Source organism: Enterocloster aldenensis, from assembly GCF_003434055.1.
In the GTDB taxonomy this organism is placed as follows: domain Bacteria; phylum Bacillota; class Clostridia; order Lachnospirales; family Lachnospiraceae; genus Enterocloster; species Enterocloster aldenensis.
In genome coordinates this window covers 1-115,343 of record NZ_QVEX01000011.1, presented here as the reverse complement: position 1 = coordinate 115,343, position 115,343 = coordinate 1, and the positions used below count along the sequence as shown (strand labels likewise).

At 51.5% G+C, this 115,343-nt stretch carries 97 protein-coding genes, 1 tRNA gene, 2 other RNA genes and 2 other annotated features (1 of these 102 running past the window's edge); of the genes, 25 read left to right on the top strand and 75 right to left on the bottom strand.

Annotation, left to right across the window (positions count from 1 at the left end; genetic code table 11):
* Both DWX59_RS19395 and DWX59_RS29665 read right to left on the bottom strand, forming a co-directional pair.
* A protein-coding gene (locus tag DWX59_RS19395) for an alanine/glycine:cation symporter family protein (protein ID WP_117560847.1) crosses the window boundary here: on the bottom strand, positions 1-1,219 show its 5' portion. 131 nt of this gene lie to the left of the window's left edge; only the first 1,219 of its 1,350 coding nucleotides appear in the window; it begins with the start codon at positions 1,217-1,219; its stop codon lies beyond the left edge, outside the window.
* A gap of 54 nt (positions 1,220-1,273) precedes the next feature.
* Positions 1,274-1,408 carry a hypothetical protein gene (locus DWX59_RS29665; RefSeq protein ID WP_264469731.1) on the bottom strand — a complete coding sequence of 45 codons (135 nt, stop codon included), beginning with the start codon at positions 1,406-1,408 and terminating at the stop codon, positions 1,274-1,276.
* A 310-nt stretch (positions 1,409-1,718) separates the two neighbouring features.
* On the opposite strand from DWX59_RS29665, the gene aroF reads away from it, so the two are divergent.
* The 3 genes from aroF to aroA all read left to right on the top strand — a co-directional run bounded on the left by aroF (position 1,719) and on the right by aroA (position 5,253).
* Positions 1,719-2,741 carry a 3-deoxy-7-phosphoheptulonate synthase gene (gene aroF, locus DWX59_RS19390; protein WP_117560846.1) on the top strand — a complete coding sequence of 341 codons (1,023 nt, stop codon included), beginning with the start codon at positions 1,719-1,721 and terminating at the stop codon, positions 2,739-2,741.
* Between the two features lie 75 nt (positions 2,742-2,816).
* Positions 2,817-3,950 (top strand): prephenate dehydrogenase, encoded by a 1,134-nt coding sequence (locus tag DWX59_RS19385; protein ID WP_117560845.1) that lies wholly within the window; start codon positions 2,817-2,819, stop codon positions 3,948-3,950.
* 25 nt (positions 3,951-3,975) lie between these two features.
* A complete protein-coding gene (gene aroA / locus DWX59_RS19380) occupies positions 3,976-5,253 on the top strand; it encodes a 3-phosphoshikimate 1-carboxyvinyltransferase (RefSeq protein ID WP_117560844.1) in 1,278 nt (425 codons plus the stop codon).
* Between the two features lie 100 nt (positions 5,254-5,353).
* Here the strand turns inward: aroA and DWX59_RS19375 are convergent, their stop codons facing one another.
* The 3 genes from DWX59_RS19375 to DWX59_RS19365 are packed head-to-tail and all read right to left on the bottom strand — an operon-like array spanning position 5,354 to position 7,331.
* The gene (locus DWX59_RS19375) at positions 5,354-6,127 is read right to left on the bottom strand and encodes a ZIP family metal transporter (RefSeq protein ID WP_117560898.1); all 774 of its coding nucleotides are present in this window, start codon (positions 6,125-6,127) and stop codon (positions 5,354-5,356) included.
* A 40-nt stretch (positions 6,128-6,167) separates the two neighbouring features.
* The gene (locus DWX59_RS19370) at positions 6,168-6,803 is read right to left on the bottom strand and encodes a cytidylate kinase-like family protein (protein WP_117560843.1); all 636 of its coding nucleotides are present in this window, start codon (positions 6,801-6,803) and stop codon (positions 6,168-6,170) included.
* Between the two features lie 12 nt (positions 6,804-6,815).
* The gene (locus DWX59_RS19365; RefSeq protein ID WP_117560842.1) at positions 6,816-7,331 is read right to left on the bottom strand and encodes a cysteine hydrolase family protein; all 516 of its coding nucleotides are present in this window, start codon (positions 7,329-7,331) and stop codon (positions 6,816-6,818) included.
* A gap of 196 nt (positions 7,332-7,527) precedes the next feature.
* Positions 7,528-7,765: a binding site (T-box leader), on the top strand.
* Between the two features lie 218 nt (positions 7,766-7,983).
* On the opposite strand from DWX59_RS19365, the gene DWX59_RS19355 reads away from it, so the two are divergent.
* The 3 genes from DWX59_RS19355 to DWX59_RS19345 are packed head-to-tail and all read left to right on the top strand — an operon-like array spanning position 7,984 to position 10,841.
* The gene (locus tag DWX59_RS19355; protein ID WP_117560840.1) at positions 7,984-9,096 is read left to right on the top strand and encodes an ABC transporter substrate-binding protein; all 1,113 of its coding nucleotides are present in this window, start codon (positions 7,984-7,986) and stop codon (positions 9,094-9,096) included.
* Positions 9,097-9,127: 31 nt separating this feature from the next.
* The gene (locus DWX59_RS19350) at positions 9,128-10,075 is read left to right on the top strand and encodes an ABC transporter permease (protein ID WP_117560839.1); all 948 of its coding nucleotides are present in this window, start codon (positions 9,128-9,130) and stop codon (positions 10,073-10,075) included.
* Positions 10,068-10,841, top strand: coding sequence for an ABC transporter ATP-binding protein (locus DWX59_RS19345; protein ID WP_117560838.1), 774 nt, complete (start codon positions 10,068-10,070; stop codon positions 10,839-10,841). Before DWX59_RS19350 ends, DWX59_RS19345 begins: the two co-directional genes overlap by 8 nt.
* A 196-nt stretch (positions 10,842-11,037) precedes the next feature.
* Here DWX59_RS19345 and DWX59_RS19340 read toward each other — a convergent pair whose 3' ends face one another.
* The 7 genes from DWX59_RS19340 to DWX59_RS19315 form a co-directional block, all read right to left on the bottom strand.
* Positions 11,038-11,754, bottom strand: coding sequence for a hypothetical protein (locus DWX59_RS19340; RefSeq protein WP_173906152.1), 717 nt, complete (start codon positions 11,752-11,754; stop codon positions 11,038-11,040).
* Between the two features lie 201 nt (positions 11,755-11,955).
* The gene (locus tag DWX59_RS19335) at positions 11,956-12,984 is read right to left on the bottom strand and encodes a sugar kinase (RefSeq protein WP_117560896.1); all 1,029 of its coding nucleotides are present in this window, start codon (positions 12,982-12,984) and stop codon (positions 11,956-11,958) included.
* 98 nt (positions 12,985-13,082) lie between these two features.
* Positions 13,083-14,114 carry a sugar kinase gene (locus tag DWX59_RS19330; protein WP_117560837.1) on the bottom strand — a complete coding sequence of 344 codons (1,032 nt, stop codon included), beginning with the start codon at positions 14,112-14,114 and terminating at the stop codon, positions 13,083-13,085.
* A gap of 52 nt (positions 14,115-14,166) precedes the next feature.
* The gene (locus tag DWX59_RS19325) at positions 14,167-14,820 is read right to left on the bottom strand and encodes a bifunctional 2-keto-4-hydroxyglutarate aldolase/2-keto-3-deoxy-6-phosphogluconate aldolase (RefSeq protein WP_117560836.1); all 654 of its coding nucleotides are present in this window, start codon (positions 14,818-14,820) and stop codon (positions 14,167-14,169) included.
* 138 nt (positions 14,821-14,958) lie between these two features.
* The gene (locus DWX59_RS19320; protein ID WP_117560835.1) at positions 14,959-15,720 is read right to left on the bottom strand and encodes an IclR family transcriptional regulator; all 762 of its coding nucleotides are present in this window, start codon (positions 15,718-15,720) and stop codon (positions 14,959-14,961) included.
* Entirely contained in the window at positions 15,717-15,932 is a 216-nt protein-coding gene (locus tag DWX59_RS28565; RefSeq protein ID WP_147325837.1) for a hypothetical protein, read from the bottom strand. Before DWX59_RS28565 ends, DWX59_RS19320 begins: the two co-directional genes overlap by 4 nt.
* 57 nt (positions 15,933-15,989) lie before the next feature.
* Positions 15,990-17,471, bottom strand: a complete 1,482-nt coding sequence (locus DWX59_RS19315; protein ID WP_117560834.1) for a UxaA family hydrolase — start codon at positions 17,469-17,471, stop codon at positions 15,990-15,992.
* A gap of 181 nt (positions 17,472-17,652) precedes the next feature.
* On the opposite strand from DWX59_RS19315, the gene DWX59_RS19310 reads away from it, so the two are divergent.
* Both DWX59_RS19310 and uxaC read left to right on the top strand, forming a co-directional pair.
* On the top strand, positions 17,653-18,654 hold the full coding sequence (locus DWX59_RS19310; protein WP_117560833.1) for a LacI family DNA-binding transcriptional regulator: 1,002 nt from the start codon (positions 17,653-17,655) through the stop codon (positions 18,652-18,654).
* A 21-nt stretch (positions 18,655-18,675) separates the two neighbouring features.
* Positions 18,676-20,091 (top strand): glucuronate isomerase, encoded by a 1,416-nt coding sequence (gene uxaC, locus DWX59_RS19305; RefSeq protein ID WP_117560832.1) that lies wholly within the window; start codon positions 18,676-18,678, stop codon positions 20,089-20,091.
* 272 nt (positions 20,092-20,363) lie between these two features.
* On the opposite strand, the gene DWX59_RS19300 is transcribed toward uxaC, so the two are convergent.
* The 22 genes from DWX59_RS19300 to pheS form a co-directional block, all read right to left on the bottom strand.
* On the bottom strand, positions 20,364-20,738 hold the full coding sequence (locus tag DWX59_RS19300; protein WP_117560831.1) for a hypothetical protein: 375 nt from the start codon (positions 20,736-20,738) through the stop codon (positions 20,364-20,366).
* Between the two features lie 181 nt (positions 20,739-20,919).
* A complete protein-coding gene (locus tag DWX59_RS19295) occupies positions 20,920-22,311 on the bottom strand; it encodes an FtsW/RodA/SpoVE family cell cycle protein (protein WP_227115703.1) in 1,392 nt (463 codons plus the stop codon).
* Positions 22,298-22,639: a PadR family transcriptional regulator gene (locus DWX59_RS19290; protein WP_117560829.1), complete on the bottom strand. Its 342-nt coding sequence runs from the start codon at positions 22,637-22,639 to the stop codon at positions 22,298-22,300. The genes DWX59_RS19295 and DWX59_RS19290 overlap by 14 nt, the downstream gene beginning before the upstream one ends.
* A 69-nt stretch (positions 22,640-22,708) precedes the next feature.
* Positions 22,709-23,749: a lysylphosphatidylglycerol synthase transmembrane domain-containing protein gene (locus DWX59_RS19285; RefSeq protein WP_117560828.1), complete on the bottom strand. Its 1,041-nt coding sequence runs from the start codon at positions 23,747-23,749 to the stop codon at positions 22,709-22,711.
* Positions 23,750-23,919: 170 nt separating this feature from the next.
* Positions 23,920-24,278, bottom strand: an RNA gene (gene rnpB, locus DWX59_RS19280) — RNase P RNA component class A.
* A 123-nt stretch (positions 24,279-24,401) separates the two neighbouring features.
* The gene (locus tag DWX59_RS19275) at positions 24,402-26,054 is read right to left on the bottom strand and encodes a nucleoside kinase (protein WP_117560827.1); all 1,653 of its coding nucleotides are present in this window, start codon (positions 26,052-26,054) and stop codon (positions 24,402-24,404) included.
* Between the two features lie 56 nt (positions 26,055-26,110).
* Positions 26,111-26,920 (bottom strand): Nif3-like dinuclear metal center hexameric protein, encoded by an 810-nt coding sequence (locus DWX59_RS19270; protein WP_117560826.1) that lies wholly within the window; start codon positions 26,918-26,920, stop codon positions 26,111-26,113.
* Positions 26,907-27,821, bottom strand: a complete 915-nt coding sequence (locus tag DWX59_RS19265; protein ID WP_235845117.1) for a tRNA (adenine(22)-N(1))-methyltransferase — start codon at positions 27,819-27,821, stop codon at positions 26,907-26,909. Before DWX59_RS19265 ends, DWX59_RS19270 begins: the two co-directional genes overlap by 14 nt.
* Positions 27,814-28,938, bottom strand: coding sequence for an RNA polymerase sigma factor RpoD (gene rpoD / locus DWX59_RS19260; RefSeq protein WP_117560825.1), 1,125 nt, complete (start codon positions 28,936-28,938; stop codon positions 27,814-27,816). Before rpoD ends, DWX59_RS19265 begins: the two co-directional genes overlap by 8 nt.
* 29 nt (positions 28,939-28,967) lie before the next feature.
* Positions 28,968-30,884 (bottom strand): DNA primase, encoded by a 1,917-nt coding sequence (gene dnaG / locus DWX59_RS19255; RefSeq protein ID WP_117560824.1) that lies wholly within the window; start codon positions 30,882-30,884, stop codon positions 28,968-28,970.
* 33 nt (positions 30,885-30,917) lie between these two features.
* The gene (locus DWX59_RS19250) at positions 30,918-31,928 is read right to left on the bottom strand and encodes a deoxyguanosinetriphosphate triphosphohydrolase (RefSeq protein ID WP_117560823.1); all 1,011 of its coding nucleotides are present in this window, start codon (positions 31,926-31,928) and stop codon (positions 30,918-30,920) included.
* 391 nt (positions 31,929-32,319) lie between these two features.
* Positions 32,320-32,835 carry a hypothetical protein gene (locus tag DWX59_RS19245; protein ID WP_117560822.1) on the bottom strand — a complete coding sequence of 172 codons (516 nt, stop codon included), beginning with the start codon at positions 32,833-32,835 and terminating at the stop codon, positions 32,320-32,322.
* Positions 32,828-34,012, bottom strand: coding sequence for an AAA family ATPase (locus DWX59_RS19240; protein ID WP_117560821.1), 1,185 nt, complete (start codon positions 34,010-34,012; stop codon positions 32,828-32,830). Before DWX59_RS19240 ends, DWX59_RS19245 begins: the two co-directional genes overlap by 8 nt.
* A 99-nt stretch (positions 34,013-34,111) precedes the next feature.
* Positions 34,112-35,854, bottom strand: coding sequence for a S8 family peptidase (locus DWX59_RS19235; protein ID WP_117560820.1), 1,743 nt, complete (start codon positions 35,852-35,854; stop codon positions 34,112-34,114).
* 124 nt (positions 35,855-35,978) lie between these two features.
* Positions 35,979-37,307 carry a sodium-dependent transporter gene (locus DWX59_RS19230; RefSeq protein ID WP_008716731.1) on the bottom strand — a complete coding sequence of 443 codons (1,329 nt, stop codon included), beginning with the start codon at positions 37,305-37,307 and terminating at the stop codon, positions 35,979-35,981.
* A 12-nt stretch (positions 37,308-37,319) separates the two neighbouring features.
* Complete coding sequence (locus DWX59_RS19225) at positions 37,320-38,606, bottom strand: Na+/H+ antiporter NhaC family protein (protein WP_117560819.1); 1,287 nt, start codon at positions 38,604-38,606, stop codon at positions 37,320-37,322.
* A gap of 34 nt (positions 38,607-38,640) precedes the next feature.
* Entirely contained in the window at positions 38,641-39,561 is a 921-nt protein-coding gene (locus tag DWX59_RS19220) for a SufB/SufD family protein (protein WP_117560818.1), read from the bottom strand.
* 17 nt (positions 39,562-39,578) lie between these two features.
* Positions 39,579-40,316: an ABC transporter ATP-binding protein gene (locus DWX59_RS19215; RefSeq protein ID WP_008716737.1), complete on the bottom strand. Its 738-nt coding sequence runs from the start codon at positions 40,314-40,316 to the stop codon at positions 39,579-39,581.
* Positions 40,317-40,580: 264 nt separating this feature from the next.
* Positions 40,581-40,664: transfer RNA gene (locus DWX59_RS19210), tRNA-Leu, on the bottom strand.
* A 66-nt stretch (positions 40,665-40,730) separates the two neighbouring features.
* Positions 40,731-44,705, bottom strand: coding sequence for a diguanylate cyclase domain-containing protein (locus tag DWX59_RS19205; protein WP_117560817.1), 3,975 nt, complete (start codon positions 44,703-44,705; stop codon positions 40,731-40,733).
* A 238-nt stretch (positions 44,706-44,943) separates the two neighbouring features.
* Entirely contained in the window at positions 44,944-47,376 is a 2,433-nt protein-coding gene (gene pheT / locus DWX59_RS19200) for a phenylalanine--tRNA ligase subunit beta (RefSeq protein ID WP_117560816.1), read from the bottom strand.
* A 41-nt stretch (positions 47,377-47,417) separates the two neighbouring features.
* The gene (pheS, locus tag DWX59_RS19195) at positions 47,418-48,437 is read right to left on the bottom strand and encodes a phenylalanine--tRNA ligase subunit alpha (RefSeq protein ID WP_117560815.1); all 1,020 of its coding nucleotides are present in this window, start codon (positions 48,435-48,437) and stop codon (positions 47,418-47,420) included.
* 103 nt (positions 48,438-48,540) lie between these two features.
* Positions 48,541-48,791 (bottom strand) — a binding site (T-box leader).
* 161 nt (positions 48,792-48,952) lie between these two features.
* Here pheS and DWX59_RS19190 point away from each other — a divergent pair.
* Positions 48,953-49,948 carry a DNA-3-methyladenine glycosylase family protein gene (locus DWX59_RS19190; RefSeq protein WP_117560814.1) on the top strand — a complete coding sequence of 332 codons (996 nt, stop codon included), beginning with the start codon at positions 48,953-48,955 and terminating at the stop codon, positions 49,946-49,948.
* 31 nt (positions 49,949-49,979) lie between these two features.
* On the opposite strand, the gene DWX59_RS19185 is transcribed toward DWX59_RS19190, so the two are convergent.
* The 6 genes from DWX59_RS19185 to hrcA form a co-directional block, all read right to left on the bottom strand.
* Entirely contained in the window at positions 49,980-50,567 is a 588-nt protein-coding gene (locus DWX59_RS19185; protein WP_117560813.1) for a hypothetical protein, read from the bottom strand.
* 24 nt (positions 50,568-50,591) lie between these two features.
* Positions 50,592-51,491, bottom strand: coding sequence for an SDR family oxidoreductase (locus DWX59_RS19180; protein ID WP_235845116.1), 900 nt, complete (start codon positions 51,489-51,491; stop codon positions 50,592-50,594).
* 200 nt (positions 51,492-51,691) lie between these two features.
* The gene (dnaJ, locus tag DWX59_RS19175) at positions 51,692-52,840 is read right to left on the bottom strand and encodes a molecular chaperone DnaJ (RefSeq protein WP_008716755.1); all 1,149 of its coding nucleotides are present in this window, start codon (positions 52,838-52,840) and stop codon (positions 51,692-51,694) included.
* Between the two features lie 88 nt (positions 52,841-52,928).
* Positions 52,929-54,791, bottom strand: coding sequence for a molecular chaperone DnaK (dnaK, locus tag DWX59_RS19170; RefSeq protein WP_117560811.1), 1,863 nt, complete (start codon positions 54,789-54,791; stop codon positions 52,929-52,931).
* Positions 54,792-54,880: 89 nt separating this feature from the next.
* Positions 54,881-55,552: a nucleotide exchange factor GrpE gene (gene grpE, locus DWX59_RS19165; protein ID WP_117560894.1), complete on the bottom strand. Its 672-nt coding sequence runs from the start codon at positions 55,550-55,552 to the stop codon at positions 54,881-54,883.
* 18 nt (positions 55,553-55,570) lie between these two features.
* Positions 55,571-56,623, bottom strand: coding sequence for a heat-inducible transcriptional repressor HrcA (gene hrcA, locus DWX59_RS19160; protein WP_117560810.1), 1,053 nt, complete (start codon positions 56,621-56,623; stop codon positions 55,571-55,573).
* Between the two features lie 375 nt (positions 56,624-56,998).
* Here hrcA and DWX59_RS19155 point away from each other — a divergent pair, with 375 nt between their 5' ends.
* Together DWX59_RS19155 and DWX59_RS19150 are read left to right on the top strand one after the other, a co-directional pair.
* Positions 56,999-57,628 (top strand): 3D domain-containing protein, encoded by a 630-nt coding sequence (locus tag DWX59_RS19155; protein WP_117560809.1) that lies wholly within the window; start codon positions 56,999-57,001, stop codon positions 57,626-57,628.
* 254 nt (positions 57,629-57,882) lie between these two features.
* Positions 57,883-58,608: a 3D domain-containing protein gene (locus DWX59_RS19150; protein WP_117560808.1), complete on the top strand. Its 726-nt coding sequence runs from the start codon at positions 57,883-57,885 to the stop codon at positions 58,606-58,608.
* 196 nt (positions 58,609-58,804) lie between these two features.
* Here the strand turns inward: DWX59_RS19150 and DWX59_RS19145 are convergent, their stop codons facing one another.
* From DWX59_RS19145 to ybaK, 6 genes are all read right to left on the bottom strand, one after another.
* A complete protein-coding gene (locus DWX59_RS19145; protein WP_117560893.1) occupies positions 58,805-61,078 on the bottom strand; it encodes a SpoIID/LytB domain-containing protein in 2,274 nt (757 codons plus the stop codon).
* Positions 61,079-61,152: 74 nt separating this feature from the next.
* Positions 61,153-61,329: non-coding RNA, 6S RNA (gene ssrS, locus DWX59_RS19140), on the bottom strand.
* A gap of 75 nt (positions 61,330-61,404) precedes the next feature.
* The gene (locus DWX59_RS19135; protein ID WP_117560807.1) at positions 61,405-62,748 is read right to left on the bottom strand and encodes a pyrimidine-nucleoside phosphorylase; all 1,344 of its coding nucleotides are present in this window, start codon (positions 62,746-62,748) and stop codon (positions 61,405-61,407) included.
* A 30-nt stretch (positions 62,749-62,778) separates the two neighbouring features.
* Positions 62,779-63,192: a cytidine deaminase gene (gene cdd / locus DWX59_RS19130; protein WP_117560806.1), complete on the bottom strand. Its 414-nt coding sequence runs from the start codon at positions 63,190-63,192 to the stop codon at positions 62,779-62,781.
* Entirely contained in the window at positions 63,158-63,853 is a 696-nt protein-coding gene (gene deoC, locus DWX59_RS19125) for a deoxyribose-phosphate aldolase (protein ID WP_117560805.1), read from the bottom strand. The genes cdd and deoC overlap by 35 nt, the downstream gene beginning before the upstream one ends.
* A gap of 55 nt (positions 63,854-63,908) precedes the next feature.
* Complete coding sequence (gene ybaK, locus DWX59_RS19120; RefSeq protein ID WP_117560892.1) at positions 63,909-64,376, bottom strand: Cys-tRNA(Pro) deacylase; 468 nt, start codon at positions 64,374-64,376, stop codon at positions 63,909-63,911.
* A 195-nt stretch (positions 64,377-64,571) separates the two neighbouring features.
* On the opposite strand from ybaK, the gene DWX59_RS19115 reads away from it, so the two are divergent.
* Positions 64,572-65,666 carry a DUF362 domain-containing protein gene (locus tag DWX59_RS19115; protein WP_117560804.1) on the top strand — a complete coding sequence of 365 codons (1,095 nt, stop codon included), beginning with the start codon at positions 64,572-64,574 and terminating at the stop codon, positions 65,664-65,666.
* 36 nt (positions 65,667-65,702) lie between these two features.
* On the opposite strand, the gene DWX59_RS19110 is transcribed toward DWX59_RS19115, so the two are convergent.
* From DWX59_RS19110 to DWX59_RS19065, 10 genes are all read right to left on the bottom strand, one after another.
* Positions 65,703-66,449 (bottom strand): alpha/beta fold hydrolase, encoded by a 747-nt coding sequence (locus DWX59_RS19110; protein ID WP_235845115.1) that lies wholly within the window; start codon positions 66,447-66,449, stop codon positions 65,703-65,705.
* 120 nt (positions 66,450-66,569) lie between these two features.
* Positions 66,570-68,288 carry a DEAD/DEAH box helicase gene (locus tag DWX59_RS19105; protein ID WP_117560891.1) on the bottom strand — a complete coding sequence of 573 codons (1,719 nt, stop codon included), beginning with the start codon at positions 68,286-68,288 and terminating at the stop codon, positions 66,570-66,572.
* A 364-nt stretch (positions 68,289-68,652) separates the two neighbouring features.
* Positions 68,653-69,156 (bottom strand): L-2-amino-thiazoline-4-carboxylic acid hydrolase, encoded by a 504-nt coding sequence (locus tag DWX59_RS19100; protein ID WP_117560802.1) that lies wholly within the window; start codon positions 69,154-69,156, stop codon positions 68,653-68,655.
* A 4-nt stretch (positions 69,157-69,160) separates the two neighbouring features.
* Complete coding sequence (locus DWX59_RS19095) at positions 69,161-70,408, bottom strand: Zn-dependent hydrolase (RefSeq protein WP_166460269.1); 1,248 nt, start codon at positions 70,406-70,408, stop codon at positions 69,161-69,163.
* The gene (locus DWX59_RS19090) at positions 70,401-71,342 is read right to left on the bottom strand and encodes a nucleoside hydrolase (protein ID WP_117560800.1); all 942 of its coding nucleotides are present in this window, start codon (positions 71,340-71,342) and stop codon (positions 70,401-70,403) included. The genes DWX59_RS19095 and DWX59_RS19090 overlap by 8 nt, the downstream gene beginning before the upstream one ends.
* Positions 71,314-71,940, bottom strand: coding sequence for a nucleoside hydrolase (locus DWX59_RS19085; protein ID WP_117560799.1), 627 nt, complete (start codon positions 71,938-71,940; stop codon positions 71,314-71,316). Before DWX59_RS19085 ends, DWX59_RS19090 begins: the two co-directional genes overlap by 29 nt.
* A gap of 17 nt (positions 71,941-71,957) precedes the next feature.
* Complete coding sequence (locus DWX59_RS19080) at positions 71,958-72,887, bottom strand: ABC transporter permease (protein ID WP_117560798.1); 930 nt, start codon at positions 72,885-72,887, stop codon at positions 71,958-71,960.
* Between the two features lie 2 nt (positions 72,888-72,889).
* Positions 72,890-73,951 (bottom strand): ABC transporter permease, encoded by a 1,062-nt coding sequence (locus DWX59_RS19075; RefSeq protein ID WP_117560797.1) that lies wholly within the window; start codon positions 73,949-73,951, stop codon positions 72,890-72,892.
* Positions 73,951-75,483 (bottom strand): ABC transporter ATP-binding protein, encoded by a 1,533-nt coding sequence (locus tag DWX59_RS19070; protein WP_207660448.1) that lies wholly within the window; start codon positions 75,481-75,483, stop codon positions 73,951-73,953. The genes DWX59_RS19075 and DWX59_RS19070 overlap by 1 nt, the downstream gene beginning before the upstream one ends.
* 42 nt (positions 75,484-75,525) lie before the next feature.
* Positions 75,526-76,698 (bottom strand): BMP family ABC transporter substrate-binding protein, encoded by a 1,173-nt coding sequence (locus DWX59_RS19065; protein WP_166460268.1) that lies wholly within the window; start codon positions 76,696-76,698, stop codon positions 75,526-75,528.
* A 289-nt stretch (positions 76,699-76,987) separates the two neighbouring features.
* On the opposite strand from DWX59_RS19065, the gene DWX59_RS19060 reads away from it, so the two are divergent.
* On the top strand, positions 76,988-77,785 hold the full coding sequence (locus tag DWX59_RS19060; RefSeq protein ID WP_165641032.1) for an IclR family transcriptional regulator: 798 nt from the start codon (positions 76,988-76,990) through the stop codon (positions 77,783-77,785).
* 85 nt (positions 77,786-77,870) lie between these two features.
* Here the strand turns inward: DWX59_RS19060 and DWX59_RS19055 are convergent, their stop codons facing one another.
* Positions 77,871-78,758, bottom strand: coding sequence for a DMT family transporter (locus DWX59_RS19055; RefSeq protein WP_117560793.1), 888 nt, complete (start codon positions 78,756-78,758; stop codon positions 77,871-77,873).
* A 138-nt stretch (positions 78,759-78,896) separates the two neighbouring features.
* Here DWX59_RS19055 and DWX59_RS19050 point away from each other — a divergent pair, with 138 nt between their 5' ends.
* Complete coding sequence (locus DWX59_RS19050) at positions 78,897-79,553, top strand: cyclic nucleotide-binding domain-containing protein (RefSeq protein WP_235845114.1); 657 nt, start codon at positions 78,897-78,899, stop codon at positions 79,551-79,553.
* A 114-nt stretch (positions 79,554-79,667) separates the two neighbouring features.
* On the opposite strand, the gene DWX59_RS19045 is transcribed toward DWX59_RS19050, so the two are convergent.
* Together DWX59_RS19045 and DWX59_RS19040 are read right to left on the bottom strand one after the other, a co-directional pair.
* Positions 79,668-80,624 carry a TIGR03943 family putative permease subunit gene (locus tag DWX59_RS19045; protein WP_117560791.1) on the bottom strand — a complete coding sequence of 319 codons (957 nt, stop codon included), beginning with the start codon at positions 80,622-80,624 and terminating at the stop codon, positions 79,668-79,670.
* A gap of 10 nt (positions 80,625-80,634) precedes the next feature.
* Positions 80,635-81,876, bottom strand: coding sequence for a CobW family GTP-binding protein (locus DWX59_RS19040; protein ID WP_117560790.1), 1,242 nt, complete (start codon positions 81,874-81,876; stop codon positions 80,635-80,637).
* Positions 81,877-82,136: 260 nt separating this feature from the next.
* Here DWX59_RS19040 and DWX59_RS19035 point away from each other — a divergent pair, with 260 nt between their 5' ends.
* Entirely contained in the window at positions 82,137-83,174 is a 1,038-nt protein-coding gene (locus DWX59_RS19035) for a serine hydrolase domain-containing protein (RefSeq protein ID WP_117560789.1), read from the top strand.
* Between the two features lie 155 nt (positions 83,175-83,329).
* Here the strand turns inward: DWX59_RS19035 and DWX59_RS19030 are convergent, their stop codons facing one another.
* The 8 genes from DWX59_RS19030 to DWX59_RS18995 all read right to left on the bottom strand — a co-directional run bounded on the left by DWX59_RS19030 (position 83,330) and on the right by DWX59_RS18995 (position 91,271).
* Positions 83,330-84,370, bottom strand: a complete 1,041-nt coding sequence (locus DWX59_RS19030) for an NAD(P)H-dependent amine dehydrogenase family protein (protein ID WP_117560788.1) — start codon at positions 84,368-84,370, stop codon at positions 83,330-83,332.
* Between the two features lie 95 nt (positions 84,371-84,465).
* Entirely contained in the window at positions 84,466-85,305 is an 840-nt protein-coding gene (locus DWX59_RS19025) for a MerR family transcriptional regulator (RefSeq protein ID WP_117560787.1), read from the bottom strand.
* A gap of 232 nt (positions 85,306-85,537) precedes the next feature.
* Complete coding sequence (locus DWX59_RS19020) at positions 85,538-86,194, bottom strand: potassium channel family protein (protein WP_117560786.1); 657 nt, start codon at positions 86,192-86,194, stop codon at positions 85,538-85,540.
* A gap of 35 nt (positions 86,195-86,229) precedes the next feature.
* On the bottom strand, positions 86,230-87,597 hold the full coding sequence (locus DWX59_RS19015; RefSeq protein WP_117560890.1) for a TrkH family potassium uptake protein: 1,368 nt from the start codon (positions 87,595-87,597) through the stop codon (positions 86,230-86,232).
* A 220-nt stretch (positions 87,598-87,817) separates the two neighbouring features.
* A complete protein-coding gene (locus DWX59_RS19010) occupies positions 87,818-88,639 on the bottom strand; it encodes a metal ABC transporter permease (protein ID WP_117560785.1) in 822 nt (273 codons plus the stop codon).
* Positions 88,636-89,424 (bottom strand): metal ABC transporter ATP-binding protein, encoded by a 789-nt coding sequence (locus DWX59_RS19005; RefSeq protein WP_117560889.1) that lies wholly within the window; start codon positions 89,422-89,424, stop codon positions 88,636-88,638. The genes DWX59_RS19010 and DWX59_RS19005 overlap by 4 nt, the downstream gene beginning before the upstream one ends.
* A 34-nt stretch (positions 89,425-89,458) precedes the next feature.
* Positions 89,459-90,607 carry a metal ABC transporter substrate-binding protein gene (locus DWX59_RS19000; RefSeq protein WP_330665759.1) on the bottom strand — a complete coding sequence of 383 codons (1,149 nt, stop codon included), beginning with the start codon at positions 90,605-90,607 and terminating at the stop codon, positions 89,459-89,461.
* Complete coding sequence (locus tag DWX59_RS18995) at positions 90,594-91,271, bottom strand: HAD family hydrolase (protein WP_117560887.1); 678 nt, start codon at positions 91,269-91,271, stop codon at positions 90,594-90,596. The genes DWX59_RS19000 and DWX59_RS18995 overlap by 14 nt, the downstream gene beginning before the upstream one ends.
* A gap of 196 nt (positions 91,272-91,467) precedes the next feature.
* Here DWX59_RS18995 and DWX59_RS18990 point away from each other — a divergent pair, with 196 nt between their 5' ends.
* A complete protein-coding gene (locus tag DWX59_RS18990) occupies positions 91,468-92,358 on the top strand; it encodes a DegV family protein (protein ID WP_117560784.1) in 891 nt (296 codons plus the stop codon).
* Between the two features lie 3 nt (positions 92,359-92,361).
* Here the strand turns inward: DWX59_RS18990 and DWX59_RS18985 are convergent, their stop codons facing one another.
* Positions 92,362-93,174: a DUF368 domain-containing protein gene (locus tag DWX59_RS18985; RefSeq protein WP_117560783.1), complete on the bottom strand. Its 813-nt coding sequence runs from the start codon at positions 93,172-93,174 to the stop codon at positions 92,362-92,364.
* A gap of 218 nt (positions 93,175-93,392) precedes the next feature.
* Positions 93,393-93,701 carry a hypothetical protein gene (locus tag DWX59_RS18980; RefSeq protein ID WP_227115724.1) on the bottom strand — a complete coding sequence of 103 codons (309 nt, stop codon included), beginning with the start codon at positions 93,699-93,701 and terminating at the stop codon, positions 93,393-93,395.
* 253 nt (positions 93,702-93,954) lie between these two features.
* Here DWX59_RS18980 and DWX59_RS18975 point away from each other — a divergent pair, with 253 nt between their 5' ends.
* The gene (locus DWX59_RS18975; protein WP_227115725.1) at positions 93,955-95,202 is read left to right on the top strand and encodes a GGDEF domain-containing protein; all 1,248 of its coding nucleotides are present in this window, start codon (positions 93,955-93,957) and stop codon (positions 95,200-95,202) included.
* Positions 95,203-95,204: 2 nt separating this feature from the next.
* On the opposite strand, the gene DWX59_RS18970 is transcribed toward DWX59_RS18975, so the two are convergent.
* From DWX59_RS18970 to ileS, 6 genes are all read right to left on the bottom strand, one after another.
* The gene (locus DWX59_RS18970; RefSeq protein ID WP_117560782.1) at positions 95,205-97,622 is read right to left on the bottom strand and encodes a homocysteine S-methyltransferase family protein; all 2,418 of its coding nucleotides are present in this window, start codon (positions 97,620-97,622) and stop codon (positions 95,205-95,207) included.
* A 16-nt stretch (positions 97,623-97,638) separates the two neighbouring features.
* The gene (locus DWX59_RS18965) at positions 97,639-98,673 is read right to left on the bottom strand and encodes a threonine aldolase family protein (protein ID WP_117560781.1); all 1,035 of its coding nucleotides are present in this window, start codon (positions 98,671-98,673) and stop codon (positions 97,639-97,641) included.
* 37 nt (positions 98,674-98,710) lie between these two features.
* Positions 98,711-99,361 (bottom strand): vitamin B12 dependent-methionine synthase activation domain-containing protein, encoded by a 651-nt coding sequence (locus tag DWX59_RS18960; protein ID WP_117560780.1) that lies wholly within the window; start codon positions 99,359-99,361, stop codon positions 98,711-98,713.
* A gap of 51 nt (positions 99,362-99,412) precedes the next feature.
* Positions 99,413-100,291, bottom strand: coding sequence for a methylenetetrahydrofolate reductase [NAD(P)H] (metF, locus tag DWX59_RS18955; protein WP_117560779.1), 879 nt, complete (start codon positions 100,289-100,291; stop codon positions 99,413-99,415).
* 117 nt (positions 100,292-100,408) lie between these two features.
* Positions 100,409-102,862 carry a glycogen/starch/alpha-glucan phosphorylase gene (locus tag DWX59_RS18950; RefSeq protein ID WP_117560778.1) on the bottom strand — a complete coding sequence of 818 codons (2,454 nt, stop codon included), beginning with the start codon at positions 102,860-102,862 and terminating at the stop codon, positions 100,409-100,411.
* Positions 102,863-102,924: 62 nt separating this feature from the next.
* On the bottom strand, positions 102,925-106,059 hold the full coding sequence (ileS, locus tag DWX59_RS18945) for an isoleucine--tRNA ligase (protein ID WP_117560777.1): 3,135 nt from the start codon (positions 106,057-106,059) through the stop codon (positions 102,925-102,927).
* 527 nt (positions 106,060-106,586) lie between these two features.
* Here ileS and DWX59_RS18935 point away from each other — a divergent pair.
* The 8 genes from DWX59_RS18935 to DWX59_RS18900 all read left to right on the top strand — a co-directional run bounded on the left by DWX59_RS18935 (position 106,587) and on the right by DWX59_RS18900 (position 115,325).
* Entirely contained in the window at positions 106,587-107,087 is a 501-nt protein-coding gene (locus DWX59_RS18935) for a MarR family winged helix-turn-helix transcriptional regulator (protein WP_117560776.1), read from the top strand.
* A complete protein-coding gene (locus DWX59_RS18930; RefSeq protein WP_117560775.1) occupies positions 107,084-107,707 on the top strand; it encodes a cytidylate kinase-like family protein in 624 nt (207 codons plus the stop codon). The genes DWX59_RS18935 and DWX59_RS18930 overlap by 4 nt, the downstream gene beginning before the upstream one ends.
* Before the next feature lies 1 nt (position 107,708).
* Positions 107,709-109,436: an ABC transporter ATP-binding protein gene (locus DWX59_RS18925; RefSeq protein ID WP_117560774.1), complete on the top strand. Its 1,728-nt coding sequence runs from the start codon at positions 107,709-107,711 to the stop codon at positions 109,434-109,436.
* The gene (locus DWX59_RS18920; protein WP_117560773.1) at positions 109,433-111,277 is read left to right on the top strand and encodes an ABC transporter ATP-binding protein; all 1,845 of its coding nucleotides are present in this window, start codon (positions 109,433-109,435) and stop codon (positions 111,275-111,277) included. Before DWX59_RS18925 ends, DWX59_RS18920 begins: the two co-directional genes overlap by 4 nt.
* A 65-nt stretch (positions 111,278-111,342) precedes the next feature.
* A complete protein-coding gene (locus tag DWX59_RS18915; RefSeq protein ID WP_117560885.1) occupies positions 111,343-112,023 on the top strand; it encodes an HlyD family secretion protein in 681 nt (226 codons plus the stop codon).
* Positions 112,024-112,044: 21 nt separating this feature from the next.
* Positions 112,045-113,217, top strand: coding sequence for an efflux RND transporter periplasmic adaptor subunit (locus tag DWX59_RS18910; protein ID WP_117560772.1), 1,173 nt, complete (start codon positions 112,045-112,047; stop codon positions 113,215-113,217).
* Between the two features lie 172 nt (positions 113,218-113,389).
* Complete coding sequence (locus DWX59_RS18905) at positions 113,390-114,847, top strand: nicotinate phosphoribosyltransferase (RefSeq protein ID WP_117560771.1); 1,458 nt, start codon at positions 113,390-113,392, stop codon at positions 114,845-114,847.
* A gap of 157 nt (positions 114,848-115,004) precedes the next feature.
* Positions 115,005-115,325 (top strand): hypothetical protein, encoded by a 321-nt coding sequence (locus tag DWX59_RS18900; protein ID WP_117560770.1) that lies wholly within the window; start codon positions 115,005-115,007, stop codon positions 115,323-115,325.
* Positions 115,326-115,343: the final 18 nt, after the last annotated feature.

Below are 115,343 nucleotides of genomic sequence, written 5' to 3'. Positions count from 1 at the left end.
TCACCGCAAGGATTGGCGGCAGGAAAAAGAACCACTGAAGGAGCTTCACGTTTTTCTCCCCAAACAGATATTCCACACTGGTCCTGTACTCTACAAAGAACCCCAGGTAACTGGAATAGGTGAAAAGCACAATTGCAATGCACAGGATATAGGTGCCCCATCTGCCCCAGACCGTCCTGAATGCAGCCAGGGTAAGGACTGCTCCTGTGTCGCCGTTGTTCCAGACGCCGCTGGAAAGGATGGCCAGGGCGGTCAGGGTACAGATGATGATTGTGTCAATGAATACTTCCATGATTCCATACATTCCCTGATGGGCCGGATGGTCTGTCTGGGCCGTTGCATGGACCGTTGCAGCAGTGCCTTCACCAGCCTCATTGGAGAAAATACCCCTGGACGCGCCGCGTCCCATGGCAAGGGTTATGGTGGATCCCGCAAACCCGCCGGCTGCAGGCATGGGCGCGAACGCATACTTGAAAATCATGCCAAAAGCTTCCGGTACCCTTCCGATATTGACAATGATTACTACCAGCGCGCCTATGATATATATGATGCACATGGGAGGAACCACCTTGCCGCAGAAGTCGCCGATTTTTTCCACGCCGCCGCGTACTATGATGAAAATGCTCAGGGCAACCAGGATGATGCCGCTGACAGCCAGCGGGATGCCAAATGTGTCCTGGGCAGATGTAGCCAGCGTGTTGGTCTGCACAAAGCAGGCATCCGTAACCACCAGTATAAAAAGAGCCACCGCATAAAAGCCGCCGAAAAACCGTCCTGCGCCCCCGCCCAGCCCTTCTTTAATATAGTGCATGGGGCCGCCGTAATATTCCCCGTTCTCCCCCTTTTTCCGGTAAGCCACGGAAAGGGTCACTTCTGCCATCTTGGTCATCATGCCCACCAGGGCTATCACCCACATCCAGAACACGGCTCCTGGGCCGCCAATGGCAATGGCCGCTGCCACGCCTGCAATGTTGCCGCTTCCGATGGTTCCTGCAAGCACCGTAGACAGGGCCTGATACGGTTTCAGCTGCCCCTCTCCCTTTTCACTCTCATTATCCTTCTTAAAAACCTCCCCCAGCGTCTTCTTACAAACCGTACCAAAACCGGTAATCTGGAAAAAGCCGGTGCGCGCGGACAGATACAATCCCACGCCCACCATCAGAATCATCAGCGGGGTTCCCCATAAAAATTCAGTGATGTTTACCAGCGCATCAAACATACCAATACCTCCACTTTGTATTGACTGCGGTCAGTATCCTGCTGCCGGCCGCCCCTACAGAAACTGTCTTGCCGCACATTCCCCCTGATGCTTCTTTGTGCGGCAGTTCATACAATCATCTGCAAACCACCCCCTGATATCCACGCTTCTCTTTAAGTCCACTATAGCACCGTTGATGTACCAAGTCAATGAGCCTGTCCCCCCATGCATCTTCCTTCCGATACGCAAATTTACTAATGTACATAAAAGCGTTAAAGTTTAACGCGATAAAGTATTGACATTTACCAACAGATGGCGTACACTAGGGTGTGGTTGGAAATTGCTTTCCGTTAGCTGTGCGTCCCGCTTTGCCCTAAGGGGTACCTATGGTGGATTCCTTAGGGCAGATGGCGGGAATGAATTTCCAAACACTACTAGCGTGACTGAAACGTGCTTTTTGCAGCTGCAGTACATAGGTAAGCCGCACAATACACGCAGGACAGAATAAGGAGTACACGACATGATTATCATAATGAAACCAAATGCTTCGGATGAAGCAGTGCAGAAAGTAACACATATCATTGAATCCAAGGGCCTGCAGGTCCATCTCTCCAAAGGCTCCCAGGTGACGATTGTGGGCGTGGTGGGCGATAAGACCAGGCTTTTGGGCAGCAACATCGAGATCAGCGAAGGCGTTGACAAGGTTGTGGCCGTGACTGAGTCCTATAAACTGGTCAATAAGAAATTCCACCCTGAGGATTCCGTCATCCCTGTGGGCAACACCCATATCGGCCCCGGAACCATGACCGTCATGGCCGGCCCCTGTGCCATTGAATCCAAGGACCAGCTTTTGGAAACCGCCTTTGCGGTCAAGAAGGCCGGCGCCACATTCATCCGCGGAGGCGCCTACAAGCCCCGAACCTCCCCCTACTCCTTCCAGGGCCTGGAGGAAGAAGGGCTTAAGTATATGAAGGAAGCAAGGGAGGCCACCGGCCTCAACGTAATCTGTGAAGTGACCAGCCTCCATGCCATCGAAGCTGCATCCGGGTATGTGGATATGCTGCAGATTGGCGCAAGGAACATGCAGAACTTTGAGCTCTTAAAAGAAGCCGGCAAATCCGGACTTCCGGTATTGCTGAAACGGGGCCTGTGCGCCACCATTGACGAGTGGCTCAATGCTGCCGAATATATCATCTCAGAGGGAAATCCCAATATCGTGCTGTGTGAGCGCGGCATCCGCACCTATGAGACATCCACCAGGAATACCCTGGATATCAGCGCGGTTCCCGTAATACGCCAGAAGAGCCATCTTCCCATCATCGTGGACCCAAGCCACGCCACAGGTGTAAGGGCATACGTGGAACCCCTGGCCAAGGCAGCCATTGCGGCAGGCGCTGACGGACTGATGATTGAAGTCCATCCTTGCCCTGCAAAAGCGCTGTCCGACGGGCCGCAGTCCCTGACCTTCCCTGCATTTGAACAGCTGATGCAGGACTTAAAGCCATACGCCGACCTGGCCGGCCGTACATTTGAAGCAAGATAGCAGCCAGGACATGTATGGATGTTTTTCCGGCACTCCCTCAATCAGAGAGTGCCTTTCTTTACAGGAGGATTTACCATGGAAAAAATAAGGATGACAGACTCCACCCTGGGCTTCATCGGACTGGGTCTCATAGGCGGCTCCATTGCCAGGGGCATCAAGCGCGCCAGGCCGGACATCAAGATCATGGCATACATGCGTTCCAGATCCAGGCTGGAACAGGCTGAAAAAGACGGCGTGGTGGATGTGATATTGGATGGGATTGACGGGAATTTAAGGGAATGCGACCTGATTTTCCTCTGTACGCCCGTGGAATATAATGCCAATTACCTCTCTTCCATCCGTCCCTATCTAAAGCCCGGAGCACTGATAACAGACGTTGGGAGCACCAAGTGCGGCATTCATGAAGAAATCATCCGCCAGGGACTTGAGGATTGTTTCGTGGGCGGCCATCCCATGGCGGGTTCGGAAAAAACCGGCTATGAAAACTCCACGGACCATCTTCTGGAGAATGCCTATTATATCGTGACGCCTCCCGAAGGCATCGCCCCCTCCCCCGGCCTGAAAGCCGGCGCCAATGCCAGGCGTATCATCGCAGTGGCCCAGACCATTGGGGCAATCCCCCTTGTGCTTAACTACCGGGAACATGACAAGGTGGTGGCCGCCATCAGCCATCTGCCGCACCTTGTTGCATCCAGCCTTGTGAATCTGGTAAAGGACAATGATACGGCCCAGGGCACCATGAAGCAGGTGGCTGCCGGCGGTTTCAAGGATATTACCAGGATTGCCTCCTCTTCCCCTGAGATGTGGGAGCAGATCTGCATGACCAATGTGGGGCCGATTGCAGATATACTGGAAAAATATATTGCCTCATTAAACCAGATACTGGACCAGGTCAGGGGACACTGCGGGGACTCCATCTACCAGCTGTTTGAGACGTCCAGGGACTACCGCAATTCCATTACGGACAGGGCCAAGGGATCCGTGGAGCCCTCCTATGAATTTACCGTGGATGTTGCCGATGAAATCGGCGCCATTTCCACCATCTCGGTCATCCTGGCGGCCAAAGGCATCAGTATTAAAAATATCGGCATCAACAATAACCGGGAACGAGGGGAAGGCGCCCTTAAGATTGCGTTTTATGACGAATCCTCCATGGAAGCTGCCTGGAACCGCCTGGACAAGTACAAATACGAAATGTTCCGCATGTAATCATTGAAAGGACAGGATAAACATTATGGAATTCAGAAAATCACATGGGCTTCACGGAGAGATTACGGTTCCCGGGGATAAATCCATCTCCCACCGGGCCGTCATGTTTGGCTCCATTGCAAAAGGCACCACGGAAATCCACAATTTCCTCCAGGGTGCGGACTGCCTCTCTACCATTGCCTGCTTTCAGAAAATGGGCATTGACATTGAGCAGGACCGTGACCATGTCCTGGTCAGGGGCAATGGCCTTTACGGCCTTAAAAAGCCTCAGGACGTGCTGGACTGCGGCAATAGCGGCACCACCACACGCCTTATATCCGGGATTCTCTGTGCCCAGGAATTTGATGTGACACTGACCGGTGACGAATCCATCCGTAAACGTCCCATGAAGCGTATTATGGAACCGCTCTCCCTTATGGGGGCGGATATCACAAGCCTGAACGGAAACGGATGCGCGCCCCTGCTCATCAAAGGTCGTCCCCTTAAGGGCATCCATTATACCTCAAAGGTTGCATCCGCCCAGGTAAAATCAGCCATCCTCCTGGCCGGATTATATGCGGGTTCCCCCACCAGCGTGACAGAACCCTATGTTTCCAGGAACCATTCAGAAATCATGCTGGATCTGTTTGGCGCAGAGGTTACGGCTTCCGGGACCACGTGTACCATCCAGCCTGCCAGGGAACTCCACGGCGCCCAGGTCATGGTTCCCGGGGACATTTCCTCTGCCGCCTATTTCATTGCAGCAGGGCTCATGGTTCCCGGCTCCGAACTGCTGATCAGGAACGTGGGCATCAATCCCACCCGGGATGGGATCATCCGCGTATGCAGGGATATGGGCGCCGACCTTGAACTGTTAAATGTCTCCTCAGGCGCGGGCGAGCCCACTGCGGACATCCTGGTCCGCAGCAGCAGCCTTCATGGAACGCAGATTAAAGGCGCCGTCATCCCCACCCTTATTGACGAACTTCCCATGATTGCCGCCATGGCCTGCATGGCTGAGGGCAAAACCGTCATACGGGATGCCGCCGAATTAAAGGTCAAGGAATCCAACCGGATTGCCGTGATGGTTGAAAACCTTAAGGCCATGGGCGCCCATGTGGATGAAACAGAGGACGGCATGGTCATTCACGGCAAAAGGCCCCTTCGCGGCGCCTCCATTGACAGTAAAAAGGATCACCGCATTGCCATGACCTTTGCCGTCACCGCTCTGTGCGCAGACGGTGTGACTGACATAAAAGACGCTGAATGCGTGGATATTTCCTATCCTGGGTTTTACCATGACCTGGAACAATTGATGAAATAATCACATAAAAAAGCCAAACCAAAAAGCTGCGGCCCTCCACGCCCCCTCACAGGGAGCATGTAAAACGGGCTGCAGCTTTTCATTTACCTGAACTTAACTTCTATCCCAAGGCCACGTCTAAAATCATCATGACCACAAAACCGACGGCAAATCCAATGGTCGCCACATTGGAATGGTCCCCCTGGGCAGACTCCGGTATCAGTTCCTCCACCACCACATAAATCATGGCTCCTGCGGCAAAGGAAAGGAAATACGGAAGCGCAGGCCCCAGTACCTCTGAAAGCATCAGCATGAGGAACGCGCCCACCGGCTCCACTATGCCGGACAGCATGCCGTATGCAAAAGCCTTTGGCTTTCCCACTGCCTCCTTAAGGGGCAGGGATATGATGGCGCCCTCGGGAAAATTCTGTATGGCAATACCCACTGACAATGCCAGGGCTCCTGCCATGGTGATGGTGCTGTTCTGGGACATAAGCCCTGCAAAGGCCACCCCTACCGCCATTCCTTCCGGGATATTGTGAAGGGTCACTGCCAGCACCAGCATGGTGCTTTTCTTCCAGCTGCCCCTGGGGCCTTCCGGTTCATCTGTATCCATATGGAGATGGGGAATCACCGCATCCAGTACCAGCAAAAAGCCAATTCCTAATAGGAAGCCTATGGATGCAGGTACAAATGCCAGCTTCCCCATGTCCTGGCTCATGTTCATGGACGGAATCAGAAGGGACCACACGGACGCAGCCACCATGACCCCGGATGCAAAGCCCAGGAACGCTTTCTGAACCCTGGGCCTTAAGGCATTCTTCAGGAAAAAGACACAGGCCGCTCCCGCGGTGGTGCCTATGAAAGGAATCATGATTCCTGCAAAAATATTCATGTTCATACCTCTGTCCTATTGTTTGTCCATGCGGCTGTCCTTAAAGGAAGCCGCGCAGCTTCAGATAATCCTTAATCAGCTGGATCATCTGGTCATAGTCAATACGGCTGGCGTTGATGGGCAGGTCATAATTCTCCATATCCATCCACTCCCTGCCTGTAAAGTAACGGTGGTACTCTGTCCGCTCTTTGTCAATCCGTTTCATGCGGCGCAGGGCCTCTGCCTCATCCACCTTATCCACATCCATGACCCTGCGGATCCTGGTAACCGTGTCCGCGTACACAAAGATACGTATCAGGTTATCCATCTGATCCTGCAGCACATAGTTTCCGCACCGCCCAACAATGATGCATGGCTCAGATGCAGCCAGACCGCGGATGACGGAGGACTGGAAACGGAACAGGTTCTCCGGGGACGTGATATGATGCCCATCCCTCTCCGGCTCTGTCAGCTCCGGCTTCATGCCGGTCACAATGCGGTACAGCAGGTTATTGCCTGCCTTCTCGTCTGCCAGACGGAAATACTGCTCCCCGATGGCGCTGGTCTCCGACGTCATCTTAAGTATCTCTTCATCGTAAAAATGTATGCCCAGTTCTTCTGCCAGGCGCTTGCCTGTGAGCCGGCCTCCGCTGCCGTACTGGCGCTCAATGGTTATTACAAAATGTTTATTGCTCATCATGCTGCCCCCTTATCCTATAATATCAATATGGCACATCTTCATGGCATTTAACGCATTCTCATGGCTTTGGGGCGTTACCCCTGCACAGCAGGATGCATCTACCTGGATGGGTGTGTCCGGTATCCCTGCCTTAATCAGCATGGCGTTGGAAATCACACAGATATCCGTACAAAGCCCCACTAATTCCACACTTTCATACTGCCCAAGGGCCGCATAATCAGCCAGTTCGCGGCTGCCAAAGGTGACCTTCTCAAACCGTTTTCCCTCAAAACCCTTAAGCCCTTCGGCCAGTTCCCAGCCAGGCGTTCCCTTGACACAATGGATGACCGGAAGCTTCTTACCTTCCATTGTATCCATGTAATCGTCAAAATGTGTGTCCAGTGTAAATACAACTTCCTGGCCCGCTCCCTGGTAAGCCTTAATCTTGTCAATCACATGAGGGACAATGGCCTGGGCCTCCTTGCTCCCCAAGGCTCCGTCCACAAAATCCTTCTGCATATCTACTACCACAAGTAAACGGCTCATGTAACTATCCTCCTTGTTATTGGCACCGGCTCCTGTCAGCGCCAATGCCTCTGGGGAAACCCAACATCCTTATGGATATTGCATTTCCTGTCATTTACAGTCTATCACATTTTGACAATCAATTAAAGATATTTTCACAAAATTTAAAAACCCTATTGACAAATCCAATCCATTGTATTAAGATACGGGTTAATAAAATAAACCGTAGAGAAAGAGGAGTAAGCTTCCAAAGCATTAACACAGAGAGCCGCAGGTGGTGGGATTGCGGTATAAGGCTGGCAGCTGAATGGACTTTTGAGGGCGGTCCTGAAAGATAGTTCCGTAGGGACCGACGGATTCCGCAACCGTTATTCATGCGGCACATATGTTGGTATGTGTAAAGTGGACTTTTCAGTCAATTTGAGTGGCACCGCGGATTTTTATTCGTCTCAATTATGGTATGACCGTAATTGGGACGTTTTTTTGTTCCTTTGACGGACCTGTTTCCAGATGTATGGCCGTGGACCGGCCCCATGTCAGATTGACAGCCAGAACCTGCAGGCGGCGCGCAGCCTGCAACGCAGACAGCACCAGTCCCTTTCCAACGCAATTCATTACTAACCATAGAAAACAGATCATGGAATTAAAACAGTCAATCAGGAGGAATTCAATTATGAAAAAAACAATCGCAATGCTTTTAACCGCAGCCGTAAGCGCATCCCTGTTAGCAGGATGCGGTTCATCTTCTAAGGACCAGACAACCGCCCAGGCATCTTCCGAGGCAGCTTCAAAGGAAACCGCGGGAAACCAGGAAACTTCCACAAAACCGTCATATGAAAAGGAGACAGCAGACAGCCAGCCGGACGGGGGCGTTTCCTATACCATCGGCATTGGACAGTTTGCGGAACACGGTTCCCTTGACAACTGCCGGGAGGGCTTCTTAGAAGGCCTTGCCGAGGCCGGGATTGAGGAGGGTAAGAACCTGACCGTGCTCTATGAGAACTCCCAGGCCGACGGCGGCACTGCCAGCCAGATTGCCACCAACTTTGCGGGCAAGGATGTGGACCTGATGTGCGGTATTGCAACCCCCATGGCCCAGGCAGAATACGGTGTGGCCAAGAAATCCGGAACCCCGGTCATTTTCACGGCAGTGACAGACCCGGTTGCAGCCCAACTGGCTGATGCCAGCGGGACACCGGTAGGCGAGATTACAGGAACCAGCGACAAGCTGCCGGTTGAGCAGCAGTTACAGATGATCCGCGAAATCCTTCCGGACGCAAAGCGTATCGGCATCATGTACACCACCAGCGAGGTCAACTCCGAATCAGCCATCGCAGAATACAAAGCCCTTGCACCTGGATACGGGTTTGAGATTGTGGATACCGGCATCTCCTCTTCAGCCGATATTTCCCTGGCGGCAGACACCCTGATCAGCAAGGTGGACTGCATTACCAACCTGACTGACAATACCGTGGTTGCTTCCCTTCCCGTCATCCTGGATAAGGCGGCTTCAAAAAACATCCCGGTATTCGGCAGTGAGATCGAACAGGTTAAAATCGGCTGCCTGGCAGCCATGGGCCTGGACTATATCGAGCTTGGGAAACAGACCGGCCATATGGCTGCACAGGTTTTAAAGGGCGAGAAGAAAGCCAGTGAGATGAACTATGAAACCATCAAGGAGGCTGCTTTCTACGGCAACTCCAAGGTTGCTGAAAATCTTGGGATCACACTGCCGGAAAGCCTTACTGCCGATGCAGCGGATATCTTTACTGAGATTGCACAGTAAGAAGGGTTTACATTGATTTGGGAGGAACAGAATGACAACGATTATTTTCGGTATCTTTGAAGAAGGCCTGGTTTATGCCATCATGGCGCTGGGCGTATATATCACCTATAAGATCCTGGACTTTCCAGATCTTTCCGTGGATGGGACATTTCCCCTGGGCGCAGCCCTTACCGCCATCGGCATTGCAGACGGCCTGCCCTTCATCGGGACCGTGGACCCGGCCCTGGCCCTCCTCCTCTCTTTTGGGGCCGGGGCCCTGGCCGGATGCGTCACAGGCCTGATCCATGTAAAACTCAAGGTACGCGACCTGCTGTCAGGAATCATTGTCATGACCGCCCTCTACTCCATCAACCTGAGGATTGCGGGCAGATCCAATCTTCCCATTTTCAGTAAGGACACCATTTTCAGCAATCCATTCCTTACAGGAACCGTTCCTGAAGCGCTTTCCCCCTATGTGGTGACCATTATCCTGTTTGTAATCGTATTGGCCTGCAAGCTGCTTCTGGATGCTTATCTAAAGACGCGTTCCGGCTACCTCCTGCGCGCTGTGGGCGACAACGACGTGCTTGTCACTTCCCTGGCCAAAGACAAAGGCATGGTGAAAATCGTGGGCCTGGCCATTGCCAATGGCTTTGCGGCCCTGGCAGGCAGCGTGTACTGCCAGCAGAAAGGATTTTTTGATATTTCCATCGGGACCGGGACCATTGTCATCGGGTTAGCCAATGTCATCATCGGGACCCAGCTGTTCAAGCGCTTTGGATTTGTGAAATCCACCACTGCGGTAATCATCGGTTCCATCATATACAAGGCCTGCGTATCCCTGGCCCTGCTGTTAAACGACATCCATGTCAATCTTGGCGTCATCCGTTTCACCATATCTGTCACTGCCTCGGATTTAAAGCTGATTACAGCCATCCTGTTCCTCATTATCCTGGTCCTCAGCTCCTCCAGGGGAAAGAAGGTAAAGAGCCATGCTTGAACTGAAACACATCAATAAATACTACAATGCCGGTACGGTCAATGAAATGTGCCTGTTCGAGGATTTCTGCCTTACTGTCAGGGACCATCAGTTTGTCTCCGTGGTGGGCAGCAATGGCTCGGGCAAGACTTCCATGCTCAATATCATCTGCGGAAGCATCCCTCTGGACGACGGCCAGATCATCATTGGCGGGGAAGACATCACCAGGATGCCGGAATACAAGCGCCAGCGCCGCATCGGACGCGTCTATCAGAATCCGGCCATGGGCACCTGCCCATCCATGACAATCCTGGAAAACATGTCCCTTGCTGATAATAAAGGCAAGGCATTTAACCTCCGTCCGGGAACCAACCGGCAGCGGGTGGAATCCTACCGCGAATCCCTGCGCTCCCTTGGCCTTGGCCTGGAGGATAAAATGGATGTCAAGGTAGGCGTCCTCTCCGGCGGCCAGCGCCAGGCCATGGCGCTGCTCATGTCCACCATGACCCCCATTGAGTTCCTTATCCTGGATGAGCACACGGCTGCCCTGGATCCCAAAACAGCGGAAACCATCATGGAACTCACCCACAAGATTGTCAAAGAAAAGGAACTGACCACCATCATGGTCACCCACAACCTGCGCTATGCCGTGGAATACGGCGACCGCCTCCTCATGATGCACCAGGGACGCGCCATCATAGACAAGGAAGGAAGGAAAAAACAGGAAATGCAGATTGAGGATATACTGGAACGGTTTAACGAGATTAGCATTGAGTGCGGGAACTAATAGACGGATGATACCGGACCGGCATTATCAGGTATGCAGACCAGAAACAGGCTTTGTCCTAAGGGGTACCGGCGGGTTCCCCAGGGCAAAGCCTGTTTTACTCCTGTTTGGGGATGCAGCCATCCGAAACCGGCCGCATCCCCAAAACACGCTTTTCCTCATGATACCTGAAATACCATGACGTCTGTTCTTTTAATTACTCAGCAAACACCATGATCTTGGATGCTGAGTTCTCATCATCTGCCCAGACCACACACTTCCTGCCCTGGGTTAAATCATCAAGGGTAACAATGTTCCTTGTGAGGTATGGGAATATATTGCAGTCGTCCGCAAGTGTGTACTCTGTTCCGTCAAGGGCCGTAAGCACTGACTTGGATGTGGACGCATCTGTTATCATGGATTTGACCTCCACATAATCCGGTACCTTTGCATCAGCAGGTATGTTGGCGAATATCACGTCCGCATTGGTCATTGGCGGAAGGCTCATGGTCATGGCCGGTCCTATGTAGGCGTAGATGGTATCGCCGTCCTTGATGTCTTCCAGTTTAATGGGAAGTCCGCTGACCGCATCCAGTATATAGGTCTCCTCGTCTGATACGTTCAGGATGATTTCACCGCTGTTGCTTACGCCGGACTGATTGTCAATGGAAAGCCTGCCATCCTCTGTCCTGGTCACCGGTCCGAATATCCGGATGGCCTGGGGCGCTTCAGTTCCGCTCTCCTCCATGCTCTCAATGGCTCCTGTCACTGACTCCACCACGGTGTCTGCCACCGTTGTCTCTTCCTTTGTGGCTTCTTTACTCTCCTGTGTTGCTGCCGTGGTGCCTGCGCTTGCATTGGAAGCGCATCCTCCTACGCCAAGTACCACTGCTGCACAGATTCCAGCTGCATATAATCGATATTTTCTCAATATTATCTTCTCCTTTTCATAAGTAGTGCCCTGGGTAAGGGCATTACTGTTGTCTGTATGAGAAGTATATATCATTTCCTTCCTATATCCAATAAAGGATTTCTTAATAATTCTGAAATAAGGATTAATGTTATGACAAATGTTGCAGGGTTTTTACAAAAGAAGTAACCCTATCTTAAGATATCATGGGCAGACGCGCACTCCTTATCTTGCCATCTCCAGCTGGGGGCCCTTCTGGTTGTGGGCCTTTATGATGGTTTCTATCTCGTCCAGGTTGGAGGAGGGAAGGTCGCCTGGGATGGTATTCTTTACTGCTGCGGTTGCATTGCCGTAGGCAATGGCCTTCTGACAATCGCCGCCGCTGCTGAGCAGCCCGTACAGGGCGCCGGAAATGTAGGCGTCCCCGCTGCCGATACGGTCAACTACTTCTATATCGCGGTAAGGCTCTTCCTCGTAATACTCATTCCTGGCAGCGTCATAAATCACGGAACCGAAGGTGTGGCGTTTGGGACTGTGGACAATCCTCTGGGTGGAGGCCACGATGGAGATAGGGAATTCTTCCGTAAAACTCTTCATCATTTCCCGGGCAGTGCCTGTCTTTAAGAATGTCAGCCTTGCCGTGTCTTCTGAACAAAAGAAAATGTCAACATAGGGCAGGATGCGCAGGATACATTCCCTGGCCTCATCCCCGGTCCACAGATTGCCGCGGAAGTTCACGTCAAAGGACACCAGGGTTCCGGCTGCCTTAAAACGCTTAATCATGTCAATGGTGGTCTCACGGATATCCTCATTTAAGGCCAGGGTAATACCGGTTGTATGGAAACACTTGGAAGCCGTATAAACCTCCTCCGGAATCTCATCAATGTTCAGGGAGAAAAAGGAACTGTTGTTGCGGTCATAAATCACCTTTGGTTTTCTGGGATAGGCGCCGTTCTCATAATAGTAGATTCCCACGCGGGCCGATGAGGACTGGTCATACATGAAGAAATCATCGCTGACCCCAAAGGAACGGATCTTACCTTTCATGAAGCTTCCTATATCATGGGCCGGAAGCTTGGATATGACGCCTGTGTGGAGCCCTAACAGGGCCGCGCCCACTGCCACATTCAGTTCCGCCCCTCCCACCTGCTTCACAAAAGTATCTCCTCTGGACAGACGCTCGTTATCAGGCGGTGAAAGCCTGAGCAATACCTGGCCCAGGGTAAGAAGATCAAAATTCCTGCTGTTATTCATTCCCATCATAACTCTCCTTTTCCTTTATATAAGAAACGGCTAATTCCCATAGAGGATTAGCCGCTTCCAAATTATCCTGTCATTCCATATATAAGTGATTATCTCTGTACACGGCCTGAACCGTCGCCGCCAGCCAGGTTTTCTACGTCAGCGCGTGTAACCAGGTTGAAGTCGCCAGGGATGGTGTGCTTTAATGCAGATGCTGCTACTGCGAATTCCAGGGCAGCCTTCATGTCCTTGCCGTCTGCCAGACCGCAGATTAAGCCGCCTGCAAAGGAGTCGCCGCCCCCAACACGGTCAACAATCGGGGTAACGCGGTACTTCTTGGAGTGGTAGAACTCACGTGTCTTTCCGTCCATGATGCATGCGGACCAGCCGTTGTCGGATGCGCTGAAGCTTTCACGCAGGGAGCTGATGATGTACTTAAATCCGAATTTGTCAGCCATCTGGTTGAAGATATCAACATATCCGGCCAGTTCCAGCTCTCCGGAGGTAACGTCTGTGTTGCCTGGCTTGAAGCCCAGAACCTTCTCAGCGTCCTCTTCGTTGCCGATGCACACGTCAACATACTGCATCAGGTTGGTCATGACCTTCTGTGCTTTTTCGGAAGACCACAGTTTCTTACGGAAGTTCAGGTCAACGGATACGGTTACGCCGTGGGCCTTGGCTGCCTTTAAGGCTGCCTCTGTCAGTTCGATTGCAGCATCGCTGACAGCCGGTGTGATGCCGGTAAAGTGGAACCAGTCCGCATCAGCAAAAATCTCATCAAAGTTAAACTCGTCCGGTGTGGCTGTTGCAATGGCGCTGTTTGCACGGTCATAAACAACATTGGAAGCCCTCATGGCAGAGCCTGTCTCCAGGAAATAGATTCCCAGTCTCTCGCCGCTTCTTGCGATGTGCCTGGTCCCTACATTGTATTTCCTCAGGGCTGCTACCGCGCAGTCACCGATAGGGTTCTTCGGGATAGCTGTCACGAACTGAACGTCATGTCCATAGTTTGCAAGGGATACTGCCACGTTGGCTTCTCCGCCGCCGTAATTGATATCGAACTCGTCTGCCTGGATGAATTTCTCATTGTTCGGGGTAGATAATCTTAACATGATTTCGCCCATGGTAACTATTTTTGCCATTGTATGATTCTCCTTTTATTTACCTGATTATGATTCAAAATGAATGGGTTGGTTATTTTGTCCTTGCTGCTGCCACGGCCTGTACGAATTCCCGGGCCTTTGCCGTAACTGCTGCAAAATCGCCGGTCTTAGCGCCCTTGGTCAGGCTGGAGCCTGTTCCGACCGCATATGCGCCTGCCTTAATCCACTTGTCGACATTATCCACGTCAACACCGCCGGACGGCATGAACTCGCCCTGTGGAAGAGGTCCCTTGAAGGAGCTGATAGCTGCCGGTCCCACAATATTGCCCGGGAATACCTTGATGATATCGCATCCGGCTTCCAGTGCAGTGATTGCTTCGGTTGGGGTCATGACCCCCGGGAGCATGGGCACCCTGTAACGGTTGCACAGCCTGATGGTATCCACATTCAGGCCAGGGCTTACGATATAGCTGGCGCCAGCCAGGATGCATGCCCTTGCTGTCTCAGGATCCAGTACGGTGCCTGCACCGATTACAATCTTGTCATTACCTTTATACTTATTAGCCATCATCTTGATAAATTCAACAGGGTCGCCTTCATCCATGGTCATGGTCAGCTCAATAAAGTTGATGCCGCCCTCGATGATGGCGTCAACCACCTTCTCGCCCTGCTCATAATTCTTTGCACGAACAACAGCAACCAGGCAATCTTCTTTCATTCTTGCTAAAACTTGTTCTTTTTTCATTTCGCTTCTCCTTCTTTCCGCAAATTCGCATATACGATTCGATTTCATATTTACGATTTCATACTTAAATTTTAATCGTTACCGCTTCATTTGTCAACAGCAAAAGATGTAAAAATATAAGTTTTTCCATTGCCTCTTTCAGCATTTTCCCAAAAAGCCCAGCAGCTTTGATATCTCTGCCGCCTTGGCACGCACCAGACAGCCCAGGGCATCGTAATCTTCCGTGGGTTTGTACAGGCTGGACACGCTGATAGCGCCCATGACATTGCCGTCCTGGCCAAATACCGGCGCGCCCACGCATTCCATGTGCTCCTCCAGTTCCCTTGCATCAAAAGCATAGCCTTTATCACGCACACGTTCCAGCTCCTTTTCCAGTTCCTCCCTGGTGCATATGGTCCGCTCCGTGTGTTTCTTAAATGTAATGCGCTCCATCAGCTGCCCTGCTTCTTCCTCGTCCGAGTAAGCCATGATGGCCTTTCCCAGGGAAGTACAATAGATAGGATTCTTGGTGCCCACGGTGGCTGTGGTGATAATGGGGTTCTCCGGCTCAAATTTGCAGATATAGACAATGGCATCGTCGGAGCGGATGCCAAAGAATACTGTTTTACCCACCTCCCTTGAAAATGCCTTCAGCACAGGGTCAATGGTGCTGATGAAATCCAGGTTATTGGTATAATTAATGCCGATCCTGTAAGCCGTAAGCCCAATGGTATAACGCTGCTTCTGCCCTCTGGCCACATGAATCATCCCTGTCTGTACCAATGTTGTCACGATGTCGTAACCGCTTGTCTTTGGCAGGTCCAGTTTTTCGCATATCTCATCCAGTGTAATCCCGTCCGGCTTCCTGGATACCAGTTTCAGTATATCTATGGTCCGCAGTGTGGTTCTGTTTAATTTCATGGATACCTCCCACCTTCTACTTGTAAGTCTCCCGTATATGCATATGGATTAGGATTGATGGATACCATTTTCGTATATGCATTTCCAATCCGTATATACGATATTATAAATTCAGTATACATCATCCGTTCCCATGATGCAAGGGGTAATTCCTCCATAAACAACTGTTTTTCCTGCCATTTTTCCAATAATCCCGCTGCTGTCTCTGTCATGCCGGCATCTGCCTGCTGATTTCCGGCTGCCGGTCTTAATACCTGCTGCCTGGCGTCTTACAGGGTAACCCCCTGCTTGAAGATTGCCATATCATGGAAACCTGCCTCTTCTGACTTCACTTTCCTGCCAGAAGCAACTGCAAGCACATAATCCAACAGTTCTTCTGCCAGCTCTTCCTTGGTCATATCCTCCACCATGCGTCCAGCATTAAAATCAATCCAGTTATCCTTGTGGCCTGCCAGCTTTGAATTGCTGGAAATCTTGACCGTGGGCACAGGGGATGCGAACGGCGTCCCCCTTCCGGTTGTGAACAGGACCATATGAGCGCCGGACAGGGCCAGGGCAGTGGATGCCACCAGGTCATTGCCCGGGGCGCTTAACAGGTTCAGCCCCTTTACCTTAACCATCTCCGTATATTCCAGGACGCCTCTGACCAGGGCGCTGCCTGACTTCTGGGTGCAGCCCAGGGACTTGTCCTCCAGGGTGGAAATACCGCCCTTCTTATTACCCGGGGAAGGATTTTCATAGATGGTCTGGTTGTGGCTGGTAAAGTAATCCTTGAATCCATTGATCAGGTTCACGGTCTTTTCAAACAGTTCGGGTGTGGCGCAGCGGTTCATGAGCAGGGTTTCAGCCCCGAACATCTCCGGCACCTCTGTCAGGATGGTGGTTCCTCCCTTGCTCACAAGAAGGTCTGAAAATGCGCCTACCACCGGATTGGCCGTTATACCGGAAAGTCCGTCAGAGCCGCCGCACTTCATTCCGATTATCAGCTCGCTGGCATCTATCTTCTCCCTGGTAAATGCCCCTGCATACACAGCCAGTTCTTTTAACAGGTCCATGGCCGCCTCCATCTCGTCCTCCACATCCTGGCACTGGAGGAATTTCACACGGTCCTTGTCATAATCGCCGATGTAATCCATAAGCACAGGGATATTGCTGTTCTCACAGCCCAGCCCCAATACCAGCACACCGCCTGCATTGGGGTGATGGATCATGTCGGCTAGCACCTTCCTGGTGTTTTCCTGGTCATCCCCCATCTGGGAACATCCATATGGATGGGGAAATGCAATTACATCTTCCACACTGCCCTTTACCAGTTCCCTGGCCCGGGATTCCAGGGCCTTGGCAATGGAATTCACACATCCAACCGTGGGGATGATCCAGATCTCATTGCGGATTCCCGCCTTGCCGTCAGACCTGCGGTATCCGTCAAAGTAAACATGTTCCGTTGGACGGACATCGGTGCCGTCCGGCGTATAATCATAGGTAAGGACATCTCCCAGGGCAGTCCTCACATTGTGGACATGGACCCAGCCGCCTTCCTTTATATCTTCCTTGGCATATCCGATGCGGAAACCATACTTGATGACTTCTGCACCGCTTTCAATATCCTTTAAGGCAAACTTATGCCCCTGTGGGATATCTTCCACAACGGCTACCTTTTTCCCTTCCACGGACAGGGTCTCTCCCTTTGAAACAGGCCGCAGCGCAACGGCGACATTATCGTTCCTGTTAATCTTAACAATATCCTGCATGGTCTTTACATTCTCCTATCATCATTATTTGGTGTGCCCTTTTTGATTGTAAGTACTTACAATTATTCTACTCATTTTCAGGGGATAAGTCAATAAAAAAATAGAAAAGTATTGCAATATTTAAGCGGAATATGTATAATGAACTTAGCTTGTAAGCGCTTACAGAATGTGAGGTCATTTTATGAATATATACGATGTCTCTGAACACGCGGGGGTATCCATTGCAACCGTTTCCAGGGTACTGAACGGCAATCCCAATGTCAGTGAAAAGACCAGGGATAAGGTGCTCAAGGTCATGGATGACCTGGGATATACCCCCAACGTGTTTGCCCGGGGGCTGGGGCTTAATACCATGCAGACCATCGGGATTATGTGCTCTGATTCCTCCGACCCCTATCTGGCGGGTGCCATTTATTATCTGGAACGCGGGCTCAGATCCCATAATTATGATGCAATCCTGTGCTGCACAGGTTATGACCTGGATGCAAAGCAGAAGTATTTTGACCTGCTCCGCTCCAAACGTGTGGATGCCATCATCCTGGCCGGCTCCAAGTTTGTGGAGATGCGGCCCAAGGATAATGCATATATTACGGAAGCTGCTTCAGAACTTCCCATCATGCTGGTTAACGGATACCTGGAAGGGGATAATATATACAGCACGGTATGCGACGACCATGCAGCCATGTACGGCGCCGCTGCCCAGCTTCTGCAGGCGGGCAGGAAACGTATCCTCTATCTTTACACCAGCTATTCCTACAGCGGGGTCAACAAGCTGGAAGGTTACAAGGATGCCCTGAAGGCATATGGCATGGAACCCTGTGATGAACTGATCCGTCAGTGTCCCAAGGATATATCTGCCGCTAAGGAACTTCTTCTGTCCCTTCACGGACAGGGGCTGGAGTTTGACGCGGTCATGACAAGTGATGATTCCCTTGCCGTGGGTACTGTTAAGTATGCCCATGCATCCGGCATTTCCATACCTGATGAACTGAATATCATTGGATACAATAACTCCATCCTGTCCCGGTGCACGGATCCGGAGATAACATCCATTGACAGCAAGGTAGAAGCACTGTGCACCACCACCATCAACACACTTATGGGGGTTTTCAGCGGCGTGAATGTGCCCAGCAGGACCACAATCGCTTCTGATTTAATAAAAAGAAAAACCACAAATTTTTAATTCTTAAGGAGGATTAACAACATGAAAGCATTTATGGACAAGGACTTCTTATTATCCAGTGATATGGCAAAGGAGCTGTATCATGATTTCGCGGAGCATATGCCGATTCTTGACTATCACTGCCACATCAATCCGCAGGAGATTTATGAAGACCGCAGGTTTGACAATATCACCCAGGTATGGCTGGGCGGCGACCATTACAAGTGGCGCCAGATGCGTTCCAACGGCATAGATGAAAAGTATGTGACCGGAGACAGCACGGACTGGGAGAAATTCAAAGCATGGGCAGAGACCATGCCCAAGTTAATCGGCAACCCGCTGTACCATTGGAGCCATCTGGAACTGAGGAAATATTTTGGCTACCAGGGCTTCTTAAACAGCGATACGGCTGAGGAAGTATGGAACCTGTGCAATGCAAAGCTGCAGGAAGATTCCATGACGGTCCGCAGCCTGATCAAACAGTCCAATGTTACCCTTATCTGCACCACGGACGATCCGGTTGACACGCTGGAGTGGCACAAGAAGATTGCCGAGGATGACACATTTGACGTACAGGTCCTTCCTGCCTGGAGACCGGACAAGGCCATGAACGTTGAAAAGCCCACCTTTGCAGCTTATATGGCACAGCTTTCCCAGGTCAGCGGTGTGCAGATAACTGATTTTGCATCCTTAAAGGAAGCCCTTAAGAACCGTATGGAATTCTTCACCTCCATGGGATGCTGTGTATCCGACCACGCCCTTGAATATGTAATGTACGTTCCTGCTGATGAGGATGAAATTGATTCCATCCTTGCCAAAGGATTAAAGGGTGAGGCCGTTACCAAGGAGGAAGAACTGAAATTCAAGACCGCATTCATGCTCTTTGCTGCCCGTGAATACACCAGGATGGGCTGGATCATGCAGATTCACTACGGCTGCAAGCGCGACAACAACGCTTACATGTTTGAGCAGATTGGCCCTGATACCGGTTTTGACTGCATCAACAACTACGCCCCCAGCGCGCAGATGGCTGATTTCTTAAATGCGCTAAGTGCCTCCAATGAGATACCAAAGACCATCCTTTACTCACTGAACCCCAATGACAATGCCTCCATCGGCACCATCATCGGCTGTTTCCAGGACAAGTTCCCGGGCAAGATCCAGCAGGGTTCCGCATGGTGGTTCAACGACCACAAGGCAGGAATGACCGAGCAGATGACCAGCCTTGCGAACCTGGGCTGCTTAGGCAACTTCATCGGCATGCTCACGGACTCCAGAAGCTTCCTGTCCTACACCAGGCACGAATACTTCCGCCGCATCCTGTGTGAACTTATCGGCGGATGGGTGGAAAACGGCGAGTATCCCGCTGACATGAAAGCCTTGGAAGACATCATCAAGGGCATCTGCTACAACAATTCCGTAAAATACTTCGGCTTCAACTTGGATATTGTAAAATAGAACCGGTTATATGATAAAATCAGGCTTATGATTAAATCAGGCTAATTAAATCAGGCTGGCTGCGGAGATGCAGCCAGCCTTTTTCTATCATATTCCTATCATTTTCCCTTGATTACCGTTTCGCGCAAGTCACGGTTTGAATCCCCGGTCCGTGAAGCGGGCCAGGGTAATCCGCCCTGCCCGCCGTCCGGCGCCCCATGGGACAGATACCGTCCTGGCCCGCTTCACGGACGCAGCCCCCGCACAACATCATCCGCCAAACAAATCTGCCCTTATTTCAGCCGAACCACATGCTGGCAATAAATATAAAGGTTCTTTATCTTCTTAGCCTGCTGCCCATCCTCCCCTAACACAATGGGCTGTGTCCCCGAAGGTGTTATGTACAGTTTAAACGCAAGTGCATCCTGACCCACATGCATATCTTTCACCGGCGCAAAGGCAAAGTCCTGGCGTTCAATGTCCAGATATTCAAACATGATATGTTCCAATTCAGGATTTGAAAATACGCGTACAATATCCGCTGTTCCCTTCATCTCCATGATGGCTTTTGCCTCTTCAAATGCAATATTGGTAAAACGGTAATCACCATTCCCCAAAATATAAGCCAGCATACTATTATCCAATAACAATAAAGGATCTTTTGCCATAACATTACCTCCTTCGTTTTATCCATATACTTCGTTCCACTATTATCATAAGCCATTATACAAATATTGTCAATATTGTTAGAAAACAATCAATATTGTTCGATATTTATCAAACAAATTCTCCATATCTGCCCGAATTACCCAGACATATCAAAAGAGTTTTTCAACAATTCACAATTCATCATACATCCATTTTTTCTATGCGGATTCTGTATCTCCCCAATCGGGCCAGTACATTGTAATCCTCCTTTTCCGGATTTTTTTCCCATATCAAATCCTGATAACGGTAAATACTGAGCAGGATTCCAAGCAGGCCATAGACAGCCATTGTGTGGTATCCTCCATACGTAAAAAAGGGAAGCCCTGCCGTGGACATAAAGACCAACCCAAAATTCAGCATCAGGTTCCAGGCCGTTTCCAGGGCAAGGATCATGACACATCCATAACCAATGATCTGTCCCAGCTGATTCTTCTGCTTTTTCACTGTGAGGAACAGCAGGACTAAAAACAGGACCAGCAGCCCAATCAGGATTCCTGTGGCCAGGAGTCCCCATGTGGAGGCTGCCTGGAGCATCACATAATCATATTGCACACCTGGAAGCAGCCGGATTGGGGTTCCCTCCGGTGTACCTCCCTTTGCAATACCTCCCATGAATTTAAGCTGCTTCATGATGTCCCGCGCCGCAACCATCTGGAATGCCTGCTCCCTGGCATAGGACCATGGGCTCAGGGCAGCCCTTATCCTTGCCATCTGGTATGGCTGCATTCCCAAATAAAAATAATATCCGCCTGCCAGGGCCAATGCGCCCAGGGCAAGGAGCGGCCTGCTTTTCTGTTTTACCTGATACCAGTTCCTGAACAGGACATACACCAGCATCATGAAACAGACGGACATCACATCCAGTGTAATCCCAATCCCGCCGCCAATCACCGCAAACGAGACATAGGCAGCGGCCAGCAGCCACAAAAGGGAACGGATTACACCGGCGTGGCCGGTCCCGCGATACCCATAGAGGATTCCTCCATACATTGGGATAAACAGATACATGACTGTCTTCATATAGCCATGGCCACCATTGATGACCTGCACCAGCCCCAGCTTGCAGACAAGGACGGTTGAAATCAGGAACAGGCCCCCAATCAGCTTCCCATATCTGCTGAACGTGCTGTAATCACAGAAATAAAGGACTGCCATGAACCCCAATCCCAGGAAGGTATAAAGGCATTGGCGCACAAATGCATCCCCGTTTATCCGGTACAGGTTTCCTGTTCCCAACCGGTAGATACATAAATATTGGACCAGCAGCCCTGCCAGGCTTAAAAGCACTGCCAGGCCCAAAACCATCCAGTTATTACGGGGCCTGTGGATCCGGTCCATATCAATCCCCACTTCCACAGGGTTTCCCATCTGGCGGACCGCTTCTTTAAGCGCCTCATCCCTGGTCCGTCCTTCATTTTCATAGGCCTTGGCCTGGTCCTCGATATGGTTCTGTATTTCCCTGGCAACCTCCTGCCTTGCTTTTTTACTGCGGATCTGTCCGGTTAATTCAGACAGATATTCATGCATTTCCATATAAGGCACCTCCTATTACCTGTCCCACTGCCTTTAAATAGGTTTCCCATGCCTCCTTTTTCTTTAACAGTTCCGCCCTGCCCTGCTTTGTGATGGTATAATACCTGCGCACCTTGCCCTGTGCTTCCTTTTCATAGGATACGAGATGCTTTTTAGACTCCATGGCATGGAGCAGCGGATACATGGTGCCTGCTTTCAGGCTGAATACATATTCAGAGCGTTTTTCCAGCTCTTCTATCATTTCATAGCCATACATATCCTTTTCGGATAAAAGCTGTAAAAGGAGCATGGAAATATTGCCGGATGATACGGTCTTTCCTTCTGCCATAACTGATACCTCCTATATATAGATAATCTATATATCATAGCATAATTATATATAGATTATCTATATATGTCAAATATTAGTTTTCTGCTGTTTCCTGTTAACCTGCAGCACGGCCGTGACCCCGCCGCTGACAGCAAGAAGCGCATAAAAGCTGATTCCACGGCTGAGCATCATCACCGGGAAGACATGTCCCCCGCCAAGTATGGGCCTGTACAATGAGATAAAGCTGCCCTCCGAGGCGCCCACCGAACCAGGAAGCGGCACCGCTGTCACTGCCAGGCTCAGGATAGCCTGCATGGCAAGGAACCGGCCCGGTACCGCCTCTATGCCAAGGGCCCTGCACGAAAAGTAGGGAACCAGGAACAGGGCCGTCAGCTGGATCAGCGCGCAAAGGAACATTCTGGCCACCACCATCGGGTATTGTCTCAGATATGCCCCTCCCCTGCTGTATTCATTAATCAGTCCTTCCATTTTGCGCCGTGCCTTTTTATGGTTCCTTATTATCTTTACCCTGGTCAATATGCGGATGGCGCACAGGATGACCCGCTCCGCCAGAAGACTGTTTAAAATAATCAAAAGGATCAGGCCGGAACAGATTCCATTTACCAGGATGCCGAATACCAGAAGCCACTGTATGAATTTCCCCTGGCTCATGACATAGGACAGGTTAAGGAGTGCCATGACGCTTCCATACACAAGCACCGTCATCTGGTACACAGCCGCCACAGCCAAAAGGGCAAAGGAGCTGTGGGCAAATCCAAACCCGTCCCTTGTCATATAAAACAGCTGCATGGGCTGTCCCCCTGTGGCAGAAGGCGTGATGGCGCTGAAATAGAAACCTGCAAAGGAATAGGACAGGGAACGCCGGTAGGGTACCTTTTTGTGGAAGGTCTTCATAAGCAGCCGTATGTTGGCTGCTTCACAGTTAATGAACACGAACATGCAGAAAAATGCAGGAACCACGAACTTAAGTTCTGCCCGCCTGAATGTTTCCCCCATGGTTTCCATGGAATGGTTCTGAAAAAGCACATGGAATGTCACCAGGGCCAGGACTGCCACCATGCAGAGCCCTATGAGCATCTCCCTCATTTTCATTTTCTTCTGTTCCATTCCCAGCTACCTTCCTTCTTTTCCCCTGTAAATCCCGGTCTATATCTGATGTGTATATTATAACGGCTATTTATTAAAACTTTCGGTTGATTTCCTTAAGAAACACAGCCAAACCACATAAAAAAAGCCTAAGACGGTTTATCTTAGACCTTTTTTCATGGATGCTGTTGTGTGTGAGCAGGACGGTAAGCCGGGTTATGTCGTTGGATGGCCATCTATCTAGGACTGCCGTCACCAGCAGCCTCAAGCAACCTACCCGGAAGCTGACGGGCCGCCATATGCTTCCTGTTCGGTCTTGCTTCGAGTGGGGTTTACATGTGCCCCGCCTGTTACCAGACGGGCGGTAGTCTCTTACACTGCCCTTCCACCCTTACCTTTCCCGGTCAGGCCGGGAAAGGCGGTACATTTCTGTTGCACTGTCCCTGGAGTCGCCTCCGCCAGACGTTATCTGGCACCCTGCCCTGTGAAGCCCGGACTTTCCTCTCCTGCGGCCTTGCGGTATCGCAGCAGCGGCCATCTGTCCTACTCACAACCTATACAGTTTATCATAGAAACCCTGGTTTGTCCAGTTATTTTCCACGCTGCACTCCATAAGCCCGGACGTGTTTGACAATTACGTTCCGCCAGATGTGCGGTCCGGCCCCTATTCCAATTAAACGTTCAGGCAGCTGCCGCCGATGAACTCCCGCAGGATTGAGTTCTTTGGTATATCCTCGCTGCTGACGCCAATAAAATAATCCAGGAACTTGAGCAGCCGTTTTGCTTCCAGATATTCCTCGGAATCCTTGGGAATGCCGAACAACAAAGGTTCCGCATACTGCTTTAGCACGGCGAACTCATAGACCAGGGCCGAGTTGAACATGGCATCCGCCTCCTCCTGGAAGGGGAAGATGTTCTCCTCCTCACCCTTGCGCACGGACGGCCACATGCGGATGGTGTCCTGGGCCGATGACCCCCTGGTCCTGGCATCCCGTATCATCCTGCGGATAAGACGTCCGTCCGTTGTCGGGATCCGGTTGTGTTCATCTACATTCAGCTGGGTTAAGGCACTGATGTATATCTTGAACTTGCTCTCCTTTGGCAGGGAATGGGACAGCCTGTCATTGAGACAGTGGATGCCTTCAATCACCAGGATATCCTCCGGCCCCAGCTGCAGGAAATTGCCCTTATACTCCCTGACGCCTTTCTTGAAATTATAATAGGGCATTTCTACCCGTTTTCCATCCAGAAGGTCCATCATGTTCTGGTTAAACAAGGCAATGTCCAGGCATTCCAGCACCTCATAATTATAATTGCCCTGCTCATCCCTCGGACTGTTCACCCTGTTCACAAAGTAATTGTCCACTGCAATGGGATGGGGCTTAAGCCCGATTGCTTCCAGCTGCACGGAAAGCCTGTGTGAAAATGTGGTCTTGCCTGAGGAGGACGGACCTGCAATCATGACGAATTTGGCATTGCGCCTGGATGCAATCTGCGCCGCTATCTCAGCAATCTTCTTTTCCTGAAGCGCTTCCTGGACCAGGATCAGATGGGACATCTCCCCCTTTGAAATCTTATCATTGAGCGCGCCCACTGTTTCCAGGTCCAGCCTTCTCCCCCACTGGGTGGACTCTGTCAGGGTTGCGAACAGCTTATCCATGGGTTCAAACCTGGGCACCACCTTTGGCTCTGCCTTGGAGGGCAGCAGCAGCACGAATCCATAGTGATAAGGAACCAGGTCAAAATACCGGATATATCCCGTATTCTGGACCATGTATCCGTAGTAGTAGTCCTCAAAGCCGTCAATGCTGTAGATATTGACCCTGGATACCCTGCGGTAATGGAACAGACGCTCCTTGTCAAACATCCTGTGGCGGTGGAACAGTTCAACCGCATCATCCGTGGACACACTGCGTTTCATGATGGGTATCTGCTGTGCCACATACTCGGCCATCTTATCCTTCACCTTAATGAGAAGGTCATTGTCCAGCACAAAGCTGCCCCTGGCCTCCACAAAAAATCCCTTTCCAAGTGAAAAGTCAATGACAATCTTCTCTATATTCTCTGCGCCTGCAACCGCATAGAATGCCTTCAGCATAATCAGGCAGGCGCTTCTCTGATAGGTGGTCATTCCAGGCTTATCCCTGGCAGTGATGAAAGTAAGCTCACAGTCTTTTACATGCTTGTGGAGCTCCTGGAGCTTTCCGTTCACACGGACCAGAAGGATGTCATCCTCGTATTGGTACTGATATTCCTCAGCCACTTCCAACCATGTGGTCCCCTCCGGGTATTCCCGGGCAAAACCGTTTACCTTAACTTGAACCAAAGGCTTTTACCTCCTATTTCTTATTCAGACAATCCCACTCCGGTTTCCTAAATATCCTATATGATGACCGTTGGCCATGACGGCGGGGCCTGGATTACGTTTACGCCATCCCCCAGCCTGGCGGCCAGGTAGTCTGCCATATAGGGTATGAATATATGCTCCAGCCCATAATGGCCCCCGTCGATTACCGCCATATTCCTTGCAGCTGCATCAATGCCCTGGTGATGGCTGATATCGCCTGTGACCAGCACCTGGGAACCGGAGGCGATTGCCCCCTCTATCTCGCTGCCCCCGGCGCCTGGGCACACAGAAACCTTGTTTATCTCCGTATCCAGCAGTTCCTGTCCATAGACCACTGCAAAAGGAAGTCCAAAGGACTCCTTCACCTTACGGGCCAGACAGCGCACTGTCACCGGTTCCCTGAGATATCCGGTCTTTCCGATTCCGTAAGGCACCAGGCCCTGGCTTCCCTCCATCTCGCCCATTGCTTCCAGGGGCACGCATTCCGTAAGGCCCAGGCGCTCTGCGGCCAGGTCGGCCATGCAGCCAGGGGCCGCATCAAAATTGGTGTGCATGGCATAGTAGGAAATATCAGCCTGAATCAGCTTTACCAGCCTTCTGGTAATGAAATCCTGGTCATTTACCTTCTTGATTGCCTTAAAAATCAGGGGATGGTGGGTCAGCAGCATGTCCGCGCCCGCTCCTATGGCTGCTTCCACCACCTGGTCCGTGGCATCCAGGGCAATATAGATGTTCCTGACCTCTTTGCCGCTCCTTCCGGCCAGAAGCCCTGGATTGTCCCATTCACACGCACACCCCTCCGGCGCCAGCCTGCCCAATACCTCTATGATTTCACTGCATTTCATCCTGTGCCTCCTTTATCCATCCCAGTTCTTCCATAAGGGCGGTCCTGGCCCTGGCCTGCGCTTCTGTCATGGGGAGCGCTGTCCGTGCCATTATCCCTGCCTGGTCCCGGGCCTGAATCCTGTCCACCTCCCGAACATCGTCCCAGGCCTGGTCCATCTCCTTCGGCACTTCAGGCTCCTGTGCCCCAAAATGTTCCAGGATTCCCTGTACCCTGGCCTGCTCCTTCTCCAGATATTCCTTCAGTATGCCATCCTTCCTGTCCAGAAGGACCTTCCCATACCGGTACCATATGGGACGCAGGTAGGACATGGCGCCGCGGGTCACATCCATGATGGTATAATATTTCCCCTCGTCTTTTACCATAGCCTCATCTTCAATGGCAAAGCCATTGTCCGCCAGAAACACCCTGACCTTGTGGATATCTGACTGGGGGGACAGGATCCAGTGGCTGACGCTGTCCCACATGTGGCGTCCTTGTTCCAGGATCCGTATCTCCAGTTCCCCTCCCATTCCGGCCATGATGACCGTGTCCGCCTCACCGGGCCTTAATTCCTTAAGGCCGTCGCTCAGACGGGCTTCGATGGCGCATGGGGCCTGCTGCCGGCTGTCCCCTGCATGTTGAATGGCCCAGCCTTCATATTCCCTTATGTGTTCCTTTGCCCGCTCAAGAGGCCCTGGCCTCACATCCATTGCAATGGCCCCGGCTGCCCGGCCAATCTGGGCCAGATAGATGGGCACATATCCATGGTCCGTACCGATATCCGCAATGCGGCTGCCCGGCTTTACAAAATCAGCCACGGCCTTTAAACGAAGGGACAGACGCACCACGCCTTTTAAACCGGCGCTGTCCATCCCTGTCATGTCTGTATTGTCATTGGTTTCCTGATTCATATTATTCATCCAGATAATCCTTTAGTTTTTTACTTCTGCTGGGATGGCGCAGCTTGCGCAGGGCCTTTGCCTCTATCTGGCGTATGCGTTCCCTGGTCACATTAAACTGCCTTCCCACTTCCTCCAGTGTCCTTGGACGGCCATCGTCCAGGCCGAACCTGAGCCGCAGCACCTTCTGCTCCCTTTCCGTCAGCGTCAGCAGCACCTCCATCAGCTGTTCATGGAGAAGGGTAAATGCAGCGGCGTCCTGGGGCACCATCACATTGTCATCCTGGATGAAATCCCCCAGATGGCTGTCCTCCTCCTCGCCGATGGGCGTCTCAAGGGATACCGGCTCCTGAGCCATTTTCATGATTTCTGATACACGCTCCACGGGAAGGTCCGCCCTGGCCGCAACCTCCTCGGTGGTAGGCTCCCGCCCCAGTTCCTGGAGGAGCTGGCGCGAGGTGCGCACCAGACGGTTGATGGTTTCCACCATATGGACGGGAATGCGGATGGTCCTTGCCTGGTCTGCAATTGCCCTTGTAATGGCCTGACGTATCCACCAGGTGGCATAGGTGCTGAACTTATAGCCCTTGGTGTAGTCAAACTTTTCAACGGCCTTAATCAATCCCAGGTTTCCCTCCTGTATCAGGTCCAGGAACTGCATGCCGCGCCCCACATAGCGTTTGGCAATGCTGACCACCAGGCGCAGGTTGGATTCTGCCAGACGCTTCCTGGCATCCTCACTGCCCAGCTCCATGCTCTTGGCCAGTTCAATCTCCTCCTCCATGGACAGCAGGGGAATCTTGCCGATTTCCTTCAGGTACATGCGCACCGGGTCTTCCAGGCTGACGCCCTCAGGGACGGAGAGGTCCAGATGCTCCACATCTATCTCTTCCTCTTCTTCCAGATTAATCTCCTCTTCAATGAACAGGTCCGGGTCCAGCTCCTGGGCTGAATCCATCCGGATGATATCCACCTTGCTCTGTTCCAGGAAATCAAAGAGCTGGTCCATCTGGTCACTGGTTGGCTGATCCGCGCCAAAGCAGCTTATAATCTCCTGATATTCCAGGACATTTTTCTTCTTCTTTGCCTCTTCAAGCAGTCCTGCCAGTTTTTCCTCAAACACATTCGTCCCTTCCATAATCGGTCCATCCTTCCTATGAAATGCTGTTAATCCAGCGAAATCCGCAGATTCTTAAGCGCAGCCTGCTGCTTTATGATTTCCTGTAACTGGGTTATGTCTTTTGCATTGCGGCTGGCCGCATCCAGGCTGTTCTTCCTGACCTTCATGACGGTTTCGGAAAACGCCTTCTTCTGTTCTTCATTGTTTAAGGACTCTTTGAGGCTTGCGTTAAATAATGCAGCCACTTCTTTGTACTGGTCTTCATCATTGATGAAATGGCTGAGTATGGCTGCCGGATTCAGGTTTCCCGATGCCTGGCCTTCAAATACCATCTGTGCCACCTGGTGATACAGATTCTCCACAAAATCATCTGCTGTAATGATACCCTTAATCTTGTCAAATAACTCAGGATTTTCTATCAGCCATGTGAGAAGAAGCCGCTGGGAACGGCGGATGCCATCCTCCTTATCCGGCTTTTTGGGGCGTCTGGGACGCGCGTCCCCTCCATCCTGATATCCTCCTCTGCCCTCCGGCCCTGCTTCCCCGTAATCATAATACCCCTCCGGAGGCCCGTCATGGCTTTCGTAGTACCCATAATCCGGATACATGTCCTCTTCCTCAGCCCTTCGGCGTATCTTGCCTCCCTGGCCCAGGCTGTCACCTGATTTCATTCCAAAGCCCATGCCCATGCGGTTCACCAGGCCCCGCAGCTCATCCGCTGGGATCATCTGCTCCCTGGCAACTGCCTGGAGGTAATTCTCCCGTTCCAGGGCCTCCCCAAACTGAAGGAGCTTTTTGGCCGTTTCCTGGTAGAACCTGGTCTTCTGCTCCGGGTCATCCATCTGGTAACCCTGTCTCAACACATCCACCTCGAACAGGAAGCTGTTCTTGGCCTCCTTGATCCTCTGGCGGAAGGCCTCTGCCCCCATGTTCCTGATGAACTCATCCGGGTCCTTATAGGGCTTCATGTTCAGCACCTTGATGGACATGCCCACCTCCTTAAGGATAGGAATGGCCCGAAGGGCTGCCTTGATGCCGGCCCCATCGCTGTCATAGGTCAGGATGACCTGGTCCGTATAGCGTTTCAGCACATTGGCGTGCTGGCTGGTAAATGCCGTACCCAGGGAAGCAACCGCATTGGTAAATCCTGCCTGGTGAAGGGAAATCACATCCAGGTAGCCTTCACAGATAAGAAGAAAGCCTTCCCTGGAAGTCCTGGCATAATTAAGGCCGTACAGGTTCCGGCTCTTGTCAAACAGCTTAGTCTCAGGGGAGTTCAGGTATTTTGGTTCCCCGTCCCCCATGACGCGGCCGCCAAAACCAATGACACGGTTATTCACATCCATGATTGGGAACATGACACGGTTCCAGAACTTGTCCCGGCCCCCGCGCTCTTCCAGGGTCACCAGCCCGGTATCCTTAAGGAAACCGTCCTCATAACCCTTGCCCTTCAGGAAACGGTACAGGTCATCGCTGGTCTTATTGGAATAACCCAGGCCGAAACGTATGATTGTATCATCCAGAAGCCCCCTTTTGTCATGGAGATACTCATATCCAAGCTTTCCCTGGGGCTGTTTTAACTGGTAATAAAAATAATTGGCAGCCAGTTTATTCACTTCCAGCAGCCTGGCCCTGTGTTCCGCCTGCTCCCTGGCCTCCTTGCTGTATTCCATCTTGGGCAGGTCAACCCCGGCCCGGTCAGCCAGATGGGACAGCGCTTCCTGGAATGTATAGTTTTCATATTCCATCACAAACGTAAGCACATTCCCACCAGCGCCGCATCCAAAGCAATAATACATCTGCTTGCCGGGAGACACGGAAAAAGATGGTGACTTCTCATTATGGAAGGGACAGAGCCCAAAATAATTGGCGCCTTTTTTCTGAAGCTTTACATATCCTGAAATCACATCCACGATGTCGTTCTTCATTCTCACTTCTTCTATGACTTCATCTGGATAGTACATGTATGAATCTCCCTTCTGTATTTTAATGCGGCTTTAATATATGTTCCACCGTTTGGGAACGAACAGCTCCTCAAACTGGTCAATTGCATATATATCACTCATGCCTGCAATATAATCGCAGACCACCCGCGACTTCTTCTCCCCTGTGTTTACAATAAGCAGGACATATTCCATGGGCAGCTTATCCACGTGTTTCATGTAATAATCATAAAGCTGTGTAATCATCTGCTGGGCCTTGCCCTCCTCTGCCTTGGGGATTTCATTTTTATAAACATTATCAAACATCCATTTGCGCAGCCCCTGCATGGCATCCTCCATGCCCTCGGACATCCGTATCTCCGGTTTATCCATGCTGTTCAGGATAATGTCGTGAATCATGGTATTAAGGCGCTCACGCACGCTCCGCCCAAGGACATCCGTATACTCACAGGGCAGATCCTCCTCCTTGAACATCCTGGCCCGGATCGCATCGTCAATGTCATGGTTAATATAGGCAATCTTATCCGACAGCCGGACAATGGCGCCCTCCAGGGTGGAGGGGTGCCCCGAGGTCCTGTGGTTCAGGATCCCGTCCCTTACTTCCCACGTCAGGTTCAGGCCCTTCCCATCCTTTTCCAGCACCTCCACGATGCGCACGCTCTGCTTATAATGCGCAAACCCATCCTCACAGATCTTATTCAGTATGTATTCCCCGGAATGGCCAAAGGGGGTGTGCCCTAAGTCGTGGCCCAGGGCAATGGCCTCGGTCAGGCTTTCATTCAGCCGCAGGGTCTTGGCAATGGTCCTGGCAATCTGGGATACCTCCAGGGTATGGGTCAGCCTGGTCCGGTAATGGTCGCCCTCCGGCGCCAGGAACACCTGGGTCTTGTGCTTTAAACGCCTGAAGGCTTTGGAGTGCAGGATACGGTCCCTGTCACGCTGGTATTCAGGCCTCATGTCGCACAGAGGCTCCGGCTTGTCCCTCCCCCTTGTCCTGCTGCTCAGGGACGCATAGGGACTCATATACTGCTCTTCCAATTCTTCCAGTGACTCCCTGATATTCATCCTCCCACTCCCTATCTTTACTATTATATTGTTAAGTCTCCCATTTTACTACAAAAATTTCATTTTTCGCGTCAGAATCCCATGTCTTGTCTGTAAACATGTACCTAATGTCCATATTATATCACAATATATGAATATTTCATATGGGCAGACTCCCTGATATCAAGTTAATGTCACAAAGTTTTGGAGCCTTTTTCAAGGCTCCAAGTCCGCAGACCAGCATAACTTCGTAGGGTTTATGATAAGTTAGTGTTAAGCAGGGCAAATCTTATACAAGACAGCTAATCTTTCTTGCACTAACCCCCGTCTCGCCACCATTATCGCCATTATTGTCGCCAATGGCGATATTTCTATTCTCTTTTGACGATGAAAATGGAAAACATTATGTAAATTACTTTAGTAAATCCCAAATAGTCTTTTCATTTTTTCTAACATTAGAAACCCTTTTGTATTCGTATAAGCTATTTTCTAATACAGATATCTCCGCAAAATACGATTTAACAAATGAAACACTTTTTACATTCTTCATTTCTAAAATCGATTTACAGTACTCACTTGGTGACATCTTTTTCCGTTTTTTAAAATCTTTATATTTTCCTTCATTACAAATAATAAGCATTTCGATTTCTGGAGCTGTAATCACATTTATAACATCCACTTTATTCTGATATGCTTTGCTTATTTTAAAATTTTCCCGACGCGAATCCAATATTCTATATACTGTTATCTTTCCTTTAAATTCTCTTCTTAAGTATTTTTCTTCAAAATCTTTACCTTTTCTTGATTCTAGAATTTCTTCTTCCAGTAACTCATTTCTCGCAAAAATCAATTTGTCATGGTCCAGCAGTAAATCTAATATAACTCTTTCAGCTCCACCTTCGCAGATACAGGCTGTATATTTAACCATACGATTCCTCTTCCTCCTGTACTTTTACGCTAGAAAGAACCCTTTTCAATGCCATGTATGACTCATATACAGGTACTGTGCCTTCTAAATATCCACTTGCATAAGCTTCGCTTTTTTTAATATCATTTCTCTTCAAAATAAGTGAAAGATTTTCTGCATGTATTCCATCACGGTTTCTGGTTATATAAATACAATCATTTCTATCAAATTCATCCAGTAATTCAGAATAATGAGTAGAGAAAATAAGAGTGGCCCCTTCCTTATTTATCTTCAAATCCAAGAAAAATCTCACAAGAGTAGAAACAATTTCCTCATTAAAATGATTCTCTAACTCATCAATAATTAAATAACCGCCTTCCACAAAGCAAAGTAATGCATTCATAAATACATTAATTCCTTTGATTGTCCCCGACGAAAGATATTTTTCAATTTCGCTTAGTCTGTTTAATATAATTTCTTCTGACCCATAAAACTTTAATCTTATATCTGTTATTTTCTTTTCATAACTAAATTTAAAATATTCTATACTCGGATCCAAAAAAGTCAAAAGTTCTTTAGGAAATTTCCCTAAAATATTTAGCATATTATGATTTGTCCACATTGACATATCCCGTAAAGGAAAATTTGACTGTTTTTCTTTATTGACAGCAATCATAACGCTTACATCGTCAAGCAAAAATTGTTCTCTCTGATTTCTTTCAATTTTTAAATTTGAATCCTTAAAATCAAATAACCCTTTCTTTGTTTTAACTTTTTCAGATTCCTTTTCCCATAACTTTTCATCCGTTATCACAAACTTTACGCTGTCATCAAGAGTATTGATTTTTTTTGAAATAAGAGTCTGAAGTTTATATACACTCATTTTATCATAAAAGTAACTTGTAATATTGATGTCTTCACCCTCTGGTAAATCAATCATAATATCTTTAGAATCAATATTGTTAATAGATTCATTATTAAGTAAATTAATCGCCAATGAAATAGCTTTTAGAATAGTCGTTTTTCCAGATGCATTAATCCCTATAAATGAAATAGCCGGATTAATATAAACATTGGAAAACACACGATATAATTTTCCCTTATCATCCTCAGCAACTCTCTGTTTAGCAATAAAATCAATATCTAATTCTTCTTTAAAATGTGGCATATTTTGAATAATAAGCTTTAATAATTTCATACCTTATTCCTTTCTACTCACGCTATACACGTTTTTACCTTTATATTATGCCACATTTCTCAGAAATAATCAATATTATTCACGTGTTATACGTTTTTATTATGGCAAACTGTCTCTCACACACAACGCCCCATACCCCAGCTGCGGATTCGGCCACACCTCATATCCGGGCAGGTGCCTGGCGCCCCGGGCCAGATATGCCTTTACCTTCTCCCCATAGAGAAAGGGGTCGTTTCCATCCACGATTCCCCATTGCATGAGAAGAGCAGCGCTGCCGGCCACAAAGGGCGCTGCAAAGGAAGTGCCGGTTACCGCCTCATATCCGCCGCCGCTTCTGGCTGTCACGATGTCCACCCCCGGAGCCACAAGGTCCGGCTTTACCTGCTGTGTCTGGCGCGTAAAACCGCGCCCTGAAAAATCCGCGTACGATTGGTAGGAATCATCATAGGCGCCCACGGATATCACATTGGCAGCCGTAGAAGGGATGGTAAGGGTGGTTTCCGGCACAGGCATAAGGAACCGGGTGGAGGGATTCAGGATTCCCCTGGAAGGCAGCCACATATCATACTGTCCTGTTACAATCCGTTCCGGCGTAAGGCGGAAGGTCCAGATCCCGCTGTCCAGGTAGTCCCTTATGGGGATGAAATCAAAGTAGACCTCCTGGGCCTTGCTGTAAGGGCTGGGCTTGCCATAATAAATCAGAATCCTGGTTCCCCCGTAATTCAGGGTCTGAGGTCCCAGTCGGCTGTCTATGGGACCGATGCTGCCGCCTGAGGGCGTTATCAGGCGGATGGCAAACGCGTCCACATAGGATTTCCAAAGCTGGACCCCCATGCCGGTCTCAAAAGGCGCAATGGATAATTCCACATCCGTGTCACTGCCCATGACCAGCCGGCCCGCCGTGTGCCCGTTGCCCGTGCCTTCATTGCCAGTACCTGCTACCAGCACGCTCCTTCCATAATTCGATATATCGTTCATGAAGGTCTCCAGAAGACTGGTGCCGTCATGGGAACCATATGTGTTGCCAAAACTCAGGTTCACCGCAACAGGACGCCCCAGCTCCTGGGCCTGGCGGATCACAAAGTCCAGCCCCTTCATCAGCTGTGTGGTCCTTGGGAAATTGTCAGCCAAAGGCGCGCCCAGTTTTACCACCAATAAATCACTTTCATAGGCAACCCCGCGGTAGACCCCCTGGCTTCCCCTTCCATTCCCGGCCGCAATGGCGGCCACGGCTGTCCCGTGTCCGCTTAAATCCACGGAGGGCACACGTTCAAGGGCGCCTGCCCGGTCAGGGGCGTCCAGCGCCTCATTGATTTCCTCCCGTGTATAAATCCTGCCCCTGTCCTGGTCCATCAGCATGAGGATCCTGGTGCTTCCGTCCTCATTCCTGAAATCCTGGTTCAGATAGTCAATACCTGAATCAATGACCGCCACCAACACACCGCGTCCTGTCAGGCCCCCTGACAGCCCGCTTATGACCCCTCCTGTCACATTGCCTGTTCCTGAGGGGGATTGGACCACGGAAAGACAGGAGGCCGCCCTTGCCATGTTGCTGGCAAAGAACAGCCTCTTTGGTTTCTCAATATATTCAATCTGGTTCAGCTCACTGACCTGGTCCACAAGATGTTCCGGCACCACGAGGACAGCGTACCCGTTTAGAAGTTCATCCACCTGGATTCCTGCACCTGCAAGGCCCGCAAGGCTGCCTGAATGCCGGACAATCAGTTCCCATGTCCGTTCTTCAGGGTCATAACCCACGTCCAGGTTTTCGGAGCGCTCCCGCTCCTCGTCCGTGGCGCTGAGGGCCAGATTCAGTAGATTTTCCCGTTTTTGGTTCTGCATGGTTGTTCTCCGGCATTCCTTATCATTAGATGCTATTGATCAATGCTGGAAATTATTCCAATTATATGGGGATGCCAGGAATAGATTTACAAGCGCGCCTAATTACATTTCCCCATTCCCATGCTTATCCGCGGACCGTCATGTAGATATTATAGAACCCTGTCAGGGTCACCACCAGGACCATGATCGGTGTCAGGAAACGGATGCAGAGTATCCACAGTTTTTTAAGTTTAAAAGGTATCCCGTCTTTTTCGATTTCATCCACCAGGTTATTGGGGTCCCATTTCCATCCGATATAATAACACATGGTCACGCCGCCCATGGGAAGCAGGATATTGTCTGTTATCATTCCCACAAAATCAAATACGCTGTAGTTTAAGATGGTCACATTGCCCAATGTCCCAAAGGAAAGGGCGCTGGGAATCCCCACAAGGAAACATGCCGTACCAAGAAGGATGGTACCGGTCCGTCTGCTCAGGCGCATGGTGTCCAGGGCAAAGGAAACCGTTACTTCCAGCAGGGCAATGGCGCTTGTGACTGCTGCAAAAAATACAAGGGTAAAGAATACAAGGGCGAAAAACGGGCCGAACCGTATGGATGAGAATACCTTTGGAAGGGTTCCGAAGATTAATCCAGGCCCCTGTCCCGGTTCCAGGCCAAAGGAAAACACGGCCGGGAAAATAGCGGTTCCGGCCATCAGCGCAATGATGGTGTCAAGTCCGGCCACGCTAAGGCAGCTCCTTGGTATATTCTCCTTGTCGCTAAGGTAGCTTCCATATGTGATGGTAATGCCCATACAGAGGCTGAGGGAATAGAACACCTGGCCCAGGGCAGCGCTGACCGCTGTCATATTAAATGCGGAACGGTTGGGTATGAATATGAACCTGAGGCCCTCTTCTGCATTGGGAAGGGTCACGCCCCTTACAATGATCACAATCAGCAGCAGGAACAGCAGCGGCATCATGATCTTGCTGACCTTTTCGATTCCGTTGATACCAAAACAGCAGATGACCGTGGTCACAAACAGGAACAGGAAATGCCAGAATACCGGTTCCACCGGGGAACTGATGAAGGCGGTAAAGTCCTCAGGCGCCTGGTAGGTGGACGCATAGCTGACAATGTATTTTAGGATCCATCCGCCAATCACGCTGTAATAGGACAGGATGAGGAATGCCGCCGCCACCCCAAACACACCCACGATACGGGCATTGGAATTGATATCGCCATAGGCCTGTACCGGGTCATGGCGCGTACGCCTTCCAAGGGACATTTCAATCATCATGACCGGTATGCCCAGTATACAGATAAAAAACAGGTAAACAGCCAGAAAGGAGGCTCCTCCGTTGCGCCCCATCAGATAAGGGAATTTCCACAGATTGCCCAGTCCGATGGCAGCCCCTGCCGTAGCCATGATAAAGCCCAGTTTACTGGCCCACTGATTCTTTGTCTTCATATTTTAGTCTTCCTACTCTCTTGTGCGTTTTTTTATAAATATAAATACCAGTCCGCTGACCCCCATCAAAAGGGGATAAAAGCAGTACGGGATGATTTCAAAAGGCGTAAGGCCTGTAAGGGTGGCTGCCGCAAGGAGCTGGGCCCCATAGGGGATCAGTCCCTGTCCCATGGAGCTGAACATGTCTAACAGGGAAGCGCTGCGTCTGGAAGTCACGCCAAAGTCATCGCTGATTTCCTTTGCAATGGGTCCGGACATGACAATGGCCACCGTATTATTGGCAGTGCATATATCCACCAGCAGGGCCAGGGCCGCAATCCCCAGCTCCCCTCCCCGTTCCCCGCTAATCCTTTTCCTGATAAAGGACAGGATGAAATCAATGCCCCCGTACTCCTTTACCAGGGCCACGATACTGGCCACAATGATGGAAATCACAGTAATATCATACATTCCCATGATTCCCTCTCCCACATGGGTGAACATATCCCCCAGACCGAAGGCCCCCGTACCCACGCCGGCAATCAGGGACAGCACTGTTCCTGCAATCAGGACAATGAATACATTCACGCCGGCCAGGGCTCCTATCAGGACCACCAGATAGGGAAGCACCCGGAATATGTTAAACGTCAGTTCACCCTTTAGCTGGAAAGCCGCGTTCCTGCCAAGGACCAGGAACAGGAGGATGGTCACAATGGCTGCCGGAAGCACAATCAGGAAATTCTCCCTGAATTTGTCCTTCATCTCACAGCCCTGGGTCTTTACCGCGGCAATGGTTGTGTCGCTTATCATGGACAGATTATCCCCAAACATGGCGCCGCCCACAACAGCGCCAGCGCATATGGCCATGGAAAAACCGGTTTTCTGGCTGATTCCCACCGCAATGGGCGCCAGCGCCGTGATGGTCCCCACGGAGGTTCCCATGGATATGGAGATGAAGCAGCCGATAAGGAACAGCCCCGCCACCGCCACATTGGAAGGCAGGATGGACAGGCCCAGGTTCACCGTGCTGTCCACGCCTCCGGCCGCCTTCACAGCCCCTGTAAAGGCGCCTGCGGCCAGAAATATAAGGCACATGGTTATGATATTCTCATTCCCCACACCTTCTGCAGCCAGCCTGATCTTGTCTGCAAAGCACAGCTGCCGGTTCTGTACGAATGCAACCAGAAGCGCAATTAAAAAAGCCGCAATCGCCGGCATGCTGTAAAAATCCCCGGTGATGTATCCAGAACCTAAGAATATTAACAGAAACACCAGAATAGGGAGAAGGGCAGACGCCCTTCCCTCTTTTGTATTCCCCATCATAGAATCCCCCTTGTATATCATGCCTTCCCTTTTATTTCAGGAAACCGTTGACAATCTGGGCCTCTGCCTCTTCTTCTGTCAGCCCCAGGGTCATCAGCTTCACAATCTGCTCCCCTGCAATCTTACCGATTGCGGCCTCATGGATCAGGGCAGCGTCAATATCATTGGCAATCAGGCCCGGAATGGCAAATATCTTGGCATCATCCATGATGATGGCGTCACACTCCGTGTGTCCGCTGCACTTTGCATTGCCCACGATTTTGGAATTGAAGGTCTGTTTTGACCGGTCCTTTGCAACGGAACGTGATACCACGTCCGCACTGGAGTCATCCCCGTTCAGGTTCACGATATAGGTGCTCTCCGCGTCCTGGGTCCCGTGGGTCAGAAGGCGCTCCCTTACAATCAGCTTGGCGCCGGCTGCCAGTTCCGCTGTGCTGGTCCTGTTGGTGGAGTCCACGCCCTTAATCTGGACCATTTCCATCTCCATGTAGCTGTTTTCTTCCATATATACTTCGGTTCCCGGATTCAGGATACGTTTGCCCTCCCCGTCTCCTTCGCCGTAGTGCTTTTCCACATATTTGACCCTGGCATTCTTACCCACGAAAAAGCGGTGGATACCGTCGTGTTCGGAATCCTGGTCCCCGCAGTTATGGATGCCGCAGCCAGCCACGATGACCACATCCGCATCATCCCCGATAAAAAAGTCATTGTATACCATTTCTTTTAAACCGCTGGCGCTGACCACCACCGGGATATGGACGCTTTCATGTTTTGTCCCCGGTTTGATGCGTATGTCAATGCCCGCTTTGTCTGTCTTGGTGGTTATATCTATATTGGCCGTTGTGGCACGTGCTGATGTCTTTCCATTGGAACGGATATTATAAGCTCCTGCCGGCACGCCGTGCAGGCCGGCCACTTCCTCTAACATTCTCTCCTGTATTGCGTCTCCCATCGTACTGGTTCCTCCCCTTACTGTGCTGTCTCGTAAAATTTACTGCATGCATCCACCGCGGAAGCAGTGCCCATGATCTGAGGAAGCACTTCGTCCTTGGGGCCCTGGTTCACCACCCGGCCGTCTGCAATTACCACGATTTCATCTGCAATATTAAGGATCCTCTCCTGATGTGAGATGATCAGGATGGAGCCATTGGTGTTCTGACGCATGCGCTCAAATACCTGGATCAGGTTCTGAAAGCTCCATAAATCGATTCCGGCCTCAGGCTCATCGAACACGGAAAGCTTGGATGCCCTGGCAATGACTGACGCAATCTCTATCCTCTTAAGCTCGCCGCCCGACAGGCTGGCATTGACTTCACGGTTAATATAATCCTTGGCGCAGAGTCCTACCTCAGCCAGATACTGACAGGCCTCGGCCACGCTCAGCTTCTTCTTGGCCGCCAGCCGCAGAAGGTCCAGCACCTGCACGCCCTTAAATCGGACCGGCTGCTGGAATGCAAAGCTGATTCCCAGATTGGCCCTGTCCGTAATGCCCATATCCGTGATATCCTGCCCGTCAAACAGGATACGGCCCCCAGTGGGCCTCTCTATTCCCATGATCAGCTTTGCCGTGGTGGACTTGCCCCCGCCGTTTGGTCCGGTGATGACAACGAACTTCCCATCATCCACTGTAAGGCTGATATCTTTGATAATCCCCTTTTCTCCTTTTTCGTCATTCACATCAAAGGAGAGATTCTCTAATGTAAGCATTTTGTTTCCTACCTCTCTTTATCTCTTCTTTTTATTTCCGGGTACGGCAAAAAGCCTGTCCCCCCTACGGTTTTTAGGCCACAACTTACAGTATAAACCATTTCCCACCAAATTACTATCAAAACTTTACCTCTTATGGCATAAAATGTCTGTTGCAAATGCAACATTACTAGTTTTCCCTTAAAACCGTATTTCTATTTACGTGTGGAAGGATTATTCCCTGCACGCAAAAAAAACAGGAAGCCATCAGCTTCCTGCCTGTACTGCAGAAGAAGGGAGTCGAACCCTCAAGGTATTACTACCACACGGACCTGAACCGTGCGCGTCTGCCAATTCCGCCACTTCTGCGTTACGCTGCTCTCACAAGCAACGTAGGTAATTATAATAGATGAACCGGATTTTGTCAATGGATTTTTAATAAAAACTTTTCAAATACTTTTCAAAGAAATCATCCATGGGAATGGGCTTTGAAAAATAGTAGCCCTGCCCAATGGAACATCCCATCTCCGTCACCATATCCAGCTGCTCCTTTGTCTCAATCCCCTCGCACAGGGAAACAAAACCCATCTTGTTGGTCATCTGAATCAGCTGCCTTAAGAATTCCCTGCCCCTTTCCGTATTCCGGCAGGACTGTACGAAACCGCAGTCCAACTTGATCACGTCGCTGGGGATATCCGCCATCATGTTCATGATGGAGTACCCTGAACCAAAATCATCAATGGAGGTGGTAAAACCGCTGTCCCGAAGTTCCTTCATCACGTGGAAGGTGCGCTCCGTGTCTTTCAGGAATGCTGTCTCTGTCAGTTCAAACTCCAGGAACCTGTGGTCAATCCCGTACTCCCGTGTCCCCTCCATGATGTCGGACAGGATATGGTCCATCTGGATATCCACACTGGAAAGGTTAAGGGAAATACAGACAGGGCGCACCCCCTTGTCCAGCCATTCCCTGAGTTTCCTGCATACCTGCCTGAAAATGCTTAAATCCATCTGGGAAATGAAACCGTTCTTCTCAAACAGCGGCAGGAACTCCCCCGGCGCAATGACGGTGCCGTCCTCCCTCTGCCATCGGACCAGGGCCTCGGCTCCGGCCAGACTTTGGTCCTTCAGCCAAAGCTTGGGCTGCAGGTATACCTTAAACTCCTGGTGCTTCAGGGCATATTCCATCCGGTTGATGATTTCATGTTCCCGGAAGCCGCTGTCAAATGGACCGTCGTTAAACACTACTGAGGCAGACTGTATGATATAATCCACTGACCGCCTGGCTATATTGGCCCTGTCAATGGCCGCGTCAATCTCCCTGCAATCCTGTTCAATGAAATAAATCCCGGAACGCACCATGATATTCACATTCGTGAACATCTGGTTCTGTATCCTGCAGAAGTCTTCATTCAACCGCTGGACCATCCCAACAAATTTAACCCGGTTCATCCTGCAGATGCCGAAACACAGGAACTGGTCCGCGCTTACCCTTGTGTAACGGTTTTCCTCCCGTCCGTTCTGTGTCAGCATATCTGCGAACATGCGCAGGATATTATCCCCCTGGGTGTAACCCACTGCCTCGTTGATGAATTTGAATCCCTTGATATCGCTGGCAATAATCACGTACCCATCTGCCCCTTCATCCATCATCCTCTGGCATTCATCCTTAAAACAGACATAACTCATCAGCCCGGTAAGGATATCCCTGTTTTTGTAATATTCAGCCTTCTGTCTGGCTTCCAGAAGGCGCAGGGACGTCCTGGCATTGGTCCCCACCACCTTAGCCAGCTCCGATATGCTGCTCCGCTCAGACCGCGTCCACTCCCTTACCTCCTCCGTATTCACAAGCACCATCATACCGACGTACCTGCCGTCCATGAAAATGCCTGCAAACAGCATGGTCCCTGCCCTGGCCCGGTCCATGATCCTTCTCATGCCTGTATTGTATACTTCCAGCTTGTCCCGGTTCAGCACGGCAATCCCATCGCTGTCATACAGGTTGTAACTGAGATAAAATTCTTCCTGCCGGAATGTGTCCGAAGGGTCAAAGAGCATGGCCGTCCTGTCATCCACCCACTGGAAGGCGCTGTGTCCCGCCCCTTCCCTTTCCCAGTTCATGTAAACGGCAATACGGTTAAGGCGGAACCGGCTGGCGATAAAGCCCATGAGGATATGCAGCGCCTCCTCAAAAGAAGAGGTTTTCTCAAATACCTCCAGGGCAACCGCGGTACTGGTCTTTCCCTGCAGACTGCTTTGCTCCTTCAGCTTTTTATCATTCAGTTCCTTCAGGCGCTCATAGGTAAATATGTCATCCTCTTTATCCGTTACAGACTCATAGAACCTGACCCCGCCCTTGCCCTCCTTCTTTACCTGGTGCATGGCCTGGTCCGCCTTTACCATGATATCGTAAAACCCTTTTTCATCCTCAGCAATCATCCGGCCGCCAATGCTGCACCCCACCGTCATACCGCCGTACCCGCTGCTGTCAAGCATACTGCTTATTTCCCGGACCATCAGTGACGCTGTCCTTAATGCGTCCTTCATGTCCGTGTCCTTTAACAGCACAAGGAATTCATCCCCTCCAAACCGTCCAATCAGGTCCCCCTCCCTGCAGGTACGCTTCAGGCAGCTGGCAATGTTCATCAGGACCACATTGCCGAACAGTTTGCCGCGGGCCTCATTAATCTTGTGGAAGTCATCCATATCCAGCAAAAGGGCAGCGGTCCGCTCCGGTTTTGGGCCTGTTTTCAGGTATTCTTCCATCTGCCGTTCAAATGCCCCTACCGTAAGCAGGTTGGTAAGCCCATCATAGTCCTCTGACGCCGCTTCTTTCCCGCTCCGCGATTCCGTCACATCGTTAAGCACGCTCTGAAGGTGGTCCAGTTTCTGCATCAGTATGTTCTGGACCCTGTCCTTTAACAGGAAGGTCCCCACAATCTGGGCCACATAGGTAAGGACCGATATCTGTTCCCTGGTCCAGCGCCTGTTTTCCCTGCACTCGTCAAAACCGATAAAACCAACCAGGCGTCCGTCGTCATAAATCCCGCACTGGAGGATGGCCTTGATGCCCTGGGAGGCCAGGACCTCTTTCTGTACCGGATGGAGTTCATCCACGTCCATGCACAGGAAAATCCCGTCCTTGTCAAAATTATCCCTGTATCCCGGCGCATCCTCTTCATAAGACATATGCTGAAGATTATCCATCTGGGGGCTGATTCCCTGGTTGCACCACTCAAAGGTATTGCTCATGAACAGCCCGTCCGGGCTGTCCTCAAATATATAGACACGGCTTACATTGAACTGAAGCCCCACAATCTTAAGGATGGTGTTGATGGCCTTGCGGGTGTCCTCTGATTCATACAGCGCCTTAAAAACATAGTGGATTACCTTGTCGCTCCCATATATCGGGCCATTATCGGAATCAATTGCAGGTACGCGTCCTGAAAATGCCTCCCACTTCTTTACATCCACCGACGGCAGGGAAGGTTCATAAAACACACACTTGCCTTTTCCTGTCTGTTTGCCGGAATAAAGGGCGATATCTGCTTTTGTAAACAACTGGTCGAACCCACTTCCATTCTCCGGATACATGGAAACACCGATGCAGCATCTGAGCTCAATGGGTTTATCACCGGCAATGGAAATCCCGGACATCCCTTCCATGATTCGGTCTGCATAAGCCCTGACCTCTTCACGGCTTCCCATACCGGCAAGGAACACAAGGAACTCGTCCCCGCCAATCCTGGCCACCACATCGCTTTTCCTGGACACACGGTTTATGCATCCGGCCGCCTCGGTCAGCACGCTGTCCCCAAACAGATGTCCTTTGGTATCGTTCACTTCCTTAAAATTATCCAAATCCACAATCATAAGGGCGGCCGTCATCCCGTCCTTCCCATCCGCTTCCAGGAATTCGGATATCCGTTCCCTGGAAGCTTCCCGGTTCAGGAGTCCTGTAAGTGGGTCCCTTCTGGACTTCTCCCTGTAGGTGCAGATCCGGTCCTTATCCTCCGTGTCATCCAGCATCATGGCATACAGCCAGACCTGTCCCTCATCCCCTTTAATGATGCGGCCGCGGCAATCCACCCAGCAGGTACTTTTATCCTTCCGGACAATACGGAACTCCGTCTTAAGGACCTCCCTGCCCTCCCTCAGTTGCTTCCTGCACTCTGAGATTGCATGATGATAGTCTTTATCCAGGATCATCCCGCCCAGCCTGCTTCCGATCAGCGCATTAAACTCATCCTCATCCGCGCACCTGAAAAGCTCCAGGATGCCCCGGTTCACAAAATCCACCCGTCTTTCCCGGTCCGCTGAACAGCGGAAGAAACCAGCCGGCATGGAATCCATCAAAAAATGAGTCCCCCATTCAGACCGCGCCCCTTTTATCATTTGTTCATAATCACCCATATCCTGTGTGCCTCCGCATACGCCGACCTTATATCATGAAATGATTATACTGGAGATTCCAGACATTTACAAGTGGGAGAATTTTGGTTTTGAGGGCGGGCGGTAGGGGGAGGCGCATCCGTCCGTGAGGGGAATGGCGGCAGGCCCCGCACCCCCGCCCGCCTCCCGCCCCTGGCTCTGGGAACACCAAAAAGCAGAGGTTGCGTACCCCCGCAAACCTCTGCGTCCAAACCTCAAATCAACCTCTAAGTTCAATCCCAAGACCGCTAAGTCCATTCAATATCTTATTCATCACCGCGCTGACCTCCTTATCCTCCAGGGTATGGTCCTTTGCCCGGAAGGTGATGGAGTATGCCACGGATTTGTGTCCTGCCAGGACCTGGGCTCCCTCGTAGATGTCGAAGAGCTTGTAGCTTTCTAAGAACCTGCCGCCGCGCTGTTCGATGATGTCTTCAATCTGCCCCACCAGGATGTGCTTTGGCACTACCATGCTGATGTCGCGGGTCACGGCCGGGAATTTGGCAATCCCGGTGTATTTGCGGTCAAATGTGGTGAACTCCATGATGGAGGGCATGTCGATGACAGCAACATATGCCCTGTCCCCAATCTTATAATTGTCAGCCACATCCGGATGTACTTCGCCCAGGAAGCCTACAACGGTTCCGTCATATACGATGTCTGCCTTTCTTCCGGGATGAAGGTAGGGATGCTCCCCATTGGGATCATAATGGGGCTTCTTGTGCATGCCGGCCTTGTCAAAGAATTCCTCAATGACGCCCTTCATGGTGAAGAAATCCCCGTCGCCGTACATCCCCAGGGTGAACTGCATGCGCTCGTCCGGAAGTTCTGTCAGCGGAAGGGCTATGGGACGGTACACGTTGGCCAGTTCATACAGGCGCACATCCTTGTTGCGGCGGTTGTAGTTGGTCGCAAGTGATGTGAGCATTCCGTTCAGGGAGGTGGTGCGCATCACGCTGAAGTCCTCGCCCAGGGGATTGGAAATGTTCACGGCCCTGCGCAGGGGGCTGTCTGCGGGAATCATCATCTTGTCAAATACCCTGGGGCTTTCAAAGGAATATGTCATGCCCTGTGAGAAGCCGCAGAACTCTGCAATCTCCCTGGCCAGCCCCTCAATGCGCAGCTTGTAGGAAAGCTTTCCCGTGGTTGCCTCGCCGGATGGAAGGGTGGTTGGGATCCTGTCATATCCATAGAATCTTGCCACTTCCTCCGCCACATCAGCCATGCGCTCCAGGTCCTGGCGCCAGGTCGGCGCAATCACCTCTTTTGTATCTGCATCATACCCTAATTCAATCATCCTGAAGTATTCCAGCATGTCTGCTTCCGGAATGTCCGTGCCCAGAAGCCTGTTAATCCTGGCAGCGTCAAACGGTATCCTCTTCTCTTCCTTTTTTACGGGATAGATGTCGATGATGCCTCCGATTACCTCGCCTGCTCCCAGTTCCTCAATCAGCTGGCATGCGCGGTTCACTGCCTCCTCTGCCGTATTGGGGTCCAGACCCTTTTCATACTTGCCAGAGGCATCGGTGCGCAGACCCACCTTTTTGGCGGATAAACGGATGTTGGTCCCGTCGAAACATGCGGATTCAAATACCATGGTGGTCACGTCGTCCGTAATCTTGGAATTCTCACCGCCCATGATTCCCGCAATGCCCACTTCCTTTTCCCCGTCATTAATCATGAGTATGGTAGAGTCCAGCTTCCGCTCCTGTCCGTCCAGGGTCTGGAACACATCCCCATCCTTTGCGCATTTTACTATGATTTCATGGCCGGCCAGCTGGTCATAGTTAAACGCATGCATGGGCTGTCCGTACTCTTCCATCACATAATTGGTTATGTCCACGATGTTGTTGATAGGACGGATCCCGCTGGCAGCCAGACGGCGCTGCATCCACCGGGGGGACGGGGCAAGCCTGATGTTCTTGACCATCCTTGCACAGTAACGCGGGCAAAGCCGGCTGTTTTCAACGCGTACCTTCAGGTAATCATTAATATCCTCATCATTGCCGGTCTTTGTGACTGTCGGCGCCGTGAAGGTTTTCCTGAAGGTGGCTGCCGCTTCCCTGGCAATACCGATCACGCTGTAGCAGTCCACCCGGTTGGATGTGATTTCATATTCAAATACCACATCCCGCAGTCCCATGACGGCCACCGCGTCTTCTCCCGGCACGCTGTCCTTTGGAAGGATATAGATGCCGCTCTCCGGCGCATCCGGATACATATCCCGGTCAGCCCCCAGTTCCTCCACGGAACACATCATGCCGCAGGATTCCACACCCCTTAATTTGCCTTTCTTAATCTTGATGCCGTCCTCAGGAAGGGCCCCGCCATCGTGGCCGCCTGCCACGCGTCCCCCGTCCAGGACCACGGGAACCTTTTCCCCCACGGAAGCTTCCGTTATATTGGGCGCTCCTGTCACAATCTGTACAGGCTCCCCGGCCCCCACATTAACCTGGCACACCACTAACTTGTCCGCATCCGGGTGGCGCTCAACGGAGAGCACCTCTCCCACTACGATATTTTCCAGGTTCTTATCCAGACAGGAATAGCCTTCCACCTTTGTACCTGTAAGTGTCATGGCATCCGTGTATTCCTGGGCAGTGACATCAAGGTCCGGCACATATGCTTTAATCCATGATAATGCTGTATTCATATTGGTTCTCCTTCTATATTCACTAATCAATCATGTATGCATCAGAACTGTTTCAGGAAACGGATATCGTTCTCATACAACAGACGCATGTCATCAATCTCATACTTAAGCAGCGCAATACGCTCAAGGCCAACGCCAAAAGCAAATCCGGAATACCTGTCCGGGTCAATGCCGCACATCTCCAGCACATGGGGATGGACCATGCCGCAGCCCAGGATCTCAATCCAGCCCGAACCCTTACAGAACCGGCAGCCCTTGCCGCCGCATTTGAAACAGGTCACATCCACTTCTGCGCTGGGTTCTGTGAACGGGAAATGATGGGGACGGAATTTAACCTTTGTCTCAGGTCCGAACAGTTCTTTTGCAAACTCTGCCAGCGTGCCCTTTAAGTCTGCAAATGTAATATTCTCATCAATCACAAGTCCCTCAATCTGATGGAAGGACGGGGAGTGGGTGGCATCCACCTCATCGGAACGGAACACCCTGCCCGGGGCAATCATACGGATGGGAAGTTTTCCTTTTTCCATGGTGCGCACCTGTACCGGAGAGGTCTGGCTTCTTAAAAGGATTGTATCGTTGATGTAGAAGGTATCCTGCTCATCCCTGGCCGGATGTCCCTTTGGGATATTCAGCTTCTCAAAGTTGTACCTGTCATATTCCACCTCAGGTCCTTCCACCACCTCGTAGCCCATGCCCACGAAGATACGCTCCACCTCTTCCAGTGCAATGGTATTGGGATGGCTGTGGCCCACATGATTCTTTTTAGCCGGAAGGGTGACGTCAATCACTTCCTTCTTAAGCTGCTCTTCCCTGGCCTTTCTGGCCAGCACATTCTTTGTCTCCTCCAGCCTGGCTTCAATAATGGCCCTGGCGTCATTGACCATCTGACCCACCTTTGGGCGCTCCTCAGGGGAAACATCCTTCATGCTCTTTAAAAGACTTGTGAGTTCTCCTTTTTTGCCCAGATAGGACACACGGATATCATTCAGCTTTTCCAGCGCATCGGAAGCTTCGATTTTCTTTAAGGCTTCTTCTTTGATTTTCTCTAACTGCTCTTTCATGGCTTCTCCTTTTCTGATTTCTGTTGGGTGCGGACCGCGGCTTCCTGCGATGGCCCGGGGTGTGTTTTGCCCCTGGCAATAAAAAAAGCCCCATCCCTCCATACGAAGGGACGGGACAATACCCGCGGTGCCACCCTGATTCCTGCTTAAAGACCTTGCGGCCTGTCAATGCAGACACTTAAATGCATGTAACGTATGCCCACGTCACGGACTACAGGAATACCAGCCTTCCTTCATCCATGCAGCTCCGGTGGGAATTTCAACCTCTTATCTGAACCTGGGCAGGCTTTCAGCCGGTGGCCTTCCCTCTCTGGTGGAAAATAAGTGTCTACTGTACACCTTCATTGCCTTTCAGATGTAAATCTAATGTACATTCTAGCCACATCCCGGGAAAATGTCAAGGGTTTTTGGGATGATTTCTCATTTGACGAAAACCTGGTTAAGGGTTACACTTATTTTTAGACGGTACAAACGTTTTGACGGAACAATAGGAACAAAAGAAAGGTTGTACAACTATGATTACCAAATATACAATATCCTGTCTTGATTTAAAGCAGATTGCGGAATCCGGGCAGTGTTTCAGGATGAACCCGCTGGACCGGGACCGGCTGCCCCAGGAGGCGGATTACGGATACCGGATCATCAGCAGGGGAAAGCTTCTTGACATATGGCAGAAAGGACAGGAACTGACCTTTGACTGCGCAGGGGAGGACCTGGATTTCTGGCTGGACTATTTTGATATTGCAGCGGATTACCAGGACATGATTAACAGCGTGGCCCCGGGGAACACGTATCTGGCTGAGGCCGCCCAGGCAGGAAAGGGCATACGTATCTTAAAACAGGACCCCTGGGAAATGATCATAACCTTCGTGATATCCCAGCAGAAAACCATCCCCAAGATCCGCCAGCTGGTAGAAGCCCTCTGCACTTCTTACGGCGCCCCGGTCAGCCGTTCCTTAATCAACGGCGCCATGATCAACCACGACCCAATTAACGCTGCCCCAGGAGGCGGCATCCACGGGAAAGGGCCGGAGGCTTTTGCGGCCAAAACCAATACCGGACAGAGGCTGTTTTCCTTCCCCTCCCCCAAAGAGCTTTCCCGCGCCTCACTGGATGAGCTTAAGGAACTGAAACTGGGATACCGCGCCAAATACATATACCAGCTTTGCCAGGACGCCGTGTCCGGCGCCCTGGACCTTGCCCTGCTGGATACGATGGATTATGGGACTGCCCTTGGATACCTGACAGGCTTTTATGGGATTGGGAAAAAGGTTGCCAACTGCGTATGCCTGTTCGGCCTGCACCATATCGGGGCATTTCCAGTGGACACGTGGATAGAGAAAATCCTCATGGCCCAATACTACGACAAACGCAAATACCGCCGCACCCCCAAGACATGTCTCTGCGATACAATCGTAAAGGATGTCTTTGGACAGTACGGCGGCTGTGCCGGCGTCATGCAGCAGTATATATTTTATTATGAACGGCTGAGGAACAGCAAGCTGTCTTAGAGCGTGTTTGAAAATTGCTTTCCGTCAGCTGTCACATCATGCCCAGCTCAAATATCTTCCACTTTCCCCTAAAGCCTGATTCTTTTCCAACAGCAAAGTCCCTGGTGTACTTCCCGTCCCCCCACTGGGGCGCCTGTTCCAGGGCTTTGTCAGACCAGCGCTGGGAGAACTCCACCCGCACAATCTTGTATTCCTTAAAACCATACGTTGCGGCCTGATCATCGTAATATGGCTTTTGGTCCGCATACTCCACGGTTGCAAGGGTCTGGAAGCCATGGATGATATATTCTTTTATATAACGGCCGTCCCTAAAGTTTAAGTCCTCCTGATTAAAGTTAAGGCTTTCAAGCTGGTCCTGGGGGAACAGCCTGGCACACCTGTCAAACTGGGCAAGCCCCATGTATTTGAAATACCATGCAGCTGCCAGCTGCGCATCGTCTGACGGCATTTTCTCAAACTTGACGTGTCTTGGGAGGGAGTCCTCAACCGTGTATTCCGCCACCAGATGCTCCCCGCCTCTTGACCGGTTGACAGCAGCCACCGTGAACATGATGGCCAGGCATACCAGGGTGATGCCGCATATCTTTAATGCCTGGGGTGAGAATTTCTCTTTGCTCATTGCTTTCATCCTTTCGCTTGCCTTTTATCCGGCCTGTCCGGGTATCACCTTGTAATCGGACAGACAGGTCCGGATCCCCTCCCAGGTATCCCCGATGCAGATTCCCTGCCTGCGGATCCGTTCCGTGTCAATCATAAGGTTTCTTGGGCAGGAGGCAAACCGCTCCGTGTCCCGCTCAATCCAGCCTGACACATCGCTGTTTCCCGTCATCTCCTTAAGGAACAGGGCCGCCGTGTCAAAGGTACTGCGGCTGTTCTGGCTGCCGAAATTATAGACCCCGCCCGGGAGCCTCATGGCTGCTTCCATGTTCCTTATTATTTCCCACACATATGTGATGCCCCTGTAATCGTGTACAGGCAGCTTCAGTATCCGTTTCTCCCTTCCGGCCTCCAGGAGGCTGCCAAGCAGCCCGCAGCCGCCAGGACGTTCGCTGGACGGATAATCATACATCCAGGTAAGACGCAGCGCCACCGCGTCATGGAGGCAGGCTAACATGGCTTCCTCAGCCCGCTTCTTATCCCTTCCATAGACAGAGCAGGGACGGTGGGGCCCTTCCTCCCGGTTTGGTTCCATGGAATCGGATGCATTGTATATCTGGTCTGAACTCATGAATACCATCCTGCTTCCGGACTGTCTGCATGCCTTGGCCATATTGGAAGTTCCCCGCACATTAATCTGCTCGGAACGTTCCGGCTCCTCCTCACATGCGGCTGTGTTGGACACGCCTGCACAGTGCAGCACATAATCCGGCCGGATTGCCTTGACGAAGGCCGACACTGCCAGGGAATCGCTTACTTCCAGCTCCCTGTGGCTCACGCCAAGGGTTTCATATCCATCCATCTTCTTAAAATATCCTGAAAGCCGGGAACCTAAAAATCCATTGGCCCCGGTTATTAAAATGCGCTTTTTCATTGTACTGCTCATACCTTTCTTGAGATATGATAACATTATAGCCCAGGTAATGTCTATATTCTTTGCGATTTTCTTAATATTTACCCAGACACTTTTTTAAAACAGACAGACAGCCCCGGCTGTTCCCAGGGTGTGTCCGCCCGCATAAACACAGGCCCGGTTCAACTGGCCGGGCCTGACTTGTATTCCGATGTCTGTTTGGTTCCTGGATTTTACTTGAATATCCCTTTTTTCTTGGGTTTTTCCTCTTCCGGCGGGGTAATGCCGTTCATGGCATCATCAAATCGCCTCAAGGCTTCCTTCTGCGCCTGGTTCATGCGCTCCGGAACCTGGACAACCAGGGTCACATAGTGGTCGCCCCGCACATTACGGTTGCGCAGGGAAGGCACACCCTTGCCCTTTAGGCGGACCTTGGTGTCTGTCTGGGTGCCTGGCTTCACTTCATACTCCACCTCGCCGTCCACGGTCTTGATGCGGATCGGGCCGCCAAGGGCTGCCCGGGCAAAGGAAATAGGCACCGTGGAATAGATGCTGGTATCCTGGCGCTTAAAAATCGGATGCTGTGAAACCACTGCCTCCACCAGAAGGTCGCCGCGCTCGCCGCCGCCTGTCCCAGGCTCGCCGCCGCCTGCAAGACGCACGCACTGACCGTTGTCAATGCCGCCCGGTATGGATACCTTAAATTTCTTGCGCACGGTCTTATAACCTGTTCCATAACAGTCCGGACACTTCTCCTTGATGATCTGGCCCGTGCCGTTACAGTCCGGACATGTCTGCACATTCTGGACCTGGCCAAAGAAGGACTGCTGGGTGTACATGATCTTTCCTTTGCCGTTACACTTGCCGCAGGTCTGTGGCGAAGTGCCTGCCTTGGCTCCAGTGCCGTGACAGCTTGCACATGTCTCTTTAAAATTAATCTCAATCTCTTTTTCACATCCAAAAACAGCTTCCTCAAATGTAATCCGGATGGAAGTCTTTATGTTGGCGCCGCGCATGGGACCGCTCCTCGCCCTGGAAGACCGGCCTCCGCCAAAGATATCGCCAAAAATATCGCCGAAGATATCACCCATATCCCCGCCAAAATCAAAACCGCCAAAGCCGCCGAAGCCGCCGGCCCCGCCGCCGCCCTGGTCAAATGCAGCATGGCCGAACTGGTCGTACTGCTGACGTTTCTGAGGGTCGCTTAATACACTGTACGCCTCTGAAGCTTCTTTGAACCTGGCCTCTGCCTCCTTATCGCCTGGATTGGCATCCGGATGGTATTTCTTGGCAAGTTTCCTGTATGCTTTTTTCAATGCATCATCGTCTGCATCCTTGGGAACGCCCAGAACTTCATAGTAATCTCTCTTACTCTCTGCCATGTTGTTTACCTCTTAACACTCTTTATCTGCATAAAGGGGTTAGAAGCCGGAAGACCGGCCCCTAATCCCCATTTTCGTTCATCTTGCATTAAACTTCCTTGAAATCAGCGTCTACCACATCGTCATTTGGTGCGGAGGAAGCGCCTGCTGCGCCCATGTCAGGACCTGCGCCTGCTGCGCCGGCTGCCTGTGCCTGCTCATATACCTTTGCAAACAGCTTCTGTGCGCTGTTCATCAGCTTCTCCTTGCCTGACTTGATGTCCTCAACCTGTGCGTCAGTCATCTCTTCAACAGGAGCGCGGTTGATTGCTTCCTTCAGGGTGTTAAGGTCTGCCTCAACCTCGGCCTTGTCATTGGGGGAAATCTTATCGCCCACTTCTTCCAAAGCCTTCTCGGTCTGGAATACCATGGAATCAGCGTCATTCCTTGCATCGATGGCGTCCTTGCGCTTCTTGTCCTGGGCCTCGTACTCAGCTGCTTCCTTTACTGCCTTATCGATATCATCGTCAGACATGTTGGAACCGGAAGTAATGGTGATGTGCTGTTCTTTTCCTGTTCCAAGGTCCTTTGCAGATACATTTACAATACCATTGGCATCAATGTCAAAGGTAACCTCAATCTGCGGAACGCCTCTTCTTGCTGGCGGGATCCCATCCAGACGGAACTGTCCAAGGGTCTTGTTATCCCTTGCAAACTGACGCTCGCCCTGTACCACATGGATATCCACGGCAGTCTGGTTGTCAGCAGCAGTTGAGAAAATCTGGCTCTTCTTGGTTGGGATTGTGGTGTTGCGCTCAATCAGCCTGGTTGCCACGCCGCCCATGGTCTCGATGGACAGGGAAAGCGGGGTTACATCCAAAAGAAGGATATCTCCTGCGCCTGCGTCTCCTGCCAGCTTGCCGCCCTGGATGGCTGCGCCGATAGCCACGCACTCATCCGGGTTTAAGGACTTGCTTGGCTCCTTGCCGGTGAGCTGTTTCACCTTTTCCTGTGCAGCAATCATACGTGTGGAACCGCCTACCAGAAGTACCTTGCCCAGTTCGGAAGCAGTGATGCCTGCATCCTTCAGCGCGTTCTGTACCGGAATTGCGGTGCGCTCAATCAAATCATGTGTCAGTTCATCGAACTTAGCCCTGGTCAGGTTCATATCCAGATGTTTCGGTCCCTCTGAGGTTGCTGTGATGAACGGCAGGTTGATGTTGGTGGTGGTGGCTGTGGACAGCTCCTTCTTTGCTTTCTCAGCCGCTTCCTTTAATCTCTGGAGGGCCATCTTGTCGTTGGAAAGGTCCACGCCCTCTGCTTTCTTGAACTCAGCAATCATCCAGTTGGTAATGGCGTTATCAAAGTCATCGCCGCCCAGACGTGTATCGCCGTTGGTGGACAGGACTTCAATCACACCGTCGCCGATTTCAATGATGGACACATCGAATGTACCGCCGCCCAGGTCGTATACCATGATTTTCTGCTCTTTTTCATTGTCCAGTCCATAAGCCAGCGCAGCAGCCGTAGGCTCGTTGATGATACGCTTTACATCCAGGCCTGCAATCTTGCCTGCGTCCTTGGTGGCCTGACGCTGTGCATCATTAAAATACGCCGGAACCGTGATGACAGCCTCGGTCACGGACTCGCCCAGATAGCTCTCAGCATCGGCTTTCAGCTTCTGGAGGATCATGGCGGAGATTTCCTGCGGGGTGTATTTCTTGCTGTCAATATCTACCCTGTAGTCTGTTCCCATATGACGCTTGATGGATGAGATGGTCTTGTCGGCATTGGTAACTGCCTGACGCTTTGCCGGCTCACCGATCAGCCTCTCTCCTGTCTTTGTAAAAGCCACAACAGACGGTGTGGTCCTTACGCCTTCTGCATTGGCGATAACAGTTGGTTTTCCGCCTTCCATAACAGCAACACAGCTATTTGTCGTACCTAAATCAATACCGATGATCTTGCTCATAGTTTTTTCCTCCTGATTATTTAGTTTATTTCATGTATTATATGTTTCCACCCAGCCAAGCCCGAAAACCAGCTCAGGTGCCTAATGCCTTAGTTAGCAACTTTTACCATACTGTGCCTTACGACGCTTTCCCTGTACATGTAGCCCTTCTGAAGCTCCTCTGCCACAATGTTCTCTCCCAGGCTGTCATCATCCACATGCATTACCGCGTTATGGAAATTGGGGTCAAACTCCTGGCCCACGGCCTCAATGGGCTTCACGCCTGCTTCTTCCAGCGTCTTCTGGAACTGCTTATATATCTTCTCCATGCCCTCGGCAATGGGGCTGCCCTTTTCATCCTCCGGCACGGTAGCTAAACCTCTCTCAAAATTGTCAATCACGGGAAGCATACGTTCGATGATATCCCGGGCCCCCATCTCGTACATGGTGGACTTTTCCTTTTCGCTTCTCTTGCGGAAATTCTCAAATTCCGCCATCTGGCGTTTCACCCGGTCCGTAAGTTCCTCAATTTTCTCATCCCTGGGGTCTTTCTTCTTTTTGAAAAAACTCTTTTTTTCTTCCTTGGCAGAAGCGCCCTCCGGCGCATCCCCGGAAAACTCCTCCGGCGTCCCTTCTTCCTGACATCCGGCATCCTCTGTGCTGTCACAGGCCGCCTGGCCGTTGTCGGCCGCCGCTTCTTCCTGCCCTGCTTCGTTGGCTTGTGCCTCCTTGGCTTCTGCTTCCTTGGCCTCTGCTTCTTTCTTTAACTCCTCGTCCTTCATATCTTCACTCACAGCTTATCACCTTTCATCTTTTTTAAATGCCGTATCCAGCTGGTTCATCAGGGTGCGCAAGGTGCCTAACACCTTCTCATAATCCATGCGCTTGGGACCTATGATTCCAATGGTCCCCCTAAGTCCTCCGCCCAGGTCATAGTTGGCGGTCACCACGCTGCAGTCCTTCATGGACTGTACCGGGCTTTCATCTCCAATGTAGACCTGTATGCCCGTATCACCTTCCACGCCTGCATTGACTTCAGACACAAACTCCTGCAGCACTTCCTTATGTTCCAAGGTACCGATCAGCTGGCTGGCTTTCTCACCTTCTGTCAGTTCGGGATACTTGAAAATGTTGGTTGCCCCGCTTGTATATATCTGCAGGTCTTCCCCGCCTGCCCGGATGGCTTCCGCCACCTCACCCAGCACCAGGTCCACCACCTGGCTGTGGATACCTGCATCATCCTTCAGCTTACTGATGATTTCCAGATTAATCTCTTCAATGGTCAGTCCGTTCAAACTGCTGTTCAGCAGGATGTTCAGGTTCAGCAGCTCATCATCGGTCAGCTCGTCGGACACATCCACCATGGTGTTCTTGATGATGTTTCCTTCCACCACCACCACCACCAGCAATTTATTCTTCTCCACCTTGGAGAGCTGGATGAACTTAAGCTTGGTCTTGTGGTAACTGGGGCCGCTTATCATGGCTGCGTAATTGGTATTGGATGCAAGTACCTGGGCCATCTTCTTAAGGACCAGTTCCAGTTTATCCACCTTCTGGACCATCATCTCCTTAAGTTCCGTTACCTCGCTGTCCTTCTCCAACATGATCTGGTCCACGTAAAACCGGTATCCCTTATCAGAAGGAATACGGCCCGCAGATGTATGGGGCTGTATGATATAACCCATCTCCTCCAGGTCTGACATCTCGTTGCGGATGGTGGCAGAACTGAGTTTTAAATCCGAATACTTGGAAATAGTCCTGGAGCCCACGGGTTCCCCTGTTTCCAGATACGTTTTGATAATCGCTTTTAATATGGTCATCTTCCTGTCGTCCAGGAACGCATCCACCGGCATCTGTCCACCTTCCTTTCCGAATTATTAGCACTCGGTTTCGAAGAGTGCTAACATCTACATTCCATAATATATTCCTTCTGAGTGAATTTGTCAAGAGATAAATCCAAATTCTTTTATTATAATTTATTTTTCCAATTTCACAGGACATATATGATGTAGTCCCCCTCCTGAAAAACACCAATATATTTGATTTTGCCTCCCACTTTTAACTATTTTTATGCAAAAAAATGTAAAATATCTCCCACTTTTCATGGATATGTAACACTTGTTTAATCATTTCAGCTTGACAATTAATAGTTTTGTAATATAATGAAATATACATATAATAAAGTCATATGGAACCAGAACAATCAGTAAATATTGCGAGGTAAATATATGCACAATACCATAAGAAAAACCGTCCTGGTGGCGGCTGTTGCCGCCCTGTGCCTGACCGCCGCCTTTCCGGCTCATGCAGAGGAGGTTTCCCATCCGGATATAGCTGCTGCCAAGGATGAGGCTGCAGGCAAAGATGGGATTCCGGCAGAGGCAGTTGGCAGGGACGTGACAGTTGTTGAGAATGAAACGCCGGACAAGGAAACAGAACAAAGCTCAGGACAGGATGGCACCGTCACCGGGGCATCCCATAAAGCCAGGGCCGGCCGCGGTTCGGAGGAAGGATACGTGGATGCAGGCCCCGGAGCTGAGAAGAAGGAGGAAACTCCCGTTTCCACGGAAACCTCCCTGGGCAGGTTCACTATCACGGGTTACTGCGGATGCGATAAGTGTTCAAACGGACACGGTCTTACCTATTCCGGCACAATCCCCACGCCTAACCACACCATTTCCGCGGATCTGGACCTGTTCCCCCTTGGCACCAGGCTGAAGATTGACGGGATTGTCTATACGGTTGAGGACAAAGGTTCTTCTGTCAAGGGCAATATCCTTGATATCTTTTACAGCAGCCACGAAGACGCCCTTGCCAAAGGCACCTATACCGCAGAAGTATTTTTAGTGGAGGACTGATTCATCCATTACATACGTACCGCATGAAAGCCACCAGCACAAAAGGCTGGCGGCTTTTTTTTGCCCAATGGTGTGTTTTTCCTGCTTTATATCCATTAAATTTCCTGTATTTCCATATATTTCCTTGACAATACAGGAAAATTATGATAAAACCTTGTTTATTGCTCATATATTACAAAAGTATTACATATAATTTATTAATATGTTAAGAAACTATTTTGAATATTAAATGAGCAATAGGAGGTAACAAATAAATGAAATTGAGACACTTATTAACCGGAACCATTCTTACCATCAGCTTACTTGCAGCTTCTGCCGTCACGGCATTTGCAGCTGTATCCAAAGGACGTTTTGAGACAGTTGACAGCACCACCATCAGCGGATGGGCATACAACAGCGATTCCCCTGATGACGCATTAAACGTAATGATAACCATCAAGAATAAAAATACAGGTGAGGAAGTATTTTCCCAGCGCATATCTGCCGGGGAATACAGGGAAGGACTTTATAAGGAAAACCGCGGCAATGGATGCCACGGCTTTACCATCAACATGGACTGGAGCGCTTATCCTGACGGCATATACCTGGTGGAGGGATCAGTGGGAGGAAGGGACTTCCCCAACCCCAGGACATACACCAACGGCAATGGGGATGCCCAGGCAGGAAGCGCTGCCGGCGCACAGGGACTGGTGCCCCTTGGGGTCTTTAAGACTACCGCTTACTGCCCCTGCCGCGCCTGTTCCGAAGGCTGGGGACGCCATACATGTACCGGCGCCATTGCCACGGCCGGACACACCATCGCAGTAGACCCAAGGGTCATCCCTTACGGCTCTAAGGTCATGATTAACGGCGTCATCTATACGGCCGAGGACCGGGGAGGCGCTGTCAAGGGAAACCACATTGACATTTTCTTCAATACACACGCCGAGACAAGACAGCATGGGACCCAGAATGCAGAAGTCTTTCTGGTCCAGGGATAGACAATCGGATATTATGTAATCATTTAACCTTACGTGCTGCGTCCTTAAAAAACGGGGCGGATGGCAGCGGACAGGGCCAAAGCCCATCCGCTGCCATCCGCCCCGTTTCATTCGAGGACTGCATTTCCATCCCAAGGTGTATCCAAAGAATCATTCCCGCCATCTGACGGAAGCAATTTTCAAACACAACCAAATCCTATCCGCCGATTTCCCTGAGTTCCGTCCCGCTGTAAAAGAACTTCAGGATGGATTCATAATCCTTTCCTTCCTTAGCCATTCCCTGGGCGCCGTTCTGGCTCATGCCCACGCCGTGGCCGAAGCCGCCGCCATAGATGTGAAAGGATGGCTTTCCGTCCTCCCCGGTCCTCTTCTCTATGGAAATAAAGGCGCTTGGAAGGGTCGCGCTGCCTTCCATGGTCTTGCCGTCCTGCTTCTTAATGACAAGGGCCGGATTCCCCAGGGCAGAACGTATGGCGCCCTGCCCCTTGACCGTCACTGTGCCATCGCTTCCCGACACGCTCAGTTCGCTGGCAATGCCGCCGGCTCCCCGCCCCGTGACGGTCATATCCGTAACGGTCCCGGCCCCGTTTATCTGGGCAGATACCATGTCGCTGCTTATATCTGTCTCCCAGCGGAACATGGCATAGGAGGAGTCATAGGCCGTCACATCCCTGCTTCTTATAAAGGAATCAAAATCATCATTATCCCCTAAGTCCAGGGACTGCCTTCCCGGCTTTACTTCCACTGGCTGGAGATACGGGTATTTCTGCGGGTCCGTGCCCCACACGCCTGCGTCTGCGGTGCGGCCGCAGGAGGTGGAGAAATAAAAGGCGTCAATCGGCTTATCCTCATAGAAAAGCATCCTGCCGTATGTCTCCTTGACGGCCTGGGTGGTCTTTTCATCTGCCTGGGTGTTATTATATACCTGGAAGTTCGTACTGTCATCCACATGGGCGCCATACTGGCTGTAGGAATTGCCTTGGATCTGCCTGTATGCGTAGGTCCTGGCGCATACGGCCTGGGCCTTTAATGCCTCCTTTTCATAGGAGGGCGGCATCTCACTGGGCACCACCCTGGTCAGGTAATCTTCCAGATACAGGTCATTGACCAGCACCAGTCCCTCATCGCATGCCTTAATCTCCATCTTCCCGGTATAGACCGGCGTCCCCTGGCTGCGCTCAATGGAGGTGATTGTAACCCCGTCCGGGTTATCCGGGTTTAGGATGATACGGCCGTATTTAAGCCTGTCATCCCCTGGCTGGATTGTCAGCCCGGTTCCTGCCTCCAGACGTTCCTTTTCCGTCTTGCCTTTGGAGTTCTCATATTCCATCTCTGCCGGACAATTAAGCACAAGGCTGACCGATGGATGGTACAGGTTCTTAAATCCGGTATCCATGATCAGGACACGTATGGTCTTGGCGTCAAATTCCCGTTCCAGCAGCGCGGCACACAGCTTTCCGTCCGCAGCCACAAATTCCTGCAGGTCATACCCCACCAGGATATCATTTATACCTAATATCTTAAAATCCCCGTAAACCTTATATACATGGAAATTCTCAGAAACAGGTATCTCACCGTATCCTTCAATCTCAATGGCGTCTTCCGTCACCGAGAGCACCTTGCCGCTGATGCGTTCCTTCTTCATGGTAATCTTCCTTAGCTTGCCGCCCTCCATGTGAAGGTCCGCCAGGTTGCCTGCCATGTCTGAAACATCCCCCAGCTTCCCGCTGACTGGAAATTCGCGGTAAGCAGTGCCCAGATACGCCTTGAAGCTCCTGCCGTCCGTTTCAGCCAGCCATATGTTTTCGTAAACCACATCCTCCGACACCAATTCCCTCATGGCAATCATCTCGCCGTCCCTGGCAAGGAACCGTATCTCACAGTCCAGATACGCGTCCAGGGCAAGTCCCTGGAACCCGAAATTGCCTTCGGTTGTATATGCAGTCCAGCTCTCAGCCTGGGGCAGGTTGGAGGGCGTGCCGTAAAGCACTGCGTCTACCGTCTTCACAGCCCCGTCCGGGTCTGTCTGGGCCCTGATTCCTTCATAGAGCTTCCACCAGTCCTCTTCAGGGAATGACCTGTCCTTATTATGTCTGGTGGCCCCGGCCTCCAGCTTAAGCCTGCCCGAAACCTGTCCGGCCATAAAGGCCGCTTCCTGATATGTAAGGTATCCCTGGGCAGCAGAAAGGGTGGGCGGCGTCAGCTCCTCATCCAGATATCCCTCATCGTAGAGATAATCCATATATTTGACAAACCAGTTGTCCTTTTCCTTTGCTGAAAAATAAGAGCTTCCCCGCTCCTTTTCCCGGCTGGCACATTCCTCCTTGGTGGTAACTGCCAATGCCATTGCTTTAAACGCCTGGGCCCTGGTGATTCCGTCCTTTGGCGGCTCCATGGCAACTATGATTACCATCAGTATGATGACAATGGAAACAACACCGGCCACCCATGCAATCATCCTATTCTTCATATTCATATATCCGCTCCTGTATCATGGGGAGTAAAACGAATGAAAGCAGCGGGTGCACCGCTGCTTTTATCATCTGTAACCCCAAAATGCCGTCTCTTACTTATTGACGCCTAGCAATGCTAGGTGGGCAACCTCACTTAAACTTCTGCCTTCCACTCAAAGGAGGCCTGACATCCGTTTAAAAATATTGGAATCCCTTGTGTCTAATGTAGGTTCAAAATTGGTAAGAGTGTCGAACATTCCAGGTTATTACAGACGTTCATCATTTATCTTGGTGTTATTATACCCCAAACATCAGCGTTTTTCAAGCTGATTTTTCTGAACATTTATGGAAGTTTTTCCAATCCCTCAAACCTTTCCACCTCATATTCAGAAACTCTTGCATATATAAGGGTTTCCGGCCCCGGCGCATCCTGGCTGATGGTGCAGGATGAGAGGAATTTATCCGCGCCCGCCTGTATCCGCTCCATGCTGTCCGCGTAAAGGACCGCAAGGACGTCCCCGGGCATTACCTTTTCGCCGTATTTTTTCTTTAAGACGATTCCGGCCCCATAATCAATGGGGTCCTCTTTTGTATTGCGTCCGGCTCCTAAGAGCACGGAGGCGGTTCCGATGCCCTCTGTGTCCATATGGGAGATATAACCTTGTGCCGGCGCCTTGACCTCATATGCACAGGCAGGGGATCCAAACTGCTCCGGCTTCCATATGAAGCTCTCATCGCCGCCCTGGGCCTTTACCATTAAGGCCAGGCGCTTAAGGGCGCTGCCGTCATGGATGGTTTCCTCCGCCATCTTACGGCACTCCTTCACGGTTCCCCTGCCGGCCAAATGAAGCATATTGGCCGCCAGTTCCAGGCATACGCGGGTCAGGTCCTCAGGACCCTCTCCCTTTAAGGTGCGGATGGCCTCGGTCATTTCCAGGGAATTGCCGATGGCGTATCCCAGCGGGATATCCATATTAGTAATCAGCGCGCAGCATCTGCGCCCTGCCATGCATCCAATGGAAACCATCTTTTTTGCCAGGCAGATGGATTCATCCAGGGTCTTCATGAATGCGCCGCTGCCCGTCTTCACATCCAGCACGATGCTGTCGCTTCCGGCAGCCAGCTTCTTGCTCATGATGGAGGAGGCAATCAGCGGTATGCTGTCCACGGTGGCTGTCACGTCCCGGAGCGCATACAGTTTCTTATCCGCAGGCACCATGTTGCCGGACTGTCCAATCACGGCAATACCGTTCCCATTTACGATGTCAAAGAATTCCTCCCTTGGAATGGCTGTCTTAAACCCAGGTATGCTCTCCAGCTTATCCACGGTCCCTCCCGTGTGTCCCAGGCCACGGCCGCTCATCTTGGCCACCTTGACGCCCAGGGACGCCACCATGGGGCCAACAACCAGCGTCGTCTTGTCTCCCACACCGCCGGTACTGTGCTTATCCACCTTGATTCCCTCAATGGGCGACAGGTCCACCATGTCTCCGGAATGAGCCATCTCTAATGTAAGATATGTGATTTCCCGGTCATTCATTCCCTGAAAATAAATTGCCATCAGCATGGCGGACATCTGGTAGTCCGGAATCCGGCCATCCACAAAGCCCCTGACCATATAGGCAATCTCTTCTTCCGTAAGGGCGCCGCCCCGCTTCTTGGTCTCAATTAAATCATACATCCTCACAGTATCCACCGCCTTTCACAGCACCGATCATCATTTCTCCAGGTCATTTGGTCCGAAACTGTCCGGCAGCAGCTGCTCCAGGGTATATTCCCTGTAATCCTCAGCGCTCTTTGCCACCAGGATACGGAAGGCGGAGGGATTGCAGAACTCCCTCATCACCTGCCTGCACACGCCGCAGGGCGCACAGTAATCCTTTATCACCCCGTCCGGCCCGCCGCAGACTGCGATTGCCGTAAAATCCCTTCTGCCCTCGCTGACCGCCTTAAAAAATGCACACCGCTCAGCGCATACGCTGGGCGTATAGGACGCATTCTCAATGTTATTGCCTGTAAAGACCGTGCCGTCCCTGCAAAGCAGGGCTGCCGAGACATGGAAATGTGAATAAGGGGCATAGGATTTTGGCAGACCGTCAATAGCTGTCTGTATCAGCTTTTGCCTGTCCATCCCCACTCCCCCTTTCCGCCTTGGCCAGCTTGACGATCCGGCTGGTTCCCAGGCGCTCCGCGCCCAGGCTGATGAATTCCTCCGCATCCTCAAAGGACTTAATCCCTCCGGCAGCCTTCATGCGCACGCCTTCCCCGATATGCCCGGAGAAGAGTCTGATATCCGCGAACGTTGCCCCTGCCTTGGAAAACCCGGTGGATGTCTTGATGAAATCCGCTCCGGCCTGGGTGACAATTTCACACATCTTAATCTTTTCCTCATCCGTAAGCAGGCAGGTCTCGATGATCACCTTCAGGATATGGCCGCCGCAGGCAGCCTTCAGCTGGGTGATTTCATCTTTTATGCGGTCATAGGCCTTATCCTTTAAGTCACCGATGTTGATGACCATGTCAATCTCATCCGCTCCGTTGGCAATGGCATCCTTTGTCTCAAAGACCTTGACCGCCGTTGTATTATAACCATTGGGAAAACCAATGACCGTGCATACCGCCATCCTGTCCCCCACGTATTCCTTTGCGCGCTTTACATAGGACGGCGGTATGCATACGCTGGCCGTTCCATAGGCCATGGCGTCGTCGCAGATTTCCTTAATCTGGCTCCATGTGGCATCCTGCCCCAATAATGTGTGGTCTACCCTGCTGTAAATTTCTTTTCTGTCCATAGGTTCCCTTCTCCTTTAACATTGGTTTTATTCCATTATAATACAATCCGCTTCCCTAAACAAGGGAAACAAATATCCCCTCCACATATGCCCTCAGGGCTTCCGGTTCCAGCGTGACCTGGATTCCCCGCTGACCCGCACTTACCATGACGGTATCATGAAGCTGTGCCATCTCTTCTATATAAATGGGGTAATGCTTCTTCATCCCAATGGGGGAACAGCCGCCCCTGATATAACCGGTCACTGCCAGCATATCCTTGACGTGGATCATTTCCACCTTCTTTTCCCCTGCCGCCCTGGCCGCCTTTTTAAGGTCCAGTTCCTCATCCACAGGGATGCAGCACACAAAATATCCCTTTTTCCCGCCCTTCAGTACCAGGGTTTTGTACATCCTGTCATGCTCCACTCCCAAAAGGTCCGCTGCATGGCTGCCCGACAGGTCATTTTCATCCACCTCATAGGTTCCTGTCCCATAGGCAATCCCTGCCGCATCCAAAAGCCTCATCACATTTGTCTTAACCATCAAGCCCACTCCTGTCCTTCCTTTACATTCCACCACATCATAACCCTTTTTTGTGTATCCGTCAATGCGGGACAGACATATTAAAAGCATATGCACCCAATCGCGTCCCGCCTATTCACAAAATGGGATTTAACATATATAATAGGAAAAAACATCTGTATTAAAACAGAAAAACAACAGGAGGAACCTTTACATATGGAAAAAAACGATATCATCATCATTCACGGCAGGGATTATAAAAATATGGCAAAAAAGGTGCTGGAACAGGCTGATGTGGCCGGGGATATCGGCAGCAGGGATAAGAAGGTGGCCTTAAAGCCCAACCTGGTCACGGCCAAGGACCCGTCCAGCGGGGCCACCACCCACGGCGAACTGCTGGCCGGGGTCATTGAATACCTTCAGGAGCATGGATTTAAGGATATCACCGTGATGGAAGGTTCCTGGGTGGGCGACCGGACCGGGGAGGCCTTTCGGGCAGCGGGATATGACCGGGTCTGCCGCCGTTATGGCATTCCCTTTGAGGACCTGCAAAAAGATACATGGAAGGAATATGACGCTGCCGGAATGAAGATCAAGCTCTGTGACAAGGCGGCTGCCGTGGACTATATGATTAACATGCCGGTCCTCAAGGGACACTGCCAGACAACGGTTACCTGCGCCCTTAAGAACAACAAAGGAATCATCCCCAATTCAGAAAAACGCCGCTTCCACACCCTGGGCCTTCATAAGCCCATTGCCCATCTGAACACCATCGTACCAGGCGGCTTCATTCTGGTGGACAATATCTGCGGGGACCTGGATTTTGAGGAAGGCGGCAATCCGGTGGTGATGAACCGCGTGCTTGGACTGAAGGACCCGGTGCTCTGCGATGCATTTGTGTGCAGCTGTATGGGTTATTCCGCTGAGGATGTTCCTTATATCACCCTGGCGGAGCGCCTGGGCGTGGGAAGCACGGATGTTGCCCATGCCAACATGATTTACTTAAACCAGGCGTCTGAGGCGGACAGCAGGTTCCCCATGACCAGACGGGTTCAAAACCTGGCTTCTTACACCATGCCCTCCGATGCCTGCAGCGCCTGTTACGGCTCCCTGATTTATGCCCTGGACCGTCTGAATGACAGCGGATACCTGAGAAAGGGCCTTGGCCCCATCTGCATCGGCCAGGGCTACAAAGGAAAAGAAGGCCACATCGGCATCGGCCAATGCACCTCCTGCTTTGCAAAAACCCTGGGCGGATGTCCGCCAAAGGCAGCTGATATCGTGGACTTTTTAAGTGAAAACTGGAAATAAGGCCGGATAAAAGGACCGGAACGCATACCCCCTATCCTACAGCCCCTTTTCCCGCAGCCATCTGACGATATGGCCCGCATAGGCCCTTTCCTTTTTCAGCAGCGTAAAATGGTCCGCCCCCTTGACAAACACCACCTTTGCATCCGGGATCTGCTCCCCCATCCACAGGGAATGACGGGGGCGTATCATATCGCGGCGGCCGGTAAGAAGCAGCACCGGCGCCTGGATCAGGGACAGTTTTTCTGCCGTGAGATGGGGCCAGTTGGCCATCAGCCCATTTAACTGGCGGCCTGATACCGCCCGTTCCTTCATTCCCTGAGGCAGGGGCAGCTTCTCCATCACGCGCCAGAACCCATAACCGGACTTGACCTGGGCATAGGAAACAGCCGTCATGCCCCTTGGCAGCGCATTGCCGCTGACAGCCACCACGGCCAGCACCTTATCCGGATAGCGGCTGGCTGCCTCCAGGGCCACGTTGGCGCCGTCGCTGAAGCCCAGGATTACCGCCTTTGGCACATGGAGGACGTCCATTACCTGTACCACGTCATCTGCCATACTGGAAGTGGTAAGCTCCTGGGCGCGCACCGTATCCCTTAGTTTTGAAGCACCATGCCCGCGGCTGTCCATAAGGATGACCCGGTAGTGCCTGCTCATAAGTTCTGACAGCCGTCCGAATATCTGGTGGCTCTCGCCATTTCCATGAAGCATCACAAGGGGCACTCCCTGCCCCAGTTCCTTATAATATAATGAAGCAAAGCGGTTGTCCGCGTAACCTTCCTTCATCTGCATGACCTCCTATCTTCCATTGAGCCCTGACATGCCCGTATGTGTTTGGAAATTGCATAAAGCAAACAAGGCAGGCGCCGTGTAACTTCACACAGCGCCCCGCCTTTATCTCATGGTCTATCTTCTATTACTGTTTGCCTTTTCCACATGCACGTTCTTTCCTTTGATCTTGGCATGTGACATTGCCTTCAGCACCTCATCCGCATACTGTCCGGGTACATCCACAAATGTGTATCCGTCGTACATGTCAATGCTTCCAACCATACGTCCGGGGATTCCTGACTCCCCTGCAACAGCGCCCAGGATATCTCCTGGCGTGACCCTCTGGGCCTTGCCGATGTTGATGAAAAGCCTTGCCATCTTCTCATCTCCCTCGCCCAGGACATAGTCGACAGCAGCCCTGTCGGTGGCGCCCCTGCGGCTCCGTCCGTAAGCAGAGGAAGCGCCTCTCTCACGTCCGCGCCCGCGGCCCGCGCCTCTTCCGAAGCTGTCCAGGTCATCCAGGGAACGGGTTGGCATTGTACAGTCAATGACATCTTCATTCTCATCGCCCATGTTCATCTTGAGAAGAGCCGCAGCCAGGTCCATGGAAGTATAATCTTCTTCTATGAGCTTTTTCTCAATGATGTTCACCATCTTGGTCAGGTCATTGTCATTCAGTATATCCATCACCTGGTCCAGAACCTTCTCCACCTTAATTTCCGTAATATCGTTCAGGGATGGGATGGCCTGGGGAAGGATCTTGGTCTTGCAGTAGCGCTGGATGTCGCGCAGTTTATACACTTCCTTGCCCACAACCAGGCTGAAGGCCTTGCCTTCGCGGCCAGCCCTTCCGGTACGGCCGATCCTGTGTACATAGTACTCGTCATCCTGGGGCACATCGTAGTTAAATACTGCTTCCACATCGCCTACGTCAATGCCGCGGGCCGCCACATCCGTAGCCACCAGGATTTCCGTACGTCCGTTGCGGAAGCTGCCCATGACCCGGTCACGCTGTACCTGCTTCAGATCCCCGTGAAGGCCTTCTGCAAAGTATCCCCTGCCCTGAAGCGCCTGCACCAGTTCATCCACCTGCCTCTTTGTGTTGCAGAACACAATGGAAAGCTTTGGGGCATACATGTCTAACAGCCTGCACATAACCTCCACCTTGTTCTTTGGCTTCACTTCATAATAATACTGGGTCACCTTGGGAACGGTCAGTTCCTTTTTGATGACCCGGACCGTTACGGGATTATCCTGGAACTTCCTGGCAATATCCGCAATGGCCTGAGGCATGGTTGCTGAAAACATCAGGGTCTGCCTCTCTTCGGGAAGCTGGCTTAAGATGGTTTCCATATCCTCTAAAAATCCCATATTCAGCATCTCGTCCGCTTCGTCCAGCACAACGGTGTGCACATGGTCCATCTTTACCGTCTTGCGGCGCATATGGTCCATCACACGTCCCGGGGTCCCCACCACAATCTGTGTGCCGTCCTTTAAGGAACGTATCTGCTTTACAATATCCTGTCCTCCGTAAATGGGAAGCACCTTTGTGCCATGCATGAACTTGGCCAGACGGCGCATTTCCTCTGCCACCTGGATTGCCAGCTCCCTTGTGGGAAGCAGTATGATGGCCTGAAGCTTTTTCACCTTTGGATCCACCTTCTGAAGAAGGGGGATTCCAAAGGCCGCTGTCTTGCCTGTACCGGTCTGGGCCTGGCCAATCATGTCACGGCCTTCCATGGCCACCGGGATGGCCTGGGCCTGGATCGGTGAAGCCTCCTCAAATCCCATTTCCGTAATCGCACGGATAATTCTTTCATCTAATTGTAACTCGTCAAACTTAACTGTCTCCATATAACTGATTATGTCCTTTCTTCCTCCGCCTCTTCCCCTCATGGGCATGAGACAGGCCGCCTTGTGCATTTCCCCCACATTACCGCCAGAACCATATTTCCCGGTGTGGCGCCGTATAACCTTATACAGCCCCATACCCGCACCCCTGCTCAGGAAATATGACATGTGATGCACCGCAATATTAAGAGCGTTCCTTCACGAAACGAACATCCTTTTCACACAAAAAACGAGAGGTAATACAGGCACGTCGCGGCCTTTCATCCTCTCGCTTCCTACGGTAATTAACTATAACAGATATTCATGCTTCTGTCAATATTTTTACTTACTTTTTCCTGATGGGGTACATAGGGCAGCCCTGCGCAGATCATTTCATCTTAAAGCAGAAGGTGCATTTATGGTCATCATACATCATCTTGTCATGTTCGCACACAAGCCTTTCATTGTATCCGCGGGCAATGGAAGGGTCAATATTTTCACAGTAAATACGGCCGTAACGCTCCTGCCCTTCTTTCATCCAGGTCTCTGCAAAGATGCACCTGTCAAATTCCTGCCTGACCTCATCTTCCCCGTATGTATTCTCATAGCCGAACAGACCGCTGCGCTCCATGTCATAGTTCACCAGGTAATTCTGAAGGTCGTTTTCATTTCCCTTCTGCCGCGCCCTTCTGGCAATATCCTTTCCCCGCTCTTCGCCAAACTCCTGTACGGACCGGACCATGATTTCACGTCCCTCATCCCCCAGCCTCTCTTCTATGCGCCTGGCTATAATGGAAAACATTCTTGCAAACAGGATATACATGGACACCGGTTCATCTATTTCCTGGCCGTGGTCCTGCGCTCCTTCTGTTTTTTTCTTATCTGATCCCATTTCCTTAAATCTCCTTATCCAATCTTATAATCGTACGTATCAAGGCCTCCGTTACCTTCTCCAGGGCTTTTTCAGATACATATTCCTCCACATGATGGCTGATTCCTCCGGCACACTGGGAAAATATCATGACCGTTGGACATATGGACGCAAAATTCATGGAATCGTGTCCCGCGCCGCTGTCCATCAGCAGGCAGGCCTCGCCCATATCCAGGCAGGACTGCCTGACCGCATCAATCATCTTTTCATCCAGCGGGCATGGAGGTTTTCTTGTAAATGATTTTATTTCAACGGATAGCCCTCTTTGACGGGCAGCCTCCTCCAGATACCTATGGACCTGCTGTTCAATCCTTTCCCCAATGTCCTGGCTGCTGAAACGTATGTCCACTGAAAAGACGGTTTCCTGTACAATGCTGTTGCCGGACCCGGGAAGCAGTTTCATTTTCCCTACCGTGATGGTGGCCTTGTCATTATATTCCTGTTCCACAAAACGGCTGGCCTTCAGACAGACCTCATAGGCGGAAAGACTGCTGTCCCTCCTTAAGTTCATGGGCACCGTGCCGGGGTGCCCTCCTTTTCCCTTCATCCTTACTTCAAAATTGATGATTCCCCGTATCTTTCGGACAATGCCGATTTCAATCCCCTTTTGTTCCAGCACAGGTCCCTGTTCATCGTGGACCTCTATGAATGCGGCAGGAGGTTCCTCCAGCGCCCTGCGGCGGTCCACCTTTCTTGTTTCTTCCTTCCTGTACTGTCTGAGCATCTCATCCAGGGATACGCCGTCCGGGTCCTTATAATATGGAACCGTCCCATCTGCCAATGACCTGCATAGGTAGGCACTCCCAGTGAGCACATTGCCGGTGCGTGTGCCTTCCTCCTCCACCATGCCTATGATTTCCAATGAATGGTTTAGCTTTATCCGGTTCTCCATCAGGTACCTGGCTGCCTCCATTGCACAGGCAACCCCCTGTATCCCGTCGTATGCCCCCGAGCAGATGACCGTATCCAGATGGGACCCGGTTACAATGACACCCTTACCGGGATTTCCCTTCATAAGCCCGCACACATTGCCCAGATCATCTTCCCATATCTGAAGTCCGGTTTCCTCCATACGCTGTTTGATATAATCAGTGCCTCTTGCGTATTCCCTGGTCCAGCTGATCCTGGTAATTCCCTGCTCAAGAGGAGTGGATGAAATCCGGCTTAGGGTTTCAATATCCTTTCGTATCCTTTCCGCGCTTACCTTATACACGTATCTTTTCCTCTTTCTGGTAATATTCCATCATGTCCGTACAAAGGGCAACATAACGGTCCATGTCAATATCCATACCTATCAGGACCCGGTCCTCATCCCCATGGTACACAAGGGTCCTGCCGTCTTCCAGGGTCCCCTGGGTTTCCACTTGAACGCTGGCTTTCATCCAGGTGAACATGGAGGGGTCAATGACAGCCGCCACTGCCACCGCATCATGGATTACAATTCCAGGAATATTCATTTTCCTGAAATATTCCTCATAAAAGTAAAATACCTCTTCAATGGCCCTGCTTATCCTGCTTTCTATCTTGTAAAGCTCTCCCATCCTGTCAAACGGAATGGCCGAGCGGTTTGTCACATTCAGGCCCAGCATGCGCACCGGGATGCCGGAATCAAACACGATCCCGGCACTGTGGGGATCTGCCCAGATATTAAACTCGGCATATGCCGAACGGTTGCCATAACCGGCCGACCCTCCCATCAGCACGATTTCTTTTATAAGGGTCCCCATGTCCGGATATTTCAGGATAGCTGCCGCCAGGTTCGTAAGCGGTCCCAAAGCAATAATAACAAGTTCCCCCCTGCATCTGACAGCCTCATCATGAATAAAGTCCCAGGATGGCTGCTTCAGGGCGCTGCCTGAAGGGCTTGGGATGTCAAATTTCCCAAGCCCCCTGTCACCGTGGAGGAAGGAGCCCACCCGCTGGTCAATGCACATCGGTCCCTCAGCCCCAAAGGCAACCTTGGTATTGATTCCTGCAAACTCATTGATGGCAAGTCCATTTTCAAATGTCAGTTCTGCCTTCATATTACCTGCAACCACGGACAATCCCCTGATGTCCAGCCGGCTGCTGCTGTTTGCAAGGAAAATTGCGAAAATGTCATCGCTGCCAGGATCCGTATCAATGATTACCGGGATTTTTTCCATCATAATATCCTCCAATCAAGACTGTGTTCGGTTTCTTCTTACAGATATCCAGCCTGTCAATATACAGGGACCCATAGGTGCATCCCAAGTCCAGGATGACCGAGGCAAACACAGCCGGACCCGCGTCCATGGGTTCCAGCCCGGATATACAGCGCTTGAGGGTTTCATATTGGGACTGGAGTGTTTTCTCAGCCATTATGATCTTTTTAACATCCGCATTCATGACAATCCTGGCAGCAACGGGGTCGGACAGGATGTGTTCTTCCGATACAGGGTAATCCCTGTCCTTATTCTGTTCCCCTGGGCAGATCAGGATCCTTGCCATGTCCTCCTTTACATCCGGATGCGTGAACATCAGGCACCCCAGTGTGGTCATCTGGCCCAGACAGACATAATCCACCTTCTCACCAGCCGTTTTTATCTTATCATACAACAGGTCCAGTACATTCCTGCCTTTTTCTTCCGGAAACCCCCGCCGCTTCACAAGGGGTTTCCATGGCCCCATGAAAATGGAATCCTCCTGCCTGTAATTTGCTGTCTTTACATGGGCAGACGTAAAGTCAGGGCAGATTTTGTCCCCATAATCCATCACAACAAACATTCCATTTATCCTTTCTGTTATTTTGCCAGCTTTTTAAGCCGCCTTGTCCTTTTTGCATTCACGGAGTAGAAAACCAGCCCCAGCAGGGTAGCTGCATAGGGTATCATCTGGACGAATTCAGCCGGGACCCGCAGGCTTTGGAGCACATTGGCCAGCGCGTCCGCTGTGCCGAACACCATGGAAGCCATCAGCGTCCCGCCGGCATTGGCCCTGCCCAGATATTGGGCCGCAACGGCTGTGAATCCCCGTCCGGCCGTCATATCCCTGGAAAACCAGGACACATATCCCATGGAAAGATACATACCGCCCAGGGATGCCAGGAATCCGCATATGAGCAGCGCCGTTACCTGGGTCCTGATGATGTTTATGCCAACGCTCTCTGCCGCCTTTGGATTCTCTCCCACTGCCCGTATCCGGATTCCCAGCTTGGTCCTGTTTATGAAAAACCACACCAGGGCAACTGACAGGAATGCCAGATAGGTCAGGATGTTATGGTTGGATACCACTTCACCCACAAAGGGGATGTCCTTGATTACCGGAAGCTGGACCTGGGGGAAAACCAGGCTTTTGAGTTTGGTGGTCGTGCCTTTATCTTTTGTGAGCATATACATGATGAACACAGTTGCACCGGAGGCAATCATATTCATCATCAGCCCGGTAAGGAATATTTCTGCTTTCAGCTTAATGGCAAAATACGCCAGCAGGCCTGAAATCAAAAGTCCTGTTGCAACGCCGCACAAAGCGCCTATGAACAGGCTCTGGGTATAGGCGCTTCCCACCACACCCGCAAGGGCGCTGGCAAGCATGGTGCCCTCAAGTCCGATATTGGTTACCCCTGCTTTTTTCGCCACCGCTCCTCCAAGGGCCGCAAACAGGATAGGCGTTGTCACCCGCAGTGCGGAATATAAAAATGCAGCTGAAAAAACTCCACGGATTACTGCTTCCATACCTATGCCTCCTTTATCCCTGCTGCTTTAACAATGGCCCACTGTTTGTATTTGTTCAGGAACAATTTGGATGCCACGAATAAGACAGCAATTGCCTGTACCACGCTGACAATCTCCACCGGTACATCCGTTGTCCTGGACAGGATATCCGACCCAATCCTTATATACGCCAGAAACAGGGCGGCCACCGGGATCATCTGGGGCTTGTAATCTGCCAGGGTTGCTATGATGATGCCGTCAAAACCATATTGCGGCGATGCCGTGTACTGGAATCTCCGATACATGCCAAGGATTTCAATGCTTCCCGCCATGCCCCCGATAAATCCGCCGATGGCCTGGGATGCAAAGATAACGGTCAGGACGCTGATTCCCGTGTATCTGGCAAAGTTCTCATTCTTACCCGCCATCCGTATGGCATACCCCAGCCTGGTCCGGTACATGATAAGATAAACGGATATGACGCAGAGGACTGCAACCACAATACCGAAATGGATTCTTGTATGCGGCACAATGGGAGGCAGCTTGGAGGATCTGCTGATTGAATAGGATGCAAAGTATCCTGCCTGGGAATCCACCAGGAACCGGTTCACAATAAACAGTCCTGAATACAGTACGATATAGTTTAACATCAGGGAGGATACCAGTTCATTTGCCTGGAATTTCACCTTCAGCACTGCCGGAACCAGACATATGAGGCCGCCGATTACCCCGCTGGCCAGGAATATGACAATCTGGTGGATGCCAAAAGGCAGCGGGAGGAACACGGAAACAGCCGTTGCAATCACGGCGCCCATAAAGAAGCTTCCCTCTACCGCACAGTTTATCTGGTTCGCCTCAAACATGATGCAGATTGCCAGTCCAGTAAAGGTAAGAGGAATGGCCAATTCAATGATATTGCCAATTCTGGACACGCTCTGGAAGGGTCCCAGCAGGAAAGTTCCCAGGGAAGCCATGGGACTGCCGCTTACAGCCGTAATCACAAGCAGCATGAAAAGGATGGAGATGGCAATGGCAACCAGCAGACGCAGACCGTCAAATGTTTTTTCAATCTTTTTAATCTCCATTACATTCCCTCCTGTTTCTTCAGGCCGAGCATATACTCGCCCAGTTCATTTTCCGTTATCCGGCCCACGTCTTTTATATCTGCCGTAATCCTGCCGTCAAACATGACCATCAGGCGGTCGCTGAGTTCGAACAGTTCATTTAAATCCGCCGATACCAGCAGCACGGCGCTTCCCCTGCTTCTAAGTTCTAAAACCTTCTGCCGCACAAACTCGGTAGCGCCCACGTCAATGCCCCTGGTGGGCTGGTTCAGTATGATAAGCTGGGGATTGGTGGAAAACTCCCTTGCCACCACTACTTTCTGCATATTTCCTCCGCTGAGCATACGGACCGCCTCTGTCCCGTCCTTGGATTTTACCAGGAACTTTTCCCGTAACGCTTTGGCATAACCTGCAATTTTCTTCCGGTCTAACAGACCGTGGGAGGAAAATTCTTTTTTGTCATAAACATATGTGATAAGGTTATCACTGACACTGGCATCCCCCACCAGCCCCACAGCCACCCTGTCTTCCGGCACATGGGCGACCCCCATGAGGCGGATTTCCTTTATTGACTTATTTTTAATCGAGGTTCCCGAAACAGTGATATCACCTTCTGAAAAGCCTTCCAGCCCTGCGGCTGTCTCGGACAGTTCCTTCTGCCCATTGCCTTCCACGGCAGCAATCCCAACAATCTCGCCTGCCATGATCTGAAAATTGATATTGTGTAAAACCTGTTTTCCTGATTCATTTTCCTTATTCAGATTCCTCACATCCAGGACCACCCTGCCGGGTTCAACCGGATCCTTTTGTGTGTTCACCTCCAGATTCCTGCCCACCATAAGGCTGGAAATCTTTTGTTCGGAAACATCCTTTACATCATAGACACCTACGTCCTTCCCATCCCTTAATATGGTAATGCGGTCGCACAGTTCCTTGACTTCATTCAGTTTGTGGGATATGAATACGATTGTATGCCCATTGTCCCTCAGCCCCTTCAGTTCTGCAAATAATTCCTTTGTCTCCTGAGGGGTAAGGACGGCCGTGGGTTCATCCAGAATCAGTATGTCCGCCCCTTTATGCAGGGCTTTTAAAATCTCTACTTTCTGGCGGATGCCCACCGGCAGATCAGCCACCACGTCTGCCGGGTTCACGTCCATGTTGTATTTTTGTCCGATTGTCCTTGCCATCTCCATGGCCCTGCGGTTATCCAGCACGCCGTATTTACCCGGCTCATCCCCCAGCACGATGTTTTCTGCCACGGTCAGGGACGGAATCAGCATAAAATGCTGGTGCACCATACCGATTCCCTTGTGGATGGCATCAATGGGATTATGGATGGATACGGGGGAGCCGTTAAGGATGATTTCCCCTTCGTCCGGTTTTTCCAAACCGAACAGCACCTTCATCAGGGTGGTCTTACCCGCGCCGTTTTCCCCTGCCAGCGCATGGATTTCCCCCTTTCTGAGGGAGAAATCCACATGATTGTTGGCCACAAGTCCGGTAGGGTAAACCTTTGTGATATTCCTCATTTCCAAAATATTCGTATTATCCACGTTTCTACCTTCTCCTGAAAAATGGTTCATGTCTTACAGCAATCACGGCTTTACGGAATTACGGATCCCGCTTACTTCCTCCGTCGTCATTCCCAATGCGGTTGACACCTTTATGGTCCCATCCACAATGGCCTTTTCAGCCTGTTCCTCGCTGGTCACAATGGCATCCGGCACAATGGCTTTATAATTATCATTCACCGCTATCCCGGTTACATTTTCCTTTACCCCTACCAGTTCAAAAGAACCATAAGGAAGGGTTCCGTCAATCGCCATCCCAACCGCACGCTCAATGGATATCCCCACGCGCTTCATGACAGAAGTCACAATCACATCCGCCAGCGGATCATCCATTGACTTAAGCACCTCATATTGGTCCGCGTCACAGCCGATTGCAAGCACCCCTTTCTCGGAAGCAGCTTCAAACACACCGGTCCCCGCGCCGCCGGCGCACTGGAAGATAACATCCGCGCCCTGCTGTATCTGTGTCAGGGCAAGCTCTTTTCCCTTACCGGTATTAACATAATCACCTACATAGGAGGTTATGACCTTGATGTCACTGTCCACGGACTTTGCACCCTCTATGAATCCAATCAGGAAATCATTGATTACCGTCACATCCTGGCCCCCAACAAACCCGATTACCTTTTCTTCATTCATCCCCTCTACATCCGAGGTTGTCAGTCCGGCTGCCACTACGCCGGCCAGATAGGCGCCTTCGTTGGCAAGATAATCAACGGTATACACATTGGACATATTGAAGTTCTCATAATCAGCCCTTGCCCCAAATAATATGTATTTCTGGTCCGGATAATCCTGTGCGATTTCCTGGAGGATTTCCTTTAATGTGTTGGTACAGAGTATGATGACGTCCCAGTCCCCGGACTCAGAATATTCAGTGATGGTTGGTTCGTATTTTGTCGCATCGCTTCCCATCTCAACAATCTTTGTCTCACACCCGTAATTTTCCTTAATTGCTTCCATTCCGGCGGCCGCTGAATCATAATATGACTGGTCGCCTAAAACACCGTTAATCAGAAGGGCAACCTTAAGTCCCTTTTCTTCTGTCTTATCCCCGGCAGCCGAGGTATCTGCTGCCGGCGACGGGGAACCGGCAGCCGTGCTGTCTGCTTTTGTTCCCGACGTGTCCTGGCACCCGGTTAACAGTAAAAGCGCCATTATACCTGCCAATATTCTTGCATACATTTTTCTCTTCATTCTAATACCCATCCCTTTCATACAAAATTCACCTTAATACGTCATATAAACAAGTGTTTCATTTCCTTCTCTTTTTCCCTGAATCCGTCCTCCCAAATATGTCCTCCCTTCTAATTTTATATTTTCCACCGTTTTATATTGAAATATCAACGATTATTAATTATAATAGCATATATAAACGATAATGCAACGATATAAACGATATTATCGTGATAATGCTTTTTTTCTTACATTTTACTCAAAATATCAGAATATGTTTTGTGCATATCATACGAAGGGGGTTCTAAGAATGGACGGGGATATTAAAAAAATCCAATCAGTGCAGAGGGCACTTGATATCATTAATTGTGTTGCCAATTCCAATTCCAGGATAACGCTAAAAGAAATCACGGAGCTGCTGGGGCTGAATATCAACACAGCCAGGGGACTGGCCCAGACCTTGGTGTTAAACGGATATCTGGCAAAAGACGTGGAACGCGGGACTTATTCATTGGGATATCAGTTCTATACAAAGTCCACACAGCTTTATGAGTTTCAGCTTAAAAGCATCCGTGATGCATCCTATGCGGAGATGCTGAACATTGCCAAAAAATTCAAGGCAACCACCTGCCTGCAGATTAGTTTCTACAGCGACATCTATACCCTGGAGACAGTGGTCCCTCCCCAGAGTCCCTATGCCTATGTGCCCAACTCCGCCACCAACCTTCCTCTGCACGCCTCTGCATCTGGCAAGCTTTTGATTGCACACATGTCCCCCAAAGAGCAGAAGAAGTTAATTGAAAACAGTGATTTACAAGCTTTAACCCAGTACACCATTACCAAAAAAGAAGAGCTTTGGAACTGCATCAAAGAAATCACCCGCCAGGGATATGCGGTTGAGTTAAGTGAATTAAGTGTGGGCATTGGAAGTATTGCGGTGCCGATTTTTGATTTGAGGGGAACGCTCCGGGCAACCATCAGCCTGGTAGGCTCCACTGAAATGCTCCGGTCAAACCTGAACCGGATGGTTGCGGAGTTACAGCGGGCAGGGGAACGCATCACAAATAAAATCTCCTACCCCAACACCACCTTACATAAATTCCAATGATAAGGATTTAAATCATTTCTTTTTTCCGCACAAAAACAGGCATACGCCAATGATGCCCGCGTACGCCTGTTCCATATCCAGGTATTCAGTTCATGTTTTTCCTGGCAGCGGAGATTTTCTCCAGCCCCATATTGACAGCAATTCCTGCCGCGATGACCAATCCGCCTGCAAATGATGGGTCCAGCCTGCCCTTTCCTGCCGCCACATCCAGGATAACGCCGGTAAATATCTGACCCACGAATGTGAGCATGGTAAGCCGGAAGGCCGGAAGCCTGGGAACCGTAAGGTTACACAGCAGTACCACAATGACGCCCATCATACCGCCTGTGTATATCCAGGGATGGGAAACCATGCTGCCGGATACCGGCAGCATGGTTTCCCCGGCCAGCACGCAGAATACCACTGTAACCGGAAGACCTGCCATATGATTGACCAATGATCCCGGAAGCGCGCCCACTTTTCCGGACAGCCGTGCATTGACCGTCCTTGACAGGACTACCGTGACACCTGCGCCCAGGGACAGTAAGACAGCGCAGGCTGCCTGACCAACCGTGGCATCCAGCATGATAAAAATCCCTGTCAGGGAAAACGCCAGCCCCACCAGGCTGTATCTGCAGAACGGACACCTCTTCATCCCAAACAGCCCGAGCCAGTCAATCACAAGGGACATGAGGGTCTGCCCCAAAAGCCCTAATGCCACAATGCTGGTCATGCTTATATGGCCAAAAGCCAGATTATTAAACACAGTGGTAAATGCGCCAATGACACCGCCCAGATAAATCCAGGCTGGCGCGTGTCCTGACAGCTTCCTGTTTTCCCTTCTCACGGTACACAGCAGGAACGCAAAAAGGATACCCACCACATGTATGATGACAGATGCCCGGAATACGCCGAATGATCCCGACAGGTTCCCATTCACCGAAACCATGACAGATAATATCAAACCCGTCAATAGGGCCAGCATTTCATACATCCTTCCACCTCCAGTCCTGATTCATACACTGATTATAACGGTATTCCCTCAACAGGGCATAGGACATTTGTCCTACTATTTTGGGACTTTACCTGTTATAATGGAAACAGAGGAGATGATGAGATGAAACAACTGCCCATGTCAGATAAACACAGGGAAAAGCTATTGGAATATGGCCTTGGGGATATGTATCCTGAATCCTGCTGCACCGTGTCTTATAAGGCCGGGGAAATCCTTCTCCGGGAAGGGATGCCCCTTACCTGGCTTGGCATCATTGTGTGCGGCAAAGCCAAAATATGCTCCACTGCCCCCAATGGCAGGAACCTGGTCCTCTGCTATTATATATCCGAGGGCATCATTGGTGACCTGGAACTTATGACCGGACTGAAGACCGCCACAACCACCATAGCCGCAATCACGGATTTTGAATGTATCACCATATCCCTCAGCATCCATAGCGCGGCCCTTAAATCCAACACCGCATTTTTAAACAAGGTTGGAAATGAACTGGCCCTTAAACTGCTGCGAAGCTCAGCCAGTTTTGTGTCCTCCTCCCTGTACTCCGGGGAGGAGCGGCTTTGTGCTTATATCCTGCAGACATCCCACAACAACATGTTCAGTGACATCCTGTCCGATGTCTCCTGTTCCGTGGGAATGAGCTACCGCCATATGTTCCGGCTCTTAAACCAGCTCTGTGCACAAGGAATATTGGAGAAACACGGATATGGCTATCTTATCCTGGACCGGGATGCCTTAATCCGGCGTTCAGAATCCTCCCATCACAAAACAACCTGATGGCAGATGCATCCGTACGGTCTTGGGTAAATAGCAGTAAGGTCAGTGCCTGATATCTGTACGCCAAAGGGGCATGGAATCCATGCCCCTTCATCCTGTCTTAAGCAATACCGGTTAAAACTGTACAACATCCTTTATCTCTTTTGCCCGCTCCACGTTCTCTGCATACAGCACAGGTCCTTCGCCGTGGTAATCCTTCTGGTACTCAATCCCGATTTTGGCACGGACCTTGACCCACTGCTTTGTCTTGTACTCTTCTGCGCCTTCCCATTTGCACATAAAGCCAAGGAAGGTCATATCGGCTTCACAGCAGGTCATGGCCATACGGCCGGGCACGAACTGCCCCTTGGGGAATTTAGGGGACTTTAACACCATGGCGGTAAATTCCACCACTTTGTCCTTGTAGCGTTCCGGCTGGTCCATACAGTCAATATACCAGATGCCATAATCCTCTGGTTTGATTTCAATCACATTTGCGCTGAGGTCATAGGGAAGGTCCTCCTCCAGGGTGGCCTGTTCAATCTCCCCGTCTTTATCTTCCAGCACAATCTCGCTGTCCCGGCTCATGGCCCGGATGGTGCGGCGGTAGGCTGTCAGCTTCTCATCCGGGATGCCGTCGCACCGGTTCATGATGACAAGCTCAGACCCGCGCAGCATGGCGCCTAAAAGGGGCTTCATGTTCTGCACGTAAAGGTCAAAGGTGGAGCCGTCTATGATGGTTATCTGCTGGTATATGGTCCAGTCGTCCGGCAGCTTGAGTTCATCCTGGTTCCACATGCCGTTCCATTCCATGAGGACGCGTTCCGGGCGGTATACCACCTCCAGTTCATTCAGATACTGGGGCGTCAGCTTGTCAAATGAATCCACATATACCACAGCCGTCCGGTTCTTCTTAAGCTTTTTCTCATCATATTCCGTATCCCCTTCCTCACACACAATCAGGAGGGTCTTGCCGTCAGCCTTAAAATAGTCCTGCTGCATGGTAAAATCCAGGAACTGGGTCTTACCTGCTTCCAGGAAACCGTTGATTAAAAACAACGGCATGATATCGTCTTCAATCTCATATGCCATAATCTTATCCTCAGCTTCTTCCAAATACGCTGTTTAATGCTTCTTCTTCAAGGCTTGCGCCGATTACACACACCTTGCCGGTATAATCAGGCCTTCCTTCACGGATTTCATACTGCTCAGGCACCAGATCAAAGTACAGCCATTCCCCTGGATTCTCTGTGGGCAGCATGCCCTTTGCCCTTAATACCTGGCCGAATTCCTCCGTATGAGCCAGCCGTTTCAGTATATCCTCCAGCTGGTCATGGGTTACCGGGACGATTGTCTCCATGCCCCAGCTTGTGAATACCTCATCTGCATGATGGTGGTCATGGTCATGGCCGCAGCATCCATGGCCGTGGTGATGGTCATGGCATTCCTCCCCGTCATGGTGGTGCTCATGGCATTCCCCATCGTGATGGTGCTCATGGCACTCTTCCCCATCGTGGTGGTGCTCATGGCACTCTTCCCCATCGTGGTGGTGCCCATGGCACTCTTCCCCTTCATGGTGATGGTGCCCGTGGCACTCTTCCCCATCGTGGTGGTGCTCATGGCATTCTTCCCCATCGTGGTGGTGCCCATGGCACTCTTCCCCTTCATGGTGATGATGCTCATGGCATTCCCCATCGTGATGCTGGCGGCTTTCCCGCACCTCTGCCAGAAGGTCATCCAGCATGGTGTCATGCTTCTCAATGATTTCAAGCAGCTGCGCCCCGGACAGTTCTGCCAGCGGTGTTGTTATGATGACTGCATCACGGTTCTTCTCACGGAGCATGTCCACATCCTTCTGCACCTTTGCAGCATCTGTGATATCGGTACGGCTGAGTACAATGGTGCCGGCATTTTCAATCTGGTTATTGAAAAACTCACCGAAATTCTTCATATACATCTTGCACTTTGCAGCATCTACAATGGTCACGGCACTGTTCAGCTCCACTTCCATGTCTGCGGATACATCCACCACTGCCTTCACCACATCTGACAGCTTGCCCACGCCTGATGGTTCAATGATAATACGCTCCGGTCTGTACTTAGTGATGACCTCTGCCAGGGAAGCGCCAAAATCCCCAACCAGAGAACAGCAGATACAGCCGGAGTTCATCTCGCGGATTTCAATGCCTGCATCCTTTAAGAAACCTCCGTCAATTCCAATCTCACCAAATTCATTTTCAATCAGTACAACCTGTTCTCCGGCAATCGCCTCTTCCAAAAGCTTTTTGATGAACGTTGTCTTCCCCGCACCAAGAAAACCGGAAATAATATCAATTTTCGTCATTTTACTCTTTCCTTCTTTCTGAATATCCGACTCCCTGTACCATCTTTCCGGATCAGGGCATCATCATAACCTGTCAATTGACTATTTTGGCACATCAGCCACATAAAGTCAAGATATAGGCGCCTTTATCTTTCCCCGCCAGTGCCCGTCACATATTTTAAAAATTTTCTTTACATTAAAAATTGATTCCTCTATACTGAACCCATGAGATGGCGCCACCTCTTAGATTCAATCAAATAATTGACTCAGGAGGATTGAAAATGAAAAACAAATACTGGCCAAAGGAAAACTGGCGTACCCTTGGCCCGGAAGGGCCGGACATGGATGCGCAGACGATTGCAGGGCTTAATCAAATCCTGGACAGCCGGCACTGGAATTTATGCGGACTGGTTATTGTACACCATGGATATCTGGCCTACGAACATTATTATAACGGTTATGGTCCCGATGATACGGTCCATGTTGCGTCTGTCACAAAAAGCATCCTGTCTGCCCTGATTGGGATTGCACTTGACAAGGGATTCATAGACAGCGTCAATCAAGGCGTACTGGAATTTTTCCCTGAATATGACCCTGGCCCTGATGAACTTGGGAAGCGTGAAATCCGCATAAAACATCTGCTCACCATGACCGCGCCCTATGCCTGTGATGATGAACCGTTTCAGGAAATGTGCATGAGTCCTGACTGGGCCAGGTTTGCCCTGGATCTGCTGGGCGGTCCCATGGGGCCAGGGACGTTCCGGTACTCCACGGCCGGCGCGCATCTGCTGTCTGCCATCATAACCCGGACCACGGGAATGTCTGCAAGGGAGTTTGCCAACCAGTACCTGTTTGGACCAATCGGCATGAAAACCCTTCCGGATTATAAAATAACAGCCGCAAACCCCATGGGCTTTTTCCAGGGAAGATATGTAAAAGGCTGGGTATCTGACCCGGCTGGAAACAGTGCCGGCGGCTGGGGGCTTACCCTGACCCCCCGCGATATGGCCCGCTTTGGATATCTGTACCTGAACCATGGCCTCTGGGGCCAGGCACGGATTGTCCCCGAAACCTGGGTAGGTGAATCAACCGCCATGACCCCCAATAACTACGGATATCTGTGGTGGCTGTTTGGGGGCGGCTACGCTGCCATGGGCGATGGCGGCAACATCATATTCTGCTCGCCGGAAAAGGATGTGGTCATCGCAGCCACGGCATCCCTGTCCCCTGACAGCAGCCGCCTTACGGCGCTTATCATGGAAGAAATCATCCCAATGGCGTTGGCCAGCCAGCCCAGGACCGATGACAGGGACACTTAAAAACCTTCCCGAGCCATTCCCGTACCATTCCATACACACGGACAGGACAGATAAAGCTTACTCAAAGCTTCATCTGCCCTGTCTCATTGCACAATGATACACACCTTCAGATCAGGCAAATATCATGATTTTACGGTTTTGTCCCTGTCCAGCCATCAGAAATCCAGATACATGTGCATTGGATAGGAAAGATATTCCACGTCATCCAGCTTCTCAACCGTAATGTATCCGGCCGGCGCATTGAGGATGGTCGGGATGCGGTTCACAATGGTTGCACATGTATGCTCCACAGTTGCCGGTTTCTTGACAAAGAAGGTGGTATCCGGCTCACCGATGATCTTCCAGTCGCATAAGTCACCGTCATCCGGCCCATAAACCTTGCCGATACACTGGGTTTCAATCACCGGCCCCTGGAAGGTCTCGGTGGTCACCACCGCGCTCATGCCGATGCAGTTGCCCTTGGGTATGGTATACCCCATGGTTTCGGAATACAAGTCTGAATCATAGAAATATGGAACGCACTTCTGTGTCTGGGACTTAATGGTCCAGCCCATCTTATTGCACAGGGCCTCGTTGGAATTCCACACATAACACGGCTCCAGTGTCTCGGGATGGGCAATCTTTGCCTCAAATTCCTCAGGTGTAAGTCCAACCCCATGGGCTTCTGCCAGGGCCAGTCCGTAATCCTCCACATTGTAGCTGGTGGCTCCCTCAATCCGGTCAATGCGGTGTACGCCTCCCGCCACACAGCCAATCATGTTTACCCAGTAAATATCCTGCATGCCTGCGCCTACGATGGTGCAGTTATTATCTTTTGCCAGCTTATCCAGCTTATTGGTAATGGCGCTTGCCGTGGTCCACGGATAGATTGCCTCCTCACAGGTAGTCACCACATTGATTCCCCTGGATACGCACTTTTCAAATTGGGGATATACATCCTCCATAAAACTGAACAGGGTTACCACTGCAATATCTGCGTCACATTCATCTAAAACAGCATCTGCATCATCGCGGATCGTCACGCCGATCTTAAATCCCAGACCCGCAAACTCTCCCACGTCCATTCCCACCACGGCAGGATTCACATCAATCGCGCCTACGATTTCAGCACCTTTTTCATACAGATAGCGCAGGATATATTTGCCCATCTTTCCACAGCCATACTGTACCACACGGATTTTTTCGCAATTCATCATGTTTTTTAACCCCTTTCCTGTATCTTTGCTTTATACATTGATGGTTCCTGATATAAGTATAAGGCTTATACAAGGTATGGAGTCAAGGGCTTTTTTTATGCATTTCCCCGCAGGGAGACGGGTATCTGAAGCCGGAGGAACATGCCCCTCTCCTGCATGTCCATAGGTACCTCCGCCACCACCTCACAGATATAATCGCCTGTGATCCTGTAGCGCTTTTCCCGGATTTCCTCCAGAAGGCGGCCGATATATTCCTTCTCCTTGTCAAAACTGTTGCAGTAAATGCACAGGTAGGTGCTGGCCGGTATGGGAGTTATCAGGCTTTCCTTCACAAACCCCTTATCCACCAGCACGAATATCTGGGTGGAACAGAACTCCCCTTTGACCAGTGACTCCTTCTTCATGATGGTTCCCGCATTGTAGAAATATATGGGGGACAGCTGGTTGGCAATCAGGTTCTTCTTCAAATCGCGCAGGATCTGTTCGTACACGTCAATCCCATAATCATAGAAATTCACACCGGAGTCCGTCATATAGGTCAGGCGCCCCGGAATATACTCCAGCACAATGGTGCCGTCCGGCGGCGCATTCTCATACCACTCGTAACTTTCCAGCGTGCGCTCAATGGCCTTTCTCTGGTACATCAGTTCCCTTGACCGTTTGTCAATCTCATCCAGGTTGCGGTACAGGATATCCTTTAGCATGTCAGGGTCAAAATGTTTTAACTGTTTCTTGATATCCTTAAGGGACATCCCCAGGGCCTTCATGCGCTGGATCATATCCAGCTGCGCGCTTTGGCGTATATCATAATACCGGTAGCCATTCTCCGCATCGCGGTGCAGGGGTGAAAACAGGCCCTCCTTATCATAAAGGCGCAGCGCCTGTTCCGACACACCGTTCAGCCTTGCCATCTGTCCGATTGACAGTTTTTTCACAGCACACCCCTCCCGAATATTATGTATTTTATATAACCGTATGCCTGTATCCGCTCTAAATATGGAATAATTATACCAAAAAAACCTTATACCAGCAATAAGGTTTTGCCCCTTCCACTTTATTTCCTGTATAATATTTATCAAACAGAAAGCCTGGGGCACACGCCTTTGGTCCAGCACCTTAGATAGGTGTCCAGGTCCGGCGTGTGCCCCAGGCTTTTCCCTCCATGGTTCAGCTCAGCTTCTTCACAATTTTCTCCGCATCCTCCTGATTGCCGATTACCATCAGGTGGATATCCCGCTCTACCACATAATCCGCGCCCGGCATGAACTTCATATGCCCGCCCTTGTTTTTAAGGGCAATGATGGAAATGCCGTATACCCGGCGGATATTCAGGTCCTTGATGGATTTCCCCACCCAGGAATCCAGGGGACGGATTTCAAAAATGGAAATGCCGTCAGCCAGCTCCGTATAATCAAATACATTGTTGCCGCTGTAGCGAACCGCTGCCTTTTCCGCCACGTCCCGGTCAGGATAAACCACCTGGTCCGCCCCGTTCTTCAGCAGAAGCCGGGCATGGATGTTGCGGTTTGCCTTGCTGACAACGAACCTGGCCCCCATCTCCTTAATCATGCTGGTGACCTCCAGACTGTTTTGGAAATTATTTCCAATGCAGATGAAGCAGATATCAAAATTCCCAACCCCAAGGCTTTTCAGCACAGCTTCATTGGTACAGTCACCAATCTTGGCGCTGACCACATAGGGAAGGATAGGCTCCAGCTTTTCTTCCGATATATCCACTGCCATGATTTGGTTGTCATGCTTTGCCAGATTCTCACACAGATGCTGCCCGAACCTTCCGATTCCGATTACAAGAATTGATTTCATGTATAAGATACCCCTCTCTTTTTTCTTAAACCCATCTATCCAATGGTAATCCGCTCAGCCGGCAGCTGTACGTGCGGCTTGCGGCTGGACCTGGTGAATGCAAGCGCAAAGGACAGGCTGCCGATACGCCCGCAGTACATCAGGATGATGATGACAATCCTGGAAAGTGAATTCAGGCTTCTGGTCACGCCCGTACTCATGCCGGAGGTGCCGATGGCCGAGCATGTCTCAAAAAACACATCCGACATAGGCAGGTTCTGGAACACCATGATCAGGATGGTTGCCGTAAGCATCAGGCTCAGGTTAATGGTCAGGATGCAGGCTGACTGCCGGATGGATTCATCCTGAAGCCTCCTGCCGAATATCTCCACGCCATAGGTCTGGCGGATATTGGAATGGACATATAGCAGCAGTACGGCCAGCGTGCTGGTCTTGATGCCCCCGGCCGTGGAGCCGGGGCTGCCGCCAATGAACATCAGGATGGCTGAGAGGAATTTGCTTCCGTCCGTCAGGGCCGCCGTATCCACATTGTTGAATCCGGCCGTCCTCGGCGTTACCGCGCTGAAAAAGCAGGCCAGGAACTTCTGGGAACCGTTCATCCCCACCAGGATGTTATCCCGCTCCATCAGATAAAACAGGATGGTTCCACCTGCCAGCAGCACGGCCGTGGTAACCAGCACAATCTTGGTGTGGAGCAGGTAATGACGGAAATCCCATCTTTTCCTGTACAGGTCGTCCCACACAATGAATCCGATACCGCCAATGATGATCAGGGTGGATATGGTCCCAATCACCACCCAGTCCCCGGCATAGGAACACAGGGAACTGTACTGCTCCGTATGTCCCATCAGGTCAAACCCCGCATTACAGAACGCGGATATGGAATGGAATATGCCATACCAGGTGCCTTGGAACAGGCCATACTGCGGAATAAAACGGAGGGACAATATGATGGCGCCTGTTCCCTCAAAAATGGCAGTGCCTATGATAATCCGTTTGGCCAGCTTCACCATGCCGCCAATCTGCAGCGTGTTGACGCTCTCTTCCATAAGGCCCCGTTCCTTTAACCCGATCTTGCGCCGCAGCACAATGGAGAGGAATATACCGATACTGATAAAGCCCAGGCCGCCCAACTGGATCATAATCAGCAAAAGCACCTGACCAAAGAGGCTCCACTGGGTCCAGGTGTCCGCCACCACCAGCCCGGTCACGCAGGTGGCGCTGGTGGCGGTAAACAGGCAGTTGAGGAAGGGCTCCACCTGTCCGTCCCGGCTGGATACCGGCAGCATCAGCAGCAGGGTTCCTGTCATGATGATCAGGAAGAATCCATATGCGATGAATTGTGTCTGTGATATATGTTTTTTTAAATGCTTCTGTTTTAAATCATACAGCTTCTCTTTCATGTTCCCCTCACTTAACCCTTTTGCGGAATAGGGCAATTTTATGGATATCCTTCCCACGAACTGCATTGTATCACTTGTTTCACGGTATGTCTACCGTCAAATGACCAGTCCGGCTAAATTCCCGGCTAAATTCCCGGCTAAATTCCGGGCACATTCCCAATCCGGCCAGGTATCGGCTAAATTCCGGGCAAATCATATCATCCGGCAGGCTCCTCCTGCCCTAACTCCGGAGCCGCCCCAGGGACTGCCAGGCCATGAACAGGATGAATACCAGAAGGTTGACCACCACAACGCTGGCGCCGGCCGGCGTTGAAAACTGATAGGAGGCCGCCATTCCTATTATAAAGCAAAGGACGGACAATATACCCGAGGACACCACCACGCTTCCAAAGCTTTTAAACACACGCATGGAGGAAAGACAGGGGAAAATGATCAGGCTGGAAATCAGCATGGCGCCCATCATACGCATACCCAGCACAATGGTCACTGCCGTGAGCACGGCAATCACCACATTGTAGAAGCCCACATTGACCCCGGTTGCCTTTGCGAAATTCTCGTCAAAGGTGACTGCGAATATCTTATTGTAGCACACCAGGAACAGGATAAGCACCACCACCGACAGTACGGCGGACAGCACCACGTCCTCACGGCTCATAGCCAGGATGCTGCCGAACATATAGCTGCTCACATCCGTGGTCAGCCCGGTGGTCAGGGAGGTGACTATGATACCGATGGCCAGTGCGCTGGCGGATATGAGGGCAATGGCAGCATCGCTTTTTATCCTGCTGTTCTCCGTAATCCTCAGCAGGAAAAATGCCGCCAGGACCACCACCGGAATGGATATCTTAAGAGGGGACCAGCCCATGGCAAGGGCAACGGATAACGCGCCAAAGGATACATGGGATAACCCGTCCCCAATCATGGAATACCGTTTCAACACCAGGCTCACCCCAAGGAGGGAGGCGCACAGGGATACCAGCATCCCGCCCACAAGCGCCCTTACAAGGAAGGGGTATGATAACATTTCCCTGATAATACTCATTGTCTCTCCTCCTTCCCGTCAGCCGTATGCATGTGGAGCTTTGGGACATGGCAGCCGGCCGTGGGCTTGCACCTGCCCTGTTCCTTCTCATGGAAGAAATGGCCTGCCGCCTTGCTGTTCATATAGTCGTGGGCAGGTCCGTAGAACATGACCCGCTTCTGTAAATGGAGGATTTTGTTGGCCTCCTCCACCGCATTCCTCAAATCATGGGAAACCATAAGGATGGCTACCCCGTCTTCCCGGTTCAGCCGCCGGAGCATGGCATAGAACTCCTGGATTGCCGTTGGGTCCAGACCTGTAATGGGCTCATCCAGGATCAGCAGCTGTGTGGTGGCGCACAGGGCCCTGGCGATCAGCACCCTCTGCTGCTGGCCTCCTGACAGTTCACGGTAGCATAAATCCTTAAGGGGGGTGATGCCCAGCTTCTCCATGTTGGTTCCGGCAATTTCCTTTTCCGCCCTGGAATAAAAGGGCCTCCATCCCCGCCTGCTGAGGCATCCGCTTAACACCACCTCCAGCACCGTGGCCGGAAAATCCCTCTGGGCAGCTGTCTGCTGGGGCAGATAGCCGATTCCCGACCCCTTCAGCTCATCGGATACCGTAAGCCGCCCTGCCGTGGGCTTTAACAGGCCCAGAAGGCCTTTCATGAGCGTGCTCTTGCCTGAACCATTTTCACCTACGATACACAGGTAATCGCCGGGGTTGACTTCCATGTCCACATCCACCACCGCGTCCTGGTTATCGTATCCAAAATCAACATGTTCACATTTAATTAAAGGTGTCATCATATACCTCATCTTTTTTCAATACGGCCTGATGCTACTCAAGGCCCTTCCTAAGGTTCTCCACATTCTGGTTCATCAGCTGAAGGTAGGTAACCCCTTCGTCAAACTGTTTCCTTGTCACATTGTGGCAGGAATGGAGAAGCAGGGGAACCGCCCCGGTCTCCTCGCTGATGATTTCCGCCGTGCGGTGGCTGGACAGCTCCAGGTAATACACCCCATGGATCTGTTCCTCCTTCACCTTGTCTATCAGGTAGGCGATGGTCTTGGCGCTTGGCTCCGTATCCGTGCTGCAGCCGGAAAACGCGGCCCTGTAAGCAAGTCCGTACTCGTCTGCAAAGTAACGGAACGGGAACTTGTCCGCAACCACAATCATATGGTTCCTTCCCTGTGCCACCACCTGCCGGAACCGTCCGTCCAGTTCCTTAAGCTCCTCAATATAGGCGTCTGCATTGGCCTTGAAACGGCTGCTGTCCGCGGGCGCGGCTTCCATCAGGGTCTGGCTGATGATTTTCACAATGGCCTGGGCGTTCACAGGGGAGGTCCAGATATGCTCATCATACTCAATATCCATCTCATGCCCATCCCTGTCATCGTACGCATGCAGTTCCGGCACGCCTTCATGGTCCTCATAAACATGGGTATCTTCCCCATATCCACGGGCATCCTTCACGTCTTCATGGGCATCCTCCACGTGTCCATGGGCACCCTCCCCATGTTCATGGGCATCCTCCATGCCTTCCACATGCTCTTCCTCCACCGCGTCCACATAGTCCATCATGGTAAGTATCTTCATGTGGCTTGTATCCAATGAGTCCAGCACCTGTCCGACCCAGTGTTCCATCTCCCCGCCGTTGAGCACCAGCACGTCCGCCTCCTGCATGGCAATCATGTCCGCGGGCGTGGGCTCAAAGGAATGGCTGTCCATTCCGGCCGGGACAACCAGCTTCAGTTTCACCCTGTCCCCTGCAATCTGCCGCACAAAATCATAATAGGGGAAAATCGTGGTGACAACGCACAGACGGTCATCCACGCCATCCTGGCCCTTATCCTCATGGATACCGCTCCCAGGCCCTGGCCTGACGCCGCACCCCCATGCGCCAAGGATGGTCCCGGCTGTCACAAGAAGCGCCATCAGCCAGGCCATCCTTTTTAATTTCGTATTTTTTCCTTTATCCAATTCCATTCACATCCTTTATGAACCGCACCACATCCATAGGGTGGTCTGCTATCAGTTTTGGGTGAAACGCCTCCAGCTCCTCCCTGTCCCTGAAGCCCCAGGTAACGCCCACCGTATCCACCTGGGCGTTCCTGCCAGTGCGCATGTCCGTATTGGTATCGCCCAGATACAGCACCTCTTCCCGGCCCACTCCCAGTTCCTCCATCAGTGCCCACACGCCGTCCGGAGCCGGTTTCTTCTTGATTCCCTTGTCCTCACGCTCCCCGTAGACCAGGTCAAACCTGCCTTTTCCAAATACGCCCTCCACATTGTCAAGGGTCCTTGGGTGGGGCTTATTGGACAGCACCGCTGTTTTTATATGGTTCTCCTTCAGGAAATCCAGCAGTTTAGTGATTCCGTCATACGCCTTTACGCGGTACATACAGCATCCTTTGAATATCTCCGGATACAGGGCCACTGCCTCCTCATAATGTACAAGGCTGCTGTCCCCGCAGGCCGCCAGGGCGCGCTCCAGCAGCTTCTTATATCCATCGCCCACAAACACACGGCACTCATCCACCGTAATCTTCCTCATCCCCCATTTTTCCAGGGACAGGTCCACGGACCTCTGGATTGCATGGATTGAATTAACAAGTGTACCGTCCAAATCAAAAATACAGCATTTATACATTATGGTTTCCATCCCTTTCCATTCATATACTCCGGTTTTCAGCACAAAGTACATCATAGCACAATTCCCTCTGTTTGACCAGTACCCCTATATTCCGTTCCCCAGGCAAGGCATGCATTTGACACCCATCCGTCCCCATGCTATACTTCTTCCATAACAAATACACCAGCAGTTTACAAACTTAAAGGAGCACATTATGAGTAACCCTTATGTAATAACCTGTTGTTCCACTGCAGACATGCCCGGGCACTACCTGGCAGAACGGGGTATCCCCTATGCCTGCTTCCATTTCAGGATGGAAGATAAAGAATACGATGATGATTTAGGCAGATCCATTTCACTTGAGGAATTTTATCAAAGAATCCGTGACGGCGCCATGCCCACCACGTCCCAGGTGAACCCGGAACAGTATGAGGCCATGTTTGAGCCCATATTAAAAGAAGGGAAAGACATCATCCACCTGACCCTGTCCACCGGCATATCCGGTACGTATAATTCCGCTGTCATTGCCAGGGACGAGATGTCGGAGCGTTATCCTGAACGCCGCATCGAGGTCATCGACTCCCTGACAGCATCCGTGGGATACGGTCTTTTACTGGATACTGCCTGGGAAAGGATGCAGGCCGGCGCTGATTATGAAGAACTGGTTTCCTGGATAAAGGAACATAAATTACAGCTGCATGGCTGGTTTTTCACAACCGACTTAAGCCACCTGAGAAGAGGCGGCAGGATATCGGCCTCAGCGGCCTTTTTCGGCAACATGCTGAACATATGTCCGCTGATGAACATCAATCACGAGGGCAGGCTGATTCCCCGGGACAAGTTCCGGGGCAGGAAGAAGGTAATAAAAGAACTGGCCGAACGGATGAAAGTCCATGCGCTGGACGGCACCGGATATTCCGGCAGATGTTTTATCTGCCACTCCTCCTGCCCCGAGGATGCCGCGGCCGTGGCATCCCTCATAGAGGAAAACTTTCCCAATCTGGACCAGAAACCGTTCCTGGCGGAAATAGGAACCGTGATTGGCTCCCACACAGGTCCCGGCACAGTGGGTATATTCTTCTGGGGCGATAAGAGGACGGATTAAGATTTAACCTTCCTTCCCGGCCATGACATACAGGGCCGCGAATCCCAGGGCCGCGGCAATCACGCCATACACGATATCAATGCCCTGAGGCACGCCCGGAAACAGTTCGGGAAGGGAACCGAACATAAATCCCAGGATGATGAGGTAGGTTGGCTGGGGATGGCGCTGCATCAGCCGTTCCAGCACCTTGGTTGTAAGGAAGATGCCGCCCAGCACGCCTGCGCCCAGGGGAATCAGGGGCAGGATGTTCAGGGTGCTTATGTTCTTTATGATGCCCTCATAGATTCCCAGCATATATAACATCTGGGACACGCTGATTCCCGGCAGCACCAGTCCTACCGCGATGATCACGCCGCCTGCCAGCTGGATCAGGACAGCGCCCGGGCCAAAGCTTCCGTCCGGCGCAAAAAGCCCGGTGGGAAGCAGGGCCAGGATGACCACCCCAAGAATCCCTATAACAGGATAGGCAACCGCGCCAAGGCTGATTTTCCTGATACCAGCCTCCCTGTAGATCATGGGCACGCCTCCGGCCACTGCCCCCAGGAAGAAAAACCGGAGGGGCACATCCGCCCTGGTGGTGAACAGGAAGCTTATGAACCTGGAAAACAGCACCATCCCCACTCCTGCCCCCAGCACGAAACGCACCAGGAAGGACATGCTCTTTCCCGGATTCTTAAAAAAGGAGCTGACCGAGGAGATCAGCCGGTCATACACCCCCAGTATCATTGCCATGGAACCGCCGCTGACACCCGGCACGGTCATGGTGCCGCCAATCCACATTCCTTTTAATATCGTTATCAGATTATCTCTATCCATTCTCAAGCTCCTTTTCCGTTATCTGGTCCATTGTACCCTATGGAATACAAAATGGGAATTAATTTTCTGTATATATTATGCCTGAAAATGCCTTCTTATTGCTGCTTTGCCAAACTGCCTGCGCTTCCGCCCGCAAAAAGCCCCGGAACACTTGGTTCCAGGGCTTTTTCAGGGAATATGATCATATAGGAATGTCTGTTATGTACGGATGGCCTGATTTAGAAGCCCATTCCGTAGGAAAATCCGTTGCTGCAGGACCCGGTGCTGCAGCTGCTGCCCTGGCATGTATTGCCGGTGCAGTTACCGCCCGCACAGCCCGGATTCAGGCCGCACTGTGAGCCGTCTGTGCTTACGCCCATCCGGCTTAAGATGGTATCCAGCTCCTGGCCGCCATTCTGATAGCAGACAGACTGGGTACAGTTAGAGTTGTCATAGAGCGCTGCGTTGTACTGATTCATATTTGCCATATTGGTGCCGCATACATTGCCTAACATGGCCGCTGCTGCCATTGTTGAAATTGATAACATGTTTTGTCCTCACTTTCTTATTGCTAATTGTTACAAATATATTTCTTTTTTGTTACAAAACTATATTACCACAATTAGGATTCCTTGTGTCAGGGAGTCATTGGAGAATTTTCCAGAAAATAGGAGACAAAATCCGATTATTTTTTAGTTATATTTGTCCCACTGTATGAATATATTTTTACTATTATGTAACCGGCCCTATGTCAAGGCAGGCTGCGGGCGGTTACTATTATATGACAGGGGATTTTACATTATGCTAAATAACGTCAAGAAAAACGTATGTACATCATTTCCATTTCTCAGCTCCGGCCACCACTTTAACCATACGCAGGAGATATTCGATACGGTCCAGACCATGAACATAAGCCAGACATTGAATTTTTCCATCCTGCTCATCCTTATGGAGCTGGCCAACCTGATCAGCTACTGGGCCGTGGACATTAAAAAACGGCTTATCTCCCCCACAAGCTTCGCCATCGTGATATTCCTCCTATACATGGTGTTTAATATATTTTACTGCGATTATCTGCTGGGGCTGGAACGCAGCGGACGGACCAGGAAGCTGCTCCAGTGCCACACCTATTCCTTTACCATCATGTTCAGCGTATTCTGCCTGTGCATGAACTACTTCTGCCTGAAAAGCAGGATGAGTGCGGAAAGCGTGCTCATGTTCTATATCTACCTGGCGGCAGGCCCTATCTATACGTATAAGGAAGCCCTGGCAGCCGTTGTCACCACCGGAGCGCTGGCCCTTCCTTCTTTTGTTGCCCAGAAAGCGCCTGTGGCCATGTACTCCAACATGTTCCTATACAGCTTTACCAGCCTGTTCCTGTCACAGATGCGCTGCCGCATCACGGGAAACAACCTGAGGCTTTTAAAGGAAGCCTGGAACGAACAGATATATCTCCAGGACCGGGCTGACAATGATCCCCTGACCCAGGTCCTTAACCGCAGCGGTTTTTCCATCCGGCTGGAACAGCTGATCCCCGCTGCCATCCAACTCTATGTGCCCATCGCCGTCATCATGGTGGACATCGACTATTTCAAGCAGTACAACGACACCTTCGGCCATATGGCCGGGGACGAATGCCTGAAAAAGGTGGCCGCGGCCCTGGCATCCCGCATCCACCAGGGCAGGGATCTGATCTGCCGTTTCGGGGGCGAGGAATTCCAGATCCTTCTGTATGGAATCAAGCCAGAGGACGCCCTCCATGCGGCCGACCGCCTCCGCCAGGCCGTGGCCGACCTGAAACTGCCGTCCGCTGACAGGCGTACGGCTCCCTATGTCACCATCAGCGTGGGGGCCTCCAGCGCGGTCCCCTCCTCCATGGAGACATATAACGGCATGATAAAGGCAGCTGACGATGAACTGTATTACGCCAAGAATCACGGCAAGAACATGGTGTCCTTCCGGGAAATGCCTCCCGAAAAGGAATCCGTCCCAAGTTCCGTATCCGTAACCCGCTGCGTAGCCATATCATGCGAGCTGCCCAGATTTTGATTTTATTTTACAAAAATACCCTCCGCATAGTTGACAGAGGCCATTGCGTCCCGGCAGTACATGTCCGCGTCAATGGTCCTGGCGTATTCTTCGGTGAGGACTGCCCCTCCGACCATGACCTTGGCCCAGGGTGCGGCTGTCCTCAGCCTGCGGATGGTCTCCTCCATGCTTGGGACCGTGGTTGTCATCAGGGCGCTGAGCCCCACAAGCCGCACCTTCCGCCTTACGGTCTCATCTACAATCCGCTCCGGCGGCACGTCCTTGCCCAGGTCCAGTACTTCATATCCGTAGTTCTCCAGCAGCACCTTCACAATATTCTTGCCAATGTCATGGATATCGCCTTTCACCGTTGCAAGTACGATCGTTCCCTTTTTCTCCTGTACCTGGCCCTTTGCGTCCATCTTTGCCTTGATGACCTCGAAGGCTGCTTTTGCTGCTTCCGCGCTCATGAGAAGCTGCGGAAGGAAGATGGTTCCCTTTTCAAATCCCTTTCCCACCCGGTCCAGGGCCGGGATCATCTGCTCATTGATGATTCCAAGGGGGTCCTTTTCCTCCAAAAGTGTGCTGACCGCCTGATGGGCCGCGTCCTTAAGCCCCCGCTCAATGGCCGTTGCCAGGGAACTGTCCGTGCCCTCACCGGCAGAAACAGACCTGGATTTTCCTATGGTCTGCCCCAGGCCTGCGGACTGGCCGCCGTATACGCCGATATACCGGCTGCACTGGGCATCCCTGTCCATCAGGGCGTTGAAGCTGTAGAATGCCCGCATCATTGCCTCTGAGTTAGGATTGATGATGGCTGCGTTTAAGCCGGCCTCCATGGCCATGGTGAAGAATGCGGCATTGATGATTTCCCGTTGGGGCAGTCCGAAGGAAATGTTGGAAACCCCCAGGACGGATTTGCTTCCCAGCTCATCCCGGATGCGCCGGACCGTTTCCAGGGTGGTCAGGGCGCCTTTGCTGTCGGCGCTTACCGTCATGCAGAGGCCGTCCAGTATGATATCCTCGGCCCCGATGCCATAGGAGGCGGCTGTATCTATGATTTTGCGCCCCACTTCAATCCGCCCTCCGGCTGTCTCCGGAATCCCGCCTTCATCCAGGCACAGGCCCACCACCACGCCGCCGTACTTTGCCACCAGGGGAAATACCTGGCCCATGACCTCTTCCTTGCCATTGACCGAGTTGATCAGGGGCTTTCCATTATATGCCCGCATGGCCCGCTCCATGGCCCCGATATCCGATGTGTCAATCTGAAGGGGCAGGTCTGTGATGCTCTGAAGCTCCTTCACCACTTCCTCCATCATGGACGGTTCGTCAATCCCCGGCAGGCCCACGTTCACGTCCAGCACATCCGCACCATTGTCCTGCTGGCTTACGCCTTCCCTGAGGATGTATTCCAGGTCATGGTCCCTCAGGGCCTGTTTGAACCTTGATTTGCCCGTGGGGTTGATGCGTTCCCCGATGATTATGGTTTTCCCGCCAATCACCGCTGCCCGGGCATAGGATGAAATAACGGTGCGCTTCTTAGGCATTGGAAGGCTTACCGGGATATCCCTGCAGCGTTTTACGGTTTCCCGTATATGGGCCGGGGTGGTGCCGCAGCACCCGCCCACCACGGCAGCCCCCATGGCCGCGATTTCCTCCATGGCCAGGGCAAACTGCTTCTCATCAATATCATAGACCGTCCTGCCTCCTTCACTTCTGGGAAGGCCCGCATTGGGGTTTACCAGAACGGGAAGGGAGGTCACCCTCATGATGTCCTTCAGGATTTCCTTCATCTGCACAGGGCCAAGTCCGCAGTTAATGCCAAGGACATCCACCCTCAGCCCCTCCAGCAGGGCCACCGTGGACTCCACGTCACCCCCGGTCAGAAGCTTTCCCTTTTCATCAAATATGACCGTGGCAAACACAGGAAGGGGACTTTTGTCCGCCGGGCTTATGCCTGCTTCCTTTGCAGCCAGCACAGCCGCCTTTAGTTCGTAGCTGTCGCTCATGGTCTCAATCAGGATGAGGTCGGCGCCTGCCTCTGCCCCCGCGGCCACCACCTCTTTATAAAGACTGACCGCTGCCTCAAACTCCAAATCGCCCAGCGGTTTAAGCAGCTTTCCCGTGGGCCCCAGGTCCAGCGCCACATATCCGTGTCCTGCTTCCTCCACCGCTGTCCTGGCATGGCCCACTGCCGCTGCCACGATTTCCTCCAGGTTATCCCTGTACTTAAGTCTGTTGGCACCAAATGTATTGGTGGTCATGATATCAGCCCCGGCTGCCAGGTACTGTCTGTGGATGTCCCTGAGCACCTCAGGGTGCGTCAGGTTCCACAGCTCCGGCAGTTCCCCTGCCTTAAGGCCCTGGGCCTGAAGCAGGCTGCCCATGCCGCCGTCGCAGAACAGGCGGCGCGCTTTCATTTCCTCTAATATTCTCATCGTCAATCCTCACAAGTCAGCTATTTATTATTTCCCGTACCAGGATGTCCACATTCTCCTCGCTGATAATCCAGCTGGTGCAGAGGCGGATGGCGGTGTGGCTGTCATCCACGCGTCCCTGATGGGTATAGCTGAACCTGCCCTCCCACTGCTTAAGCACCTGGTCCGGCATGATGGGGAATACCTGGTTGGTGGTATTGTATACCAGGAATGGGTATCCCTTATCCTCACAGGCCTTTCTGATTTTGCCGGCCAGACGGTCCGCGTGCCTGCCCAGTTCCATATACAGCCCGTCCTTTAAGAGTTCTGAGAACTGGATTCCCAGGAGGCGTCCCTTTGCCAGCATTCCGCCCCTTTGCTTGATATGATAGCGGAAATCCGGCTTCAGTCCCTCATTCAGGATCACCACCGCCTCTCCGAACAGGGCGCCCACTTTGGTGCCGCCGATATAAAACACATCACAGTTGGCAGCCAGGACCGGCAGGTCCACGTCATTGCCCTCGGCCATCAGCCCGTAGGCCAGCCGCGCCCCGTCCACAAACAGGTACAGCCCGTACCTGCGGCACACGCCGTAAAGCGCTTCCAGCTCCGCCCTTGTGTAAATGGTCCCCAGCTCCGTGGGGTTGGATATATACACCATCTTGGGCTGGACCATGTGCTCAAAGCTCTCGTCATGGATGTGTTCCAGATAAAGCGTCTCCACCTGGCTGGCGCTTATCTTGCCGTCCTCCGACGCAAGGGCCAGGACCTTGTGTCCGGCCGCCTCAATGGAGCCGGTCTCATGGACGTTAATATGGGCGGACACAGCGCCCACCACGCCCTGATGGGGCCTGAGGGCAGATGCAATCACCGTCATGTTGGCCTGGGTCCCTCCCACCAGGAAGTGTACGTCAGCATCTTCCCTTTTGCAGAGATTGCGGATAATGGACGCCGCCTCCCCACAATAGTGGTCCTCTCCGTATCCAGGTGTCTGTTCCAGGTTTGTCTCCACCAGTTTCTTCAGGATGCGCTCATGGGCGCCTTCACTATAATCGCAGTTAAAACGAATCATTTTCTTTCCTCTCCTTTTCCCTTTCATGGTACAGGGCCTACCGCCTGTAGGCGCAGTCCTTTTTCCCGCAGGCCTCGCAGCCCTTCACATCACACCGGTAAGGCTTCCTGCTGGCGCCCATCACGGCCGTGACGGACTTGGACGGCATCATGAGAAGGCTGTCCGTCAGCTTGATGCCAATGCGTTTGCCCGCCTCCAGACAGTCTAACAGCCGGCTTTGGCAGTCCAGCGGAAAGTCTCCGTAACCCGGGCTGAACCTTGGACGCAGATACCATCCGTCCGCCTCATAATACGCCTTCAGCCCGGCGCAGACCTGGTCGCAGTACTCCTCTATCATGGCAGCGGCAGCTGCCTGCATGACAACGGCCTTGCTCATCTGGAGACGGTTATACTTTCCAATCAGATAATCCGCACCCGTGCCCAGGGTGGCCGCAAATACAAGGATCCTGCCGCAGTCCGCCAGGTTTCTAGCCAGATTCCTGCTTCTTGTGATGAAAACCCCCGCATCCACCAGGCCTTCCTGCCCCAGGGCCAGGGGATAATCCCGGCACAGATACAGCGGGCTGGCTTCCCTGCCAAGTTCTTCGATGCACTGTTCCACCAGGTCCATCACCCGCCGGTCCGCTTCATGCCTTCCATATCCCAGATACCGCAGCACTTCCCCCCTGTCAATATCCCGTGTTTCCATCCAATCCTCCTATGGCGCACATGCGTACCCATTTCCACGTGCGTGTCCCTGCTATGGCGCGCATACGCACCCATTTCCAAGTATTTCCGACAGGTTCTCCTTGATTTTCCCGGCCACATCCGGCTTGTTCATGGAATAGACATGGATTCCGCCCACGCCGTTGGCAATCAGGTCAATGATCTGGTCCGTGGCATAGGCAATGCCCGCCTGCTTCATGGCAGCCGGATTATCCCCGAACCGGTCCACGATGGACATGAACCTGGACGGCAGATACGTGCCGGACATCTGTGTGATACGTTTAATCTGTTTTGCATTGGTCACAGGCATGATTCCCGCAATGACGGGAACCGTAATCCCCTTTTCCCGGATGCGGTACAGATAGCTGTACAGGATGCTGTTATCAAAAAACATCTGTGTGGTCACGAAATCGCAGCCAGCCTCCACCTTCTGTTTCAGGTAATCCATGTCCACCGACTTGTTGGCAGATTCCACATGGCCTTCCGGATAACAGGCAGCGCCGATGCAGAAATCCCCTGACTGTTTGATTTCCCGGATCAGTTCGGACGCATAGTGGTAAACCCTGGGGGTCTGTCCGTTTTCAGGGATATCCCCCCTTAGGGCCAGCACATTCTCAATCCCATGTCCCTTCAGTTCCTTAAGGACCCCCTGCACCTTTTCCCTGGTAGATGACACACAGGTCAGATGGGCCAGGGGCGTCACGCCGTACCCTTTGATATCCGAGGCAATGCCCACCGTATAATCGCTGGTGCCTCCGCCTGCGCCGTATGTAACGCTCATAAAAGCCGGCTTAAGCTTTGCAATCTCTTTTGCCGCCTTTTCCACCGTATGATAATTATCTTCTGTCTTGGGAGGAAAAACCTCAAAAGACAGGGTGGGGTTCCCCTGTGCCAGTATGTCCCGAATCTTCATAACCGCTCTGCCTCCCTTTATTCAAAATGCCCCGGCCCCCTTTTCTGATTCAGGATTGCCGGAGCATGGATACACAGTGCATGCTGCTGCATGGAAACAGCAGCATACACTTACTATTTACATCTCAACCGTCACCTTTTTCAGGTGCCAGATATCCCTTACATACTCCTCAATGGTCCTGTCGGATGTAAACTTGCCGCTGTTAGCCACATTGAGGATGGCTGCCTTGGCCCACCACTTCTCATCCCTGTAGGCCTGATCCACCCTGGCATGGGCCTCTGCATAGGAACGGAAATCCTTCAGGATGAAGTAGGTATCCGCGCGGTCACTGCTCTTGGTATTCAGCAGGGAGTTATAGATATCCCTAAACAGCTCAGGGTTATCCGGCGCATAGTAGCCGTTGATCAGCTGCATCAGCACCCTGCGGATTTCCTGGTCATTGTTAAAGATATCCATTGGATAATACCCGCCGTTATTCTCATAATTAATGACCTCATCAGATGACATGCCGAAGATGAAGGCATATTCGCTGCCCACCTCCTCAACAATCTCCACATTGGCTCCGTCCATGGTGCCAAGGGTCAGGGCGCCGTTAAGCATGAACTTCATGTTGCCAGTACCCGAAGCCTCCTTACTGGCCGTGGATATCTGCTCACTCACATCCGCCGCGGCAAAGATAAGCTCTGCGTTGCTTACCCTGTAATCCTCAATGAACACCACTTTAATCTTGCCGCCAATGGACCTGTCATTGTTAATCACATCCGCCACGGAATTAATCAGCTTGATGGTCAGCTTGGCGCGCTTATAACCGGCCGCTGCCTTGGCGCCGAAGATAAAGGTCCTGGGCACCATATCCATGTTTGGATTATCCTTTAACTGGTTATACAGGTACATCACATGCAGGATGTTCATCAGCTGGCGCTTATATTCGTGAAGCCTTTTTACCTGTACGTCAAAGATGGAACGCGGATCCACGTCAATCCCGTTGTGTTCCTTAATGTATTTTGCCAGGCGGATCTTGTTCTGGTACTTGATATTCATGAACTCCTGCCGGCACTTTTCATCGTCCGCATAAATCTCCAGCTTCTTGATATGGGGAAGATTGGTAATCCACTCATCCCCGATTTTGGAGGTCACCCAGTCAGCAAGCAGGGGATTTCCATGAAGCAGGAACCTTCTCTGGGTAATGCCGTTGGTCTTGTTGTTGAACTTCTCCGGCATCATCTGGTAGAAATCCTTTAATTCCTGGTTCTTAAGGATCTCGGTGTGCAGCCTGGCCACGCCGTTGACAGAAAAGCTGGCTGCAATGGCCATGTAAGCCATCTTCACCTGTCCGTCATAAATAATGGACATCTTGCGCAGCTTCTCCTGGTTGCCAGGATACATGGACTGGATCTGGTTCTGGAACCTGCGGTTAATCTCCTCCACTATCTGGTAAATCCTTGGAAGCAGGCGTGAGAACAGTTCGATGGGCCATTTCTCCAGGGCCTCGGACATGATGGTGTGGTTGGTGTACGCACATGTCTTGGTGGTTACCTCCCATGCCTCATCCCAGTTCAGGCCCTCCTCATCCAAAAGGATACGCATCAGTTCAGGAATCGCAACCGTGGGATGGGTATCGTTCAGCTGGAAAGCCACCTTCTCATGAAACCTGCGGATATCATCATGTTTTTCCTTATATTTTATGATGGCCCTCTGCACGCTGGCGGAAATAAAGAAATACTGCTGCTTCAGGCGCAGCTCCTTGCCCGCATAATGGTTGTCATTGGGATACAGCACTTCCACGATGGTCTTGGCAAGGTTTTCCTGCTCCACTGCCTTCTGGTAATCGCCCCGGTCAAAGGAATCCAGGTTAAATGTATTAACCGGTTCCGCATCCCAGATACGCAGGGTGTTCACCACGTTATTGCCGTAACCGATAACCGGAAGGTCATAAGGCACGGCGCGGACCGTCTGATAACCGTCCTGCACAAAGTGGTTGGCGCCGTTCACATTCTCAATGCGCACATAACCGCCGAACCTGACTTCCTGCGCATACTCCGGGCGGCGGATTTCAAAGGGATTGCCGTCCTTAAGCCATTCATCCGGCACCTCAATCTGGTAGCCGTTCTCAATTTTCTGTTTAAACATACCGTAGCGGTAGCGGATGCCGCAGCCGTAAGCAGGATATCCCAGGGTTGCAAGGGAATCCAGGAAACATGCTGCCAGACGTCCCAGGCCGCCGTTGCCAAGGGCTGCGTCCGGTTCCTGGTCCTCAATCAGGTTCAGGTCAAATCCCAGTTCATCCAGTACTTCCTTAATCTCATCATGGGCGCATATGTTGATGATGTTGTTGCCCAGGGCGCGGCCCATCAGGAACTCCATGGACAGGTAGTATACTGTCTTTGTGTCTTTCTTTTCATATTCTTTGTGGGTTGCTATCCACTCATCGATGATAACGTCCTTTACCGCATAAGAAACCGCCTGGAATACCTGCTGGGGCGTAGCCTCGTCAATGGTACGGCGGAACATGTTCTTAACGTTGTCTATCACGCTGCGCTTGAATGTGACTTTATCAAATCCTTTATTCATCGGCACAATCCTCCCTATCCTCATATAGGCGGGGTGTTTTAACCCCGCCTCCCATATTAACATTATTTCATGGTCTTTTCAACACCAAGCATGACTTTTTCGCCGTTGATGCTCCACTCCTTGGCATAACCGCCCATCCTTCCAAGGAAGATGGTATCAGCCATTACCTCGGCCTTAATCTCATCTGCATTGGCCTTCAGAAGCCCTGCAATCCTGTCATTGTCATCCTGGTAAACGGCAATGTGGTCCATGACCTCAAAACCGGCTTCCTTACGCATGGTCTGGATCTTGCTGATGATTTCACGGACAAAGCCCTCCTCAACCAGTTCCGGTGTCAGGTTGGTATCCAGCACCACGGTCAGGTAGTTGTCCTCCTCCGTCACATATCCGTCCTTCTGCGATACGTCAATCAGCAGGTCGTCCCTGGTCAGCACCACTTCCTGTCCTCCGAAATCAAAGGTCAGGGCGCCGCTTTCATTGAGCGTATCCATGGCAGCGCTGCCGTCAATCCCCGCAAGGGCCTGCCGGATCTGTCCCAGGAGTTTCCCGTACTTTGGTCCCACCGTCTTAAGCTGCGGCTTAAAGGAATAGGAGGTAAATGCCCTTACATCGTCAGAGAAGGCCACCTTCTTCACATTCAGCTCATCCTCAATGATCTTCACATAGAACTCGGACAGGGCGTGGTCAGCCTTGATATACATCTGGGCAATTGGCTGGCGGTTCTTGATATTTGCTGCATTCCTTGCCGCACGGCCCATGACCACGGCCTTTAGGACCTCATCCATGTCCTGTTCCAGGCTGGTGTCAATCCATTCTTCCTTCACCTCAGGGAAGTCGCACAGGTGTATGCTTTCCAGCGCATCCGCGTCAATCTTTCTGACAATATTCTGGTAAATCTGTTCTGTCATGAACGGGATCATGGGCGCCGCTGCCTTGGCAGCCGTCACAAGGGCGGTATACAGGGTCATATACGCATTAATCTTATCCTGCTCCATGCCCTTGGCCCAGAAACGCTCGCGGCTTCTGCGCACATACCAGTTGCTCATGTCATCCACAAATTCCTGCAGTGACCTTGCAGCCTCAGGAATCTGGTAATTCATCAGGTTGTCATCCACACATTTAACCATGGAATTCATCTTGGAAAGCAGCCATTTATCCATGACCGGCAGCTTATCGTACTCCAGGGTGTACTTGGTGGCGTCGAAATTATCAATATTGGCATAGAGGACCCAGAACGCATAGGTATTCCACAGGGTTCCCATGAACTTGCGCTGTCCTTCGGTCACGGCCTTGTCCTGGTACCGCTTGGGAAGCCAGGACGCGCAGCAGGTATAGAAGAACCAGCGGATGGCATCCGCGCCATGGGCTGCCAGGGTATCAAAGGGATCCACTGCATTGCCCTTGGACTTGCTCATCTTCTGTCCGTTCTCGTCCAGCACCAGGCCCATGACAACAACATTTTCATAAGGCGCCTTGTTAAACAGCAGGGTGGATTCAGCCAGCAGGGAATAGAACCATCCGCGGGTCTGGTCCACTGCCTCGGAGATGAACTGCGCCGGGAACTGTGATTCAAACAGTTCCTTATTCTCAAATGGATAATGGTGCTGTGCAAATGGCATGGCGCCTGAGTCAAACCAGCAGTCAATCACTTCCGGCACACGCTTCATAAGCCTGCCGCACTTGGGGCACTTGATATTTACATTGTCAATATACGGACGGTGAAGCTCGATATCCTCCGGACAGTTGTCGGACATGCCCTTTAACTCTTCAATGCTTCCAATGGAGTGCTGGTATCCGCACTCACACTCCCAGATATTAAGAGGCGTGCCCCAATACCGGTTCCTGGAAATACCCCAGTCCTGGATATTCTCCAGCCAGTCGCCGAAGCGGCCCTTGCCGATGGAGTCAGGCACCCAGTTAATGGTATTGTTGTTGCGGATTAAATCCTCCTTCACAGCCGTCATCTTAATGAACCAGGATTCCCTTGCATAGTAAATCAGCGGGGTACCGCATCTCCAGCAGTGGGGATAGCTGTGTTCAAAAGCAGGCGCCGAGAACAGAAGTCCTCTGGATTCCAGGTCCTTTAACACCAGCGGATCCGCGTCCTTGACAAAGGTGCCTGCAAATGGTGTCTCGTTTGTCATATCACCCTTTGCGTCCACCAGCTGTACAAAAGGAAGGTCATATCTGCGTCCCACATTGGCATCGTCTTCACCGAATGCAGGGGCGATGTGTACGATTCCCGTACCGTCTGTCAGGGTTACGTAGGTGTCGCACACCACATAGTATGCTTTCTTGTGCTGCTTCTCGCTAAGGGGCACGGAGCACCCGTACAGAGGCTCGTATTCCTTATATTCCAGATCCCTGCCCTTGTAGTTCTCAAGTACTTCGTAATCCCCGCCCAGCACCGTATCCGCCAGGGCCTGTGCAATATAATAGGTATAGCCGTCCCCGGTCCTTACCTTCACATAATCCTCCGCCGGGTTCACACAAAGGGCCAGGTTGCTTGGAAGGGTCCAGGGCGTGGTGGTCCATGCCAGGATATAGGCGTCCTCGCCCTTTACCTTAAACCGCGCGATGGCGGAGCGTTCCTTTACATCCTTATAGCCCTGGGCCACCTCGTGGGAGGAAAGGGGGGTTCCGCAGCGCGGGCAGTAGGGAACCACCTTAAAGCCCTTGTATAAAAGGCCCTTGTCCCAAATCTGCTTCAGCGCCCACCACTCGGATTCAATGAAATTGTTCTCATAGGTCACATATGGGTCGTCCATATCAGCCCAGAAACCGACGGTATTGGAGAAATCCTCCCACATGCCCTTGTATTTCCAGACGCTTTCCTTACACTCCCGGATGAACGGCTCCAGCCCGTACTGTTCAATCTGGTCCTTGCCGTCCAGCCCCAGCTTCTTCTCGACTTCCAGCTCCACGGGAAGCCCGTGGGTATCCCATCCTGCCTTACGGGGCACCATGTAGCCCTTCATGGCCCGGTATCTTGGAATCATGTCCTTGATGGCGCGGGTTTCCACGTGGCCGATATGGGGCTTGCCATTGGCGGTTGGCGGTCCGTCATAGAACACGTAAGGCTTGCAACCCTCGCGCATCTTGATGCTTTTCTCGAAGATGTGCTCATCTTCCCAGAATTTTTCCACTTCTTTTTCTCTTTCCACAAACTTAAGGTCTGTGGAGACTTTGTCATACATCCTTGGATTCCTCCATTCCTAATTTTATATACTCTGGTATGTGCTGTATTATATGGATTCATATAAAAAGGCTTCCGTCCCGAACAGGACGGAAGCCGTAAAAACTGCTCCGTTTAACCACCTATTACTGCATACCATCATATGAGTCCCTTTAACGCAGGAATTGCGTCCCGGCTTACCATGCAGCAGGTCCCTGCACCACCCTGGATGCCTGGGAATCCATGCCCCTTTTCTCAGCCGGACAGCTCCGGAGTGATATTCAGTCCTGCATTACTGGCACCGGGCTCCCACCATCCCCGGCTCTCTGAGGCGTTCCCTGCAGGCCTACTGTCTCCATCACAGCTTTTATTATTTAACTTCTTTATTATAATAACGCCTTGGGAAAATGTCAACCTTAACCGCACGGGTCGTGTAATTATTTTGTTACAATCCATCATATACTGTTGACAAATGCAACTGACCGCGATAATATTATACACTATAAACATTTAACAATGATAACTATTTTCCCAAAAGGAGGAAAAATCATGTCAGATAAACACAATGAAAAGATACTTCAGCCAGAACTGATGCAGATCATGCAGAGGATGAGGAAAATCAAGCTGAACATCTTATCCGAACAGGTGATTTATTCTGAATATTATGCATTGGAACAGATAGACCGGTATGTGAAAGAACATCCCGGTTCCATTGGAATCTATGTATCGGAGCTGGCCGACAGGCTGAGGATCGTGCCCTCTTCCGCTTCCCGCCTGCTGAACACCATGGAAGGAAAAGGACTGATAACAAGAAAAGTTGACACCGGAAGCAGGCGCAACATTTTTGTATGTCTGACGCCTGCGGGCAGGGATATCCTGACCAGCACGGCCCAGGACATGGATTTCCTGAAATCACAGATTGTACGGAGGATGGGCCCGGAAGATATCTCCCGGCTTATCGGACTCTGGGGCAGACTGGCCGATATCATGGAGGACGAGATGCACCAGCTTCTGGAACGCAGGAAAAAGAGAACGGAGGAACAGTCATGAGACGCAGCTGCATTACCATTGAACGGCAATATGGAAGCGGCGGACGGGAAGTAGGACGGATCCTGTCCCATAAACTTGGAATCCCCTTTTATGACGGGGAGCTGCTGCTGCTGGCAGCGGAACGGTTCGGCCTCAATCCCGGGGTCCTGAAGGAAAAGGATGAAAAACGGAGCCGGAGCCTGCTCCATGACATTGCGGTCTTTGCGGGCAGCATACAGGATTACAGACAGATGTTTGAGCCTTACCAGCAGTTTGAGGCTGTGAGCGGGACCATACGGCGGCTGGCCATGGAAGGTCCCGCCATATTCATAGGAAGGTGTGCGGACACTGTCTTAAAAGATGTGTGCGGCTCCCTGAACATTTTCATCTATGCATCCTCCATGGAGGAACGGATACAGCGGATCCACCATACGGACCATGTCCCCTTAAAGAACATCGAAGCCCATATCCGGCGCAAAGACCAGCAGAGAAAAGAATATTATAAAATGTTTGCTGAAAAGGAATGGGGCAGGATGGAGAACCACGACATCTGCCTGAACACCAGTTCTTTTGGATATGAAGGATGCGCCGATATCATAGCCGCCATGGCCGACCGGGCCTGCGGCAGGAAGAAGGAATAAGTTGAGTGTACTTTTACGATATTTCAAACCATATGCCCTGTACATACTGCTGGCCATCGTGCTCCTCTTTGGCCAGGCATCATGCGACCTGGCGCTGCCGGACCTGATGTCCGATATTGTAAATGACGGCATCACCACAGGCAACACCTCCTATATCATAAGCACCGGCTTTAAGATGCTGGGCGTGGCCCTGATCAGCGCGTCCTGCACGGTCACGGTGGGATTTTTAGGAGCCAGGGCCGCTGCCGGGGTCTGCCGGGGCCTGCGCCGCGACGTATTTATTTCCGTGGAAGGATTCTCAAATGCGGAACTGGACCGTTTTTCCACATCCTCCCTCATCACCAGGACCACCAATGACATCACCCAGATACAGATGCTGATTGTCATGATGATACGCATGGTGTTCTATGCGCCCATCATGGCTGTGGGTGGAATACTCCACGCCCTTGCAAAGGATAAATCCATGTCATGGATCATCGCCCTGGCCGTGGCCCTGCTGTTTATGGTGGTGTTCTCCATGTTCAGCCTTGTAATGCCCAAGTTCCAGGTGGTGCAAAAGCTCATTGACCGCTTGAACCTGGTGGTCCGTGAGAACCTTGAGGGCCTGCTGGTGGTCAGGGCCTTTGACACCCAGACCTTTGAGGAAAACCGGTTCGACACGGTAAACCGTGACCTGACCAAAACCAACCTGTTTGTAAACCGCACCATGTCAGGAATGATGCCTGCCATGATGCTTATCATGAACCTCATAACCCTGCTGGTGGTATGGGTGGGATCCAACCAGGTATCCGGCTTCCAGATGGAGGTGGGCGACATGATGGCCTACATGCAGTACGTGATGCAGATCATCATGGCCTTCCTGATGATGTCCATGATGTTCATCATGATCCCAAGAGCCATTGTATCCATCAACCGTGTGGTGGAGGTCCTACAGACAAAATCCAGCATTACCGACGCAAGGCAAACCTTATGCCCGGATAAAATACGGGGCGTGGTGGAATACCGCCACGTATCCTTCCGCTATCCCGGCGGGGACGGGGACGTACTTTCAGATATCAGCTTCACCGCCCTTCCCGGACAGATAACCGCCTTTATCGGCGCCACGGGCAGCGGCAAAAGCACCCTGGTCAACCTGCTCCCCCGCTTCTATGATGTAACCGGGGGCGAAATCCTGATTGACGGCGTCAACATCAAAGACTGGCCCCTGCACAAGCTGCGGCAGAACCTGGGGTTCGTGCCCCAGAAAGGAGTCCTCTTCTCAGGCACCATCCGCTCCAACCTGGCTTACGGTGACCGGACAGCCGGGGAGGAACAGATTGAACGTTCTGCCCGTACCGCCCAGGCCATGGAATTCATCGAGTCTAAACCAGACCTGTTTGACACATTGATTGCCCAGGGCGGGGGCAATGTGTCCGGCGGCCAGAAGCAGAGGCTCTCCATTGCCAGGGCTTTGGTAAAAAATGCGCCCATCAATATATTTGACGACAGTTTTTCCGCCCTGGATTTTAAGACGGATGCAAAGCTGAGGAAGGCCCTGAAGGAAGAAACCGGCGGCACGACCCAGTTCCTGGTGGCCCAGCGGATCAGCACCATCATGAACGCGGACCAGATCATTGTACTGGACCACGGGAAAATGGTGGGCAGGGGAACCCACCGGGAACTTATGGCAGACTGTAAGGTCTACCGTGAGATTGCACTGTCCCAGCTCAGCGAGGAGGAATTGCAATGACAGAACAAAAACAATCATCCGCTCCCCCTATGGGCGGCGGCCGGGGCATCCGCGCGGCCGGTGAAAAGGCAAAGGATTTTAAGGGCACCATGCTCCATCTTTTACAGTATCTGATGGTTTATAAAGCCCAGGTTGCCATCGTCATCCTGTTTGCCGCATGTTCCTCCGTGTTCTCCATCATAGGGCCCAAGGTCCTTGGCAAGGCCACCACCAAGCTGTTTGAAGGCATGATGGCCTGGATGATGGGCACCGGCCTTCTCACCGACTTCCGCTACATAAGGAACTGTCTCCTGCTGCTGGTGGTCCTGTACCTGATATCGGCTGTATTTTCCTACCTGCAAAGCTATATCATGTCAGGCGTCAGCATGAAGGTGACCTACCAGTTCCGCAAGGACATATCGGCGAAAATGAACCGGCTGCCCTTAAGCTACTACGACACCAGGACCCACGGCGAGGTACTGTCCCGCATCACCAATGACGTGGATACGGTAAGCCAGACCCTGAACCAGAGCCTTACGCAGATCATCACCTCGGTTGCGACCCTGGTGGGCGTCCTGATCATGATGATATCCATCAGCATCCGGATGACCCTGGTGGCTGTCATGGTACTCCCCCTTTCCATGGGCCTGATCATGGGTGTTGTGAAAAAATCCCAGCGCTATTTCAAGGGCCAGCAGAAAAGCCTTGGAATGCTCAACGGACACATTGAGGAAATATACGGAGGCCATAATGTGGTCCAGGTCTTTAACGGCGAGGCCGAGGCCATTGAGAAATTCACGGAAATAAACGATGCGCTTTACAAATCCGCGTGGAAGTCCCAGTTCCTGTCCGGCATGATGATGCCCATCATGTCATTTGTCAGCAACCTGGGTTACGTATCCGTATGTCTGCTGGGCGGGTATCTGACCGTTAAAAAGGTGATTGATATCGGCGATATCCAGGCCTTCATCCAATACATGCGCTCCTTTACCCAGCCCATCACACAGATTGCCAATATCTCCAACACACTCCAGTCCACGGCTGCCGCGGCAGAGCGTGTGTTTGAATTCCTGGATGAGCAGGAGGAGGTGCCTGAGACAAGCGCGCCCATACAGCCGGAACAGGTGCGGGGGGATGTGGAGTTTTCCCATGTGCATTTTGGCTACCGGCCCGATAAGCTGATCATCCATGACTTTTCCTCGGTCATCCATGCCGGCCAGACCATTGCCATCGTCGGCCCTACCGGCGCCGGCAAGACAACGGTGGTAAAGCTGCTTATGCGGTTCTATGAACTGAACAGCGGCAGCATATTCATTGACGGGCACAACATCCTGGATTTTACCAGGAACGGACTGCGCTCCATGTTTGGCATGGTGCTCCAGGAGACCTGGCTCTACAGCGCCAGCATCATGGATAATATCCGCTACGGGAATTTTGATAAAACCGACGAGGAAGTCATGGCTGCCGCAAGGACGGCCCACTGTGATGAATTCATCCGCTCCATGCCAGGCGGCTATCATATGATGATTAATGAAGAAGCCAGCAACCTGTCCCAGGGCCAGAAACAGCTTTTAACCATTGCCAGGACCATACTGGCAGACCCACGGATCCTTATCCTGGATGAGGCCACCAGCTCCATTGACACCAGGACCGAAGTGCTGATCCAGAATGCCATGAACAACCTGATGCAGGACAGGACCAGCTTTGTCATCGCCCACCGCTTATCCACTATCCGGGATGCTGACTTAATCCTGGTCATGAAGGACGGCGATATCATTGAACAGGGCAATCACAAGGAGCTGCTGGAAAAGAAAGGCTTCTATGCCGACCTATATCAAAGCCAGTTCGCACTGAACAATTAGCCATGTTCCACGGGTCCTGGAACCAACCCCCAAGGCCTTATGAAAGGAAATGAAAGGTGAATGAAATGAACGATAATATCCAGAACAAGATAGACGGCGGGGAAACCGCCGGCAAGAAGGCTAAACTTAAAAAAATCCTGTATCCCCTGCTCTTTGCCGTGGTCATCATCGGATGCTGCACCGGTTATTACATGTTCAGCGTAAATATGAATTATTTTAGCACGGATAATGCCAAGGTGACGGCAAAGCTCTATTCCGTCATGCCTGTCACCAGCGGGAAGCTGATTTCCTGGGACGTGGAAAACGGCGACCTGGTGGAACAGGACCAGGTGCTTGGCCGGCAGGAAGTGCTTCCTTATATCACATCCCCCATAACCGGGACCGTGGTTAAAAATGACGGCGCGGTGAACCAGACCGTGTCCCCTGGCACTCCCCTGGCAGTGGTGGCCGACACCTCCAACCTGTATGTGGGTGTGAATGTGGAGGAGACGGATATCATGAAGATCCATCTGGGCCAGTTAGTGGATGTCAGGCTGGATGCATACCCCCACAGGACATTTAAGGGACAGGTAACGGAAATCGACCCTGCAACCCAGACTTATTTTACCAACACCACCAGTTTTTCCACCAGCGGGACCTATACCAAGGTCACACAGCTGATTCCCATCAAGGTCACCATTGAAAACAAGGAGGACCTGCCCCTGGTATTCGGAATGAACGCAACTGTAAAGGTACATTTGAAATAAGGAAAAACGGGAGGAATCAAAATGAAGAAATTAATAGGAATCGGAGCCTGTCTTATGCTGGCCGCCAGCCTTAGTACCGGATGCTCCAGCAACAGCAGCCAGACCGAGGTGACAACCGCCATTGCAAAATCAGGCAGGGACCTGTCCTCCATGGTATGGCAGGGAACCGTTGAGGCCTTGAGCACCATTGACATCATGCCGGAAGCCAGCGGCAAGGTAACTGAAGTCAATGCATCCGAAGGACAGCATGTGGAGAAAGGGGATGTGATATTCCAGGTGGATGACACCAATGCCGCCCTTTCCCTGCAGCAGGCCCAGGCCGGATATGACGCTGCCCAGGCAGCATTTAACATTGCAAAAAAAGCAAGCGAACAGAATACAAACGTGGCTCCCGCTGAAATAGAGTACACGGACGCCAAAAATAACTTTGCCCGCATGCAGGCCCTTTATGCAGCCAATGCAATCTCCCAGGTAGATCTAGAAACTGCAAAATCCAGGATGAATTCAGCTGAGGCAAAGCTCCAGGCGGCCAGGAACGGCCAGGACGGCAATTACGATTCAGCCAAGGCGCAGATGGACAGCGCCAAGGCAGCCCTTGACATTGCCAGGAAAAAATATGACGACTGTACGGTCACTTCTCCTATTGCGGGCATGATTACCAAAATCAATGTTGAAACCGGCCAGACCGTGTCCCCCCAGCTTACAGGCGCAACCGTAATGGATGACAGCGGGGAAAAGGTGGAAATCCAGGTGGCCGACACGGATATTGACCAGCTGGCAGAGGGCATGCCCATGGATGTCAGCCTCCAGTCCGCCGGAAAGACCTGCAGCGGCAGCATTTCTGAAATCTCTGCTGTGTGCGATGCCAAAACAGGCATGTATACCGTGAAAATCCGGCTGGATGATAAAGACAGCCTGCACTACACAGGCCTTATGGCAGATGTCCGCGCCTCTGTCAATGAACCTTCCGCCTCCGTATACATTCCCTCTAAGTGCATCTTTAGTGATGACAATGGGGATTATGTATATGTGGTGTCCGGGAATCAGGCCGCGAAAATGCCTGTCACCAAAGGCAGGAAGAAAAACGCCTACATGGAAATAACCCAGGGTCTAACCCAGGGCAATGAAGTAATCCTGCAAAGCAGCCAATCCCTGGAGGACGGCATGAAGGTGCGGGTATTGACCGTCAAATAGGCCGGGGATGGCTGACGGCATCCCGGTAAGGATTGTTATATTTTTAACATTTCCTTTGCCTTTTGTAAAATCTGTGCTATACTACTTAGCAACATACAAGCGCAGCCGTCAAAATACAGCGATTCCGCATATCCGCGGACAGCTCCCGGCCACGCACCAGGGAGGAACCTATATGGAACAGAGAAATCTTACGTTACTGACAGACCTGTATGAACTGACCATGATGCAGGGATATTTTAAGGAAAAGGACGCCAACGAGACCGTAATCTTTGACATGTTCTACCGCACCAATCCCCACGGCAATGGCTTTGCCATCTGCGCCGGGCTGGAGCAGGTGATTGAATACATCAGGGACCTGCGTTTTGACGGCAGCGACATTGAGTACCTGGGAAGCCTGGGGATATTCGAGGAAGACTTCCTGGAATATCTCCGCGACTTCCGCTTTACCGGTGATATCTATGCGATTCCTGAGGGAACCATCGTCTTCCCAAGGGAACCTCTGGTCAAGGTCATTGCACCCATCATGCAGGCGCAGCTGGTGGAGACGGCCCTGCTCAATATCATCAACCACCAGAGCCTGATTGCCACCAAGACAGAACGCATCGTGTATGCGGCCAAGGGCGACGGCGTCATGGAATTCGGACTGCGCCGCGCACAGGGGCCGGACGCGGGCGTGTACGGCGCAAGGGCTGCCATGATTGCGGGCTGTATCGGCACCTCCAATGTGCTCTGCGGCAAGATGTTCGATGTCCCGGTCAAGGGCACACATGCCCACAGCTGGATCATGAGTTTTCCGGATGAACTTACGGCCTTCCGCACCTATGCCAAGCTGTACCCATCCGCATGCATCCTGCTGGTAGACACCTATGATACCCTGGACTCCGGTGTCCCCAATGCCATCAAGGTATTTAAGGAAATGCGCGAAGCCGGTATCCCCCTTACGTTTTACGGCATCCGCCTGGACAGCGGCGACCTGGCCTACCTGTCCAAAAAAGCAAAGAAAATGCTGGATGATGCCGGATTCCCGGATGCGGTCATCTCTGCTTCCAATGACCTGGATGAAAACCTGATTAACTCCCTGAAGATGCAGGGCGCAACCATCAACTCCTGGGGCGTGGGCACCAACCTGATCACGGCCAAGGACTGCCCGTCCTTTGGCGGGGTGTACAAGCTGGCAGCCGTCAAGGACAAGGCAACCGGACAGTTCATCCCCAAGATCAAGCTTTCAGAAAACGCAGAGAAAATCACCAACCCCTGCAACAAGACCATACAGCGCATTTACGATAAAGCCACGGGCAAGATCATTGCCGACTTAATCTGTCTGGTGGGCGAAGAGTTTAACACGAAAAACTCCCTGCTGCTCTTCGACCCCATTGAGACCTGGAAAAAGACCATGCTGTCCCCTGGCAGCTATACCTTAAGGGAACTGCTTGTGCCCATCTTCCTGGACGGCCAATGCGTATATGAATCCCCCAAGGTAATGGATATCCAGGCCTACTGCAGACAGGAACTGGATACGCTCTGGGACGAGTCCAAACGTCTGATCAACCCCCATACGGTCCATGTGGATCTGTCTAATGAACTGTGGCATATTAAGAATCAGCTGCTGGATTCGTTCCATAGGAATTGAGGGTGGATGGAAGGGATGGGGAGGAGGGAGAAGGAGGTTCCGTCCGTGAGCGGAATGGGGCTTTACAGGTAATCATTCCATTAAGTGTAAAAACTTATCGCACGGTGTTTTGTACAGTAGGGCGGGATTTTTCCAACCGTAAAACAAGGAGGACACCATGCAACAAGCCCTGATTGACAAGGGGGTACTGCGCCCGTCCGGGGAAATCGTCAAGGACAATATCAACCTGATTTCCGGGACGCACACCCCGCCGTTTGTGGAAATGCTCTGGACGGTCACGAACGGCGAAACGGTCACGACCAACCGAGTGTATACCCTCCTGTCCGGCCTATACGCGGACGGACGGGAAACTGAAATGCTGGAAGTACTGCAGACGCTGTACGGCGTGCTGGGCCTGCCGTTCCCGGAAGATGTGGAACAACTGGCCGGACACCCGGAGGCGCGGGGGTACTTCCTTTTTTCGGCTCTTTGTCAATAGTTGGGGTGGGATTTGTTA

What these genes read in the sequence shown, in the direction of transcription:
- uxaC (WP_117560832.1), top strand. Translation starts at nt 18,676, where the DNA reads ATGAAAGCATTTATGGACAAGGACTTCTTATTATCCAGTGATATGGCA.
- DWX59_RS19240 (WP_117560821.1), bottom strand. Translation starts at nt 34,012, where the DNA reads ATGAAATTATTAAAGCTTATTATTCAAAATATGCCACATTTTAAAGAA.
- DWX59_RS19090 (WP_117560800.1), bottom strand. Translation starts at nt 71,342, where the DNA reads ATGATGGAAAAAATCCCGGTAATCATTGATACGGATCCTGGCAGCGAT.
- DWX59_RS19010 (WP_117560785.1), bottom strand. Translation starts at nt 88,639, where the DNA reads ATGAGTATTATCAGGGAAATGTTATCATACCCCTTCCTTGTAAGGGCG.
- DWX59_RS19105 (WP_117560891.1), bottom strand. Translation starts at nt 68,288, where the DNA reads ATGGAGACAGTTAAGTTTGACGAGTTACAATTAGATGAAAGAATTATC.
- DWX59_RS19050 (WP_235845114.1), top strand. Translation starts at nt 78,897, where the DNA reads ATGTCAGATAAACACAGGGAAAAGCTATTGGAATATGGCCTTGGGGAT.
- DWX59_RS19365 (WP_117560842.1), bottom strand. Translation starts at nt 7,331, where the DNA reads ATGAGCCGTTTACTTGTGGTAGTAGATATGCAGAAGGATTTTGTGGAC.
- DWX59_RS19180 (WP_235845116.1), bottom strand. Translation starts at nt 51,491, where the DNA reads ATGAGCAGTACAATGAAAAAGCGCATTTTAATAACCGGGGCCAATGGA.
- DWX59_RS19220 (WP_117560818.1), bottom strand. Translation starts at nt 39,561, where the DNA reads ATGGGAGACGCAATACAGGAGAGAATGTTAGAGGAAGTGGCCGGCCTG.
- DWX59_RS19350 (WP_117560839.1), top strand. Translation starts at nt 9,128, where the DNA reads ATGACAACGATTATTTTCGGTATCTTTGAAGAAGGCCTGGTTTATGCC.
- dnaJ (WP_008716755.1), bottom strand. Translation starts at nt 52,840, where the DNA reads ATGGCAGAGAGTAAGAGAGATTACTATGAAGTTCTGGGCGTTCCCAAG.
- DWX59_RS18910 (WP_117560772.1), top strand. Translation starts at nt 112,045, where the DNA reads ATGAAGAAATTAATAGGAATCGGAGCCTGTCTTATGCTGGCCGCCAGC.
- DWX59_RS18900 (WP_117560770.1), top strand. Translation starts at nt 115,005, where the DNA reads ATGCAACAAGCCCTGATTGACAAGGGGGTACTGCGCCCGTCCGGGGAA.
- DWX59_RS19290 (WP_117560829.1), bottom strand. Translation starts at nt 22,639, where the DNA reads ATGGCAGAAGGAAAGACCGTATCATCCGGCAATATTTCCATGCTCCTT.
- metF (WP_117560779.1), bottom strand. Translation starts at nt 100,291, where the DNA reads ATGAAGATTCGGGACATACTGGCACAGGGGAACCCCACCCTGTCTTTT.
- dnaG (WP_117560824.1), bottom strand. Translation starts at nt 30,884, where the DNA reads ATGTACTATCCAGATGAAGTCATAGAAGAAGTGAGAATGAAGAACGAC.
- DWX59_RS19355 (WP_117560840.1), top strand. Translation starts at nt 7,984, where the DNA reads ATGAAAAAAACAATCGCAATGCTTTTAACCGCAGCCGTAAGCGCATCC.
- grpE (WP_117560894.1), bottom strand. Translation starts at nt 55,552, where the DNA reads ATGAAGGACGAGGAGTTAAAGAAAGAAGCAGAGGCCAAGGAAGCAGAA.
- DWX59_RS19075 (WP_117560797.1), bottom strand. Translation starts at nt 73,951, where the DNA reads ATGGAGATTAAAAAGATTGAAAAAACATTTGACGGTCTGCGTCTGCTG.
- DWX59_RS19145 (WP_117560893.1), bottom strand. Translation starts at nt 61,078, where the DNA reads ATGAAGAATAGGATGATTGCATGGGTGGCCGGTGTTGTTTCCATTGTC.
- DWX59_RS19320 (WP_117560835.1), bottom strand. Translation starts at nt 15,720, where the DNA reads ATGAAATTAAACAGAACCACACTGCGGACCATAGATATACTGAAACTG.
- cdd (WP_117560806.1), bottom strand. Translation starts at nt 63,192, where the DNA reads ATGGACAGGCAAAAGCTGATACAGACAGCTATTGACGGTCTGCCAAAA.
- DWX59_RS19370 (WP_117560843.1), bottom strand. Translation starts at nt 6,803, where the DNA reads ATGAGCAATAAACATTTTGTAATAACCATTGAGCGCCAGTACGGCAGC.
- DWX59_RS18980 (WP_227115724.1), bottom strand. Translation starts at nt 93,701, where the DNA reads ATGTTATCAATTTCAACAATGGCAGCAGCGGCCATGTTAGGCAATGTA.
- DWX59_RS19030 (WP_117560788.1), bottom strand. Translation starts at nt 84,370, where the DNA reads ATGATGAATTGCGAAAAAATCCGTGTGGTACAGTATGGCTGTGGAAAG.
- DWX59_RS19295 (WP_227115703.1), bottom strand. Translation starts at nt 22,311, where the DNA reads ATGGAAATGCATGAATATCTGTCTGAATTAACCGGACAGATCCGCAGT.
- DWX59_RS18930 (WP_117560775.1), top strand. Translation starts at nt 107,084, where the DNA reads ATGAGACGCAGCTGCATTACCATTGAACGGCAATATGGAAGCGGCGGA.
- DWX59_RS19225 (WP_117560819.1), bottom strand. Translation starts at nt 38,606, where the DNA reads ATGGGGAATACAAAAGAGGGAAGGGCGTCTGCCCTTCTCCCTATTCTG.
- DWX59_RS19285 (WP_117560828.1), bottom strand. Translation starts at nt 23,749, where the DNA reads ATGGAACAGAAGAAAATGAAAATGAGGGAGATGCTCATAGGGCTCTGC.
- DWX59_RS18995 (WP_117560887.1), bottom strand. Translation starts at nt 91,271, where the DNA reads ATGTATAAATGCTGTATTTTTGATTTGGACGGTACACTTGTTAATTCA.
- DWX59_RS19185 (WP_117560813.1), bottom strand. Translation starts at nt 50,567, where the DNA reads ATGAGCAAAGAGAAATTCTCACCCCAGGCATTAAAGATATGCGGCATC.
- DWX59_RS19100 (WP_117560802.1), bottom strand. Translation starts at nt 69,156, where the DNA reads ATGGGATCAGATAAGAAAAAAACAGAAGGAGCGCAGGACCACGGCCAG.
- DWX59_RS18990 (WP_117560784.1), top strand. Translation starts at nt 91,468, where the DNA reads ATGAGTAACCCTTATGTAATAACCTGTTGTTCCACTGCAGACATGCCC.
- DWX59_RS19080 (WP_117560798.1), bottom strand. Translation starts at nt 72,887, where the DNA reads ATGGAAGCAGTAATCCGTGGAGTTTTTTCAGCTGCATTTTTATATTCC.
- DWX59_RS19230 (WP_008716731.1), bottom strand. Translation starts at nt 37,307, where the DNA reads ATGAAGACAAAGAATCAGTGGGCCAGTAAACTGGGCTTTATCATGGCT.
- DWX59_RS28565 (WP_147325837.1), bottom strand. Translation starts at nt 15,932, where the DNA reads ATGACAGAGACAGCAGCGGGATTATTGGAAAAATGGCAGGAAAAACAG.
- deoC (WP_117560805.1), bottom strand. Translation starts at nt 63,853, where the DNA reads ATGGACAGAAAAGAAATTTACAGCAGGGTAGACCACACATTATTGGGG.
- DWX59_RS19270 (WP_117560826.1), bottom strand. Translation starts at nt 26,920, where the DNA reads ATGAAATGCAGTGAAATCATAGAGGTATTGGGCAGGCTGGCGCCGGAG.
- ybaK (WP_117560892.1), bottom strand. Translation starts at nt 64,376, where the DNA reads ATGGTTAAGACAAATGTGATGAGGCTTTTGGATGCGGCAGGGATTGCC.
- DWX59_RS19325 (WP_117560836.1), bottom strand. Translation starts at nt 14,820, where the DNA reads ATGAAAAAAGAACAAGTTTTAGCAAGAATGAAAGAAGATTGCCTGGTT.
- DWX59_RS19345 (WP_117560838.1), top strand. Translation starts at nt 10,068, where the DNA reads ATGCTTGAACTGAAACACATCAATAAATACTACAATGCCGGTACGGTC.
- hrcA (WP_117560810.1), bottom strand. Translation starts at nt 56,623, where the DNA reads ATGCCGGTGGATGCGTTCCTGGACGACAGGAAGATGACCATATTAAAA.
- DWX59_RS18915 (WP_117560885.1), top strand. Translation starts at nt 111,343, where the DNA reads ATGAACGATAATATCCAGAACAAGATAGACGGCGGGGAAACCGCCGGC.
- ileS (WP_117560777.1), bottom strand. Translation starts at nt 106,059, where the DNA reads ATGTATGACAAAGTCTCCACAGACCTTAAGTTTGTGGAAAGAGAAAAA.
- DWX59_RS19300 (WP_117560831.1), bottom strand. Translation starts at nt 20,738, where the DNA reads ATGGCAAAAGATCCTTTATTGTTATTGGATAATAGTATGCTGGCTTAT.
- DWX59_RS19005 (WP_117560889.1), bottom strand. Translation starts at nt 89,424, where the DNA reads ATGACACCTTTAATTAAATGTGAACATGTTGATTTTGGATACGATAAC.
- DWX59_RS18960 (WP_117560780.1), bottom strand. Translation starts at nt 99,361, where the DNA reads ATGGAAACACGGGATATTGACAGGGGGGAAGTGCTGCGGTATCTGGGA.
- DWX59_RS19315 (WP_117560834.1), bottom strand. Translation starts at nt 17,471, where the DNA reads ATGCAGGATATTGTTAAGATTAACAGGAACGATAATGTCGCCGTTGCG.
- DWX59_RS19085 (WP_117560799.1), bottom strand. Translation starts at nt 71,940, where the DNA reads ATGTTTGTTGTGATGGATTATGGGGACAAAATCTGCCCTGACTTTACG.
- DWX59_RS18970 (WP_117560782.1), bottom strand. Translation starts at nt 97,622, where the DNA reads ATGAGAATATTAGAGGAAATGAAAGCGCGCCGCCTGTTCTGCGACGGC.
- DWX59_RS19150 (WP_117560808.1), top strand. Translation starts at nt 57,883, where the DNA reads ATGAAATTGAGACACTTATTAACCGGAACCATTCTTACCATCAGCTTA.
- DWX59_RS19110 (WP_235845115.1), bottom strand. Translation starts at nt 66,449, where the DNA reads ATGAAGGAAGGTTACGCGGACAACCGCTTTGCTTCATTATATTATAAG.
- DWX59_RS18975 (WP_227115725.1), top strand. Translation starts at nt 93,955, where the DNA reads ATGCTAAATAACGTCAAGAAAAACGTATGTACATCATTTCCATTTCTC.
- DWX59_RS19245 (WP_117560822.1), bottom strand. Translation starts at nt 32,835, where the DNA reads ATGGTTAAATATACAGCCTGTATCTGCGAAGGTGGAGCTGAAAGAGTT.
- DWX59_RS19155 (WP_117560809.1), top strand. Translation starts at nt 56,999, where the DNA reads ATGCACAATACCATAAGAAAAACCGTCCTGGTGGCGGCTGTTGCCGCC.
- DWX59_RS18905 (WP_117560771.1), top strand. Translation starts at nt 113,390, where the DNA reads ATGGAACAGAGAAATCTTACGTTACTGACAGACCTGTATGAACTGACC.
- DWX59_RS19040 (WP_117560790.1), bottom strand. Translation starts at nt 81,876, where the DNA reads ATGACGAAAATTGATATTATTTCCGGTTTTCTTGGTGCGGGGAAGACA.
- rpoD (WP_117560825.1), bottom strand. Translation starts at nt 28,938, where the DNA reads ATGGAAGGGACGAATGTGTTTGAGGAAAAACTGGCAGGACTGCTTGAA.
- DWX59_RS19310 (WP_117560833.1), top strand. Translation starts at nt 17,653, where the DNA reads ATGAATATATACGATGTCTCTGAACACGCGGGGGTATCCATTGCAACC.
- DWX59_RS19190 (WP_117560814.1), top strand. Translation starts at nt 48,953, where the DNA reads ATGATTACCAAATATACAATATCCTGTCTTGATTTAAAGCAGATTGCG.
- DWX59_RS19060 (WP_165641032.1), top strand. Translation starts at nt 76,988, where the DNA reads ATGGACGGGGATATTAAAAAAATCCAATCAGTGCAGAGGGCACTTGAT.
- DWX59_RS19000 (WP_330665759.1), bottom strand. Translation starts at nt 90,607, where the DNA reads ATGGAATTGGATAAAGGAAAAAATACGAAATTAAAAAGGATGGCCTGG.
- DWX59_RS19045 (WP_117560791.1), bottom strand. Translation starts at nt 80,624, where the DNA reads ATGGCATATGAGATTGAAGACGATATCATGCCGTTGTTTTTAATCAAC.
- DWX59_RS18965 (WP_117560781.1), bottom strand. Translation starts at nt 98,673, where the DNA reads ATGATTCGTTTTAACTGCGATTATAGTGAAGGCGCCCATGAGCGCATC.
- DWX59_RS19235 (WP_117560820.1), bottom strand. Translation starts at nt 35,854, where the DNA reads ATGCAGAACCAAAAACGGGAAAATCTACTGAATCTGGCCCTCAGCGCC.
- DWX59_RS19035 (WP_117560789.1), top strand. Translation starts at nt 82,137, where the DNA reads ATGAAAAACAAATACTGGCCAAAGGAAAACTGGCGTACCCTTGGCCCG.
- DWX59_RS19115 (WP_117560804.1), top strand. Translation starts at nt 64,572, where the DNA reads ATGGAAAAAAACGATATCATCATCATTCACGGCAGGGATTATAAAAAT.
- DWX59_RS18950 (WP_117560778.1), bottom strand. Translation starts at nt 102,862, where the DNA reads ATGAATAAAGGATTTGATAAAGTCACATTCAAGCGCAGCGTGATAGAC.
- DWX59_RS19205 (WP_117560817.1), bottom strand. Translation starts at nt 44,705, where the DNA reads ATGGGTGATTATGAACAAATGATAAAAGGGGCGCGGTCTGAATGGGGG.
- DWX59_RS19265 (WP_235845117.1), bottom strand. Translation starts at nt 27,821, where the DNA reads ATGAATAATATGAATCAGGAAACCAATGACAATACAGACATGACAGGG.
- DWX59_RS19330 (WP_117560837.1), bottom strand. Translation starts at nt 14,114, where the DNA reads ATGGCAAAAATAGTTACCATGGGCGAAATCATGTTAAGATTATCTACC.
- dnaK (WP_117560811.1), bottom strand. Translation starts at nt 54,791, where the DNA reads ATGAGCAAGATCATCGGTATTGATTTAGGTACGACAAATAGCTGTGTT.
- aroA (WP_117560844.1), top strand. Translation starts at nt 3,976, where the DNA reads ATGGAATTCAGAAAATCACATGGGCTTCACGGAGAGATTACGGTTCCC.
- aroF (WP_117560846.1), top strand. Translation starts at nt 1,719, where the DNA reads ATGATTATCATAATGAAACCAAATGCTTCGGATGAAGCAGTGCAGAAA.
- DWX59_RS19020 (WP_117560786.1), bottom strand. Translation starts at nt 86,194, where the DNA reads ATGAAATCAATTCTTGTAATCGGAATCGGAAGGTTCGGGCAGCATCTG.
- DWX59_RS19385 (WP_117560845.1), top strand. Translation starts at nt 2,817, where the DNA reads ATGGAAAAAATAAGGATGACAGACTCCACCCTGGGCTTCATCGGACTG.
- DWX59_RS18935 (WP_117560776.1), top strand. Translation starts at nt 106,587, where the DNA reads ATGTCAGATAAACACAATGAAAAGATACTTCAGCCAGAACTGATGCAG.
- DWX59_RS19215 (WP_008716737.1), bottom strand. Translation starts at nt 40,316, where the DNA reads ATGCTTACATTAGAGAATCTCTCCTTTGATGTGAATGACGAAAAAGGA.
- DWX59_RS18985 (WP_117560783.1), bottom strand. Translation starts at nt 93,174, where the DNA reads ATGGATAGAGATAATCTGATAACGATATTAAAAGGAATGTGGATTGGC.
- DWX59_RS19250 (WP_117560823.1), bottom strand. Translation starts at nt 31,928, where the DNA reads ATGAATATCAGGGAGTCACTGGAAGAATTGGAAGAGCAGTATATGAGT.
- DWX59_RS19015 (WP_117560890.1), bottom strand. Translation starts at nt 87,597, where the DNA reads ATGAAAGAGAAGCTGTATGATTTAAAACAGAAGCATTTAAAAAAACAT.
- DWX59_RS19375 (WP_117560898.1), bottom strand. Translation starts at nt 6,127, where the DNA reads ATGAATATTTTTGCAGGAATCATGATTCCTTTCATAGGCACCACCGCG.
- DWX59_RS19335 (WP_117560896.1), bottom strand. Translation starts at nt 12,984, where the DNA reads ATGAATAACAGCAGGAATTTTGATCTTCTTACCCTGGGCCAGGTATTG.
- pheT (WP_117560816.1), bottom strand. Translation starts at nt 47,376, where the DNA reads ATGAATACAGCATTATCATGGATTAAAGCATATGTGCCGGACCTTGAT.
- DWX59_RS19055 (WP_117560793.1), bottom strand. Translation starts at nt 78,758, where the DNA reads ATGTATGAAATGCTGGCCCTATTGACGGGTTTGATATTATCTGTCATG.
- DWX59_RS19065 (WP_166460268.1), bottom strand. Translation starts at nt 76,698, where the DNA reads ATGAAGAGAAAAATGTATGCAAGAATATTGGCAGGTATAATGGCGCTT.
- DWX59_RS18920 (WP_117560773.1), top strand. Translation starts at nt 109,433, where the DNA reads ATGACAGAACAAAAACAATCATCCGCTCCCCCTATGGGCGGCGGCCGG.
- pheS (WP_117560815.1), bottom strand. Translation starts at nt 48,437, where the DNA reads ATGAAAGAGCAGTTAGAGAAAATCAAAGAAGAAGCCTTAAAGAAAATC.